The organism is Petrimonas sulfuriphila, assembly GCA_038561985.1.
GTDB lineage: Bacteria > Bacteroidota > Bacteroidia > Bacteroidales > Dysgonomonadaceae > Petrimonas > Petrimonas sulfuriphila.
In genome coordinates this window covers 1,730,144-1,845,486 of the sequence record CP073276.1, presented here as the reverse complement: position 1 = coordinate 1,845,486, position 115,343 = coordinate 1,730,144, and the positions used below count along the sequence as shown (strand labels likewise).

The 115,343-nt window shown below is 46.3% G+C and carries 98 protein-coding genes, 1 tRNA gene and 1 pseudogene (2 of these 100 running past the window's edge); 68 read left to right on the top strand and 32 right to left on the bottom strand.

Annotated features, from left to right (window positions below):
* From KCV26_07660 to KCV26_07630, 7 genes are all read left to right on the top strand, one after another.
* Nucleotides 1–1,922 carry the 3' portion of a DNA translocase FtsK 4TM domain-containing protein gene (locus tag KCV26_07660; GenBank protein WZX38234.1) on the top strand. 589 nt of this gene lie to the left of the window's left edge, so the window shows 1,922 of its 2,511 coding nt (coding positions 590–2,511); its start codon lies off the left edge, out of view; the stop codon is at nucleotides 1,920–1,922.
* 91 nt (nucleotides 1,923–2,013) lie between these two features.
* Nucleotides 2,014–2,658, top strand: coding sequence for an outer-membrane lipoprotein carrier protein LolA (locus KCV26_07655; GenBank protein WZX38233.1), 645 nt, complete (start codon nucleotides 2,014–2,016; stop codon nucleotides 2,656–2,658).
* 123 nt (nucleotides 2,659–2,781) lie between these two features.
* Nucleotides 2,782–3,723: a thioredoxin-disulfide reductase gene (trxB, locus tag KCV26_07650; protein ID WZX38232.1), complete on the top strand. Its 942-nt coding sequence runs from the start codon at nucleotides 2,782–2,784 to the stop codon at nucleotides 3,721–3,723.
* A gap of 293 nt (nucleotides 3,724–4,016) precedes the next feature.
* Nucleotides 4,017–7,154 carry a SusC/RagA family TonB-linked outer membrane protein gene (locus KCV26_07645; protein ID WZX38231.1) on the top strand — a complete coding sequence of 1,046 codons (3,138 nt, stop codon included), beginning with the start codon at nucleotides 4,017–4,019 and terminating at the stop codon, nucleotides 7,152–7,154.
* Nucleotides 7,155–7,174: 20 nt separating this feature from the next.
* Nucleotides 7,175–9,091, top strand: a complete 1,917-nt coding sequence (locus KCV26_07640) for a SusD/RagB family nutrient-binding outer membrane lipoprotein (protein ID WZX38230.1) — start codon at nucleotides 7,175–7,177, stop codon at nucleotides 9,089–9,091.
* On the top strand, nucleotides 9,076–9,249 hold the full coding sequence (locus KCV26_07635) for a hypothetical protein (GenBank protein WZX38229.1): 174 nt from the start codon (nucleotides 9,076–9,078) through the stop codon (nucleotides 9,247–9,249). The genes KCV26_07640 and KCV26_07635 overlap by 16 nt, the downstream gene beginning before the upstream one ends.
* 130 nt (nucleotides 9,250–9,379) lie before the next feature.
* Nucleotides 9,380–10,378 (top strand): malate dehydrogenase, encoded by a 999-nt coding sequence (locus KCV26_07630; protein ID WZX38228.1) that lies wholly within the window; start codon nucleotides 9,380–9,382, stop codon nucleotides 10,376–10,378.
* A gap of 77 nt (nucleotides 10,379–10,455) precedes the next feature.
* Here KCV26_07630 and KCV26_07625 read toward each other — a convergent pair whose 3' ends face one another.
* Nucleotides 10,456–12,660 carry a sodium-translocating pyrophosphatase gene (locus KCV26_07625; GenBank protein WZX38227.1) on the bottom strand — a complete coding sequence of 735 codons (2,205 nt, stop codon included), beginning with the start codon at nucleotides 12,658–12,660 and terminating at the stop codon, nucleotides 10,456–10,458.
* A gap of 278 nt (nucleotides 12,661–12,938) precedes the next feature.
* Here KCV26_07625 and KCV26_07620 point away from each other — a divergent pair, with 278 nt between their 5' ends.
* Both KCV26_07620 and KCV26_07615 read left to right on the top strand, forming a co-directional pair.
* Nucleotides 12,939–14,144 carry an ROK family transcriptional regulator gene (locus KCV26_07620; protein ID WZX38226.1) on the top strand — a complete coding sequence of 402 codons (1,206 nt, stop codon included), beginning with the start codon at nucleotides 12,939–12,941 and terminating at the stop codon, nucleotides 14,142–14,144.
* A gap of 205 nt (nucleotides 14,145–14,349) precedes the next feature.
* On the top strand, nucleotides 14,350–15,648 hold the full coding sequence (locus KCV26_07615) for an O-acetylhomoserine aminocarboxypropyltransferase/cysteine synthase (GenBank protein WZX38225.1): 1,299 nt from the start codon (nucleotides 14,350–14,352) through the stop codon (nucleotides 15,646–15,648).
* A 76-nt stretch (nucleotides 15,649–15,724) separates the two neighbouring features.
* On the opposite strand, the gene KCV26_07610 is transcribed toward KCV26_07615, so the two are convergent.
* Together KCV26_07610 and KCV26_07605 are read right to left on the bottom strand one after the other, a co-directional pair.
* Complete coding sequence (locus tag KCV26_07610; GenBank protein ID WZX38224.1) at nucleotides 15,725–16,270, bottom strand: DUF4488 domain-containing protein; 546 nt, start codon at nucleotides 16,268–16,270, stop codon at nucleotides 15,725–15,727.
* Nucleotides 16,271–16,384: 114 nt separating this feature from the next.
* Complete coding sequence (locus KCV26_07605) at nucleotides 16,385–18,556, bottom strand: S46 family peptidase (GenBank protein WZX38223.1); 2,172 nt, start codon at nucleotides 18,554–18,556, stop codon at nucleotides 16,385–16,387.
* A gap of 191 nt (nucleotides 18,557–18,747) precedes the next feature.
* Between KCV26_07605 and KCV26_07600 the strand changes: the two genes are divergently transcribed.
* Nucleotides 18,748–20,943 carry a glutamine synthetase III gene (locus tag KCV26_07600; GenBank protein WZX38222.1) on the top strand — a complete coding sequence of 732 codons (2,196 nt, stop codon included), beginning with the start codon at nucleotides 18,748–18,750 and terminating at the stop codon, nucleotides 20,941–20,943.
* A gap of 2 nt (nucleotides 20,944–20,945) precedes the next feature.
* On the opposite strand, the gene KCV26_07595 is transcribed toward KCV26_07600, so the two are convergent.
* A complete protein-coding gene (locus KCV26_07595; GenBank protein ID WZX38348.1) occupies nucleotides 20,946–21,998 on the bottom strand; it encodes a mannose-1-phosphate guanylyltransferase in 1,053 nt (350 codons plus the stop codon).
* A 237-nt stretch (nucleotides 21,999–22,235) separates the two neighbouring features.
* Between KCV26_07595 and KCV26_07590 the strand changes: the two genes are divergently transcribed.
* Nucleotides 22,236–22,322, top strand: a tRNA-Leu gene (locus KCV26_07590).
* A 154-nt stretch (nucleotides 22,323–22,476) separates the two neighbouring features.
* On the opposite strand, the pseudogene KCV26_07585 reads toward KCV26_07590, so the two are convergent.
* Both KCV26_07585 and KCV26_07580 read right to left on the bottom strand, forming a co-directional pair.
* A pseudogene (locus tag KCV26_07585) lies at nucleotides 22,477–23,275 on the bottom strand (nucleotidyl transferase AbiEii/AbiGii toxin family protein).
* 14 nt (nucleotides 23,276–23,289) lie between these two features.
* Nucleotides 23,290–23,913 carry a hypothetical protein gene (locus KCV26_07580; protein ID WZX38221.1) on the bottom strand — a complete coding sequence of 208 codons (624 nt, stop codon included), beginning with the start codon at nucleotides 23,911–23,913 and terminating at the stop codon, nucleotides 23,290–23,292.
* Nucleotides 23,914–24,465: 552 nt separating this feature from the next.
* Here KCV26_07580 and KCV26_07575 point away from each other — a divergent pair.
* Nucleotides 24,466–25,239: a class I SAM-dependent methyltransferase gene (locus tag KCV26_07575; GenBank protein ID WZX38220.1), complete on the top strand. Its 774-nt coding sequence runs from the start codon at nucleotides 24,466–24,468 to the stop codon at nucleotides 25,237–25,239.
* Nucleotides 25,240–25,285: 46 nt separating this feature from the next.
* Nucleotides 25,286–25,714: a DUF3788 family protein gene (locus KCV26_07570; protein ID WZX38219.1), complete on the top strand. Its 429-nt coding sequence runs from the start codon at nucleotides 25,286–25,288 to the stop codon at nucleotides 25,712–25,714.
* A 6-nt stretch (nucleotides 25,715–25,720) separates the two neighbouring features.
* Here the strand turns inward: KCV26_07570 and KCV26_07565 are convergent, their stop codons facing one another.
* Nucleotides 25,721–25,906 carry a hypothetical protein gene (locus KCV26_07565; protein ID WZX38218.1) on the bottom strand — a complete coding sequence of 62 codons (186 nt, stop codon included), beginning with the start codon at nucleotides 25,904–25,906 and terminating at the stop codon, nucleotides 25,721–25,723.
* A 96-nt stretch (nucleotides 25,907–26,002) separates the two neighbouring features.
* On the opposite strand from KCV26_07565, the gene KCV26_07560 reads away from it, so the two are divergent.
* Nucleotides 26,003–26,620 carry a phosphoglycerate mutase family protein gene (locus tag KCV26_07560; GenBank protein WZX38217.1) on the top strand — a complete coding sequence of 206 codons (618 nt, stop codon included), beginning with the start codon at nucleotides 26,003–26,005 and terminating at the stop codon, nucleotides 26,618–26,620.
* Here KCV26_07560 and KCV26_07555 read toward each other — a convergent pair.
* Together KCV26_07555 and KCV26_07550 are read right to left on the bottom strand one after the other, a co-directional pair.
* On the bottom strand, nucleotides 26,593–28,683 hold the full coding sequence (locus KCV26_07555) for a M56 family metallopeptidase (GenBank protein WZX38216.1): 2,091 nt from the start codon (nucleotides 28,681–28,683) through the stop codon (nucleotides 26,593–26,595). The two genes, KCV26_07560 and KCV26_07555, sit on opposite strands and share 28 nt — an antisense overlap.
* 11 nt (nucleotides 28,684–28,694) lie before the next feature.
* Nucleotides 28,695–29,057: a BlaI/MecI/CopY family transcriptional regulator gene (locus KCV26_07550; protein ID WZX38215.1), complete on the bottom strand. Its 363-nt coding sequence runs from the start codon at nucleotides 29,055–29,057 to the stop codon at nucleotides 28,695–28,697.
* A 295-nt stretch (nucleotides 29,058–29,352) separates the two neighbouring features.
* Between KCV26_07550 and typA the strand changes: the two genes are divergently transcribed.
* Complete coding sequence (typA, locus tag KCV26_07545) at nucleotides 29,353–31,155, top strand: translational GTPase TypA (GenBank protein ID WZX38214.1); 1,803 nt, start codon at nucleotides 29,353–29,355, stop codon at nucleotides 31,153–31,155.
* A gap of 12 nt (nucleotides 31,156–31,167) precedes the next feature.
* On the opposite strand, the gene folE is transcribed toward typA, so the two are convergent.
* The 7 genes from folE to ndk form a co-directional block, all read right to left on the bottom strand.
* Nucleotides 31,168–31,740, bottom strand: a complete 573-nt coding sequence (folE, locus tag KCV26_07540) for a GTP cyclohydrolase I FolE (GenBank protein ID WZX38213.1) — start codon at nucleotides 31,738–31,740, stop codon at nucleotides 31,168–31,170.
* A gap of 8 nt (nucleotides 31,741–31,748) precedes the next feature.
* Nucleotides 31,749–32,267 (bottom strand): SPOR domain-containing protein, encoded by a 519-nt coding sequence (locus tag KCV26_07535; protein ID WZX38212.1) that lies wholly within the window; start codon nucleotides 32,265–32,267, stop codon nucleotides 31,749–31,751.
* 75 nt (nucleotides 32,268–32,342) lie between these two features.
* Entirely contained in the window at nucleotides 32,343–33,098 is a 756-nt protein-coding gene (locus KCV26_07530; GenBank protein ID WZX38211.1) for a triose-phosphate isomerase, read from the bottom strand.
* A gap of 131 nt (nucleotides 33,099–33,229) precedes the next feature.
* Nucleotides 33,230–34,546 carry a DoxX family protein gene (locus KCV26_07525; protein WZX38210.1) on the bottom strand — a complete coding sequence of 439 codons (1,317 nt, stop codon included), beginning with the start codon at nucleotides 34,544–34,546 and terminating at the stop codon, nucleotides 33,230–33,232.
* Nucleotides 34,547–34,585: 39 nt separating this feature from the next.
* Nucleotides 34,586–35,131, bottom strand: a complete 546-nt coding sequence (locus tag KCV26_07520; GenBank protein WZX38209.1) for a DUF1599 domain-containing protein — start codon at nucleotides 35,129–35,131, stop codon at nucleotides 34,586–34,588.
* 110 nt (nucleotides 35,132–35,241) lie between these two features.
* A complete protein-coding gene (locus tag KCV26_07515; protein WZX38208.1) occupies nucleotides 35,242–36,255 on the bottom strand; it encodes a peptidoglycan DD-metalloendopeptidase family protein in 1,014 nt (337 codons plus the stop codon).
* A gap of 54 nt (nucleotides 36,256–36,309) precedes the next feature.
* Nucleotides 36,310–36,771: a nucleoside-diphosphate kinase gene (gene ndk / locus KCV26_07510; GenBank protein ID WZX38207.1), complete on the bottom strand. Its 462-nt coding sequence runs from the start codon at nucleotides 36,769–36,771 to the stop codon at nucleotides 36,310–36,312.
* 425 nt (nucleotides 36,772–37,196) lie between these two features.
* Between ndk and KCV26_07505 the strand changes: the two genes are divergently transcribed.
* Genes KCV26_07505 through KCV26_07490 form a run of 4 tightly spaced genes read left to right on the top strand, consistent with a single transcriptional unit; the run spans nucleotide 37,197 to nucleotide 43,460 of the window.
* On the top strand, nucleotides 37,197–40,655 hold the full coding sequence (locus KCV26_07505; protein WZX38206.1) for a DUF2723 domain-containing protein: 3,459 nt from the start codon (nucleotides 37,197–37,199) through the stop codon (nucleotides 40,653–40,655).
* A 22-nt stretch (nucleotides 40,656–40,677) separates the two neighbouring features.
* The gene (locus tag KCV26_07500; protein WZX38205.1) at nucleotides 40,678–41,298 is read left to right on the top strand and encodes a polysaccharide deacetylase family protein; all 621 of its coding nucleotides are present in this window, start codon (nucleotides 40,678–40,680) and stop codon (nucleotides 41,296–41,298) included.
* Between the two features lie 54 nt (nucleotides 41,299–41,352).
* Nucleotides 41,353–42,660, top strand: a complete 1,308-nt coding sequence (locus KCV26_07495; GenBank protein WZX38204.1) for a Gfo/Idh/MocA family oxidoreductase — start codon at nucleotides 41,353–41,355, stop codon at nucleotides 42,658–42,660.
* Nucleotides 42,661–42,704: 44 nt separating this feature from the next.
* Nucleotides 42,705–43,460, top strand: a complete 756-nt coding sequence (locus tag KCV26_07490; protein WZX38203.1) for a DUF1080 domain-containing protein — start codon at nucleotides 42,705–42,707, stop codon at nucleotides 43,458–43,460.
* Here the strand turns inward: KCV26_07490 and KCV26_07485 are convergent.
* A complete protein-coding gene (locus KCV26_07485) occupies nucleotides 43,447–43,650 on the bottom strand; it encodes a hypothetical protein (protein ID WZX38202.1) in 204 nt (67 codons plus the stop codon). The genes KCV26_07490 and KCV26_07485 overlap by 14 nt on opposite strands.
* Before the next feature lie 6 nt (nucleotides 43,651–43,656).
* Complete coding sequence (locus tag KCV26_07480) at nucleotides 43,657–45,807, bottom strand: alpha-L-rhamnosidase N-terminal domain-containing protein (protein WZX38201.1); 2,151 nt, start codon at nucleotides 45,805–45,807, stop codon at nucleotides 43,657–43,659.
* A 409-nt stretch (nucleotides 45,808–46,216) separates the two neighbouring features.
* On the opposite strand from KCV26_07480, the gene KCV26_07475 reads away from it, so the two are divergent.
* The 6 genes from KCV26_07475 to nqrF all read left to right on the top strand — a co-directional run bounded on the left by KCV26_07475 (nucleotide 46,217) and on the right by nqrF (nucleotide 52,264).
* A complete protein-coding gene (locus KCV26_07475) occupies nucleotides 46,217–47,563 on the top strand; it encodes a Na(+)-translocating NADH-quinone reductase subunit A (GenBank protein ID WZX38200.1) in 1,347 nt (448 codons plus the stop codon).
* A gap of 68 nt (nucleotides 47,564–47,631) precedes the next feature.
* On the top strand, nucleotides 47,632–48,837 hold the full coding sequence (locus tag KCV26_07470; protein ID WZX38199.1) for an NADH:ubiquinone reductase (Na(+)-transporting) subunit B: 1,206 nt from the start codon (nucleotides 47,632–47,634) through the stop codon (nucleotides 48,835–48,837).
* A gap of 40 nt (nucleotides 48,838–48,877) precedes the next feature.
* Complete coding sequence (gene nqrC / locus KCV26_07465) at nucleotides 48,878–49,573, top strand: NADH:ubiquinone reductase (Na(+)-transporting) subunit C (protein ID WZX38198.1); 696 nt, start codon at nucleotides 48,878–48,880, stop codon at nucleotides 49,571–49,573.
* 29 nt (nucleotides 49,574–49,602) lie between these two features.
* Nucleotides 49,603–50,235, top strand: coding sequence for an NADH:ubiquinone reductase (Na(+)-transporting) subunit D (locus KCV26_07460; protein ID WZX38197.1), 633 nt, complete (start codon nucleotides 49,603–49,605; stop codon nucleotides 50,233–50,235).
* A gap of 77 nt (nucleotides 50,236–50,312) precedes the next feature.
* On the top strand, nucleotides 50,313–50,927 hold the full coding sequence (nqrE, locus tag KCV26_07455) for an NADH:ubiquinone reductase (Na(+)-transporting) subunit E (GenBank protein ID WZX38196.1): 615 nt from the start codon (nucleotides 50,313–50,315) through the stop codon (nucleotides 50,925–50,927).
* Between the two features lie 62 nt (nucleotides 50,928–50,989).
* The gene (gene nqrF / locus KCV26_07450) at nucleotides 50,990–52,264 is read left to right on the top strand and encodes an NADH:ubiquinone reductase (Na(+)-transporting) subunit F (protein WZX38195.1); all 1,275 of its coding nucleotides are present in this window, start codon (nucleotides 50,990–50,992) and stop codon (nucleotides 52,262–52,264) included.
* A gap of 2 nt (nucleotides 52,265–52,266) precedes the next feature.
* Here nqrF and KCV26_07445 read toward each other — a convergent pair whose 3' ends face one another.
* The 4 genes from KCV26_07445 to KCV26_07430 all read right to left on the bottom strand — a co-directional run bounded on the left by KCV26_07445 (nucleotide 52,267) and on the right by KCV26_07430 (nucleotide 56,061).
* The gene (locus KCV26_07445; protein WZX38194.1) at nucleotides 52,267–53,523 is read right to left on the bottom strand and encodes an outer membrane beta-barrel protein; all 1,257 of its coding nucleotides are present in this window, start codon (nucleotides 53,521–53,523) and stop codon (nucleotides 52,267–52,269) included.
* Entirely contained in the window at nucleotides 53,520–54,089 is a 570-nt protein-coding gene (locus KCV26_07440; GenBank protein WZX38193.1) for an RNA polymerase sigma factor, read from the bottom strand. The genes KCV26_07445 and KCV26_07440 overlap by 4 nt, the downstream gene beginning before the upstream one ends.
* Before the next feature lie 149 nt (nucleotides 54,090–54,238).
* A complete protein-coding gene (locus tag KCV26_07435) occupies nucleotides 54,239–54,982 on the bottom strand; it encodes a NigD-like N-terminal domain-containing protein (protein ID WZX38192.1) in 744 nt (247 codons plus the stop codon).
* Nucleotides 54,983–55,167: 185 nt separating this feature from the next.
* Entirely contained in the window at nucleotides 55,168–56,061 is an 894-nt protein-coding gene (locus KCV26_07430; protein ID WZX38191.1) for a DMT family transporter, read from the bottom strand.
* A 445-nt stretch (nucleotides 56,062–56,506) separates the two neighbouring features.
* Between KCV26_07430 and KCV26_07425 the strand changes: the two genes are divergently transcribed.
* The 11 genes from KCV26_07425 to KCV26_07375 all read left to right on the top strand — a co-directional run bounded on the left by KCV26_07425 (nucleotide 56,507) and on the right by KCV26_07375 (nucleotide 70,047).
* Nucleotides 56,507–57,997: a 2-isopropylmalate synthase gene (locus tag KCV26_07425; protein ID WZX38347.1), complete on the top strand. Its 1,491-nt coding sequence runs from the start codon at nucleotides 56,507–56,509 to the stop codon at nucleotides 57,995–57,997.
* A 37-nt stretch (nucleotides 57,998–58,034) separates the two neighbouring features.
* Nucleotides 58,035–59,420: a 3-isopropylmalate dehydratase large subunit gene (gene leuC / locus KCV26_07420; protein WZX38190.1), complete on the top strand. Its 1,386-nt coding sequence runs from the start codon at nucleotides 58,035–58,037 to the stop codon at nucleotides 59,418–59,420.
* Nucleotides 59,421–59,457: 37 nt separating this feature from the next.
* Complete coding sequence (gene leuD / locus KCV26_07415) at nucleotides 59,458–60,054, top strand: 3-isopropylmalate dehydratase small subunit (protein WZX38189.1); 597 nt, start codon at nucleotides 59,458–59,460, stop codon at nucleotides 60,052–60,054.
* A gap of 53 nt (nucleotides 60,055–60,107) precedes the next feature.
* Nucleotides 60,108–61,640 carry a 2-isopropylmalate synthase gene (locus KCV26_07410; GenBank protein ID WZX38188.1) on the top strand — a complete coding sequence of 511 codons (1,533 nt, stop codon included), beginning with the start codon at nucleotides 60,108–60,110 and terminating at the stop codon, nucleotides 61,638–61,640.
* A 22-nt stretch (nucleotides 61,641–61,662) separates the two neighbouring features.
* Nucleotides 61,663–62,748 (top strand): 3-isopropylmalate dehydrogenase, encoded by a 1,086-nt coding sequence (gene leuB / locus KCV26_07405; GenBank protein WZX38187.1) that lies wholly within the window; start codon nucleotides 61,663–61,665, stop codon nucleotides 62,746–62,748.
* Between the two features lie 175 nt (nucleotides 62,749–62,923).
* The gene (gene ilvD, locus KCV26_07400; GenBank protein ID WZX38186.1) at nucleotides 62,924–64,762 is read left to right on the top strand and encodes a dihydroxy-acid dehydratase; all 1,839 of its coding nucleotides are present in this window, start codon (nucleotides 62,924–62,926) and stop codon (nucleotides 64,760–64,762) included.
* Between the two features lie 20 nt (nucleotides 64,763–64,782).
* Nucleotides 64,783–66,540 (top strand): biosynthetic-type acetolactate synthase large subunit, encoded by a 1,758-nt coding sequence (ilvB, locus tag KCV26_07395; protein WZX38185.1) that lies wholly within the window; start codon nucleotides 64,783–64,785, stop codon nucleotides 66,538–66,540.
* 12 nt (nucleotides 66,541–66,552) lie between these two features.
* Nucleotides 66,553–67,116, top strand: coding sequence for an acetolactate synthase small subunit (gene ilvN / locus KCV26_07390; GenBank protein WZX38184.1), 564 nt, complete (start codon nucleotides 66,553–66,555; stop codon nucleotides 67,114–67,116).
* A gap of 263 nt (nucleotides 67,117–67,379) precedes the next feature.
* Complete coding sequence (ilvC, locus tag KCV26_07385) at nucleotides 67,380–68,426, top strand: ketol-acid reductoisomerase (protein ID WZX38183.1); 1,047 nt, start codon at nucleotides 67,380–67,382, stop codon at nucleotides 68,424–68,426.
* A gap of 346 nt (nucleotides 68,427–68,772) precedes the next feature.
* Nucleotides 68,773–69,135: a helix-turn-helix transcriptional regulator gene (locus KCV26_07380; protein ID WZX38182.1), complete on the top strand. Its 363-nt coding sequence runs from the start codon at nucleotides 68,773–68,775 to the stop codon at nucleotides 69,133–69,135.
* Nucleotides 69,136–69,144: 9 nt separating this feature from the next.
* The gene (locus KCV26_07375; protein ID WZX38181.1) at nucleotides 69,145–70,047 is read left to right on the top strand and encodes a type II toxin-antitoxin system HipA family toxin; all 903 of its coding nucleotides are present in this window, start codon (nucleotides 69,145–69,147) and stop codon (nucleotides 70,045–70,047) included.
* A gap of 16 nt (nucleotides 70,048–70,063) precedes the next feature.
* Here KCV26_07375 and KCV26_07370 read toward each other — a convergent pair whose 3' ends face one another.
* Together KCV26_07370 and KCV26_07365 are read right to left on the bottom strand one after the other, a co-directional pair.
* On the bottom strand, nucleotides 70,064–70,666 hold the full coding sequence (locus KCV26_07370; protein WZX38180.1) for an aminotransferase class IV: 603 nt from the start codon (nucleotides 70,664–70,666) through the stop codon (nucleotides 70,064–70,066).
* Nucleotides 70,667–70,672: 6 nt separating this feature from the next.
* Nucleotides 70,673–71,431: an aminodeoxychorismate synthase component I gene (locus tag KCV26_07365; protein ID WZX38179.1), complete on the bottom strand. Its 759-nt coding sequence runs from the start codon at nucleotides 71,429–71,431 to the stop codon at nucleotides 70,673–70,675.
* Between KCV26_07365 and fmt the strand changes: the two genes are divergently transcribed.
* Complete coding sequence (gene fmt / locus KCV26_07360) at nucleotides 71,409–72,356, top strand: methionyl-tRNA formyltransferase (GenBank protein WZX38178.1); 948 nt, start codon at nucleotides 71,409–71,411, stop codon at nucleotides 72,354–72,356. The genes KCV26_07365 and fmt overlap by 23 nt on opposite strands.
* Nucleotides 72,357–72,369: 13 nt before the next feature.
* Here the strand turns inward: fmt and KCV26_07355 are convergent, their stop codons facing one another.
* Nucleotides 72,370–73,857, bottom strand: a complete 1,488-nt coding sequence (locus tag KCV26_07355) for a DUF3078 domain-containing protein (protein ID WZX38177.1) — start codon at nucleotides 73,855–73,857, stop codon at nucleotides 72,370–72,372.
* A 271-nt stretch (nucleotides 73,858–74,128) separates the two neighbouring features.
* Here KCV26_07355 and rfbA point away from each other — a divergent pair, with 271 nt between their 5' ends.
* From rfbA to KCV26_07220, 27 genes are all read left to right on the top strand, one after another.
* The gene (gene rfbA / locus KCV26_07350) at nucleotides 74,129–75,007 is read left to right on the top strand and encodes a glucose-1-phosphate thymidylyltransferase RfbA (protein WZX38176.1); all 879 of its coding nucleotides are present in this window, start codon (nucleotides 74,129–74,131) and stop codon (nucleotides 75,005–75,007) included.
* Nucleotides 75,008–75,015: 8 nt separating this feature from the next.
* A complete protein-coding gene (gene rfbC / locus KCV26_07345) occupies nucleotides 75,016–75,561 on the top strand; it encodes a dTDP-4-dehydrorhamnose 3,5-epimerase (protein WZX38175.1) in 546 nt (181 codons plus the stop codon).
* Complete coding sequence (gene rfbB, locus KCV26_07340; protein WZX38174.1) at nucleotides 75,561–76,625, top strand: dTDP-glucose 4,6-dehydratase; 1,065 nt, start codon at nucleotides 75,561–75,563, stop codon at nucleotides 76,623–76,625. The genes rfbC and rfbB overlap by 1 nt, the downstream gene beginning before the upstream one ends.
* A 13-nt stretch (nucleotides 76,626–76,638) precedes the next feature.
* Complete coding sequence (locus KCV26_07335) at nucleotides 76,639–77,139, top strand: UpxY family transcription antiterminator (GenBank protein ID WZX38173.1); 501 nt, start codon at nucleotides 76,639–76,641, stop codon at nucleotides 77,137–77,139.
* A gap of 165 nt (nucleotides 77,140–77,304) precedes the next feature.
* A complete protein-coding gene (locus KCV26_07330; GenBank protein WZX38172.1) occupies nucleotides 77,305–79,722 on the top strand; it encodes an SLBB domain-containing protein in 2,418 nt (805 codons plus the stop codon).
* A 13-nt stretch (nucleotides 79,723–79,735) separates the two neighbouring features.
* Nucleotides 79,736–80,860: a lipopolysaccharide biosynthesis protein gene (locus KCV26_07325; protein WZX38171.1), complete on the top strand. Its 1,125-nt coding sequence runs from the start codon at nucleotides 79,736–79,738 to the stop codon at nucleotides 80,858–80,860.
* 22 nt (nucleotides 80,861–80,882) lie between these two features.
* Nucleotides 80,883–81,854 (top strand): SDR family oxidoreductase, encoded by a 972-nt coding sequence (locus KCV26_07320; GenBank protein WZX38170.1) that lies wholly within the window; start codon nucleotides 80,883–80,885, stop codon nucleotides 81,852–81,854.
* Nucleotides 81,855–81,871: 17 nt separating this feature from the next.
* The gene (locus KCV26_07315; protein ID WZX38169.1) at nucleotides 81,872–83,140 is read left to right on the top strand and encodes a nucleotide sugar dehydrogenase; all 1,269 of its coding nucleotides are present in this window, start codon (nucleotides 81,872–81,874) and stop codon (nucleotides 83,138–83,140) included.
* Nucleotides 83,141–84,403 carry a flippase gene (locus KCV26_07310; GenBank protein ID WZX38168.1) on the top strand — a complete coding sequence of 421 codons (1,263 nt, stop codon included), beginning with the start codon at nucleotides 83,141–83,143 and terminating at the stop codon, nucleotides 84,401–84,403.
* Nucleotides 84,404–84,445: 42 nt separating this feature from the next.
* Nucleotides 84,446–85,183 carry a CapA family protein gene (locus KCV26_07305; GenBank protein ID WZX38346.1) on the top strand — a complete coding sequence of 246 codons (738 nt, stop codon included), beginning with the start codon at nucleotides 84,446–84,448 and terminating at the stop codon, nucleotides 85,181–85,183.
* Nucleotides 85,180–86,274 carry an NAD/NADP octopine/nopaline dehydrogenase family protein gene (locus KCV26_07300; protein WZX38167.1) on the top strand — a complete coding sequence of 365 codons (1,095 nt, stop codon included), beginning with the start codon at nucleotides 85,180–85,182 and terminating at the stop codon, nucleotides 86,272–86,274. Before KCV26_07305 ends, KCV26_07300 begins: the two co-directional genes overlap by 4 nt.
* A gap of 9 nt (nucleotides 86,275–86,283) precedes the next feature.
* Nucleotides 86,284–87,432, top strand: a complete 1,149-nt coding sequence (locus tag KCV26_07295; protein WZX38166.1) for a hypothetical protein — start codon at nucleotides 86,284–86,286, stop codon at nucleotides 87,430–87,432.
* A gap of 160 nt (nucleotides 87,433–87,592) precedes the next feature.
* The gene (locus tag KCV26_07290; GenBank protein ID WZX38165.1) at nucleotides 87,593–87,892 is read left to right on the top strand and encodes a transposase; all 300 of its coding nucleotides are present in this window, start codon (nucleotides 87,593–87,595) and stop codon (nucleotides 87,890–87,892) included.
* The gene (locus KCV26_07285) at nucleotides 87,889–88,782 is read left to right on the top strand and encodes an IS3 family transposase (GenBank protein ID WZX38164.1); all 894 of its coding nucleotides are present in this window, start codon (nucleotides 87,889–87,891) and stop codon (nucleotides 88,780–88,782) included. The genes KCV26_07290 and KCV26_07285 overlap by 4 nt, the downstream gene beginning before the upstream one ends.
* A 103-nt stretch (nucleotides 88,783–88,885) precedes the next feature.
* Nucleotides 88,886–89,869 carry a Stealth CR1 domain-containing protein gene (locus KCV26_07280; protein ID WZX38345.1) on the top strand — a complete coding sequence of 328 codons (984 nt, stop codon included), beginning with the start codon at nucleotides 88,886–88,888 and terminating at the stop codon, nucleotides 89,867–89,869.
* A 127-nt stretch (nucleotides 89,870–89,996) separates the two neighbouring features.
* Nucleotides 89,997–91,436, top strand: a complete 1,440-nt coding sequence (locus KCV26_07275; protein WZX38163.1) for a calcineurin-like phosphoesterase C-terminal domain-containing protein — start codon at nucleotides 89,997–89,999, stop codon at nucleotides 91,434–91,436.
* Nucleotides 91,437–92,062: 626 nt separating this feature from the next.
* The gene (locus KCV26_07270; GenBank protein ID WZX38162.1) at nucleotides 92,063–93,403 is read left to right on the top strand and encodes an oligosaccharide repeat unit polymerase; all 1,341 of its coding nucleotides are present in this window, start codon (nucleotides 92,063–92,065) and stop codon (nucleotides 93,401–93,403) included.
* 223 nt (nucleotides 93,404–93,626) lie between these two features.
* On the top strand, nucleotides 93,627–93,842 hold the full coding sequence (locus KCV26_07265) for a hypothetical protein (protein ID WZX38161.1): 216 nt from the start codon (nucleotides 93,627–93,629) through the stop codon (nucleotides 93,840–93,842).
* A 42-nt stretch (nucleotides 93,843–93,884) separates the two neighbouring features.
* On the top strand, nucleotides 93,885–94,196 hold the full coding sequence (locus KCV26_07260; GenBank protein ID WZX38344.1) for a transposase: 312 nt from the start codon (nucleotides 93,885–93,887) through the stop codon (nucleotides 94,194–94,196).
* Nucleotides 94,197–94,224: 28 nt separating this feature from the next.
* Nucleotides 94,225–95,376, top strand: coding sequence for a glycosyltransferase family 4 protein (locus tag KCV26_07255; GenBank protein WZX38160.1), 1,152 nt, complete (start codon nucleotides 94,225–94,227; stop codon nucleotides 95,374–95,376).
* Complete coding sequence (locus tag KCV26_07250; GenBank protein WZX38159.1) at nucleotides 95,360–96,376, top strand: polysaccharide biosynthesis protein; 1,017 nt, start codon at nucleotides 95,360–95,362, stop codon at nucleotides 96,374–96,376. Before KCV26_07255 ends, KCV26_07250 begins: the two co-directional genes overlap by 17 nt.
* Nucleotides 96,370–97,497, top strand: a complete 1,128-nt coding sequence (gene wecB, locus KCV26_07245) for a UDP-N-acetylglucosamine 2-epimerase (non-hydrolyzing) (GenBank protein WZX38158.1) — start codon at nucleotides 96,370–96,372, stop codon at nucleotides 97,495–97,497. Before KCV26_07250 ends, wecB begins: the two co-directional genes overlap by 7 nt.
* Before the next feature lie 4 nt (nucleotides 97,498–97,501).
* Complete coding sequence (locus tag KCV26_07240) at nucleotides 97,502–98,362, top strand: SDR family oxidoreductase (GenBank protein ID WZX38157.1); 861 nt, start codon at nucleotides 97,502–97,504, stop codon at nucleotides 98,360–98,362.
* A gap of 4 nt (nucleotides 98,363–98,366) precedes the next feature.
* Entirely contained in the window at nucleotides 98,367–99,572 is a 1,206-nt protein-coding gene (locus KCV26_07235) for a glycosyltransferase family 4 protein (protein WZX38156.1), read from the top strand.
* Nucleotides 99,573–99,578: 6 nt separating this feature from the next.
* Nucleotides 99,579–100,475 (top strand): NAD-dependent epimerase/dehydratase family protein, encoded by an 897-nt coding sequence (locus KCV26_07230; protein WZX38155.1) that lies wholly within the window; start codon nucleotides 99,579–99,581, stop codon nucleotides 100,473–100,475.
* A gap of 27 nt (nucleotides 100,476–100,502) precedes the next feature.
* Entirely contained in the window at nucleotides 100,503–101,468 is a 966-nt protein-coding gene (locus KCV26_07225; protein ID WZX38154.1) for a glycosyltransferase family 4 protein, read from the top strand.
* Between the two features lie 3 nt (nucleotides 101,469–101,471).
* Nucleotides 101,472–101,867 (top strand): WbuC family cupin fold metalloprotein, encoded by a 396-nt coding sequence (locus KCV26_07220; GenBank protein ID WZX38153.1) that lies wholly within the window; start codon nucleotides 101,472–101,474, stop codon nucleotides 101,865–101,867.
* 15 nt (nucleotides 101,868–101,882) lie between these two features.
* Here KCV26_07220 and KCV26_07215 read toward each other — a convergent pair whose 3' ends face one another.
* Nucleotides 101,883–102,581 carry a nucleotidyl transferase AbiEii/AbiGii toxin family protein gene (locus KCV26_07215; protein WZX38152.1) on the bottom strand — a complete coding sequence of 233 codons (699 nt, stop codon included), beginning with the start codon at nucleotides 102,579–102,581 and terminating at the stop codon, nucleotides 101,883–101,885.
* Complete coding sequence (locus KCV26_07210; protein ID WZX38151.1) at nucleotides 102,574–103,152, bottom strand: type IV toxin-antitoxin system AbiEi family antitoxin domain-containing protein; 579 nt, start codon at nucleotides 103,150–103,152, stop codon at nucleotides 102,574–102,576. The genes KCV26_07215 and KCV26_07210 overlap by 8 nt, the downstream gene beginning before the upstream one ends.
* A 116-nt stretch (nucleotides 103,153–103,268) precedes the next feature.
* On the opposite strand from KCV26_07210, the gene KCV26_07205 reads away from it, so the two are divergent.
* Nucleotides 103,269–104,636 (top strand): plasmid pRiA4b ORF-3 family protein, encoded by a 1,368-nt coding sequence (locus tag KCV26_07205; GenBank protein WZX38150.1) that lies wholly within the window; start codon nucleotides 103,269–103,271, stop codon nucleotides 104,634–104,636.
* A gap of 17 nt (nucleotides 104,637–104,653) precedes the next feature.
* Here KCV26_07205 and KCV26_07200 read toward each other — a convergent pair whose 3' ends face one another.
* The 5 genes from KCV26_07200 to KCV26_07180 all read right to left on the bottom strand — a co-directional run bounded on the left by KCV26_07200 (nucleotide 104,654) and on the right by KCV26_07180 (nucleotide 112,812).
* A complete protein-coding gene (locus tag KCV26_07200; protein ID WZX38149.1) occupies nucleotides 104,654–104,977 on the bottom strand; it encodes an AAA family ATPase in 324 nt (107 codons plus the stop codon).
* A gap of 109 nt (nucleotides 104,978–105,086) precedes the next feature.
* On the bottom strand, nucleotides 105,087–106,112 hold the full coding sequence (locus KCV26_07195) for a DUF4973 domain-containing protein (GenBank protein WZX38148.1): 1,026 nt from the start codon (nucleotides 106,110–106,112) through the stop codon (nucleotides 105,087–105,089).
* A gap of 24 nt (nucleotides 106,113–106,136) precedes the next feature.
* Nucleotides 106,137–108,161: a RagB/SusD family nutrient uptake outer membrane protein gene (locus KCV26_07190; GenBank protein WZX38147.1), complete on the bottom strand. Its 2,025-nt coding sequence runs from the start codon at nucleotides 108,159–108,161 to the stop codon at nucleotides 106,137–106,139.
* Nucleotides 108,162–108,173: 12 nt separating this feature from the next.
* Nucleotides 108,174–111,290 carry a TonB-dependent receptor gene (locus KCV26_07185; protein ID WZX38146.1) on the bottom strand — a complete coding sequence of 1,039 codons (3,117 nt, stop codon included), beginning with the start codon at nucleotides 111,288–111,290 and terminating at the stop codon, nucleotides 108,174–108,176.
* A 25-nt stretch (nucleotides 111,291–111,315) separates the two neighbouring features.
* The gene (locus tag KCV26_07180) at nucleotides 111,316–112,812 is read right to left on the bottom strand and encodes an IPT/TIG domain-containing protein (protein WZX38343.1); all 1,497 of its coding nucleotides are present in this window, start codon (nucleotides 112,810–112,812) and stop codon (nucleotides 111,316–111,318) included.
* 552 nt (nucleotides 112,813–113,364) lie between these two features.
* Here KCV26_07180 and KCV26_07175 point away from each other — a divergent pair.
* The 3 genes from KCV26_07175 to KCV26_07165 form a co-directional block, all read left to right on the top strand.
* Nucleotides 113,365–113,712 (top strand): helix-turn-helix domain-containing protein, encoded by a 348-nt coding sequence (locus KCV26_07175; protein WZX38145.1) that lies wholly within the window; start codon nucleotides 113,365–113,367, stop codon nucleotides 113,710–113,712.
* A 686-nt stretch (nucleotides 113,713–114,398) separates the two neighbouring features.
* Nucleotides 114,399–114,731, top strand: a complete 333-nt coding sequence (locus KCV26_07170) for a hypothetical protein (GenBank protein WZX38144.1) — start codon at nucleotides 114,399–114,401, stop codon at nucleotides 114,729–114,731.
* Nucleotides 114,715–115,343 carry the 5' portion of a HigA family addiction module antidote protein gene (locus KCV26_07165; GenBank protein WZX38143.1) on the top strand. The gene runs 469 nt beyond the window's last position, so 629 of the gene's 1,098 nt are visible here — the first part of the coding sequence; the start codon lies at nucleotides 114,715–114,717; its stop codon lies off the right edge, out of view. Before KCV26_07170 ends, KCV26_07165 begins: the two co-directional genes overlap by 17 nt.

Here is a 115,343-nt window from a genome sequence, read left to right as displayed (position 1 = left end):
TCCGACAAAGCTCAATGCACAAGATCCAGGAGACACTCATCAATAGCAAACCCACCTTTAACGGAAATAAAGAGAGCCAACCCCCCATTGAACTCGAGTTTGACGAAAAAGAAGAACCGGAGGAGAAAAAAAAACCGGGCATCTGGAGAAAACTGTTCTCTTTCAAAAAGACGGACAAGCCGGAAACAGAGACCGAACCGGAAGTTTTGCTGCAAAACAGGGAACAAACACCTCTTCCCGTTACGCAGAACACAGTCCCGCCCATCCGAAAAAAAGAGCCGGCGAACAACGTTTTCGAGGTTTTTGTTCCGAAAGACGAAATACAGGTTGCCGAAAACAAACCCGAAGAGAAGGCTTCACCGCTGGCTGAGTCGGATACAAACGAGGAAACGGATCCGGATGTGGAAATTCTGGAAGACTACGACCCTAAAAAGGACTTGTCCTCATTTGCATTCCCTACCATGGACCTGCTCAAGGTATACAATACCGGCAACAGACAGGTGGACATGCAGGAGCAAAACGAGAATAAAGACAAAATTATCCGCACCCTCCGTAACTACGGGATAGAGATCACCTCCATAAAAGCGACTGTCGGTCCAACGATCACACTCTACGAAATTGTGCCGCAGGCAGGAGTCCGGATCTCACGAATTCGAAACCTGGAAGACGATATTGCCTTGAGCCTTTCGGCGCTGGGTATTCGTATTATCGCCCCAATGCCCGGTAAAGGGACAATCGGTATAGAAGTACCCAACAAAGAGCCACAGATTGTATCCATGCAATCGGTTATCGCTTCCGTCAAATTTCAGGAATGCACATATGATTTGCCGGTAGCGCTGGGAAAAACCATCACCAACGAGGTGTTTATTTTTGACCTGGCCAAAATGCCGCACCTGCTGGTCGCCGGAGCAACCGGACAGGGAAAGTCGGTAGGCTTGAATGCGATCATCACATCGCTGCTGTACAAAAAGCATCCGTCGGAAATGAAGATGGTGCTTATCGACCCAAAAATGGTGGAATTCAACATCTACTCCACCATTGAAAAACATTACCTGGCAAAGCTTCCCGATGAGGAGAAAGCCATCATTACCGATGTAACCAAGGTAACCCAAACACTCAACTCGCTCACCAAAGAGATGGACGACCGGTACGAACTGCTGATGCGCGCCCACGTCCGTGCCATTAAGGAATACAACGAGAAGTTCATCAAACGGAAGCTCAATCCCAAAAACGGACACAGGTACCTGCCGTATATCGTGGTGGTGATCGATGAGTTTGGCGACCTGATCATGACTGCCGGAAAAGAAATCGAGATGCCCATCGCACGTATCGCACAAAAGGCACGCGCTGTGGGTATGCACATGGTGATCGCCACACAACGCCCCACAACCAACATCATTACCGGAACCATCAAGGCCAACTTCCCCGCCCGGATGGCTTTTCGTGTAACCTCACAGATCGACTCAAGAACCATTCTCGATGCTACCGGTGCCAACCAGTTGATTGGGCGGGGTGACATGCTTTTCTCGCAGGGGAGCAACCTGATTCGTATCCAGTGCGCCTTTGTAGATACGCCCGAGATAGAGGATATTTCCCAATACATAGGTAAACAACGGGGTTATGAATCCGCATTTGCCTTGCCCGAAGTGGTATCGGCGGATAGCGAGGATAAACCCGGCGCAGTAGACCTGAACGAGCGGGATACACTCTTCGATGAAGCCGCCCGGCTTATTGTAATTCACCAGCAAGGCTCCACGTCACTGATCCAACGGAAATTTTCCATCGGGTACAACCGGGCAGGTAGGCTTATGGACCAACTGGAAACCGCCGGAATCGTAGGCCCTGCACAAGGAAGCAAGCCTCGCGATGTATATATTTCGGATGAATATTCGCTGGAAAAATTACTGGATTCCTTGAGGTAAAATCCGGAAACCGGAAACCCGGATCGCAAAATAAACCAAACACCCTCTTTTTAGTCCAACCCATCAGAAAACCCGTTAAAAGGAGAACAATATGAAAAAATATATACTCGCCATTGCCGCATTATTAACCGTATCTACTGGATTCGCACAACCTGCCGCAAACGCCCGGAATATCTTAGATAAAGCATACAGCACCTATGAAAATTCCAACGGCATCAAAATGACGTTTAACATTACCACCACCGACGAAAACGGAACGGCATACCAACCCCAGAAGGGGACGGCACGGGTAAAAGGCAATAAGTTTAAAATCGAAATGCCAACCATCGATACCTGGTTCGATGGAAAAACCCAATGGGTTTTGATGAAAGACCTCAACGAAGTAAATATCAGCCATCCATCAAACGAAGAGATTGCCTCCATCAGCCCACTGGCGTTGCTGAGCATGTACAAAACCGGGTTCACGCTAGACACCCCTGCATCGGGAATCATCAATGGGAAGAATGCATTCGTTATAAACATGTCTCCAACGGGAAGCAAAAGTGATTTCAAAAAAATATCCGTGGGTATTGATAAAAAAACCAACTCCGTTTTACAAGTGGATATCACCCTGAAAAACGGGATGAGAAACAAAATTGATATCAACGATTACAACACCAATTATAATTTCACCGATACTGAATTTATCTTCAACAAAGACCAACACAAAGGAGTTGAAGTTGTGGATTTGAGATAAATGGACGATAGAAATTTATTATATCCATTTCACGTATAGAAGAATAATTGTACCTTTGAGCCAATTATTAACAGTACTGCCTTCTCTCAAACAAAGGGAAGGTTTTTTAAACATATTACGACTATGAGGAATAAAGTAAGATGCCTGATCATCGGGTCGGGACCCGCGGGATACACAGCAGCTATCTATGCTTCGCGTGCCAACCTGGAACCTGTCTTATTTGAAGGACTACAGCCCGGTGGGCAGCTGACAACCACAACCGAAGTGGAAAATTTCCCAGGCTATCCCGAAGGGATCACCGGGCCAGAACTGATGGAAGACCTGAAAAAGCAAGCTCTGCGATACGGAACCGAGATTTTTCCGGGAAGGGCCACCTCCGTGGATTTTTCGGTACGCCCGTTTAAGGTAACGATCGACAACGAGCACATGATTGAAGCCGACACCGTAATTATTTCTACCGGTGCAACCGCCAAGTACCTGGGTCTGCCCGATGAAACCAAATACGCCGGACAAGGTGTTTCGGCCTGCGCTACCTGCGACGGTTTTTTCTACCGCAAAAAAAAGGTGGCCGTGGTAGGAGGCGGAGATACCGCCTGTGAAGAAGCTACCTATTTGTCGGGACTGGCAGACAAGGTCTACCTGGTTGTGCGTAAGCCTTACCTGCGCGCATCCCAGATCATGCAGGAGAGGGTAATGAACAATCCAAAAATCGAAATTCTTTTCGAACACAATGCCGTAGGGCTGTACGGAGAAAAAGGCGTGGAAGGAGTACATCTGGTAAAACGTATGGGCGAACCCGATGAAGAGAAAATTGATCTCGCCATCGACGGATTTTTCCTAGCTATCGGACACACACCCAATACCGACATCTTTAAAAACTTTTTGGAACTCGACGAGGTGGGATACATCAAGATAGACAATCCAACATCAAAAACCAACATCGAAGGTGTTTTTGCCGCAGGTGACGTAGCCGACCCGAATTACCGCCAGGCCATTACGGCTGCCGGAATGGGATGCCGCGCCGCCATGGATGCCGAGAGGTACCTGTCGGAAAAAGGATTATGATTCTCTTCAGCAGTTAAAGCGGCCTTTCTAATTAATTATTTTTAAGAACAAAGGCTCGATAGTGAATAGTTGTTTAATTTTAAACAACTATTTTTTTGTTAAAATATTTCTGCAATAAAACAAACCAACCTATCTTTGCGAGCATTTTGAAATATTTTAGCTTCTTTTTGTCAATTATAACAAGAAACCGTCCTATCAAACAAAAGCCACAACAACAAAAAGACAAAAAAATATTTTAAAACGCACGCTAAAAATCTGGATAACTTATTAAATCAATTTAAAAACTAGAGGGAATGAAAAGTAAAAATCTTTTTCCGACAAAAGGCTTTTTTACACTCCTGTTGAGTGTATTTGCCTTTTCTATTTCTGCTCAAAACGTAACCGTAAGTGGTACTGTAACGGACGACACGGGGCTTGAAGTCATCGGCGCAACAGTAATTGTCGCTGGCGATGCAAGTCGTGGAACCGTAACGGATTTCGACGGCAAGTATACATTAAACAATGTGCCATCCAACGGTTCGTTGCAGATCAGCTATGTGGGAATGGTCACTCAAACCATTCCGGTTAATGGGCGTACAACCATTGACGTAGTACTCACATCCGACAGTGAATTACTGGACGAAGTAGTCGTGACGGCGTTGGGGATCAAAAGAGATAAAAAAGCTCTCGGCTACGCTATTCAAGAGGTAAAAGGGGATGACATTATCGCTGCTCGTGAAGTAAACGTAGCAAACGCATTATCCGGAAAAGTATCCGGGTTGCAGGTAATACGCTCCGGTAACGGACCCGGCGGTTCTTCTAAAATTGTAATTCGAGGTAATAATTCCGTTACTAATCTCAATCAACCGTTAATTGTAGTTGACGGCGTTCCCATGGATAACTTCACAGGAGCAAAGAATAACGACTATTGGAATCCAAGCGCAGATATGGGTAACGGTTTATCGGATATTAACCCCGAGGATATAGAAAGCATGTCTGTACTGAAAGGCGCATCCGCTGCTGCCTTATATGGTTCAAGAGCCGGAAACGGAGTCATCTTGATTACCACAAAAACCGGACGTAAAAACGACGGATTGGGAATTACCGTTTCATCTTCGGTCTCTGCGGAAACCATTTTTATGAATCCCAAACTGCAAAGCACATACGGACAAGGCTCTGATGGAGCTTACGATGCGTTGTCTTCTAGCAGCTGGGGACCGGAGATTACCGGACAGGAATACACAAAATGGAACGGGGAGAAAGCCAGAATGACGGTTTACGACAACTTAAACGCTTACTTCAACAAACCGGGGATTAACCTTACAGACAACATTGCCTTTTCACAGCAGTACAATAATGTCTCTGTTTACACTTCGTTAGGCAGGACCGATGATTGGAGCAAGATACCTGGGGCTGATCTAAGCAGGACCAATATGACCGCTCGCGCAACAACAAAATTCGGAGCGAACGACAGGTGGAGTACCGATACTAAGGTTCAGTATGTCAAAACGAATGCTCAGAACCGCCCGGTCGGAGGAAGAAATGCATCGAATCCGTTCTTTACCATGTACGCTTTCCCTCGTTCATTGGATATCCTAGACTTCAGTAATCCCGTAGATGATGCCGGAAAAATGGTTTGGTACCAAAAAACCAGTCCGCAGATAAATCCCTACTGGTTGAGTAAATACAGGCTCAGCAACGATGTCAGGGAGCGTTTTCTAATGTCGGGGACGCTTAAGTATCAGTTTACAGAATGGCTGACCGGAGAGATCAGAGGGGGTACAGATATGTATTTCACCCAATACGATAACAAAACATACGGAGGAAGCCCTCTAACCGATACCGGACGATACAGTTTCGGACAGGATAAATTCTTCGAGAACAACTATACGGCATTATTCACGGCTCAAAAAGACAATGTATTCGGCAATTGGGGATTAGGCGGTTCTTTGGGGGGCAACCTCATGCATAGGAAAAAAACCGGCATCAGCGGTGGTCCCGATGAACTGCTCGTTCGAGATCTTTTCACGTTTGGAAATGCAAAAAACAACGTCAATGCCGAAAGGGAATACAATGAAAAGAAAATCAACTCCGTTTTCGGAACGGCACAGTTGAATTACGGCGGCTATTTCTTCCTGGACGGTACATTCCGCAACGACTGGTCTTCAACCTTACACCCTGATAATAGATCATTTTTTTACCCATCGATCAGTACATCACTCGTAATCAGCGACATGATCAATACTCAAGGAAAAGGAATGCCGTCTTGGTTTACGTACGCAAAAGTACGAGCTTCGTTTGCTCAGGTTGGTAACGATCTTGATCCTTATCAACTTTATAATACCTACTGGATTGGTAAAGACCCTGAAAATAATGCAACGGCGGGTACCAATAACACATTATTTGACCCGGGCGTTCGTAGTGAGCTTATCTCTTCATGGGAAGCAGGTACAGAACTACGTTTTTTCAATAACCGCCTGGGATTTGATTTTGCCTGGTACAAATCAAATGCTCGTCGTCAATTGCTGAATTTACCCATGGACCCGTTAAGTGGATACGGTTCAAGGAAAATCAATGCAGGAAACATTCAGAACCAAGGTATCGAGTTGATGATCAATGCTCGTCCCGTTGAAACAAAAGATTTCGCATGGAACATGCAAGCCAACATTTCAACCAACAGAAATACCATCGTAGAACTAACCGATGATGTTAAACTTTATTCTTTAGGCGGATATGACAACTTGCAGGTCTATGCAACCGCAGGAGGCAATTACGGCGAAATCTACGGTTCAAAATTCAAACGGGTAACCGATAAAAACAGTCCGCATTATGGTAAACTCATCGTTGATGCTAACGGACTCCCGAATGGAACCCCTGAAAAAGAAAAAGTTGGGGATCAACAAGCCGACATGTTAATTGGTGTCACAAACTCATTCCAATACAAAGGGCTCTCCTTCAGCTTCTTGATTGACTCCCGCATTGGAGGTGAAATGTTTTCAGGAACAAATTTCTATTTACAAGGTGCTGGAACTGCTGCCATAACAGCTCCAGGAGGAAAACGCGATGAATTTATCGTGGACGGTGTTTATCTTGATGCCAACAATCAATATCAGGTAAATACGACCAAAGTGACCCAACAGGAATACTGGAACAGGGTTACGGGCGATACCGGAAACCTGGGTATTTCAGAAGCTAATATTTACAACGCTACCAACATTCGCGTACGCAACGTGCAGCTGAATTATGATTTTAACCGTACCCTGTTAAAGAATACTCCTTTTACTCGTTTAAGAATGGGAGTTTCTGTAAACAATGCCTTAATGATTAAAAGCTATTTAAACGGTGTAGATCCCGAATCGGTATTTGCTATTGGAACAAATGCCGTAGGATTTGAGAATACGGCTCCGCCTACTTCGCGTACCTATTTGTTTAATGTAACTTTTGGTTTCTAATAATTTAACAAAACAAGAAAATGAAAAAGAAAAATATATTATTGGCTTTTTTGGCAGCGATCATGTTTTTAGGAGCCTGTTCCGACTTCGAAGACATTAATAAAGATCCAAATGCTGCAAATGAAGACGACATCAAGGTTCAATACATAATCAATAAAGCCATAACCGATGCGCAACAAGACCCGCACATTGCTGAACGTGCTTTTGTTTTGTATTGGAGACGTGCCGGTAGACAAGACCGTTCGGGCGGCATAAACCTTGGCACTTATAATAATGACTGGAGTTCCGATTATTACAACTATGTATCGGGTTGGATGAAATCAGCAACGCAAGCAGTAGACTTGGCTGAAAAACAAATTCAAAAAGATGAGTTCGCAGTAGAGTACGACCGCCAAATGACGAAAAACCTCAAAGAAGTAGCTAGAATCTGGCGAGCATACCTAATGAGTGAGTTCGCCGATAATTTTGGTCCTCTTCCCCTTGAAGCATTTAAAGGAACAAACCCTGAATTCTCCAGTGTTAAAGACGTATATTATTTTATGATCGATGAATTGAAAGATGCAGCACAGAAAATTGATGTCAATGTAAAAGCTCAAGACATTGATAAGAAATTTGACCGTGCTTATCAGTTCGATTTTGAAAAGTGGATAAAATACGCCAACTCAATGCGTATGCGTCTGGCTATGCGTTTATCGGAAGCAGATGCAGCAAAAGCAAAATCTGAATTTGAAGATGCAGTGAAAGGGTCAATTATTTTAACGGCAGACGAAATGTTTGCAGTTAAAGAACGTGACGGTTGGGATCCGTTGGCAGGAGTGATGTCAAGACCCTGGAATGCGTTATTAATGAGTAATACGCTAAACAATCTCATGATTAATCTAGGCAGTGTTAAATCGGCAGACATGCTGGACGCTTCATACGCTTCTTACATCAAACCGAAGGGATATATGGGAAAAAGGTTCCAAAATCAATTTTCAACGTATACAAACGATCCTTCAATCGGGTTCTTCTTCGACGGACTTCACAACACCATTGACCCAAGAGCTTACAAACTCTACGCCATACCCGGTGATTTCACCAGCCCCGATGCACAATTTACATCGGAAGATGATTTAGGCCCTTTGGAAAGATCTGTGTTTGCAGATAAAGACCAAAATAATGAAATCGCCACTGTTAATTTAGCGTTTACGTGGAACACTATGCCAGGTGGAAGCTGGGGAGACATGTCTGCCATGAACCAGATTATAGGATCTTTATACAACCCTATACTCGTAAAAAAATACAGGAATCATTCGCAAAAACGCGTATTCTTTGCTTCTTGGGAAACCTATTTCCTACTGGCTGAAGCAGCTCTAAGAGGCTGGACAACGCCCACGTCTGCAAAAGAAGCTTACGAAAAAGGAATTAAAGCCAGCCTGGACTATCATGGCGTTAGCAGTTTTTACGACACGTATATTGCTTCAACAGATTACAACCGTGTTGGAACATCCGTAAAATGGGATCATACAGCAGAGCCTCCTGCAACCGTTGAAGTAGACATTATTGATGGTTATACTAACCAAGCGGCGAAGTTTGCGTATAAATTTCCGGTAGCAAGCCAGACTTCTTATAAGAAAGCATTGAACGACCAGATGACGAAAGTCATCACCCAAAAATTCATCGCTCAAAATCCGTGGTTACCACTCGAAACCTGGAACGATTACCGTCGTCTTGGACTCCCATTCTTCGAAAACATGGTTGTGGAAAACCCGTTAACAAATCTTCCGGCTATAACGAAAGATAATGTAAAAACCACCCAACAACCCGATTTCTTCCCTCAACGATTAAAATATCCTGCATCACTTGAAAACAGTAACCCTGAAGGATATAAACAAGCCGTTGAATTACTCGGAGGAACCGACGCAGTGTTAACTCCGCTTTGGTGGGCAAGACACTAGCCGGCTCAACACTTCCAATGAAAGAGAGGCTGCCCCCAAAAAGGCAGCCTCTGTTCAATGCCCAGATGGAAGAAGTTACCGAACCCGGGGAATTTACAATCATGATCGGAGCGGCTTCCAGCGATATCCGGTTAAGAGGAAGTTTTCTCTGCCCGTGACGATCCCGGTTGTTGTAAGGTTAAGCCGGGCAGGGTTTTAACGTTTATTTAATTCTTTTTTTCTTTAATGTCGGGATAATATCGTAAATTTGGCCTCCGAAAAAACATTCAACATTTAATAATTTCAATTATGAGCTTTTTAACAAACGAAAAATTAACCATCGTTGGCGCTGCCGGAATGATTGGTTCAAACATGGCGCAAACTGCGGCAATGATGCGTTTAACCCCGAACATCTGCTTATACGACCCCTTTGCTCTGGGCCTGGAGGGTGTTTACGAAGAAATGCGCCATTGTGGATTTGAAGGAGTGGATTTTACGTTCACCACCGATATCCGGGAAGCGTTCACCGGCACAAAATACATGATTTCTTCGGGCGGTGCTCCGCGAAAAGACGGCATGACCCGCGAAGATTTGTTGAAAGGCAATGCGGAGATTGCAGCTCAACTGGGTAAAGACATCAAGGCTTACTGCCCCGATCTGAAACACCTTACCGTTATTTTTAATCCTGCCGACATTACCGGCCTGGTGGCCCTTATTCACTCGGGCCTGAAACCGGGCTGCGTTACCACACTGGCCGGACTGGACAGTACCCGTTTACAAAGCGAACTGGCAAAACATTTCGGTGTAAAACAGAGCCAGGTTACCAATACCCGCACCTATGGCGGACACGGCGAGCAAATGGCTGTTTTTGCCTCTACGGCAAAAGTTGACGGAAAACCGTTAACCGACCTCATCGGCACACCCGAGCTCACAAACGAAGACTGGGATGCCCTTAAACTAAGAGTAACCAAAGGGGGCGCAAACATCATTAAACTGCGTGGACGCTCATCGTTCCAAAGCCCGTCGTACGTATCGGTAGAAATGATCCGCGCAGCCATGGGCGGAGAGAAATTCGGTTGGCCTTCGGGTTGTTACGTAAATACCGTCGATTTCCCGAACATCATGATGGCAATGGAAACCAACATCACCAAAGACGGTGTGGTCATAAACGAGACCAAAGGAACCGACAGCGAAATGACGGCCTTGAAAGAAAGCTACCAACACCTGGCAAAGCTGCGTGATGAAGTCATCGCTATGGGAATCATCCCCGCAACTGATCAATGGAAATCGGTAAATCCGAACTTATAAATTTATAAAAAAAACTCCAGGATTGATATGAACCCCGAAAGTTAGACAAAAAACTTTCGGGGTTTTTTTGACTACCGTCACAGAAGGCTCCAGGCAACCGTCAGCCCCGCCATCACGATAGAAATCATACTCATCAGCTTGATCAAAATGTTGAGCGAAGGCCCGGATGTATCCTTGAACGGATCACCAACAGTATCCCCCACCACGGTGGCTTTGTGCACGTCACTGCCTTTTCCGCCCAGGTTACCTTCTTCCACGTATTTTTTGGCATTGTCCCACGCACCGCCGGAGTTTGCCATAAAAACAGCCAACACAAATCCAGAACCCAATCCCCCGGCCAATAGTCCCATGACACCGGGCACTCCGAGAATAACCCCCGTTACAATGGGAATGGCAATGGCCAGAAGTGACGGCAACAACATCTCCCGTTGCGCACCCTTCGTGGATATCTCAACACACTTCGCATAGTCGGGAGTACCCGTACCTTCTAATATGCCTGCGATTTCACGGAACTGGCGACGTACCTCTTCCACCATTTTCTGAGCAGCTCTTCCCACAGCATTCATGGTAAGCCCACAGAAAAGAAATGCCATCATCGAACCGATAAAAATGCCGACAAGCACCTTGGGATTCATCAGGGTAACCTGATAATAGTTCATGAAATCGGCAAAACCGGCTTTAGCAATTTCCACAGCATCACTGCCATCGGCAAACTCAAGTACAGTTTGTCCAAGCCGCAACATACCTATTTTAATCTCTTCGATATAGGAGGCCAACAAAGCAAGTGCCGTCAATGCAGCGGAACCGATCGCAAATCCTTTTCCCGTGGCAGCAGTAGTGTTTCCAAGAGCATCCAGGGCATCCGTACGTTTGCGGACCTCTTTTCCCAATCCGCACATCTCAGCGTTTCCGCCGGCATTATCCGCAATTGGCCCGTAAGCATCTGTAGCCAATGTTATCCCGAGAGTCGAAAGCATCCCCACAGCGGCTATTCCAATGCCATACAATCCCATACTCAGGTTCTCTCCCGACATCATGTTCTGCACATCAAACCCAGTGGCACAAAGGTAAGAAAACAGAATAGCCAACGCTATGGTTATCACGGGAATAAATGTAGATATCATTCCGGCACCCATACCCGAGATAATAACGGTAGCCGGCCCGGTTTTGCCACTTTCTGCAATTTGTTGCGTTGGACGGAAAGAATGAGATGTAAAATATTCCGTACCTTGTCCGATAACAATTCCAGCCAGCAATCCGGAAATTACTGAGAAAGATAACCCTAACCAGTTTTCGAAACCCAGAAGGTACAAAATAACAAAAGTGAACAGGGCAATCAATACCGCACTTACGTTAACTCCGCGATTCAATGCGGCCATCAGTTTTTTCATATCGGCATTTTCACCTGTATGCACCAGAAAGATACCCAGTATGGAAAGAAAAACACCGATAGCCGCAATAATCATGGGCGCAAAAACCGCTTTGGCCTGCATAGCAGGGTTCAGCACGAAAGCCGAAGCACCCAGTGCAGCCGTAGCCAGGATAGAACCGCAGTAAGACTCATAAAGGTCGGCTCCCATCCCCGCCACATCTCCTACGTTATCACCCACGTTATCCGCAATGGTAGCAGGATTTCGCGGATCATCTTCGGGAATACCGGCTTCCACTTTTCCGACCAGGTCAGCTCCCACATCGGCCGCCTTGGTGTAAATTCCTCCCCCCACACGTGCGAACAGCGCCTGTGTGGAAGCACCCATACCGAAGGTAAGCATCGTAGTGGTAATCATGATAAGCTTGTGTCCGGGCTCCGCACTGTCAATGAAATGATCCAGGACAAGATACCACGCAGAAATATCAAGTAAGGCTAACCCCACAACCACCAGGCCCATAACGGCGCCTGAGCGGAAGGCTACCTGTAATCCCTTGTTGAGTGAATTTTTAGCAGCATTCGCTGTACGTGCCGATGCATAAGTGGCGGTTTTCATACCAAAAAAACCCGCTAACGCAGAAAAAAAACCTCCGGTTAAAAATGCAAAGGGAACCCAGTTGTTCTGCAACCCAAAATAAGCCATAACGGCAAAAACCGAGGCTAAAATAACAAAGACGATAGCAACAACTTTATATTGTTGCTTCAAATAAGACATGGCACCTTCGCGGACATATTTCGCGATGGTCTTCATTTGTTCTGTACCTTCGCTTTCTCTCATCATCTTCTTGAAGAAATAGAAAGCAAAACTTAGAGCGAACAACGATGCAATGGGAACAAGATAAAAGTAATTCATTGATAATTAAAAGTTAATTTGTATTTTAGGTTTACGATTTTAAGAAATTCCGATAAAGTTATAAAATATGATCGAATTATCGCCGATAAAGTTAAATTATTGTTATTTTTTTATTATTCCTGTTTTTTTGTGCAAGAACCGGCACTTAAATTTTACATTTTTATTATCTTTGCCCTAATTTATTATATGGTTTAAAAATTCAGACAATTTATAAATATTGCCTTTAACTAACCTTTAAAATCAGGATACAACATATTTTCTATAAAATAAAGAGTGAGATGGAAAAGAGTTTCTTCTTAAGCACCGACAAAAGCCCCAAAAACATCCAGATAAAAAAAGAGATAATCAACCATTTCGTTAACAACGGAAATGACACGATAGCCGAACTTTCAAAAGGGCTCGACCTGAGTGTTCCTACTGTAACAAAATTGATCGGGGAGCTGAGCGATAAAGGATTGGTTGCCGATTTCGGAAAAATACAAACCGCAGGCGGAAGGTACCCAAATGTTTACGGCTTGAATCCGTCATCTGTCTATTTCATCGGGGTAGACATGACAAGACACCATTTAAACATTGCGTTGATGGATTTTAAAGGCGATATTGTGAAGTACGAAATGGGAATTTCGTATATGTATGAAAACACCACAGACTCGTTCGATGTCCTTTGTGAGCACATACAAAAATTCATCCGTGAAACGGGTGAACTAAAGCAAAAAATATACAACATCTGCCTGAATATCTCGGGCCGCGTAAACCCCGAATCCGGATACAGCTACAGCAGCTTCTATTTTAGTGAAGAGCCGATCAGCAATATCTTATCAAACCGATTGAACTATAAAGTAACTGTGGACAATGACACGCGCTCCATGGCTTACGGTGAATTTATGAAGGGAGCGGTACAGAGTGAAAGTAACGTGATTTTTGTAAATGTAAGCTGGGGCCTCGGCATTGGAATCATTATCGATAAGAAGCTATACTACGGGAAATCGGGATTTTCAGGAGAATTTGGCCATTTCCCCATTTTCGATAACGAAATCATTTGCCATTGCGGCAAAAAGGGATGCCTCGAAACAGAAGCCTCCGGGCTGGCTATACACCGGATGGTACTTGAGCGGATCAACAAGGGAGAAAGTTCCATTCTCACCCAACAGGTAAAAGACTTAAATAAACTTACCCTTACAGACATCGTAAAAGCCACCAACATGGAAGACCCGCTTTGCATTGAGATAATGGAAGAGGTAGGGTTCAAACTGGGTAAATACGTCGCCGGACTGATTAATATTTTCAATCCGGAACTGGTGGTTATAGGCGGTCAGGTAGCAGAAACAGAAGGATTTATTATGCTTCCGATAAGAAGTGCCGTCAGAAAACATTCGTTGGGCCTGGTTAATAAAGATACGCAGATTATCCCTTCGAAATTAAAAAACAAAGCCGGAGTCGTTGGCGCATGCATGATTGCCCGAAGCCGGTTATTTGACAACTAACATAACTTTTCTCCTGCGAAACATCCTGTAATCAGCCATAAATTGCACATTTAACACTTATTTGTGCCAAGATCCCGTATTTTCTTTTACTTTTGCACTATAGCATTTTGTCACACAAAACGGATTGTTGATTTTAAATAGTCGTCAAACGAACAATTTTGCTGCATTTAGGTTATTTTAAAAACTTCAATAACAATTAAAGAAAATGAGAAACTTACATTTCGAAACCCTGCAGATTCACGCAGGACAACAGCCAGATCAGATTGAAGGCTCAAGAGTCGCACCCATTCATCAGACAACAGCTTTCGTTTTTAAGAATGCGGAGCACGGAGCCGACCTATTCGGCTTAAGGGAGTTTGGGAATATTTATACCCGGCTGCAAAACCCTACGACAGATGTTTTCGAAAAACGGATGGCCGCCCTGGAAAAAGGGACAGCAGCTGTAGCCACAGCCTCAGGACAGTCTGCAGAGTTTATCACCATCAACAGCCTGGCCAGTGCCGGCGACAACATAGTCAGCACATCATTCTTATACGGTGGCACATACAATCTTTTTAAGGTTTCTTTTGCCCGGTTGGGAGTTGAGTTCCGTTTCGCCAAAGGGGACGATGTAGACAGCATAGAAAGCCTGATCGACGAAAAGACAAAAGCCATCTACCTCGAAATGATTGGAAACCCGGAGTACAACATCCCCGATGTAGAAAAAATTGTTGATCTGGCACGCAAAAAAGACCTGCCGGTGATAATGGATAATACGTTTGCGCAAGGTGGATACTTGTTCAATCCCATCGACTGGGGAGTAAACATTGTGCTTCATTCCGCCACAAAGTGGATTGGAGGACACGGTACATCCATGGGTGGAATCATTATCGACGGAGGAAATTTCAACTGGAACAACGGGAAATACCCCACTCTCAGTGAGCCTTCTGAAGGATATCACGGATTAAATTTCTGGGAGGTTTTCGGTGATCAATCTCCTTTCGGGAACATCGCTTTCGCCATACGCTGCCGCGTGGAGGGGCTGCGCGACTTTGGGCCTGCCATTAGCCCATTCAACTCCTTTATGATGCTTCAGGGCCTGGAAACACTTTCACTTCGTGCAGAACGAATAAATGCAAGTACATTGGAGATTGCCCGTTGGCTCGAAAAACATCCGAAAGTAGAAAAAGTCAATTATCCGGGACTGGAAAGCAGCAAATACAACGCCTTAGCCAAGAAATATTTAAAAAACAACGGTTTTGGCGGAGTTTTGTCCTTTTTTATCAAAGGCAATGAAAAACAGGCCGCCACGGTCATAGACAACCTGTCCCTGATCAGCCACGTAGCTAATGTGGGGGATACAAGGACACTGATCATTCATCCGGCAACTACCACACACGAACAGCTTTCGAAAGAAGCTCAGCTTGCGTCTGGGGTTTATCCGAATATGTTGCGGTTGTCACTTGGGCTGGAGCATATCGATGATATCAAATATGAGCTGGACGAAGCGTTGTCGAAGTTATAAAAATTAAGGTATACACAGTAAAAGAGCGTGCGGTCAGGATATCACACGCTCTTTTCAATTCGTTCCGCAAGAGAGGTTAATCCATAACTTTCTTTATCACCTCAGGATCTTTCACCAACGCCCGGAGTTCCTGCTCCAAATCGATACGGCTCACTTCCATATCTTCAAGCTCTACCCGTTGCCAGATTTCCTCAATCCATTGATTCTGGTTCTCACCAAACTCATCCACTGCCTGAAACCACCTCAGGTACATAAACTTAGGCCCGGAAAGTTTCAAATTCAAGGGATTGTCTTTCCCAACCTGTGTTCTGTTGAAAGAATGATTAATCTCTTCGATGTAAAGGGAATCTCCAACCAACCTGTACGTTCCGTCAACGGTGATCATAGCGCCACCTGCGGTTGTCATGAAGTTAACAAACCTGCCGTCATCGATAATCATCTTAAACATCCCGTGAGGCATTTTTTTGTAACCTCCCTCATTGCTGTTGTGAATGGCTTTCACCTCCCACAATCCAAACAAGCGCTTAGCTGTTTCGCTTTTCAATCCTTTTTGCGCTGTCCCACATCCGGCCAGTAATGCAATCACGCAAACAAATACAGAGTAAAATAATTTCGTTTTCATGATTACTTGTATTTAATAGAATTTACCCCATACAAATATATGATCTTTTTAGGTATTAATATTATTTTTTGCAGCTTTTTTTCTTAAAAAAACAAGGCTGCTGCAACCTCTTTTTTACTGGATATCCATCTCCTCAATCAAGTGTGTAGCACCAGCAAATTTATCGATAATGAATAACACATAACGGATATCCACTATAATGCTTCGCTGATAATCCGGAAGGTACTGAATATCTCCGCCAACTCCCTCCCAGTTACGGTCAAAGTTTATACCAATCAATTCTCCCCCGGCGTTCATAACCGGGCTTCCCGAGTTTCCTCCGGTAGTGTGCGTTGAGGCCATAAATGCCACCGGCATTTTACCGCCGGGTAAAGCATAACGTCCGTAGTCACCTTTGTTATAGAGCTCTTTCAGCTTTTCAGGCACAACGAACTCCCAATTCCCGGGATCTTCTTTTTCCATAATTCCCTCCACCGTTGTTTGGGGTTCATAGTAAACAGCATCACGGGGTGCATAACCTTTCAACTGTCCGTATGCAAGCCTGAGCGTAAGATTGGCATCGGGAGCATATGCCGTTGCTCCGTCCATCTCCAGCACTCCGTCCAGGTATGAACGGCGGGCGATCAAATAGGCGCGGGTAAAAGCATCTTGCTGATCTTTTAACATTGCTTCTTCTTTCTTTACCGACCGGGCAAAGCTAAACATCGGATCATGGACAAGTGTTTCGGGAGTAAGATGAGAAAGGAATTTTTCCAGGTTAGCTTCACTCCCGAAAACAGAATTTTCAAAAATATTATCTACGTATTTGTTTATGTCTCCCTCAAACTCAGTGTGTAAAACGGTAAAAACATCAGGATGCTTATCTTTGGGAACCAACCGTATGTATTCAGCAATCATGGCTTTGGCTACTTTTTTATCCACTTCTACGCTGTAGTTCTTGTTGGCAAAATTCCGGTAATCATTAAGAAGCAGTAACGTGAAATTCTCGATCTTCTTTTCGTCCTTGTTCCGAAGTGCCCGGATCAATGAGTCAGCATTCCGGACCGGCACATTAGCAAACTCAATCCCTCTGACAATCCCTTCGTTCAGCATCCGGTCCCTGAAACGGAGGTCACTGCGTTGCTCAACAATATGTTGTATGGTATCAAGAGCGGCCAGGAACTGCGTTTTGTTCTTTTTCTTTGCCCAACCGATAAGTCTTTCCTGTTGTCGTTTTTTTGCCATTACAAAATTACGCTTGTCAATGGCCCAATTCGAGCCGATAGCGCTCTTGTAGGCGTTCGTAGAGCCTGTGTATTTCGAAGCATACTGTATATTTACCTGCGGATCGGCAAGCATTTCATTCAACAGGGCTTCCTGGCGGACCCTGCGCATGTTGATACGCACTCTATTATCGATATCGCGCCGCTCGGCAACTTCCCACGAGGTATAAAACTTATAGGTTGTACCGGGAAACCCCAGGATCATAACAAAATCATTTTCATTTGCGCCCTGGGTAGAAACGGTAAGCCAGCGCTTGGGTTTCAGTGGAACATTATCGGGAGAATAAGGAGCGGGGTTTCCGTTTTTATCAGCATAAATGCGGAAAAGGGAAAAGTCGCCTGTGTGACGTGGCCACATCCAGTTATCGGTATCGGCACCAAACTTTCCGATCGAACTGGGCGGCGCCCCCACCAGACGAATATCGGAGTATATCTTTTTGATGAACATAAAATATTGGTTTCCGTCGAAGAATGGCTTAATCTCAACATCGGCACCAGCGTTATTTTCCAGAAACTCTTTCCCCACCCTCTCTTTGGCAATGCTTTTCAAATAGGCGGGAGAAAGGAACAGGATACCGTCTTTGTCCAGCGCCTTATCCCGTTCAAGACAATTCTTCACGTAATCGGTTACCTCCTCCACCTTATCTATAAAAGTAACCGTCAGTCCGGGATTGGGAAGTTCTTCAGTCTTCGTCATGGCCCAGAATCCGTTTTCCAGGTAATTATGTTCCAGCGTACTGTGGTTCTGTATCTGTCCGTAGCCGCAATGATGATTGGTCAACACCAGTCCCTGGGAAGAAATCACCTCACCGGTGCATCCGCCACCAAACTGAACAACCGCGTCTTTTATCGATGTGCCATTCGGATTGTAAATATCATAATCTCTCAATTTCAATCCCAGTTTTTTCATTTCGGGATATTTTTGTTGCTTCAACAGGTGCAACATCCACATTCCTTCATCAGCAGAAAGTGAGAAAATAGTCAGGGTAAAAATCAGGATCAGGGACAGAAATGATTTTTTCATCTTCAGTTTTTTGTTTGATAGGGTAAATTATTTCAAGTTCAGCAAATAATTCATCACTTATTTCCGTGTGGCGAAGATAATGATTTCTCTTTTATCGGTCAATTAAAAGAGATAAATGATTAATTTTGCACCGTGTTTCTAATCAAACGACAAGGTTATCGGAATACGTACACTAAAAAAACATCAATTTTATGTCAACACTCAGGTTCAAAGCGGTAGAGGAAGCGTCAAAAAGAGTTCCCGTTGAAATTTCAGTTCCCGATCAGCTCCCGTCGGAATATTTCGGCAAATACGTGTTCAACCGGACACAAATGTCGAAATACCTTTCCAAAGAAACAATGAACACCGTTCTCGACGCCATAGACCAGGGGATAACACTGCAGCGGGAAATTGCCGACCACGTAGCAGCAGGCATGAAGATGTGGGCTATAGAGATGGGGGCCACTCACTACACACACTGGTTCCAGCCGCTCACGGAAGGAACTGCGGAAAAACACGACTCTTTTGTCGATTACGTGAACGGTCCCGGAGGAAACATCATCGAAAGATTCTCCGGCAAGCTCCTTGCACAACAAGAACCGGATGCATCCAGTTTTCCCAGCGGCGGTATCCGGAATACGTTCGAAGCCCGGGGTTATACCGCGTGGGACCCGTCGTCACCGGCATTCATTATCGAAGACACACTCTGTATCCCCACCGTCTTTATCTCATACACAGGTGAAGCGCTTGATTATAAAACGCCTTTATTAAAATCGCTTTCGGCTATAGACAAGGCTGCTGTAGAGGTTTGTAAGCTCTTCGATCCGAATGTAAAAAAAGTGTATTCCTATTTGGGCTGGGAACAGGAATACTTTCTGGTAGACCAGGCATTGTATGTTGCCCGCCCCGACTTGAACCTGACCGAAAGAACGCTCATGGGGCATGAAAGCGCTAAAAACCAGCAGCTGGAAGACCACTATTTCGGCGCGGTTCCGCCGCGCGTGGTGGCGTTCATGCGTGAAGTGGAATACGAAGCATACAAATACGGCATTCCGCTGAAAACCCGTCACAACGAAGTAGCACCCAATCAATTTGAGCTGGCGCCCATTTACGGTGAGACAAACCTGGCCGTTGACCAGAACCTGTTAATCATGTCGCTGATGCACAAGATCGCCACCAAACACAACTTCAAGTTGTTGTTGCACGAAAAGCCGTTCGCCGGCGTAAACGGATCGGGCAAACACAACAACTGGTCGCTGGGGACCGATACCGGTGTGGGACTTTTCACTCCTGGCAAAACAGCGAATGAAAACCTCCGGTTTGTGACGTTTCTCATCAACACGCTCATGGCGGTATACAAACACAACAGCTTGCTCAAGGCATCCATCATGTCGGCACAGAATGCGCATCGTCTGGGAGCCAATGAAGCTCCCCCGGCCATAATTTCGGTATTCCTCGGTTCGCAGCTCTCATCCGTGCTCGACAAAATCGAAGAAAGCTCCGACGATAATGACATCACGATGGACGAACTCCGCAAGATGAAACTGGGTATTTCCCATATTCCAGAAGTGTTGATTGACAATACCGACCGGAACCGCACCTCACCCTTTGCATTCACCGGAAACCGGTTTGAATTCCGTGCCGTAGGATCGTCGGCCAACTGCTCATCGGCCATGAGTGTCCTCAATGCTGTTGTGGCCAGCCAGTTGATCGAATTCAAAAAGGAGATCGACAAGAAAATGAAAGACGGCATGAAGAAAGAGCAAGCCATTTTCGATACTATCCGCCTTTACATCAAAGCATGCAAGCCTATCCGGTTCGACGGAAACGGATACAGCGAAGAGTGGAAGGAAGAAGCCCGGAAACGCGGACTCGATTGCGAAACGAGCGTGCCGTTAATTTTTGACGCATATCTTTCTGAACGGAGTGTAAAAATGTACGAAAGCATCGGCGTGCTGAACGAACGCGAACTTCACGCCCGAAACGAAGTGAAGTGGGAAACGTATACTAAAAAAATTCAGATAGAAGCCCGGGTACTGGGCGACCTAAGCATGAACCACATCATCCCCGTGGCAACGCAGTACCAGTCGATGTTGCTGGATAACCTGTACAAGATGCGTGTGGTTTTCGATGAAGAGAAGGCAACCCGGCTCTCCAGGGAGGATGCGGCGTTGATCGAGGAGATCGCGACACATATCTCCGCCATAAAGACCAACGTAGACGACATGGTAGAGGCCCGCAAATCGGCCAATAAGCTCGAAGACGCACGCGAGAAGGCCATTGCTTACCACGATACGGTGGAACCGTTCCTTTCCGTTATTCGTTACCACATCGACAAACTGGAACTGATGGTCGACAACCAGATGTGGCCCCTGCCCAAATACCGGGAATTGCTGTTTATTAGCTGATCCTATATATATTCATCCCCGTAACGGAACTTCACATCGGTTACAAAGTGCTTGATGCGTTGCTCTTCTTCCTTTTTGCAGATCAGCAACGCTTTATCCGATTCGGCAACAATATATCCGTCAAGCCCCTGTATCACTACAAGCTTGTCATCGCTCATGGTTACCACGTTATCGTTACTTTCAATGTACAACGTTTTGCAATGCAGGCTGGCATTGTTGTTCTCGTCTTTCGGGGTTATTTCATGCAACGAACCCCAGGTACCCAAATCGGACCACCCGAAGTCGGAGCCAATAACGTACACGTTGTCCGCCTTTTCCATTATCCCATAATCGATGGAGATGTTGGAGCAAAACGGAAATGCCTGGTCGATGAACTCTTTCTCCCGGGGAGTGTTAAAAAACTCCCTCCCCTCGTTGAACTTATTCACGATATCGGGTAAATACATCCTGAACGACTCTAAAATAGTCTTCACGTTCCAAATGAAGATACCCGAATTCCAAACGAACTCACCGCTTTCGCAGAACATCTTAGCCAGTTCTAAATTGGGTTTTTCCGTGAAAGTCTTCACTTTTCGAATACCGTCGACCCCCTCGTGACTCTCCTGAATATACCCGTAACCTGTCTCAGGGCGGCTGGGCTTAATACCCAGCGTCAGCAGGAACGGGTTCTTTTCCACAAATTGCAATCCACGTTCAATCTCTGACAGAAAAACATCTTCTTTCAAGATAAGATGATCGGAAGGAGCGACTACGATATTGGCATCCGGATTGATTGCCTGAATATGAAACAGGGAATAGGCAATCGCGGGTGCGGTATTTCTTCTCAGCGGCTCAAGAAGCACCTGTTTTTTTGATAATTCAGGCAGTTGCTTAAGCGTCAGCTCAGCATATGCGTCGTTGGTCACTACGAAAATATTTTCGATGGGAATGATTTTTTTAAACCGGTCAAACGTGCTCTGCAAGAGCGAACGGCCCGTACCAAAAAAATCGAGGAACTGCTTGGGTCTGTCTTCTTTACTAAAAGGCCAGAACCGGCTGCCGATCCCGCCTCCCATAATAACACAAAAATTGTTGTTCTTCATAACATAATCTTACACTCTGGGTGATGGATACACTTTTTCGATTGTATTATCTTCTTTCCCGGTATAACGCTTTCCGTCGGGTGATTGTTTTAACAATTCCTCAATTAATTTCATACCGCATCTCTTTTGGAATAATTTAAAATAAAAAGAGGCTAACCGTTTTTATTTTTGAAATTTTTGTGTACTTTTGCAATCGCTTTTCTACAAGATGCCCAGATGGCGGAATTGGTAGACGCGCTGGTCTCAAACACCAGTGGATTCACTTCCATGCCGGTTCGATCCCGGCTCTGGGTACCATAAAGGCAAAGCCCTGATTGACAATCAGTCAATCAGGGCTTTTTAATTACGGATTTTCCCATTATGCATCTTTCCATTTATATGCTTGCTTCTTTTCCTCATATACCCCATTGTTTAAAAAAGAAAGCTGCCCTTGGCTAAAAATAAATACGTTTCACTCAAATTTCACCATATCTGCTAACTGCAAAAAGTAGTCATTTGACCAGATTTCCAATTCGTCCGGATTTTTAATAAATGGCAATACGTCACGCTTGACCATTTGAATATCGGTATTTGCAAGTCCTTCTTTCAATTCGTTTATGAATTTTTCTTTGCTCATTTCAACGCCATCAAACTGTTTAATTCGCTCTTGTAAATGATTGAAGTTTAGTCTCACTCCATTTCTAACGTACCATTCAAAATCGTACCAATCGCGCCCTTTTACTCGCTGTTTCCATTTTCGGGACATCATAGCGTGCATTTTTCCGGCATACAAATCCGATAAAACAAAACAACGCGTCATAAATGAGTAAGGGAGCAACAATAGTTTTTGTTCTGTGTCAAATTTCATCGGGGGATCAATATCCACTTCTATTTTGATTTTGATGGATTTTACGGTTTGAAATTTTAAATCGTAAACCGCTGTATTGTCTTTTAAAAAAGCGGATTCAACCCGTCCGAATGTTCTTTTTTCTTTCTTTGAAATAACAACCTCCTTTCCCACGGCATTAAATTCATTGATTATTGATGGGAAATATTCCTCAAGTTGAAAATCAGCATCGGAAGCAACAAGAGAAAAAACCATATCTTCCGAAAAACGTTTCATCCCGTGAAAAAATACGCAAACAAGTACCACCGTAAAATGCTGCTTTATTGAAAAATTCACCCCGATAAAGCCCTGCAAGAATAATTTCCTGCATCACTTCATAGGTTGCATTTTTATTTCCATCCTCTTCACTATAACGTGCTAACATTTGATCAAACACACTCATTTTCTCAATAACTTTATGATATTAGTAATCTCCGTTTTTTTCTTGCTCACTTTTGCACACTTTTCAAATACAGATATGTCCATTTTAAAAAACGCATCCATATCAAACCGGATATCCTCTTCTAAATAAGTTTGAAGCAATTTTATGGAACGAAGTTGCAGTTTTGGGGTATAAGCAATTTGGTCGCATAACGCCTTTTCGGGCGAGGCAATCAGAAAAGCGTAATCCTCTTGAACAACTGGCGAAATTCCAATAGAGTAATAATTCGCAGGACATGATATGTAACTAAACAGACCGAACTGGTTCTTAAAACTCCGACTTCTCTTTAAGGTCATTGAGACCGTATTAAATACTCTTTCGGGTATTAATCCATAAAACCGTAACGCACTTTCCATAGATACGTACGAAGGTCCATATAGATGGTTGGCAATCAACTCTGTAGATATGTGTTTTTTTGAAACTTGAGGAGAAACAACATACATTCCTCTCTTAAGTCGAATAATAGTACCCTGTTTTTCTAAATCGGAAATTTTATCGTTTAATGATTTATGAGCAGGATAAATACTTCGTAATGAGGTGTAATCTATCGGAATAATACCAAAATCGAGTAGCGAATTCATAGAGTAATTATATTTTACTTCGCAAACATAGCTATTATCTGCATAGTTAATCGACTTTTTCTCGATTTTCTATGTAAAAAGTTACATTTACTATTAATCAAGGTATTCAACTTTCGCAAGCATCAGTTATCAGGCCTTGTGCACCAACAACGAGATATTTAGCTGTTTTGCGGGGACACATCCCGCGCTATAATTACCCCTGAATCTTAGACAACAAGTATCGTTAAAAAATAATATTAATTTTGTTGTCATGAAGAAAAGGAAAACTTACCGTGCTGGCTTTAAAACAGAAGTTGTTCCCATTTTTTGAATACCACAGCGTGCATTTTACAGGTATTGCGTCCTACTCAAAAAAACGATTCACTTGATTATTTTTGATAAAAAACCTGTTATCTTTGTCACTGCTAACAAGTTTGCATGTTTAAGAACAGTACGGATCGGGTGAAGTAAATAACCTTTGCGCAAGCAGCCAAAGGTTATCCATCAGTTTTTCCTCAGGCAGATTCCTGCCGGAGTAGTATTTGTTATATCACCACATTATTCAAAAACATCATGAGCAACGAAAACATTTCCATACACGACTTCGACTTCAACCTGATCTGTGAATATTTCACCAACCTTGAACGACAGGGACCGGGAAGTCCCGAAGTAACGCTGAAGGCACTCAGCTTCATCGAACCCCTCACCGATACTGCCCGCATCGCCGACATCGGCTGCGGCACCGGGGGGCAGACCATGACGCTGGCACAACACTGCCCGGGGCAGATTACCGGCATCGACCTCTTCCCCCTCTTTATCGATCTCTTTAACCGGAATGCGGCCAAACACAACCTGCAAGACCGGGTGAAAGGGATTACTGGAGATATGGCTTCACTTCCATTCAAGGAGGAGGAGCTGGACTTGATCTGGTCGGAAGGGTCGATTTACAATATTGGTTTTGAAAAAGGATTGAACGAATGGCGAAAACTGCTGAAGAGAGGCGGGTATATTGCCATATCGGAAGCCTCCTGGTTCACGGTGGAACGTCCTGCCGAGATCCACGATTTCTGGATGGATGCCTATCCGGAGATCGACACCGTCTCCCACAAGGTGGCACAGATGGAGAAAGCAGGCTATGTTCCCGTAGCTACCTTTATCCTGCCGGAAAACTGCTGGACCGACCATTTCTATGCTCCGCAGGTTGCTGTGCAGGAGATGTTCCTGCAGCAGCATGCGGGCAACCCCACGGCCGAGATGCTCGTCCGGGAGCAACGTCGCGAGAAATCGCTGTATGACAAATACAAGGAGTACTACGGATATGTCTTCTATATCGGGAAGAAGATCTGAGATTATTTGACAAATTTTAACCGGCAACGGCTTATGGACTTTGGCTATGGAACCAAAAATGCAACTGAGAGACCCGGAAATAATTCCCACAGAAAGGGTACTGAATGACGTATTGGGCAATTCAGTCTACAGCGTCCTGGCATCGTTCCTCGGAAGGATTACAAGCCCGGAGTATGGGCTGAACATCGAGTGGAGGTATTACAACGACGGGAAAGCATGGCTCGGGAAAATAACACAAAAGAAAAAAACCATTCTCTGGCTTTCCATCTGGGAAGGATTCTTCAAGACGAGTTTCTATTTCACCGAAAAGCATCTCAAATCCTTTGCCGAACTGGATATTTCGAAAACCAAAAAAGAGGAGTTCGCCGCGATGAAACCGATAGGGAAGTTATTCCCCCTGACAATTGATATCAGCTGCAAGGAGCAACTTACCGACCTCCTTACCGTTATCGGCTTCAAGAAAAGCCTTCAATAAGTATCATTAAGTATAAAACTTCTCCACCCGCTCCACTTCCGGCTGAAAAAGAGAGAGGGCCTTTTTGGGCATCTCCAGCGCCTGAGCCTGCATCGCACCCATCCAGGCTACCACCTCCCGGGGCTCCGTCAGAGCATGCATAGCGAGCAACTGGTTGTAAAGGCGGATATGGAGCAGTTCGGAAGGTGTCATACGTTTTTGGTTTAAAAGACCAAATGTACAATTTTTTTCAACAAACCCGGTTGACAAAAAGCATATGCGTATCTTTGTCCCGATAAAATCAACTGTATGGATATACTTACACTTGCCGCAGAGAATCAACAAACGGCCTGGCAAATACTGAAAGAGACAGGGATTGTTCAAACCTGGGAAAAGGCAGGAGCGACCGTGAACCTGGTAGGCTCACTCAAGTCGGGCCTGTTGATGAAAAACAGGGATATTGATATGCACATCTACACGGACAAACTCAGTATATCCGAAAGCTTCTCCGTTATCCAGGAATTGGCAGAAAGGTTATCTTTGAAGGAAATTCATTATAAAAACCTGATTGACACCGAAGAGGAATGTATCGAGTGGCACGTTTTATATGAACACAACAACCGGGACACCTGGAAATTTGACATGATTCATATCCGAAAGGGATCAAGATATGACGGTACGGTAGAGAGAGTTACAGATGCCATCACCGAACGCCTGACACCAGAAATCCGCAAGACAATCCTTCAACTGAAACAGGAGATTCCGGAGGGTATCGTGATTCCCGGAATAGAAATTTATCACGCTGTTTTTGAGGGGGATGTAAGCAGTTATGAAGAACTTGAACAGTGGAGGAAGAACCATCCGTTGATAAACAGCCTGGACTGGCTTCCACAGGATCTTCAAAATCCCGTTCCAAGGACAAAGTAGGTTTTTTTAGCGGCCTGCTTATCCTCTTTGCTCAACATCTTTTGAATACCGGTCACATCCGATTGGTCCATTTTTTCATCAACGATGACCAGACCATTTTCTACAATAAACATCATCTCTTCCGTATCGTGCTTCCTCGTGGTGGTACGCACCTGAAACCTGGCCCCTTTTTCGCTTACCCGGTCGTTTCCGACTTTTGCCGGGGCAGCAAAAACCCGCGGTACGGCATAAAAAAGCAACAACGGTTTGCTCTCCCTGAGCTCGTCGAAAGAAACACCTTTTCGGGCAGAGACTTCCTTCAACGCTTCTTCGTAAGCCTGGGGCAAAACCTCTTGAATAAATTTGATGATAAAATCGGTTGAAGAGGCCTTATCATGCTGCAGCGAGATATAAAAAGGGTTGTCGCTGTTTTTTTCCATCGTCTCCACAATCATCTTCTTCAACACCCCGACCGACGTAGCGCTCATCCCCTCCTCTTGGGTTTGGAACCACTCGGAACCGCCGTAATTTGTATACATTACCGCATTGACCGAATTAATTAAAACAAGGATCAGGTTTCGATTGTCAGCCGCCCTGAAATCAATATCTTTCGGTTCAATACCTTTCTCTTTACAGTACTTCCACACCTGCTCCCAATAAAAATAGGGATTAGACTGCACCTGTTGCACAATTCCTTCAGGATCATTCGCCTGAAGAGAAGTAAAAGTAATCGACAAGGGAAACTTTTCCGCTACTTCTTTCGGAGAAGCATTCTTTTCCTTCGAAACAGCTCCGCACGATCTGCCGTACACCTCACGCACAGCCTCTTTCACCAGTGAAACACTCCGCATAGGGGTATCATTTTCGGCTCCCAGAATAAAATCGACAGGTGCCGGGGTGTTTTCATTAAGCTTCTCGGTGATTAGCCGGCTGAAAGCTTCTACTAAATCCATCCTTTCGTTCACATCAGCTACTTGTATCAAAGCAGTATCCGCATTTTCACTCATCAGGAACAACTGCCCCTTTGCATCCAGATACAGGTAAGCCAGGTAATTTTCTTTCTGCACCCTTCTCACCGAAAGAAAATAATCCACGGCCGCTTTTCGTTCCAGATAACTTACAAACTGATCTTTCACACTTTCAGGCTGTGAAAACGCCAATAAAGCAACGACAACCAACGGCACGGCAACCAACACTTTGAGCCGCGCCCATCTCGATGATTCTGTTTTTAACATCATAGCAATCCTGTTTTTAATTTTTGATTGATTAAACCCGTTGACTACAGAAGTGAAGCGCCTTTCGCCAACGGCTTTTTTTACAAGTAACAATTGATACTTTTGAGCTTCAATGCCGGCTTCAATCACCGCATTATCGGCTTCGTATTCATGGATCTCGCGTAAATCGCGGCACAACAGCCAGACCATTGGATTAAACCAGTGGACAGCAAGAAAAAGTTCCGAAAAAAAGACATCGATATTGTGTTTCTGGTGGATATGCATTTTTTCGTGCAGGATAATTTCGTCGGGATTCTCCAGATAATCTTTCTCGGATAATACGATATAACGGAAAAAACTAAACGGAACGATACTCCCGGAACTGACAATCAATTTATAGCCTTCTTTCTCGATCCTTCTGCTCTTTCCAAGCAGACGATACAAACTGATAAAAGAGGCTCCCAAGCGCAACAGCATTATTCCTACACCCAGCCAATAAATCACAGTCAATGCCGTAACCGGGGAGACCGGCCTTCCAATGCTTACACCGGTCGTGTGCTGCGAAACAGCCGCTTCAGGGTTGGCACGCTCAACCCGCTCATCTTCCGGCAATACGTATCGAGCCTCAGGGCCTTTAAGTTTTTCCGGTAACAGCAACTCTTCAAACTGAAAAACAGTTTGCTGAAGAGCATGCGACTGACTCAGTTTCAGTTTTACAAAAGGTAAGATTGTGCAGACGATTAATCCTGAAATCAACGTGAAACGCGTAAAACGAAAGAAAGTCTCTCTCATCAACAACAACCGGAAGAATACGGAGAAAGCAATCAGGCAAATGGTTGCCTTGGCCAGGTATACCATAAGGTTTTCCATCTTCGGAAGAATTATTTTTTACCTCTTTCAATTTTCCTTATCAGGTCTTTCAATTCACTGATCGACAACCGCTCCTCTTCGATCAATGTAGAGACCACATGGGTATAAGAGTCATCAAAGTATTGGGAAATCACTTTCTTCAGTGCCCTGCCTTTATACTCATCCTGCGACACAACGGGAAAATACTGATACGTATTTCCATACGCTTTATGGCTTACAAAATTCTTTTCTTCAAGCACCCGGATAACGGTAGAAACGGTATTGTAATGAGGTTTAGGTTCCGGATAAACCTCAAGGATTTCGCGGACAAACAAAGGTCCTTTATCCCATAAAATTTGCATCACCTCTTCTTCTTTTTCGGTTAATCTCATCATAAGGCTTTGTTTTATACGATTCTCACACAAATGTAAACATACTTCCTAAAAAAACAACTATAAAAATTAATAATATAACTATATATAACAGTTTTATATACTGTTTTAATAGTTGTAAACGGTTAAAGAAAAATTAGATGTCATTTACGCCCTTGAATATGCTCAATAACCGGAACTGTTTTCTGAGCATCCATAACTTTTGCGGATCAACCAAAAAATTTAAAACAGTTTTTCAATAACTTACGAATTTTTCAATGAAAAAACGTACCTTTGCATCCCAGAAAAAGATTGTTTTATGCAAAAAATACGCAATATAGCCATTATCGCCCACGTTGATCATGGTAAAACTACCCTGGTGGACAAAATGCTCCTGGCCGGAAACCTGTTCAGGGAAAATCAGCACACCGAAGATTTAATACTTGATAGCAACGACCTGGAACGTGAGCGGGGCATCACCATTTTATCCAAAAATGTTTCCATTCAATACAAAGACGTAAAAATAAACATTATCGATACACCCGGACACGCCGATTTTGGCGGTGAAGTGGAAAGGGTGCTGAACATGGCCGACGGCTGCCTGCTGGTAGTAGATGCTTTTGAAGGCCCCATGCCCCAAACCCGTTTTGTTTTGCAAAAAGCGTTAGAGATAGGATTAAAACCGATCCTGGTTATCAACAAGATCGACAAGCCTAACTGTCGCCCCGAAGAGGTACAGGAAAACGTTTTCGACCTGATGTTCAGCCTTGATGCTACCGAAGACCAGCTCGACTTCCCTACTGTTTACGGCTCGGCCAAACAGGGATGGATGTCCGACGATTGGAAAAAACCGTCAACCAACATTATTCCCCTGCTCGACGCCATCGTCAAATATATCCCCGCTCCCAAATCGCGGGAAGGGACTCCGCAAATGCTCATCACCTCACTCGATTATTCCAATTACGTGGGCCGGATCGCAGTGGGCCGGGTACACCGGGGCACTCTTGAACCCAACAAGGATTATGCGCTTTGTAAACGCGATGGCAGTATCAACAAGATCCGGATAAAGGAAGTAGATGTGTTCGAGGGATTGGGAAGGGTCAAAACCGATGCTGTTTTGTCGGGTGATATTTGCGCGTTGATCGGTATCGATGGGTTTGATATCGGCGATACGATCACCAACCTGGAGAAACCGGAACCGCTCGATCCGATTGCTATCGACGAGCCCACCATGTCGATGCTCTTTACCATCAACAATTCTCCTTTTTTCGGACAGGACGGCAAGTACGTGACGTCACGCCACATTTACGAAAGACTGATGCGTGAGTTGGATAAAAACTTAGCGTTGCGTGTGGAAGAAACCGGCAGCTCCGATTCATGGACGGTGTTCGGACGGGGTGTCCTCCATCTGTCTGTACTGATCGAGACCATGCGGCGTGAAGGCTATGAACTACAGGTGGGGCAGCCCCAGGTGATCATCAAAGAGATCGCCGGGGAAAAATACGAACCGGTAGAACAACTCACTGTAAACCTTCCCGAAGAATCGGCAAGCAAAATCATCGATATTATCTCCCGGCGGAAAGGCGAAATGAAAAGCATGGAAAGCAAGAACGACCGCATGCACATTGAGTTTACCATCCCCTCGCGCGGCATTATCGGATTAAACAATATCGTTCTCACGCTCTCTGCCGGGGAAGCCATCATGGCACACCGGTTTCTGGAATTCCAACCCTGGAAAGGCAACATAGAAAAGCGCCAGAACGGATCCATTATTGCCGGAGAATCGGGCAATGCCTTTGCCTATGCACTGGACAAGCTCCAGGACCGGGGACATTTCTTCATCGAACCCCAGACCGATGTGTACGAAGGACAGGTGGTCGGCGAGCACAGCAAAGAAGGCGATTTAGTGGTAAACGTCACCAAATCGAAAAAACTGACGAACGTACGCGCATCGGGAACCGATGACAAAGCCCAACTGGCTCCGCCGATAATTTTCAGCCTCGAGGAAGCACTGGAATACATCAAGGAAGATGAGTACGTGGAAGTTACGCCCAAAGCCATCCGGATACGAAAGATCCTTTTGGACGAAAACGACCGGAAAAGGGTGGCAAAGAAAGTCTAGAAGCGTCTCCGCTTATTTGATCAGGGCAATAAACTCTTCCCGGGTTTTTTGCTCTTTAAAAACTCCGGTAAAATCCGAAGTAGTGGTGATGGAATTTTGTTTTTCAACACCACGCATCTGCATACACATATGTTGGGCTTCAATCACCACCATCACGCCCATCGGGTTAAGTGTTTTCTGAATACACTCCTTGATCTGGGTGGTCAGCCGTTCCTGAACCTGCAAACGCCGGGCAAACACATCCACCACCCGGGCAATTTTACTTAATCCTGTAATGTATCCGTCAGGGATATATGCCACATGGGCTTTCCCGAAAAACGGCAACAGGTGATGTTCACATAACGAGAACAGGTCGATATCCTTTACGATAACCATCTGCCGGTAATTCTCCCGGAACAGTGCCGAACGCAATATCTCTTCGGGGTCCTGGTAATACCCCCTTGTCAGGTGTTGCATCGCTTTGGCTACCCGGTCGGGCGTCTTGATCAGCCCATCACGGGCTACGTCTTCACCCAGCAGGGTGATCACCTCTTTCATGTGATCCGCTATGATTGACTTTCTGTCCTCTGTTTCTTCCGGCGACATGGGCTAAATTATTCTTGAAGTTGATCGACAGGTATTTTCACCTCATCTATGACAATGTACATCTCCTTGCCGAAAGCAGGAAAAGTCTTCCGCATATCGTTCAAAACCGCGGTAGCGTCTTTGCGGGTTTTAAAGTTTCCAACTCGCAGCCGCCAGAAAGGAGAATCAAAAGTAACAACGGTCTCCTGTCCGGGAAAGGACGTATTTATGAGCCCCTGTTTATAATATGCCTCATTTTTTGAAGTCCGCTGGTTGTTTCCGGAGAATGCCTGAATCTTAAATCCCCGCATTTTCACATACTGAACCGATCCGTCACCGGTAGCGTAAACCGTTCTCGCCGGTGCCATACTCCGTCCCAACACCTCCGCAATGGCTTTATCCTCAAAAACCATCACCCGGCCCTGACCGGGTTTTACGGCATTCAGGTCGGCTATGATCTCTTTGTGTTGTTTTTGCGATTGTGCTGTTGCGTTAAGACAAAATACCAGCAACAACGGCAAAAGCAATAGGTTGTATGAAAACTTCATAGTGAAAAAATTTCTGCAAAGATAGAGAAATACCACAGACCTGAGTTCAAATCTGTGGTAAAATTCTTTAATGCATTAAAAAGCCTCTATAATGGGCATGAACTTATCAACCCCCAAGGATGCTCCACCAATTAACCCGCCGTCAACATCGGGATTGGAAAATAATTCTTTCGCATTTGACGCGTTACAGCTTCCTCCGTAAAGGATGGACGTATTTTCAGCCACCTCTTCCCCATACTTTTCGGCCAGAGTTTTGCGGATAAACGCATGCATTTCCTGTGCCTGGGCAGCCGTTGCTGTCTTTCCGGTACCGATGGCCCAAACAGGTTCATAAGCCAGTACGATCTTGGAGAAATCCTCTTTCGACAAGTCGAACAACGACGATGTAATCTGCGATTTAACCACATCGAAATGACGGTTGGCTTCACGTTCTTCCAACACTTCTCCGATACAGAAAATGGGGGTAAGGTTGTTTTCCAGCGCTAACAATACTTTCTCTTTCAGTATACCTACTGTCTCGTGGTAATATGCCCGGCGTTCGCTGTGCCCTAAAATCACGTATTTCGCTCCCGTGCTGGCCACCATCTCAGCCGAAACCTCACCGGTGTATGCTCCCGATGCCTTGTCGGCACAGTTTTGCGCTGCCACGCCAATTTTTTCCGTATCAATGGCATTAGCCACGCTTGCCAGATGAATAAACGGAGTTCCGATAACCACCTCGCAATTCACCTGTTTCCCTTTTAAGGCCGCATCCAGCTCTTGTGCCAATGTCAACCCTTCCTGCAGGTTCTTGTTCATTTTCCAGTTGCCTGCTACAATCTTTTTTCTCATAATTGTTGTTTTTATAATATATAAATGTGCGTATTGTTTATTTAATTTCCAAATCATCGCATTGGGAGCTAAACCCTCGACTGACATGCCTCATTTTTAGCTGAATAAATTAGCTACGAATATATATGAAACTATATTTTTTTAGTATAGCCCTTTTTTATAGCCGGGAGCCCCGACCGCTTTCCCTTAAATTCTTCCAGTTTTACCAGTAAAAGCGGAACAATAAATATCAGGAGTATAACCATCAGTTTACCCCAAAAGTTCATTTTCCATCCCTTGGCTTTCAGCAACTCTTCTCCCCGCTCCGATTCGAAATCGGGAACTTCACTGTCGTCCCACTTATTGATGACGTTGCCGCCCGACAGTAACAACAATCCCGGGTTGGAACGGATCATCGTTTTCAGCACTCTTTCGTCTGCATGAGCAAAGCGGAAACCGGCGGGGTGCCGTGCACTCCACGCCTCGATAGAATCGACCGGCGACGAAGTAAGGCAATAAAAACCGTAACCCTTTTTTTGCGCGAACCCGGCTGCTTTCCTGAAATCGTCCAGATGTCTTTTGTTCATCTCCTCCAACGAATGCGAAACCATCAGAAACTGATAGCCCGTGTCCGACAAGAGTTGCTGTGTAATATCGTCTCCGGCAACAAAACCCTGCAACAGACTGTCGTAAGCCAATGCCGAGACCTGAAAATCCTCTATCCTGGGTTTCTCACCCTCTTGAATCAGCTTGGTCTTCATCTCCACAAACGTCCAAGTAGAGTCGTTCCACGGATAGTCCTCCTCTGTAAATTCCTGTTCAACCCCACCCTTGCTGTAAATAAAAATATTTTCCACAACATCGGCCTTTGCAGGATCGATATACATGTTTTCCGGAATATTGGCCCCGATATGATACGGACGAAAATCGAAAACAGGCAGTTTAACCACGTTGTAAACGGAAAAGGCAAACCCAAAAACAACCGTATAGGCACCTGCCTTCCAGGCGGATCCGACAGAAAACAACGGCATGATTCTCGGGTAATAGCGTAGCAAAACGACCGCACAAACTCCTAAAACGATATTTTTATAAAACGTCTCCCAATTACTGATGATTAGCGCATCGCCAAAACAACCGCAATCCTTGACCGGATTTTTCAACGCAATCCAGAGCGTGAGCGGAAGGAAGATAGCCATAAAAACAGCCGCGAGCCGGACAGTGGGCTTGCGATAGATCCCCAGCAGCAAAAAAACACCCAGCGAAAACTCAAGGACAACCAAGGTAATGGCTGCCGGCAGCGCCAGGGGAAACAGGCCCGGGAGGTCAAAAGAAACAAGATAATCCTGAATCTTATAGGTGAAACCCAACGGGTCAACGGCTTTCACAAATCCCGAAAAAGCAAAGGTAATCCCAAGAATAATCCGGGACAATTCCGTCAGAAATTTCACAAGCTTTTCACGGGAATTCATCGTTGAGCCTCTGTACTGATTAATGATAATTATAAAAAACTATTCTTCCCCGAAATGGAGTTTTATCAATCCAAACAAGGCATAGTTAACGATATCCGTATAGTTAGCATCAATACCTTCAGACACAATGGTTTTCCCTTGCTTGTTCTCCATCTCTTTGATCCGGAACAGTTTCGCCAGTATCAAGTCGGTGTATGAGCTGACACGCATACTGCGCCAAGCTTCATCGTAATCGTAGTTCTTGGCGTACATCAACTCCTTAGCTGCGGTGATGTATTTATCGAAAAGCTGCAGTGCTGTTTCGTTGGTAATGTCCACACTGTCGGCATACCCCAGCTCGAGCTGTATCAACCCCATAATGCCGTAATTGACTATTCCGATGAATTCCGGAAAGATACCCTCGCCCACCTTGCTTTCCTTCTTGATCTCCAGTGAACGAATCCGGTTGGCTTTAATCAACAACTGATCCGTTACCGATTCAGGACGTAAAATCCGCCATGTAGGCCCGTAATCACTCGACTTCTTCTCAAACATGTTTCTGCAAATGGCGATCACCTCATCGAATTGCCGGTTTGTTTCACTCATAGGAATAGCACTGTTTTTTTATCTTTAATGAAGCCACAAAGTTAAACAAAAAAAGAAAAAGGTACAAGCTCAACCTCCTGCACCTTTCCCTCTTAATTAGAAATTCTACTTTATGAAACTCTTAACGATTTCCCTATCCGCAGCGTGGTCTTCGGGGTAATGTTGTTCATGCTGCACAACCTCGATACGGATAAGCCGTGTCTTCTGGCGATAGCTCCCAGCGTATCTCCGCTTTTAATCCGGTGATATTTCACTGTTCCCGAAACATATTTGTTGTTGGCGGTAGAGGTGGGTTCTTTATAATTGCTGGCATTGGTAAGCACCCTGCTGCTTTGAGATGTTTTTCTGTAGCTCGAATTGGTAACCAGGTACTCGTCGCGATGGCACACCTTGTTGTTGAAGTCGATCAGGTAATTCGGATTGATGGGTTTTCCCAGGAACCGGGTCTCGAAGTGCAGGTGCGGACCGGTAGACCTTCCGGTGTTCCCGCCCAAAGCGATGGGTTGCCCCGACTTGACAAAGTCGTTTTCCTTCACCAAAAACTTCGATAAATGTCCGTAAACCGTTTCCAATCCGTTTACGTGACGTATTACCGCATAATATCCATACCCTCTCCGTTCATATTGCTGCACCCTGACCTTTCCGTCGAAAGCAGCGTAGATGGTGTCGCCCACCTGCAATTTCAAATCGATACCGTAATGGTAGCGGCGGCTCCCCCTTCTTCCGAAGTTTGAAGTCATTCTTCCCACGTGAGGCATGGAAAAGTTAGTCAGGTTGACGATAAAAGAATCGGGAGCATTTTTTAAAGCACCGTAAATATCCACATGGGCATTTTTCCACACTCCCCCGTAAATATCGTCACACGGAATTTCGTTTACATCGAATGCTTCACGAGCCGCTTCGGCTTCCTCAAGGACAGACAAGTCCATTTTGAGCTTTATACCGTCGGCAAATAATCCTTCCTGATTTCCTAAACTTGCACTGTGTAATTGTTTGTAATTAACTTCCGGTCTGGATTGTGCGGATAACTCCACTTTTGATTGAGCGAACGCGCTCAACGTAAAAAATACCAAAGAGGCGGAAAACAATACTTTTACCTTAGATAAATTCTTATCTCTCTCCATAATAAGATATAGCTGAGAATGGCCTTTAGTTACAACTTAATTAATTTACTGATGTCAGACTTCATCGTTAGCATAAAGATTAACGAAAGCCGGTGATGGATAGTTAAAAATCTCGTTTTCCAAAAAAAAGCGTTTCAATTCTGCCTCTGCCGTCTCCGGAGAATCAGATGCATGAATAATATTCTCCTGCACACTGACGCTGTAGTCTCCCCGAATGGTTCCTGGCTGAGCTTTTCTTCCGTTTGTCGGCCCTGCCATCATCCTCACCACTTCAACCGCTTCTAAACCTTCCAACGCCATAACAATGACCGGACTTACCTGCATTGAATCTTTGATGCGTTTGAAGAATGGCTTTTCCTTTAAGTGAGAATAATGTTCTTCCAATATTGAGTCAGACAAAGACACCATCTTCATTCCCACAATTTGAAGCCCTTTTTTTTCAAACCGCGAAACAACTTCACCTACAATGCTCCGTTGTACCGCCGAAGGCTTAAGAATTACTAATGTTTTCTCCATTAAATCTGACAATAAAAAAAGAAAATGACCTTTGAATAACGATTTTTTTCCTTAATCCTTACCAAAGTAAATTGTTTCCTTTTTTTTGACCAAATTATCTTTCAATAAATTTTGGCACTCAAACCCTAACAAAGTTAAATTTTTGTTAACAAAATGAGGCAAATACCTCATTAGCTGTTATTTAAAATGAAACATGTTTTAAAACATAAATCACCGCTTTTAACTTTTGCATAGTTCAGTTAACATTCGTTTGAGTGCAATTGATTATTTACGACAAGGATAACTTTTCGCCCACCCTCCACTGTTTTTTGGTAAGCAACTCATTGACACTGCATCGCTTTTTTTCTTTTTTTAATAAGATCTGCTAATTGTTTTTCTTACCTTTGTCCAAATTTTCGGTTGAGTATCATTTTTATCACGAAATAATGAAAAAATACAAACTTATCAATACAATTTCAGGTTGGGTTGTTTTTGTAATTGCCGCTGTTGTTTATCTGATGACCATTGAACCAACGGCCAGTTTCTGGGACTGCGGCGAATTTATCTCATCGGCCTACAAACTGGAGGTAGGGCATCCTCCCGGCGCACCCATTTTTATGCTTCTCGGGAACTTGTTCACTCAATTCACCAACGATCCCGGACAGGTGGCAAAAATGGTTAACAGCATGTCGGCCCTTCTGAGCGCTTTCACCATCCTTTTCCTGTTTTGGACCATCACACACCTGACCCGCAAACTGGTGATGGGGGAGAAAAACGATGCGTTCAGCCTTGGGCAAACTATCGCCGTGATCGGCAGCGGCCTGGTAGGTGCGCTGGTCTACACATTTTCCGACACGTTCTGGTTCTCAGCTGTAGAGGGTGAGGTATATGCCTTTTCATCGATGCTCACCGCACTGGTTTTCTGGCTGATACTGAAATGGGAAGAAAATGCGGAAAAACCCGATTCCGACAAATGGATCGTACTGATTGCCTACATCATGGGACTCTCTATAGGCGTTCACCTGCTTAACTTGTTGTGTATCCCCGCTATTGTGATGGTTTACTACTACAAAAAGACCGAAAACCCCACCTGGAAAGGCGGATTATTTTCGTTGTTCCTTTCTTTCGGGTTGATCCTTATTTTGATGTACGGAATTATTCCGGGATTTACCAAAGTGGGTGGATGGTTCGAACTTTTCTTTGTGAACACACTGGGCATGTCCTACAACACGGGCGTTGCCGTTTACCTGATCCTGCTGGTGGCAAGTATCGTCTGGGCCCTGTTCGAGAGCATCTCCGACAGGGGCGATATAAAAAGGGCTAGAATTGCCTTTTTGTTGAGCATCGGCCTTTCCGGTATTTTATTTATTGGAGGCAGTATCTGGTTGTGGCTCGTTCTTATTGCCACAGCCATCTATTTCGTTTTCTCCAAAAACAAGCTAAACATCAAGTTTCTGAACCTCTCCATGTCGAGCCTACTGGTTATCCTTATCGGATTTTCAGCATATGCCATCATTCCGATCCGGTCATCGGCCAACACCCCGCTCGACCTGAACTCACCGGAGGATGTGTTCTCCCTCGGCAGTTACCTCAACCGAGAACAGTACGGACAAACGCCCATCATTTACGGGACTACCTACGCTTCGCAAATTGTCAGGGACAATCAGGGGCGCGCTGAAATTTCAAAAGAGAAAAAATCGTACAGCAGGGTATTGCAAACGGCCGAAAACCAGAAAGACCGGTACGTAGAATCCAAGATACCCACATACAAGTACACCAACACCATGCTCTTTCCGCGCATGCATACCCACCCGTCGGAACCGGGATACGGCAACCACATTCAAGGGTATGAGATTTGGGGCGGCATTACCGACAGAAGTAAAAAACCCACGCTGTTCGACAACCTGAAATTCCTGTTTAACTACCAGATTAATTTTATGTACTGGCGTTATTTCATGTGGAATTTCTCCGGCAGGCAAAACGATATCCAGGGAGATGGCGGAATTACCAAAGGGAACTGGATCACCGGAATCAAATTTATAGACGGGCCTATCCTTGGCCTGGGGCCGCAGGACAACATTGCACCCGAGGTCGCCGACAGCAAAGGGCACAATAAATACTACCTGTTGCCTTTCCTGTTGGGGGTTATCGGCATAATTTACCAGCTGAACCTGAAACGGAAAGGGAAGCAAAGTTTCTCCATCGTCTTTCTGTTGTTCTTTATGACAGGATTAGCCATCGTGCTGTACCTCAACCAAACGCCTTACGAACCCCGCGAACGGGATTACGCTTATGCCGGATCATTCTATGCCTACGCCATCTGGGTGGGTATAGGCGTTGCCGGAATCAGTCGATATCTCCGCAACTACATCAAGAATACCACGCTGTCAGCTACGCTGGTCAGCGCGGCCTGCCTGCTCGTCCCCCTTCAAATGGCGGGACAGAACTGGGACGACCACGACCGTTCCGGGCGAACCCTGGCCCGCGATACCGGCATGAACTACCTCAGCAGCGTAGAACCGGATGCCATTCTCTTTACCAATGGCGACAACGACACCTACCCGCTTTGGTACGCTCAGGAGACAGAAGGCTTCCGCACCGATGTCCGCGTCACCAACTTAAGCTTCCTGCAAACCGAATGGTACGTGGATCAAATGCTCCGTCAAGCATACGAATCCGCACCGCTACCCATCAAATGGGACAGGGAGAAATACTGGGGCGATGCGGCAAGTGCAGCTTTCGTAGTTACGAAAAACGAAATCCAGAACGTACTTAAACAGAACAACATACCCAGCATTTCCTACGGACAGTATTACGACGTAAACGCCTACCGGGACAGCATTCCCCTCAAGGAAATAATGGAAAACCTGCGTACGGGCCAATACAAACCGGCAAATCCGTTCAGCACGGGAGATACTCAGATTATCCCTTCCAACAGGCTCTACTTAAACGTTGATTCGGCAACAACGGATTGGAAGGCATTCAACTCAAGGCCGGCAGACAAAATGTTCCTCAACCTGGGTGAGAAATCGGCTCTTTACCGACAGGAAATGATGATTATGGAAATGCTGACCAATATCAATGACGATAATTGGAAACGCCCGATCTACTATGCCACCACGGTCGACCGGAACCTGTATATGAACCTGCAAAACAGCAATTTCTCCCTGACGGGATTAGCCTATCAGATTGTTCCGGGAATCCCGCAAAGCGGTGGCGTGAACACTGAAAAGGCTTACGACAACCTGATGAACAAATTCCGCTGGGGCGGACTGGAAGAAAATCCGGACATCTACCTCGACGAAACCGGCCGACGAATGATTTCCACTTTCAGGCTCTACTTCAATCAACTGATCGAAGCCCTGACCGAAGAAGGCAAAAACGACAAAGCCATTGCCGCGCTGGATAAAGTAACAACGGTCATGCCGGGAAAAGCGGTAGCCTATGGCAACGACGGCATTATGTTCGCCCGGGCTTATTACCGGTTAGGCGAAACGGAAAAAGCGCAGCGGCTGATGGACGAAATCGAGGAAAGGCTACAGAAGAACCTGAGTTGGTATGACCGGCTGACCCCAAGACAAATAAGCAATACGATGGTTGATATCTACTACAACGTCAACTCGCTGCTGCTGATAGCATCGGTTTACCAGGAGTTCGACAAGCAGAAGTACAAAACCTATACGGACGATTTACTGCAACGGGCCCAGACGTATTACATGCAAGGGGCGGGATATGTAGGCGATGTGATTTTAAAAGACATAACAGACAGTTCCATTCGCGGATATTACCGTTCGGAAAACGATACTGCTCAACGGGCTTCGGAAGAGGCAACCATGCAACAGGCTTTAAAGCTGATGCAGCAGTTCAGCCCCCGGCTACTGGAGCAATACAATAAACAACAGTAAACAGTTATCCGAAGCATCTTCTATGTTGATTGAGCAACCTCCCCATTTATACAGGACGCTGTTTCCGAATGCAGTCTGGAGAATTGAAAACCCTGTACGGAAAACAGTTTATCTCACGTTCGACGACGGGCCTATTCCCGAAGTGACGCCCTGGGTACTCGACTTGTTGGACAGATATAGCGTTCAGGCCACTTTTTTCTGCGTGGGAGACAATGTACGCAAACACCCCGAGGTATACCGGCAAGTAATTGAAAAAGGACATCGTACGGGAAATCACACCTTCCACCATTTGCAAGGGTGGAAGCACAGCTTAGGAAAATTCCTTGACAACGCCGGTCAGGCAAGAGAACTGATCGACTCATCGCTGTTTCGTCCTCCGCACGGCCACCTCGGGATGAATCAGTGCCGGAAACTGCAGGACGCGGGCTACCGGATCATTATGTGGGACGTTGTTACACGTGATTACAGCAGGTTCATGTCGCCCGGACAGGTTTTGCAAAACGTAAAGCGTTATACCCGGAACGGATCGATCCTTGTTTTTCACGACTCGCTAAAAGCTGAAAAAAACCTGCGATACGCGCTACCCAAGGCTATTGAGTGGCTGTTGAAGGAGGACTATACATTTGAATTGGTCCCTCTGTAGAAAGGCAAAAATTTACTGAAAACATACCTGAAACCTGCTTAATCTTTTATCAAAATGGAAAGAAGAAAATTTATACGTAATTCTGCCTCGTCAGTCCTGGCCGGGCTGCTTGCCCCGTCGTTTTTGCAAAGCAGCAGCTTGTTTGCTAACCGTACAGGGGCAAACGACAAGATCAATGTCGGACTGATCGGATGCCGCAGCATGGGATGGGCCAACCTGTCCGACTTCCTGATCCATCCCGAAATAGATTGCATCGCCCTGTGTGACGTCGATCAGCATGTACTCAGCGGAAGGGCTGCAGATCTCGTTAAGCTCAGGAACAAAAAGCCTGAATTGTATGGCGATTACCGGAAAATGCTGGAGAGAAAAGAGATCGATGTGATCATCATTGGAACGCCCGACCACTGGCACTGCCTGCAGATGACCGACGCCTGCGCAGCCGGGAAAGACGTTTATGTGGAAAAGCCCATAGCCAATTCCATTGCCGAGTGCGATGCAATGGTTGCCGCGGCAAAGAGACACAACCGGGTAGTACAAGTGGGACAGCAACAACGAAGCGGCAATCACTGGCATGAAATGAAACGCTATATCGACAGCGGCAAGCTGGGCAAGATCGCCCAGGTAAATGTATGGGCTAACTTCAATTACGCCGCCATCCTCAACCCAGTCCCCGACAGCCCTGTCCCTGCGGGCGTCGATTTTAATTTCTGGTTGGGCCCGGCACCCGTGAGGACATTCAATGAGAAACGTTTTCACGGCTCGTGGCGCATGTTCTGGGATTACGGCGGAGGGCTGATGACCGACTGGGGAGTACACCTGCTCGACATGGCTCTTTGGGGGATGAACGTAACGGAGATGCCCAACCGGGTCATAGGCTCGGGAGGAAATTTCGCTTATCCCGGGAACTACGCTGAAACGTTCGATACCCTTTCCGTAATATACGACTTCAATGACTTCACCATCCAGTGGAACAACATTGCAGGCACGGAGACCGGGCCTTACGGGAGAAACTACGGCCTTGCCTTTAAAGGCACAAACGGAACATTGGTCATCAACCGCGAAGGATGGGAAGTTATTCCGGAGAAGAACAAAGCTGAACCGGTAAAAGGCGAACCCGATTATCAGGACCACAAAAAGCACGTGGCAAGGTTTATCGAATGTGTGAAAAAACGCGATTTTCAGACAGCCTGTACCATCGAAAACGGTAGCTTGTGTGCTAAATATGCTCATCTGGGCAATATTTCGGCACGTACAGGAGCGACGCTTATGTATGATGACAATAAAAAATCATTCAACAACGATAAGGCCGACAGGTTAATCAAACCCGATTACCGCGAGCCCTGGAAATTTCCAAAAGCATAACGCATAAACAAAAGGTCAACTCACAACAGTAAAGAAAAGACAACATGAAACGGCAAAATCTGATCATTTTGACAGGATTAATCGTCCTGCTTCCGCTAAACGCACAGGAAAAAAAATATCCCGAACGCGCACCCATGACACCGGCCATGACCGAATACTGGCAACCCCAACCTCCGGTGGTTACCCCCGATCCCGTCCCATCCGATGCCATTGTCCTGTTCGACGGCAAAAATCTTTCCCAATGGGAGAATTCAAAAGGTGCCCCGGCGGAATGGACGGTACACAACGGCGTTTTCACCGTAAAAAAAGGTACCGGGGATATTCAGACGAAACAGAAATTCAGCGACTTTCAACTGCACCTGGAGTGGCGCATACCCGAAGGCATTAAAGGGGAAAGCCAGGCACGGGGCAACAGCGGTCTTTTTCTGCAAGGTATCTACGAGATTCAGATCCTCGACAACTACCGGAATGAAACGTACGTGAACGGTCAGACCGGAAGTATTTATAAACAAACACCGCCCTTGGTAAACGCGATGCGAAAACCCGGCGAGTGGAATACCTACGACATCATTTACACCGCACCCACATTCAAAAAAGACGGGACTTACCGGACCCCTCCTACCGTAACCCTTTTACAAAACGGTATCCTGCTGCAAAACAATACGATCATCCGGGGTACCACCCCTTATGTAGGATTTCCGGAAGTGAAAGAACACGGTCCCGGGCCCATCAAGCTGCAGGATCACGGCGACCCCAGCCAGCCCATTAGTTTCCGGAATATCTGGATCAGGGAGCTGTAGAGATATCCAGCTTGTTGGATCCTCCCTTCAACGCGTAGCTCTTCCCTTTCCAGACAAAAGATCCGTTTACGTCCCCAGGCAAATTGATTTCAGCCTGTAATCCTTTTCGTGTTTGCCGGTAATTCACTACAACCTTACCGGATGGGTGTGGTATTTCTCCGCCTATCTTTTCAATATCTCCCAGATGCATGTTATCTTAACTTTCTTGAAATAAGGATCGTGCTCTCTCCCCCAGGACAATGCGGAAAAACTCAACATTGGGACTGGAACCCCAGGCATGACAGTCGGACCGGGTCGTTTCCACTTCCGAGGTCTCACCCCAGGTAGTCAGCCCCAAATCGATGTTCTTGCGCCAAATGTCCAACCAGTTAAGGTAATTATCCCCAAGGCCGGCCTTTGCCAACGCCAGGTGCAGGTAATATTTAAAGTATATGGATGCCGGAGCCAATGTTGTATCGGACAACATCAGCTTACCCATTTCAAACGCGGTTGACTCAGTGGCCAAACCGGCAAGAATAGCCAGGGAGTTGGCGTGTTGTGAGAACTTATCCTTGAGGTGTGTATCCGCAAACAATTTTCTGGATTCATCCCAGTACTTATCCCGGATGGTCTGCTCCAGGCTTCGGGCGATCTTTTCATAAAGCACGGCAAACTCTTCAGATCCTTCACTCCTTTCCAGGATTACTGCAGACTGAAGAGCCAACAGGAGTTGTAGATCCATTAACGCAGAACTTCCGTCTTCAGCCATCGGGGCAACTCCCATTCGCCAGTCGGGAACCCAGTCCGTAAAATTCCAGCCGGGAACATTTTTTAAAGAGCCGTCTTCTGCGATATAACTGATAAAATAATTCAAGATTTGTCTTGAACCCAGCAGTTTTGTCTTCAGAAACGTATTGTCCTTGCCGTGCATCAAATAATCATACAATGTGCTTACATGCCAGAGAGAATAGGTGGGTATTACCTGGTTTTGGGTATCGGGATAACGGCTCAGTGTATACCCGTCTTTCTGTCGGGAATTATCGAAGAGATTAATGGCATTCTTAGGAAGGCGGTCGTCTCCGCTGTTGTAATAAGTGATCATTATCTGGATCCTCGTATCGCCGATATACTGCAGGCGCTCGTAATAAGGACAATCCATATAGGTGTCCACGGCGCACAACCGGGCTGTACGCCAGCCTATCTCCATGATGGTATTCAGCTCGTCGATATCCGATACTAGCTTCGCATTCATTTCCAACGGGTAACCGGTAAATGTGCCGTAAAAATCTTCAATCACCAAAGGCAGGTCGTCAGTCTCGGCCTTCAACTCCACATATCGGTATGTTCTCCAGTTAAGCGAAGTGAACTCCTGATTTTGTGACCCGTCGGAGATGACGGTATCCTGTCGGCCGGAAATGGTTTTCCCTTCAATCTCGTTCCGGTTGTCTTTTGCCCCCGCTTCATTGTACAATCCTTCAGCATAGGTGATGACGAGCGTACTGTTCTTTCCACCACTGAAAATCAACGTAGGATAAGCATTCGTAAGGTATGCCTGATCGAGAAGGATGGTCGCCGTAGTGTTTGCCGGAACCGTTATTTTTGTTTTCTTCGCTGGAAACGAAGAGGGAACAGAAACATTTTCAGTCTTTCTTGTAGAAGCGAGCCGCTGGTAGGTCAACTCCATGGGAGGGAGTATCGAAGGCGTTAAGGACCAGCCGCCCCGGGCCATGAACCCCATACCTCTTACCTGACGTTCGAAAACAGGTTTGGCTTTTTCCCAGCCGCTGTCATCGAAATCAACGGAGTTCCAGCCTTTCACCGCAAGATTCATATCAACCTTATCCCCCGCACCTGCCGCATAATAACCGCGAACACTCTGCCTGAGGGGAGTATAGCTTTTATCCTCCAGGCATTTCCATGTCTCATTCGTGTTGAGTTGTTTCGTCTCATCGTTCGTGCCCTGCAATAAAAAGCCGGTACGGAAAGAAAACTGGGAAACAGGCCTCAGGTTGCCTTCATTCCAGACTTTTGCGGAAACAATGTTTTCCCCGGTTTTCAGAAAAGGGGCAATATCAAGCGCCTCATAATTCCAGTGCCCTAAATCCCCCTGAGCAGATCCTATGGATACCAGAACCTCGTTAACATACAACTTATAGCGGTTATCGGCCGACACGTAAATCTCGAATTGTCCGGGAACCGACTTTATATCTATTGTTTTCCTGAATAAATAAAGCCCGGGGGCATTCTCTCCTGCATCGGGAACACATATCCAGCTGGCATCCCAAGGACTGTTCCGGTTAAAATTTCCAAACTGGGCTGCAACCGATAATGACGCAAATAAGGAGCATATTATCAACAGATTTTTCATGACTTTGTATTTTATAAATTAGTAATGGGCTTTCGCATGCTTTTCGTTAACAGCTGAATCTTGCGACCAACAATTTTTCTCACAGTTTCATAAAACCAATACCCGAAAGAATGACGGCTGCAAAGATAACGATCTTGTTGAAAACAGGAAATATTCTCCAACTTTTATTCCTCGATCATCTTATCCCCACAAATAGATAGCGGACAAGCTCCCGTTCAGGGAAACCGGGGATTAACTTATTTTCAGAATAAAGATTTTTTTCACTATTCTTCCTTTTTTGAATATAAAACAGTTATCTTTGCACCTTAAACGGAAAATAGCTATCCCTCCTCACAGCTTATTTTAAATAGAACTCTGATTGATAGTTGTTTATCCTGAGAAAACCAACAGTTATTTTTATCAATTACATATGGCTAATCGAATTAAAATCAAGAAAGGCTTGCAGATTCCTTTGTTAGGGAAACCCGAAGAAACACTTCTCGGCAGTATAACAAGTGAATATGTACAGGTGTGCCCGGAAGATTTTCAGGGAATCACGCCCAAACTCAAAGTTAAGGTGGGTGATACCGTGAAAGCCGGACAAGCGTTATTTTTCTCTAAAATGCACCCGGACATGATGGTTGCATCTCCCGTCAGCGGAACAGTCACAGCCATCAACCGCGGAGAAAAAAGACGTATACTGAACGTTACTGTCAAAGCCGACAAAGAAAACACTTACGTAGAGTACGGCAAAAGTGAGATCGGTACGTTGCCTCCCGAAGAAATCAAAAAGAGACTGCTCGACGCCGGCATCTGGTTTGTCATCAAACAACGCCCTTACGACGTCGTTGCCGATCCCGGAAAAGAACCGCGCGACATTTTCGTTACCGGATTCGACACGGCTCCGCTGGCCCCCTCATACGATTTCATCCTGAAAGGCCAGGAGGCCGACCTGCAAACCGGGTTGAACGCATTAGCCAGGCTCACCAAAGGAAAGGTGTTCCTCTCCATCAGCCCCGCTACGAAAAACGAAGGGCTGAGGAAAGCCGCAAACGTAACGATAACTGAGTTTGAAGGGCCACACCCCGCCGGAAACACCGGCACACACATCAACTACCTGGCACCCGTGAACAGGGGCGAAGTAGTCTGGACATTAAATGCCCTGGATGTGTTGTTCATCGGAAGGCTTTTCAACAAAGGCGTGGTAGACCTTACCCGCACCGTAGCACTTACCGGATCGGAAGTCAAACAAACCGGCTATTACAACATGCTTGTCGGCACGGAGCTGGGCAAGCTCTTTGCTGACAATGTCAACGGAAAAGGCAACCTGAGGTACATCAGCGGGAACGTGCTTACCGGAACCCGGATAGAGGCAGAAGGCGCGCTCCGCGCCACCCATTCGCAACTGACCGTAATACCGGAAGGTGACGATGTTCACGAAGCTTTCGGATGGGCATCCCTGTCGCCCAAACGCTACAGCGCCGGCGCCACCTACCTGAAACTGAAAAAGGCCTATCGCCTGGATGCACGCCTGCTGGGCGGCCCCAGAGCCATCATCGTCTCCAACGAATACGACAAGGTATTCCCCCTGGATATTTTCCCCGAACAGCTGATAAAATCCACCCTGGCATTCAACATCGATAAGATGGAACAGCTCGGGATCTACGAAGTGGCGCCCGAGGATTTTGCACTTTGCGAGTTTGTGGACACCTCCAAGCTGGAGTTGCAGCGTATTGTACGCACAGGATTGGATATGCTGAGAAAAGAGATGGAGTAACCGGTACGGCCCTCCGCTCTACGCATTGACAAATATAGAATAACAATAAATTAAAACAGATAAAATAAATGTCGTTAAGAAAATTTCTCGATAAAATAAAACCGAATTTCGAAGAAGGAGGTAAATTTCATTGGTTGAATTCTACATACGATGCCTTTGAAACCTTCCTGTACGTACCCAACAAGACGTCGAAATCGGGAGTACATATCCACGATGCCAGAGACTCAAAACGTACGATGGTTATCGTGATACTCGCACTTATTCCGGCATTGCTCATGGGGATGTATAATGTAGGTTACCAGCATTATCTGGCCATAAACGTTCAGGCAGGCTTTGTGGGAACTTTCCTCTACGGACTTTTAGCCATGCTTCCACAGATCGTTGTTTCCTACGTGGTGGGCCTGGGCATCGAATTTGCCATGGCTCAGATGAAGAAGGAAGAAGTGGCCGAAGGTTTTTTGGTCTCGGGATTGCTTATCCCGATGATTTTACCCGTGGACACCCCGCTCTGGATGATTGCCGTAGCCACTGCGTTCTCCGTCATTTTTGCGAAGGAAGTTTTTGGCGGAACCGGATACAATATTTTTAACGTGGCGTTGATCGCCCGCGCATTCTTGTTCTTTGCCTATCCCTCTAAAATGTCGGGCGATCAGGTATGGGTACGCACTGCCGACACGTTCGGCCTGGGTGGAGGAAATGTTGTAGACGGCTTTTCCGGCGCAACACCGCTCGGACAACTTGCCGTATCGGACGCTTCACGTTTCGGAGACTTCTCTTTCCTGGGAATCACAGGTAATCCTTTGTCGTTGTGGGATATGTTTATCGGATTAATTCCCGGGTCGGTCGGTGAGGTATCCACCCTGGCCATCCTGCTGGGAGCCATCCTGCTGATCATAACGGGCGTAGGAAGCTGGAAAACGATGACTTCCGTCTTCCTGGGAGGGCTGTTCACCGTTGCCCTGCTTAATTTGCTCGCACAAAATGCCGCTATGGAAATGCCGCCGGTGTATCACTTCCTGCTTGGCGGTTTCGCTTTCGGGGCTGTATTCATGGCAACCGATCCGGTGACATCGGCACGTACGGAAAAGGGGAAATGGATATATGGTTTTCTGATTGGTGTGGTGGCCATCCTGATCCGTATCTTCAACCCGGGGTATCCCGAAGGCATGATGCTTGCCATCCTGTTTATGAACGCTTTCGCTCCGCTGATCGATTTCTATGTGGTGGATGCCAACATCAAACGCCGCTTAAAACGAGCTGCCGTGAAAAAATAGGGATTCGCGTTTCTGAATAACTACTGAATACAATTGAACTATGAACAGAGAAAATAGCACATATACAATAATATACGCATCGGTAATGGTGATTATCGTTGCCATAGGTCTGGCCTTCACCCACCAGGTGTTGAGCGACAGACAAACTGCAAACGTGAATACCGACAAGATGCAGCAGATCCTCCGGTCGCTACGCGTTGATGCCTCCCCGGCCGAAGCCGACGGTATCTACAGAACCCTGGTTAAATCGGCCTACCTCATTACTCCCGAAGGAGTAAAGATCGACGGCACGGAGGGAATTGAGCCCACCGATCCCGCTTTTTCGGGCGAAGGGGAAGGGCTTGCTGTCTATGAAGCGGAAGTGGAAGGTTCCAAAAAATACATTATCCCCATGAACGGCACCGGCCTGTGGGGGCCTATCTGGGGATACCTCTCCGTAGAGGGCAACGGCAGCACCGTTTACGGTTCCGAATTCGGACACGCGGGTGAAACTCCGGGGCTGGGCGCGGAAATAGTTTACCCACATTTCCGGAATCAATTCAACGGGAAAGAGCTGATAAAAAACGGCGAATTTAAATCCATAGCCGTGGTTAAACCCGGACAAACCAACTCCGAAAGGGACTATGTCGACGGAATATCGGGTGGCACCATCACCAGTAAAGGAGTTGACGCGATGTTGCTGGAAAGCGTGGGAGAATACAAGAATTTTTTACTGCAATTAAATGACGGAAAATAGATCCGCATTCACTATAAAACGATAAGAATATGGCATTATCAGCAAAAGCAAAACAGGCTCTGTTAGGGCCTCTCAATAAAAATAACCCTATCCTGGTACAGGTGCTCGGCATCTGTTCGGCACTGGCTGTAACGTCCAAGCTGGAACCGTCATTGGTAATGGCCATCGCCGTAACCATTGTCACCGCTTTCGGAAACGTTATTATCTCGCTGTTGAGAAAAACTATCCCCAACCGTATCCGTATCATCGTCCAACTGGTGGTGGTGGCCGCATTGGTGACCATCGTGAGCGAAGTACTCAAAGCATTTGCTTACGACGTGAACAAGCAGCTGTCGGTTTTTGTGGGACTGATCGTTACGAACTGTATACTGATGGGGCGCCTGGAAGCGTTTGCCCTGGGTAACGGGCCGTGGCCTTCCTTCCTCGACGGGATCGGTAACGGACTGGGATACGGATGGATACTGGTAACGGTGGGCTTCTTCCGCGAACTGCTGGGATCCGGCACGCTACTCGGATACAAAGTCATCCCGCAGGCAGCATACAGTGCCGGTTACGAAAACAACGGCCTTATGATGCTGGCCCCCATGGCGTTGATCCTTGTCGCGGTAATCATCTGGGTACACCGGTCGAAAAACAAGGATTTACAGGAAGGGACCAATTAGTGCGCTACGCGTGTTAACCGGATAACTATCGAGTATTTATCGAAAAATTATCGTAAAACAAAAATAAAAAAATAAATATGGATGCTATTAGTCTAATTGTAAGATCGATATTTGTAGACAATATGATATTCGCATACTTTCTGGGTATGTGCTCCTATCTTGCTGTATCAAAAAACGTTAAGACGGCTTTCGGGCTGGGCATTGCGGTCACTTTCGTGCTCGTGCTCACCCTGCCCATCAATTATATGCTCGAAAACTACGTACTTAAGGCAGGCGCTTTAGCGTGGTTGGGCCCGCAATTTGCAACGATCGACCTGAGTGTGTTCAGCCTGCTCATTTTTATCGCCGTTATTGCATCTTTCGTTCAGTTGGTTGAAATGGTAGTGGAGAAATTCAGCCCGTCGCTTTACGCCTCGTTGGGTATCTTTCTGCCATTGATTGCCGTAAACTGTGCCATCCTCGGAGGTTCATTGTTCATGCAGCAACGCGAATTTGCCAATGTGGGCATGGCCACCGCCTACGGGTTCGGCTCCGGTATCGGTTGGCTGCTGGCCATTCTTGGAATGGCCGCCATCCGGGAGAAACTGGAATATTCCCACGTTCCCAAACCGCTGAAAGGGTTGGGCATAACATTTATCATCACGGCCTTGATGGCCATTGGATTCATGAGTTTCTCGGGAATCAATATTTAAACAGTAAGCTCAACGCCAATTAAAATAAACAAAGTTTTCAAAATAAAAAAACAGGATATACAATGAATGTGTTGTTAATGAGTTCAGGCGGAATAACCATCTTAACCAGTGTAGTGGTTTTCTTGTTGATAATTCTGATCTTGGTAATTGTCATTCTGGTGGCCAAAGCAAAGCTGATGCCTTCCGGAAATGTGAAGATTACCGTCAATAAAGAGAAAAATCTAGAAGTTCCCATGGGGTCAACCCTGCTTAATACGCTGCAATCACAGAACATATTCCTCTCGTCCGCGTGTGGTGGAGGAGGAACATGCGGACAATGCCGCTGCCAGGTGCTGGACGGAGGCGGAGAAATCCTCCCGACCGAAACCGGACACTTCAGCCGCAAGGAGCAGATGGCCAATTGGCGCCTCAGTTGCCAGGTAAAGGTGAAAGAAGACATGAATATCGTCGTGCCGGAAGAGGTATTTGGCGTTAAGGAATGGGAATGCGAGGTCGTTTCCAACAACAACGTGGCTACCTTCATCAAGGAATTTGTGGTGCGGCTGCCCGACGGCGAGCATTTGGATTTTATCCCCGGCTCCTACAGCCAGATAAAAGTGCCCAAATACGAGTTGAAATATACCGATTTCGCGATCGATGAACAATATAAACCCGAGTGGGACAAGTTTAAGATGTGGGACCTGACCGTCAAGAACGAAGAAGAAACCATTCGTGCTTACTCCATGGCAAACTATCCTGCCGAAGGCGATATTATCAAGCTGAACGTGCGCGTGGCAACCCCGCCGTTCGACCGGGCAAAAAATACATGGATGAACGTGAACCCGGGTATCGTATCGTCCTATATATTCAACCTGAAGCCGGGCGATAAAGTAACCATGTCCGGCCCCTACGGCGATTTCCACCCCATCTACAACAGCAAGCGCGAAATGCTTTGGGTGGGCGGTGGCGCCGGGATGGCCCCCTTACGCGCGCAAATCATGCACATGATGAAGACGCTGAAGACTACCGACCGAAAAATGTCCTATTTCTACGGTGCACGTGCATTGATGGAGGCTTTTTACCTGGAAGATTTTTACGAGTTGGAACGCGAGTTTCCCAACTTCTCGTTCCACCTGGCGCTGGACCGTCCCGATCCGGCAGCCGATGCGGCAGGTGTAAAGTACACCGCCGGGTTCGTGCATCAGGTGATTCACGACACGTACTTGAAGGATCACGATGCACCCGAAGATATCGAATACTACATGTGTGGCCCCGGGCCAATGGCGGCAGCCGTACAGCGGATGCTCGACAGCCTCGGCGTCCCGCCGGAAATGATCATGTTCGACGATTTCGGATAAACCTAAAAAAAGGAGAAGCGCAGTCCCAGCCTGATGTTGAAGTTCAACGGCTTTTCCCGATAAATCGTTTCCACTCCGCTACTGTTCCTGAAATGGTAGGTCACTCCCGGTTCGGCATACAATCCGATGCCTTTCCACAACCGGTACTCCATGCCGGCGGCAGAACTTACAGACCATTGCAACGGTTTTACGGACAACCCTTCCTGGCTACGCTCCTCAATTTTATTGTCCACAATATAATCGGTGGACAGTGCGCCCGCGACGTTCTTCTCCACCATCCCACCGCCGGAGATATACGTTGATAATTGGCCGGAGCGCCAGACGGTGTAGTTGACAGTTACCGGAAGGCCCAGGTAGTGCAGCGTCTGCCGGCTGTTGTAGTAATGATTGTAGCTTCCCGTGCTTAGCTGCGAGGAGAGAACGGTATAGTTGAGGCCGCTCGTGATGCTCCAGCTGTCGCTGAGGTTGTACTTCAGCGAAACACCCAGCGTGACCGGCTGAAAATGCTTGACGTCGGTATAGACGTGCCGGTACTCCTTCCCCACAATAAAATCGCCGGGCAAACCCGAACCTGCGGCCAGCACATGCTCCTCTTCCTCCGATTTTAACCCAAAAGGGGTAAAGCTGCGGTATCCGTCGTAATGTTTGGAGGAACCCGACGGGATGTTCGACGCATAAAGGTCCGTCTGCCATTTTGCGGGCCTGCCGTTACGCCGCCGTGCCGGCAAGCGAAACGCCTGCCCGTCGTTAGTTTCCGGACTGTATTTCCGGTCAACACGGGGAGAAGGAGAATTTTCGGGCTCTCCCTGACGCGGGATTTCTTCGCTTTGCCGTTCAGCCGCTTCAACAACATCCGCTGTCCTCACCGTTTCCGCTGTTTTAGCTGTTTCCTCTCCTTTAGCTCCACGCAACTTTTTTTCCGTTTCCGGTTTTTCATTTTCAGTACGGTGCGCCAAGAGCGGTTCTTTGTCGGGATGCGCAACGGGAGCAGGCAGTTCTGGCTGTCTCTGTTCTACGAGCTGTATGTTTTTTTGATTTTCCTTCAACGTGTACAACCCGATAAAAAACAAAACAATCCCCACTGCTGCTACTGCCCCGATACGCTTGTCCCACAACCGGATCCGTTGTCCCGCCGGCTTTGTCCCTACGGAGCTCCCGGCGCTAATCACCTGCTCGACGCTCTCCCACAAACCTTCGGGAACAGGCTCTTCGTGATGCTCCATCCGATTGCGCAGGTTATCCTGCCATTGATTATTCATAGTGCCATTTTTTTAAACCGATACAAATCTATCTCTTGCATCAACAAGCCTTTGGCTCTGTGTAACTGCGAGGCAGAAGTACTTTCAGAAATGCTCAGTATCGAAGCAATTTCCTTGTGACTTTTTTCCTCAAAAACATACAGGTTAAATACGGTCCGGTAGCCCACAGGTAACTTCCGGATCATTTCCAGGATAACCTGCGTGGGTATCTCATTGAAATCAGGCTCACGGTCATCGGCCATGTCGGGCAGCTCCTCACCGGGCAGGTTTATAACCTTCAGCTTATTGCTTTCCCGGATATGTCTCAACGCTTCATTGACTACAATGCGGGCCGACCACGCTTTTAACGATCCCGCCCCTTTATATTCGAACTTATCTACTGCTTTGAAAATTTTGATGAAGCTTTCTTGTAAGATATCTTTTACATCCTCTTTGTCAGCGATGTAACGAGAGCATACCGCGGTAAGATACCCCGAATAGGTGTCGTAAAACTTCTTCATGGCCATCGTATTACCGCGTACAATCTGCTGAAGAAGGGCCTGCTCTTTGTTTTCGTCTCTGATCATTAACGGATTTTGTTCGAACCAACACTAAAATACACGCTCTCCCTTTACGAAAAAGGTGTACCTTTATCATGCAAAGGTACAGCCTTTTGTCGATTTTTGAAACAACCCTTTGTGGCACGGTTGCCGAAGCGGATGCTCCCGGCAAGCGGTTATTGCAATGGGATCACGCTGCGCTCAGCAGCGATGGCAGAGCTGGCGGGCGTCGCGGCACGCGTTTTATAGTCGAACTCAACCGATTTCTCGCCGCTAAACGATTTCCATTTCAACTTCAGCTTTACCGTATTCCCTTCCGTGTCGGGCAGGCTGTTGAGCCGGAAAGCCACGAGGCCGTCGCCAAACCGTTCTCCTATATCTCCGTTGGAGTTGTGACGGAATTCCACCTCATACGGGTTTTCGGGATTGTTGGCCGGGATAAGGTTCACGGAGTGGACAACCCGCGGATAGCCCCACTGCGTCCTGAATCGCAGCGTGAGATAGCCGTCTTCGGCAACGGTCACCCAGTCGCCCACAATCTCAACGGGGTCGATACCGTACTTCGTATCGTTTTCAGTCCCCAGATTAGGCGCCATCGGTTTCGTACGGATACTGTCTATCCAGTTCACGTGTACCGCCTGGTCGTATCCGCTGCCTGGCTTGTCCACTTCTTCGTAGTTTACCAGCGCCCGCACTTCTTTTTCCCCAAAGGGTGAGGTTGTCAGGTTCACGGGAAGCAGTGTCGTCTTGTCGTCCAACTGCAGAAAAACAGTTTTATCCCCCGCATGCTTAACGGTCACCAACGCATTCGGATATAAGCGGTTCACATCATTGTCGTCGTCCAGGCAGGACGGTAAAAGCAGAAAGCCCAACAGCATTCCCGCTGTTAAAAGAAAAGGAGTAATCTTCATAGTTTTCATTGTTTTTAATTTTTGCATTCGTGTTTGTACAGTTACCCTATAAATCCGGCAAAAGCCGAAACCTTGCACGAGAAAATGTTATTTTTTCTTAAACCTAATAGCCTTAAAGAATTCGCCTCGCAGATTTCGCCACCGTCCAGCATGGATCCAAGCGAGCTTGCCTCACAACGGTTGATATTTTCAGCTTAAACGGCAACCCTGCGCTTGTTTAAATATTCGTTTAGCAGAATGCCGAAAACGATCAGGAACAAGCCCATGTAGGTGGTAAAATAGATGGTTTCACCCAAAACCGCATGGATAAGAAAAAGGGAAATGAAGGGAGAAAGGTAACACAACTGATTGGTAAGTGCGGGATTGGTGGTCTTCTGTAACGCCAGCCCGAAAAAGATAAACGGCACCGCCATTTCAAACAACCCCACGTAAACGGCCGACAAAAACCCCTGCAGGGAACCCAGGCTGACCGGGACAAAGAGTGTGGCCAGCGACAGATAGACGGAACCGAACATAAAACTCAGGAACAAACCCAGGATACCGTCCACGTTTTTGTTCCGTCGGTTCACTATCCAGAAGGAAGCCCACAGGAACGCACTGAAGAAAGCCAGTAAGACTCCCGGTTTTGAGAGCTCCACTCCGGCGATCCCTTCGGTTCCCACCGAGATCAGCACCACGCCGCCAAACGAGATTGTCATCCCGATAAACTTGAACAAGGGAACAGGCTTTTTCTCGATCACCGCTAACAACAGGGTCAACAGGATGGGCCAGAAATAATTGATGGGCTGCGCAATCTGCGCCGGCAACAAATCGTACGACTTGAAAAGGATCAGGTAATAAATGGCAGGATTCAACAAGCCGGTAAAAGCATAGCTCCCCGTCTCCTTAAGGGTCAGCCTCCGCAACAGAGGCCATTTTTTCTGGACCGTGATAACCCCCGCAAAGATCAGCATCGCCGTGACGGCCGAAACCAGGATCAGCTCAAAGTAGCCGTAGTGACGCAGCCCGATCTTGAAAGCAGAAGCAACTGTCGACCAGCTGGCAACAGCAATAACAGTAAACAAAAGTGCTTTATTGTTTTCTTTCATTCGAAGCAACCCGAATAATCCGGCACGCAAAAATAGTGATAATTTCTTTCCGTTCCGACACTTTTTATCCGGTGAAAACCAGCGAGTGAATCAAAAACACTAATCAACTGAAACACAGTTTATTTCATTTTACAGGGAATATATTTTGTAATCGATAACTCTCTTTTTATTTCAATTTGTAATTTTTTTTGAATAAAAACTGGAAAATATTTTGTTATTCCGTTTTTTTGCTTTTTCTTTGCAGACAATTAACGAACAAGTTTTTTCATTTTATCAATGAACACTCATTCTATCGCTATTCTAGTCATTTCTATTCTACTTCTGGAGGACTTCAGAGGGTGAGACCGGTATATCGATATTGAAATAAAGAACAATAAAATAAAGAAAACCTTTCTCACCGTGTGGGAAAGGTTTTTTTCTTGTAAAAAAACGAATAATACAGGTTATAATGGAAAGAATTTATGTTTTTGACACGACGTTGCGCGACGGGGAACAGGTTCCCGGGTGTCAGTTAAACACCATCGAAAAAATCCAGGTGGCCAAAGCCCTGGAATTGCTGGGGGTAGATGTTATCGAAGCCGGATTTCCAGTATCCAGCCCCGGCGACTTCAACTCTGTGGTTGAGATCTCCAAAGCCGTCACCTGGCCCGTTATATGTGCGCTCACACGCGCGGTGGAAAAAGACATCGAAGTGGCTGCCGAATCGCTGAAATACGCCAAACGCAAACGGATCCATACAGGTATCGGCACATCGGATATGCACATCAAACACAAGTTCAACTCCAACCGCGAAGAGATCATCGAGCGTGCCGTAAAAGCCGTGAAGTATGCCCGCCGGTTTGTGGATGATGTGGAGTTCTACGCCGAAGATGCAGGCCGCACCGACAACGAATACCTCGCACGTGTGGTGCAGGCAGTCGTAAACGCCGGAGCCACCGTGGTCAATATCCCCGACACCACCGGTTACTGTTTTCCAAACGCTTACGGTGCAAAAATAAAATACCTGGTGGATCATGTAGATCTGAAAAATGCGATCCTCTCGACGCATTGCCACCAGGATTTGGGGATGGCTACAGCCAACACCCTCTCGGGAGTCCTCAACGGCGCCCGCCAGGTTGAAGTAACCGTCAACGGTATTGGGGAACGCGCGGGGAACACTTCGCTCGAGGAAGTGGTGATGGCGCTGAAGAGCCACAAGGACCTCGGGTTCGACACCAACATCAACACCACCAAGATATATTCCACCAGCCGGTTGGTTTCCACATTGATGAACATGCCCGTCCAGCCCAACAAGGCCATCGTCGGCCGAAACGCCTTTGCACACTCCTCGGGCATTCACCAGGACGGCGTGCTGAAGAACGTGGAAACGTACGAGATCATCGACCCGAAAGACGTGGGGATCGACGAGAACTCCATCGTGCTGACAGCACGGAGCGGCCGCGCCGCACTGAAAAACCGGTTGACCCTGCTGGGAGTGGATCTCGACAACGGCGAGCTGGATGACGTTTACCAGAAATTCCTTTCTCTCGCCGACAGGAAAAAAGACATCAAGGACGACGATATACTCGCCCTGGTCGGGAAAGAGTCTCGCATGAACCGCATCCAGATCGATTACCTGCAGGTTACCTGCGGCGTGGGGCTGCGCAACGTGGCCAGCATCGGCCTGAACATAGCCGGGGAGCATTTTGAGGCATCAGCAACCGGAAACGGTCCGGTGGACGCGGCGATAAAAGCAGTAAAGAAAATCATCAGCCGCGAAACGGTCATTCAGGAGTTCCTGATCCAGGCCATCAACCGCGGAAGCGACGACGTGGGCAAGGTCCACATGCAGGTGGAACACAACGGGATGCTCTACTACGGCTTCTCGGCAAACACCGATATCGTTTCGGCATCCGTGGAAGCATTTATAGATGCGGTGAATAAATTTGTAGAATGAACAAAGCTAACAGATAACATACAACAGACAAAATTATATGAATAAGACGCTTTTTGATAAGATATGGGACGCGCACGTGGTTACCACAGTGAAAGACGGCCCTTCGCAACTGTACATCGACAGGCATTTGTGCCACGAGGTAACCAGCCCGCAAGCTTTCTCGGGGCTGCGGGAACGGGGGCTGAAGGTCTTTCGTCCCGGACAGACCCTGCTTACGGCCGACCACAACATCCCTACCGTGGAACAAGACAAGCCCATCCGCGATGAGGTTTCCCGGTACCAGGTGGACACCCTGGCCAAAAATGCCCGGGAGTTCGGACTCACCTACTACGGCCTTCGCCATTCCAAAAACGGGATCGTTCACGTGATCGGCCCGGAGAACGGCTTCACTCAGCCGGGAATGACCATCGTCTGCGGCGACAGCCATACCTCCACCCACGGAGCGTTCGGCGCAATCGCTTTCGGCATAGGGACCAGCGAGGTGGAGATGGTGTTATCGTCGCAATGTATCCTGCAAACACGCCCGAAAACCATGCGCGTGAACTTCGAAGGGAAGCTCAACGACGGCGTAAGTGCAAAGGACATGGCGTTGTACATGATCTGGCAACTCACCACAGGCGGTGCCACGGGCTACTTCGTGGAGTATGCGGGGGAAGCGGTCCGCAACCTGACCATGGAACAGCGGATGACGCTTTGCAACCTGAGCATCGAGATGGGTGCCCGCGGAGGATTGATCGCCCCCGACGAAACAACCTACAACTACATCCAGGGGCGCGAGTTTGCTCCCAAGGGGGAAAGGTGGGACGAAGCGATGGCCTACTGGAAAACGTTGAAGTCCGACGAAGGCGCTGCCTTCGATAAAGAGGTCACGTTCGATGCTTCCCAAATAAAACCGATGATAACCTACGGAACCAATCCCGGAATGGGCATGCCCATCGACGGAGCCATTCCCGAACTTTCGGCCATCGACGAAGCCGGAAAGATCTCGTTTGAGAAATCGTTGAAATACATGGGTTTCGAACCCGGACAAAAACTGGAAGGGAAACCGATCGACTACGTCTTCCTGGGCAGTTGTACCAACGGGCGCATCGAAGACTTCCGCGTGTTCACCCACTACGTGAAAGGGAAAAAGAAAGCCGGCAACGTGACAGCATGGCTGGTACCCGGAAGTTGGCAGGTCCGCCAGCAGATTGAAGCTGAAGGGCTGGACAAGATCCTGGAAGAAGCTGGCTTTGAGCTCCGTCAGCCGGGATGCTCCGCCTGCCTGGCCATGAACGACGATAAAGTACCGGCCGGAAAATATGCCGTCTCCACATCCAACCGTAACTTCGAGGGGAGACAAGGGCCCGGCGCACGCACCATCCTGGCAAGCCCGCTGGTAGCCGCCGCTGCTGCCGTAACGGGAAAGATAACGGCACCGTAACCACTATTCGATCAGCACATCAGTACATCAAACAAATATGGAAAAATTCAAAACAATCACATCCACATACGTCCCCCTTCCGATAGAGAACGTGGACACCGACCAGATCATTCCCGCCCGCTTCCTGAAAGCCACTACCCGCGAAGGGTTCGGAGACAACTTGTTTGCCGACTGGCGGTACGAAAAATCGGGCGAGCCGAAAGCCGATTTCGTCCTCAACAACCCCGCCTACAGCGGCGAAGTCCTGGTGGCAGGGAAAAACTTCGGCAGCGGGTCAAGCCGCGAGCATGCCGCCTGGGCAATTGCCGGATACGGCTTCAAGGTGGTGGTATCGAGCTTCTTTGCCGATATCTTCCGCAACAATGCGCTTAACAACGGCATCCTGCCCGTGGTGGTCAGCGAGAAGTTCCTCGGAGAACTGTTCACATCGGTCGGCCAGGACCCGCAGGCAACGGTTACGGTGAACCTCGAGGAGCAGTTCATCAGGAACAACCAGACCGGAAACAGGGAGCCGTTCGACATCAATCCCTATAAAAAAGAATGCCTCCTGAAAGGGCTCGACGACATCGACTTCCTCCTGTCGAACAAAGAGAAGATCGAAGCGTACGAGAAGAATCGCCCTTACGTCTATTGAATGTATCACACGTTTCAGTTCATCAACACATGGTAAAGCGGAAAATAGAAATAATGGACACCACGTTGCGCGACGGGGAACAGACCTCGGGCGTTTCATTCGCAACGGAAGAAAAAGTAAGCATTGTCCGCTTGCTCATTGAAGAGTTAAATGTCGACCGGGTAGAGATCGCGTCCGCGCGGGTATCGGAAGGAGAATTTAAGTCGGTGCAGAAGATTGCACAATGGGCAAACAGTCACGGGCATATCAACAAGATAGAGATCCTGGGATTTGTGGATGGAAACGCATCGCTCGACTGGATCACCGCCGCGGGATGCCGGGTGGTCAACCTCCTTTGCAAAGGTTCGGAGAAACATTGCACCCATCAACTCAGAAAAACGGCCCGGGAGCACCTCGCCGACATAAAGTCGGTCATCGCCGAAGCCAAAAAGCGGGGAATGGACGTGAACGTCTACCTCGAAGACTGGTCCAACGGGATGCGCGATTCAGAGGCGTACGTGTTCGAGATGATGGATGAGCTGCAACACCAGCCCATCACCCGCTACATGCTGCCCGACACCTTGGGCATACTGAACCCCTCCGAGACCCGGATGTTCTGTGAGAAGATGATCGGCAGGTACCCCGGCCTGCACTTCGACTTCCACGCGCACAACGATTACGACCTGGCGGTAGCCAACGTTTTCGAAGCGGTGAAAGCGGGAGTAAAAGGCGTCCACGTCACCGTGAACGGCCTGGGGGAACGAGCCGGTAACGCGCCCGTCACCAGCATCGTCGCCCTGATCCACGACCAGCTGAAGCTCAGCACCAACGTTGCCGAGGACAAGCTCTACAGCGTCAGCAAGATCGTGGAAAGTTACTCCGGCGTACGTATCCCCAACAACAAACCCGTTATCGGTGACAACGTGTTCACACAGGTGGCCGGAGTCCATGCCGATGGCGACAAGAAGAAGAACCTTTACCACAACGACCTCGTGCCCGAGCGGTTCGGACGTTCACGGGAATACGCCCTGGGGAAGAACTCCGGCAAGGCCAACATCCTGAAGAACCTGGAGGCGCTGGGAATCGAAGTAGACGATGAAGCCGCCAAAAAAGTGACGGCCCGCATCATCGAGCTGGGCGACAAGAAAGAGCTGGTCAGCCCCGATGAGCTGCCCTACATCGTTTCCGACATCCTGAAGAACGGAATCGACAACCAGGAGATACAGATACTGAACTACTCGCTGAACCTCACCGACGGCATGCGCCCGACAGCCACCGTAAAGATATCCATCCGGGGGGAGGTGTATCAGCAGTCAGCCGCGGGAGACGGGCAGTACCACGCCTTCTCGAAGGCCATGTACAAGATTTACAAGAGCCTCAACAAACCCACGCCCGATTTGCTCGACTACGTGGTGGTCATTCCCCCCGGCGGAAAAACCAACGCCTACGTACAGACCATCATCACGTGGAGGTTCGACGGGAAGGTCTTCAAAACCCGGGGACTGGATGTCGACCAGACGGCTGCCGCCATCAAGGCCACGATAAAAATGCTGAACATGATAGAAAAAGGAAACATACCGGTGATCCGCCACATGGAGCTACCGTAAAAATAAAAAGAAAAGAAAACCTATGAAATTGAAGATAGCAGTATTGCCCGGCGACGGCATCGGTCCCGAGATCATGGACCAGGCGTTGAAAGTGACGCGTGCCGTATGCGAGAAATTTAACCACGAGGTAACGTTCACGGAAGCCATTGTCGGCGCTTGCGCCATCGATGCCGTCGGCGACCCCTATCCGCCGGAGACGCACGAAGTGTGCATGCAGGCAGACGCGGTGTTGTTCGGCGCCATCGGACACCCCAAGTTCGACAACGACCCTAACGCCAGGGTACGCCCCGAGCAGGGGCTGCTCCGGATGCGCAAGCAACTGGGACTGTACGGAAACATCCGTCCCGTAATGACGTTCCCCTCGCTGATCCACAAATCACCCCTTCGCGCCGACCTGGTGGAAGGAGCCGACTTCGTCTGCATCCGCGAACTGACGGGAGGCATGTACTTCGGACGGCCGCAAGGACGGAGCGAAGACGGAGACACGGCTTACGACACCTGTGTCTACACGCGCGAAGAGATCGAACGGATCCTGCACCTGGCCTACAAGTTTGCCGGGCAACGCCGCAAGAAGCTTACCGTGGTGGACAAGGCAAACGTGATTGCCACCTCCCGCCTGTGGCGCCAGATCGCGCAGGAGATCGCCCCGCAATACCCCGACATCGAGACCGATTACCTGTTCGTGGACAACGCAGCCATGCGCATCATCCAGTGGCCCAAGAGCTTCGATGTGCTGGTAACCGAAAACCTCTTCGGCGACATCCTCACCGACGAAGCATCGGTCATCACCGGATCACTGGGGATGCTCCCCTCCGCTTCGATAGGCATACACACCTCCCTGTTCGAACCGATCCACGGCTCCTACCCGCAGGCAACCGGAAAAAACATTGCCAATCCCGCCGCCATGATCCTCTCCGCCGCACTGATGTTTGAATACGCTTTCAACCTGCAGGAAGAAGGAGCAGCCATCCGCCGGGCCGTCAACGCAAGCCTCGAAGCGGGCGTCGTCACCGAAGATATTGCCGAAGGGGGAAAAGCCTACGGGACAAGTGAGGTGGGGGACTGGATTGCGGAGTATATTAAAAGCTCCATTTTAGTTACTTTATAAGAAATAGAGATAGAGATAGAGAATAAGATTGAATTTGAGATTGAATTTGAGATTGAATTTGAGATTGAATTTGAGATTGAAATAGGGATTGAAATAGAGATTGAAATAGAGATTGAAATAGAGATAGGGATTAAGATTGAAATAAAAGAAAACAATAAAATAGGAACATACAGGAATGAACCGTAAAGACAATAAACACCTCCGGAGCTACACCTCCACTCAGGGCCGCCTGATGGCCGGCGCACGCGCGCTGTGGAGGGCTAACGGAATGAAAGACGAGCAGATGGGAAAACCCATCATCGCCGTGGTGAATTCATTCACCCAGTTTGTGCCCGGGCACGCACACCTGCACGATATCGGGCAGATGGTGAAAGCCGAAATCGAAAAGTTGGGGTGCTTTGCCGCCGAATTCAACACCATCGCCGTGGACGACGGCATCGCCATGGGCCACGACGGGATGCTCTACTCGTTACCGTCGCGCGACCTGATTGCCGACTCCATAGAATATATGATTAACGCTCACAAGGTGGATGCGATGGTGTGCATCAGCAACTGCGACAAGATAACGCCGGGCATGCTCATGGCAGCCATGCGGCTGAACATCCCCGCCATCTTTGTTTCGGGCGGGCCCATGGAGGCGGGAAAAATTGGCGACGAATCCATCGACCTGATCGATGCGATGATCGAATCGGCCGACGATGCCGTGTCGGACGACCGCATCTCGCAGCTCGAGAAGCTGGCTTGCCCCACCTGCGGCTCGTGCTCGGGAATGTTTACCGCCAACTCCATGAACTGCCTCAACGAAGCCATCGGCCTGGCACTGCCCGGCAACGGGACGATCGTGGCCACACACGCCAACCGGATCGGACTCTTCCGCAAAGCAGCAGGGCAGATCGTGGAAAACGCCTACCGCTACTATTTCGACGGCGACGAAAGCGTGCTGCCGAGAAACATCGCCACACGCGCGGCGTTCCTCAACGCCATGTCGCTCGACATTGCCATGGGCGGCTCCACCAACACCATCCTTCACCTGCTGGCCATTGCCCGTGAGGCGGAAGTGGATTTCACGATGGACGATATCGACGCCCTCTCGCGTAAGGTGCCTTGCGTATGCAAAGTAGCGCCCAACACCAAGAAGTACCACGTCCAGGATGTGAACCGCGCCGGAGGCATTCTGGGTATCGTGGGCGAACTGGCAAAAGGCGGGCTGATCGACACATCGGTCCACCGTGCCGACGGACTGACGCTGAAACAGGCGATAGAAAAGTACGACATCACAACAGAAAATATCCATCCCGAGGCGCAAGCGATCTACAGCTCGGCACCGGGAAACAGGTTTAACCTGGTCATGGGCTCGCAAAACGCCGTTTACAAAACCCTCGATGCCGACCGGGAAGACGGTTGTATCCGGAACATCGCAAATGCCTATACCCTCGACGGCGGACTCGCCGTCCTGAAAGGTAACATCGCACAGAACGGCTGCGTGGTGAAAACGGCAGGGGTAGATGAGAATATCTGGAAATTCTCGGGAAAAGCCAAGGTGTACCATTCCCAGGACGAAGCGTGCACCGGGATCCTGAACGGAGAGATTGAAGCCGGCGACGTGGTCGTCATCGTGTACGAAGGGCCTAAGGGAGGGCCGGGGATGCAGGAGATGCTCTACCCCACTTCCTACATCAAAGCAAAACATTTGGGAAAAGCCTGCGCCCTGATTACCGACGGACGGTTCTCGGGAGGCACCTCGGGCCTGTCCATCGGGCATATATCTCCTGAAGCGGCTGCCGGGGGCAACATCGGGCTTGTGAAAGACGGTGATGTTATCGAAATCGATATTCCCAACCGGATCATCCGGGTCCAACTCTCCGACGCCGAGCTGGCGGAACGGAGAAAACAGGAGGAGGCGAAAGGGAAAGCCGCCTTTAAGCCGGTCAGGGACCGGAAAGTATCCAACGCACTGAAGCTCTACGCCCATTTCGTCAGTTCAGCCGATTTAGGCGGTGTGAGAATACTATAACAGTCTATAAATCTACAAATATGAACAGGAGTAATCATTCACAATCCACCCAACCCTCCACAGAGGAGGCCAAGGTAAACATTTCGGGAAGTGAGGCCCTTATCCGCTCGTTACTGGCCGAAGGCGTAGATACCATGTTCGGCTATCCCGGCGGCGCCATCATGCCCGTTTTCGACGCGCTGTACGATCATAAGAACGACATAAAACATATCCTGGTCCGTCACGAACAAGGGGCCGTCCACGCAGCACAAGGCTACGCACGCGTATCCAGGAAAACCGGTGTTGCCCTGGTCACCTCCGGCCCCGGAGCCACCAACGCCGTAACCGGAATCACCGACGCCATGATGGACAGCACCCCACTGGTGGTGATCTCGGGACAGGTTATATCGGGCTTGCTGGGCTCCGATGCCTTTCAGGAAGCCGATGTGATCGGTATCACCCAACCCATCACCAAGTGGGCCTATCAGGTAAGGCGGGCGGAAGAGATTCCCTGGGCCGTTTCCCGTGCCTTTTACATTGCCAAAAGCGGCCGCCCCGGACCGGTGGTCCTCGACATAACGAAGGATGCGCAGATCAACAAACTCGACTATACCTACAGCAGGACATCGTTCCTGAGGAGCTACATCCCTTTTCCTGAGTCGGAAATGGAGAATATCAAGGCGGCGGCGGAGCTGATCAACCGGGCGCAAAAGCCCCTGGCGCTGGTGGGACAGGGCGTGATCCTCGGAAACGCGGAGCAGGAGCTGATGACATTCCTGGAGAAAGGCAACATCCCGTTCGGATCGACCATCCTCGGGCTCTCCGCCATCCCCTCCGACCACCCGCTCAACGCCGGGATGCTGGGCATGCACGGCAACATCGCTCCCAACATGAACACCAACGAGTGCGACGTGCTGATCGCCATCGGCATGCGCTTCGACGACCGCGTCACCGGCAACCTCAACACCTACGCCCGGCAGGCAAAAATCATCCACTTCGATATCGACCTGGCGGAGATGGACAAGAACGTGAAAACCACCGTAAAGGTGCTGGGTAATGCCAAAGACACACTGCCGCTCGTCACGGCTCTGATCGAGGAACGTAAACATTCGGAGTGGATGGAGAAATTCGGACAGTACAAAAAGACGGAGTTCGATTGCGTCATCAAGGCCGAACTGTATCCCGAAAACGGAGGAGAGCTGAAGATGGGTGAAGTGGTGAACAAGGTATCGGAAGCTACGGGACATAAGGCAGTATGCGTGACCGACGTGGGGCAACACCAGATGATGGCCACCCGCTATTTCAAATCCACGCTGACACGCAGCATGGTCACTTCGGGCGGACTGGGCACCATGGGGTTCGGGCTTCCCGCCGGGATCGGGGCGAAATACGGGGCTCCCGACCGTACTGTCTGCATCTTCGTCGGAGACGGTGGCCTGCAGATGTCCATCCAGGAGCTCGGAACCATCCTGGAGTACAACATCGACGTCAAGATTATCCTGCTGAACAACAACTACCTGGGCATGGTCCGACAGTGGCAGGAGCTCTTCTTCGATGAACGATACTCCGAGACACACCTCAAGAATCCCGACTTCGTAAAGATTGCCGAAGCCTACGGCATCCGGGGAAGGAAAGTGACCGACCGGAAAGAGCTGGACAGCGCCATCGAGGAGATGCTGTCCCACGAGGGTGCCTACCTGCTCGAAGCAGTGGTGGAAACCAAAGGAATGGTTTATCCCATGGTACCTGCCGGCGGAAGCGTTACCGACATACTGATTGGAAACGGACACAAACTCTAAACTCAACAAGCTATGGAAGGAAAAACATTATATACCGTCACCATTTTCTCAGAAAATACGGTAGGGGTGCTCAACCAGATCACCACCATCTTCACGCGCCGGCAACTGAACATCGAGACCCTCTCGGTCTCGCCCTCGGCCCTGGCAGGCATCCATAAGTTCACCATCACCGTTTTTGCGGAATCCGACGAAGCGATGAAGAAGCTGGTGCGCCAGATCGACAAACGTATCGATGTGCTCAAAGCCTACTTCAATGTGGACAACGAGCTGATCCACCAGGAGCTGGCCCTGTACAAACTGGCTACCGATAAGATTATGGAACACGGGTCCATCGAATACCTCATCCGGAAATACAACATCCGGGTGCTCGAGGTCAACAACGACTGCGTGGTGTTCCTCAAGGCCGGCCACTACGCCGAGACGCAGGGCCTCTTCGACGAGCTGGCCGAGAAGATCGGCGTGCTCCAGTTCATCCGCTCCGGCAGAATCGCCATCACCAAGTCGAAGGTGGAACGCCTGAGCGACATGCTCGCGCAGCGGGAAGAGATGAAGCAGGAACAACTATCACATCTATAAATAATATAAAAATATGAATACAACTAATTACTCAATTGACAATGTTTTGTGACCCGTTACCGATTCACAGGCTATCTGATAAATAACTCGCTTCGCTCAAACAACATATCAGATTACGCCTGCTTTATCGACGGGTACCCCATAAAACATCTAAACATTTCGTAATCAATTGTATTCGAAAACAATAAAAATGTAAATAATCAGACCGGGGAAGCAAGGGCCGGATGTGTCTTTGTTCCCGGTTTTTAAAATCAATAAAAAATATGGCAAAAATGAATTTTGGCGGGGTAGAAGAAAATGTAGTTACCCGCGACGAGTTTCCGTTGAGCAAAGCACAGGAAACATTGAAAAACGAAACCATCGCAGTGATCGGCTACGGTGTTCAAGGTCCGGGACAATCGCTAAACCTGCGTGACAATGGTTTCAACGTAATCGTCGGACAACGCAAAGGAGGAAAAACCTGGGACAAAGCTGTTGCTGATGGCTGGGTTCCGGGTGAAACGCTTTTCGAAATTGAAGAGGCGTGTGAGAAAGCAACCATTATTCAATATTTGCTTTCAGATGCAGCACAAATTGAAGTTTGGCCAACGGTGAAAAAGCATCTTACTCCCGGTAAAGCATTGTACTTCTCCCACGGCTTCGGCATCACCTACAAGGAACGCACGGGAATTATTCCGCCCGCCGATGTGGATGTGATCCTTGTAGCACCAAAAGGATCGGGAACTTCGTTGAGAACAATGTTCCTCGAAGGACGCGGTTTGAACTCTTCTTACGCCATTTTCCAGGACGCTACCGGACGCGCTTTCGACCGTGTTGTAGCATTGGGAATTGGTGTTGGATCGGGTTATCTGTTCGAAACAACATTTAAACGCGAAGTCTATTCCGACCTCACCGGTGAACGCGGAACATTAATGGGTGCCATCCAGGGACTCTTACTGGCTCAGTACGAAGTACTCCGCGAAAACGGACATACCCCGTCGGAAGCGTTCAACGAAACGGTAGAAGAGCTCACACAGTCGTTGATGCCGCTTTTTGCCGCAAAAGGGATGGACTGGATGTATGCCAACTGCTCCACAACTGCCCAGCGCGGTGCGTTGGACTGGATGACACCGTTCCACGATGCCACCAAGCCCGTCTTCGAAAAACTTTACAAAGAAGTGGCCAGTGGGAATGAAGCGCAACGCTCCATCGACAGCAATTCGCAGGCCGACTACCGCGAGAAACTGGAAGCAGAGCTAAAAGCCCTCCGCGAAAGCGAGATGTGGCAGACCGGAGCCGTAGTAAGGAAATTACGTCCGGAGAACAACTGAGGGTTCTATTATTTTTATAAAGAAGGTTGTCTCAAAATAAAAAATTACCTTTTGAGAAATGAATATTTGAATCTGTTCTCAGATCAAATCAGATAAGTAATAAGTATCCGAATAAAAAGAGGGTGAAATCACATCTGTGATACACCCCTTTTTTTATTATACATAATCACTAGTGTCCTATAAAAACTTTAAGATGCCTAAGTATCAGCTTGATAATAAATGTACTGCCTAAAAAAGAAACTGGGCATCCCTGTCTGAATTTTATTTCATTCAAAAATAAATTTATTGATTAAAAAACGATATCTTTGTGTAGTTTTTCATTCACTATACATAAAAAACTTCTGTTATGAATGATATATCACGCAACGATTGGAATGCAATGAGTGATGATCACATTCTCAGTCAAATCGGAGAATTTGTAAAACATCACCGTATGGAGCAAAATAAAACCCAGGCGATGCTTGCTGAAGATGCAGGAATAAGCCGCTCCACACTCAGTTTGCTGGAAAGAGGTGACACAGTAACGGTCGCAACACTCATTCGGGTATTGCGGGTATTGGATCAATTACATATCATGGATGTTTTTGTGGTTGTCCGCCGGCAAAGTCCGTTAGCCCTGGCCCAAGCCGAGAGAAAAAAAAAACAGCGGGTTTCTTTTCCTAAAAGGAGGAAAACAGATAAATCAGATAATGAGAATATTGATTGGTAAAATTGGTAAATGATGAATACCGCCATCGTGAATATATGGGGCAAAATGGTAGGAGCCGTTGCCTGGGATGAAAAATCCGGATGGGCTTCTTTTGAATACGATCCTGCTTTTAAAAGACTTGGATGGGAACTATCTCCCTTAAAGATGCCGTTGTCCCCGGAACAACGAATTTACTCCTTCCCTGAATTACGCAAAGAAACCGGTTCTTCTTTCGATACTTTTAAAGGGTTGCCCGGATTGCTTGCGGACATGCTGCCCGACCGTTACGGGAATGAATTGATCAATTTGTGGCTGGCGCAGCAAGGACGGCCGGAAAACAGTATGAATCCCATAGAAATGCTTTGTTTTATAGGTAAACGGGGAATGGGAGCATTGGAGATTGAGCCGGCCATTTTAAAACAAAATGTAAATACCTTTTCGGTGGAAATAGATAGCCTGGTGGAAATTGCGAGCAAGATGCTTTCGAAGAAAGAGGCTTTTGTAGCCAATTTAAAATCCGAGGAAGAAAAGGCCATGCGGGAGCTGAAGCTGACTTATGCCGAAGCCGAACAGATGTTCCGCCGTATGGTGTTTAATGTGATAGCCCGCAACTGTGATGACCATAGCAAGAACTTCTCTTTTATTCTTAAACAGGGAGACCGGTGGAGATTGGCCCCGGCATACGACCTCTGTCATGCTTATCGTCCCGGAAGCGAATGGGTAAGCCGTCACGCGTTGAGTGTTAACGGGAAGCGGGAAAATATTACACGGGAAGATCTGATCGTGATAGGACGTTCCATCCGCAATAAAAAGGCGGAGGAAATTATTGATCAGGTTAACGATACGGTACACAACTGGAATTATTATGCAGACAAGGCAGGTGTGGATAAAGACAAAAAAGAGTCAATTGATAAGACACTTTTCTCCTTATAAGTTTTTGTCGGAAAGACTAAATAATTATAGAATTTAGAATACTCTTCATCGGACAGCCTACCCCGTCCTCTATATCGAGCATGGAGTTGATGAGGTAAACGTGCTCGTACTCGTGCAGGTTGTCAACAGTGATGTCCGCTTCTTTGATGATGGATTCCCGCAATAACCTCTGCCGTTTTGTCCCGTTTAACAGATAAGTATGGGGCGTGAAGAACTCCCCGTTCTTCCGGAAAACCACGTTGCTGTAGGTAGTATCGGTGATGCAGCCGTTTTGCACGATCAGCACTTCATCCCTCTCCCCTCTCTGTTTATTCAGCACCTCCAGCTGCACCCTGTCAGAATACTTGAACGAGTAGTCCAGCTCCTCCGCCTCCACCAGCACCAGCGAACGGATCCGTTTCGGGGCGTATGCCACAAACCGGACCGTACGGATCGTCTCCCTGTACCCGATGCTGCATTTCACTTTCTTGTCGCGGAGCGACCCGGGGAGCAACGATTCGATGCAAGGCAGTCCGGGAGCGGTAAAGCCGAAACGGTCTGCCGTCTGCCGCATCCGCTCCGCGTGGGCCTCCAGGCTCACTGCGACGCCGTTCTTTATGCAAATGGTTTCGAGAAACATCTTGATTCAGGTAAAGGGCAAATAAATTTTCCGGACAGCTTCCGCATACTCTTTCTCACATGCGCTGTTGACCGTGATGCCGCCTCCGCTCCGGAAGTACAAGCCGTCTTCCGCCTGCTCGACATACCGGATCAGCACGCAGGAGTCGAGGGCCGTACCGTCGAAATACCCGGCCACCCCGGTGTAGAAGCCGCGCGGTTCCTGTTCCGCCTCGCGGATAAGGGCCAACGTGGCCTCCTTGGGCGCCCCCGAGACCGACCCGGCAGGCAGCAGTTCAAAGAAAAGCGTCCCGAGGTTTTCGGGGTAGTCGTCCGGCAGCGTCCCCTCAATCTCGGAGCTGACCTGCAAGATGGTCCCCCCGTTCGTCTCCACCCGATCGATGTAGCGAAAACGGTTCACCCTCACCCCGCTGGCTATCCGGCTTAGGTCGTTTCGGATCAGATCGACAATCGTGCTGTGTTCGGCTTTCTCCTTGTAATCGTTCAGGATCGTCTCTTCCGCATTTTCCACCGAAGCATCGATCGTCCCTTTCATGGGATGGGAGAACACCTTTCCCTTGTCGATCCGCACGAACCGTTCGGGGGAGAAGCAGACAAACCGGCCGGGGACATAGAGCCGGTACTTCGCCCGGCTGCGTCCATGCTTCGCTTTACGTCGTTGCAGGAGGTAAACATGCTGCAAAATTAACCGAATTCGATCTTTTTCCGCTATTTTTGTGTAAAAATTAGAAAATTGTACCGAAATGGATAAAAAAGAGTTACGCATCGTTTTTATGGGGACGCCCGACTTCGCCGTGGAGTCGCTGCGCGCACTGGTCGGGAACGGCTACAACGTGGTGGGCGTCATCACCGCGCCCGACAAGCCCGCCGGGAGAGGATACAAGCTGCAGCCGCCGGCTGTGAAAGAGTATGCCCTGTCGGCAGGATTAACCGTTCTGCAACCCGAAAACCTGAAGAACGAGGTGTTCCTGGACGAGTTGAGGCGACTGAAAGCCGACATCCAGGTGGTTGTGGCATTCCGTATGCTGCCCGAGGTGGTCTGGAGCATGCCTCCCCGGGGGACGTTCAACCTGCACGCCTCGCTGCTGCCCCAGTACCGGGGTGCGGCGCCCATCAACTGGGCGATAATCAACGGAGAAAAGGAGACGGGGGTCACCACGTTCTTCCTCAAGCACGAGATCGATACCGGAGAAATTATTTTTCAGGAGAAGGTGGCCATCGGGGAGAACGACGATGCGGGCACCCTGCACGACAGCCTGATGACCCTGGGGGCACGGCTGGTGGTAAGGACCATCGACGCCGTGATTAGCGGAACGGTCCGGTCGCTGCCGCAAAGTGAGTTGACGGAGGGGAACAAGGAATTGAAGCCGGCGCCCAAGATCCACAAGGAGACCTGCCGGATCAACTGGGACCGCCCCGTGGAGGAGATCCGCAACTTCGTCCGCGGGCTGTCTCCCTACCCGGCCGCGTGGACCGAGCTCGATGTCAACGGCGAGAAGATGAACTTCCGGATCTTCGCGGCCAGAACCCTCCCGGAGGCGCACCGGCTGCGGCCAGGAGAAGTCGTCACCGACAACAAAGTCACCCTGCGGGTTGCCGCACAGGATGGCTTTATCGAGGTGCTGGAGATCCAGCTGTCGGGGAAAAAACGGATGAAGACCGGCGACTTCCTCAACGGGTTCTCTTTCTGAACCCGCAACACGCCTACCACTTGTAGTTCAGCCCGAAGCTGAGCAGCTGCGTGATCTGCAGGTACTTGAACTTCGGATCGGGCGGGACGCTGTCGTCGAACCGCAGGTTCAGGAAGAACCGGGTGGAGAAAGCATTGGTCAGCGCCATGTTCAACGTATTCTCGAACTCCGCCTCCACCTTCTCGTAGCTGGTGAAGTACTTCAGCCGCGAGTTCCAGGTGATGTACCGGTTGAAGTCGTAAATCAGGTTGGCCGTAACCGTGGACCCCAGGTCCATGGTGTGTTTCTTTCCCTCCTCGATCCCGTAACGGGTCACGCTCACCTTATCATTGCCGATGTACCTGAAGTTAAAGCTTAAGGGCGCCAGGTGCAGGTCCAGCCGCACCCTGCGGTGCCTCACCTTTTCGAACCGCTTGTCGAGGTTGTACTTCAACCCGACACCGCCGTTCACGTATAACGGGGCGAGGAATGCCGACCGGATGGTGTTGGAGTTGGTCGGGAAGTTGTTGAAGAGCTGCGACCTCACGTCGAGGTTGGTCGAGTAAGACCACTTCTTCGCAAAGGCGTCGAGCCCGAAGTCCCCGTAGTAGCGCAACAGGTCGTCCCCGATCCTGTATTTCCGGAGGGTATCGTCGGGGGCGGTAAAGACGGAGAGCCTCCACTCGAAAGTGTTGTTGAAGCGCACCTTCTCTTTCCGGTAGTTCATCCTCAGGATGTGGTTGTTCACGAACGTGAAGTTGCTCGTCCCCCCCTTGTGCCAGTTCGGCGAGAAGTAGCTCTGGGAGAGCTGGAACGAGTGGTCGCCGTTGTAGACCCAGTACCTTCGCCTGATCTCCGTCTTCTCCACCTGCGGAGCGTTCAGCGAATAGCTTGTCTCCGTGGAGATCAGCTCCTTGAACGGGTTGAACGTCTCCAGCACCTCGGTGTCCTTGCTGGACGACGGAAGCGAGTCGAGGTGGAACACCGAACGGTTCACCCGGTCGGGGTACCTCCTGTAGAAATCGCGGCGCGTCTCATCCACAAACGCGGCATGCACCAGGCCGGGTGCAAAGGTTTTCTCCCGGGGGATCAGCAACCCCTTGTAGATGCTTTCCTCCTTGGGCGGATAAAACGAGAGGTCCGTCGGCAGTATCTTCCCCGTGAAGATCATCGGGAGGAACAGCGGGTTGTAGAAGATGGTGTCCCTGAACGTCAGTCCGTGGAGCGAGGTGGAGCCGAACAGGTTGTCGGGCAGCTGGAGCGTTCCGTTCTCTTTTCTGTGGTAGAGGGAGTCCAGCAGCACGGTAGCGGTTTCCAGTATCGCGGACTTGGAGGTATCCCGTTGTTGCGTGAGGTCGGGCACAACCGGTGGGGCCGTGTCCTGAACCTGCCTCTGCTGGATCAACTTCTCTATGTCCGTGATGCTTTCGAAAAGCTTCAGGCTATCGGTCTCCTGGGCAACGGTCTCCGGCAAGATAAACGGTGCGATCAAAAAAATGATAAACAAACCAATCTGTTTCATAATTGTATTATTCGACATTCTTTTCTGTTTTAGGAGCAAAGATAAAAATAATTGTTGAATAACTGCCAACGAGTGAAAAATGCAACCGGGAGAATTTGAAAAAATTACAACATTTGTCGTTTAATTTTGTTATTTTTGTAATTGTTATGTTCATTAATAATTTGCATGTGCTTTAATTGCAACTAAATCTTCGACTGACAATGTTTCAAATTTAGCTGCTTGGTTAAAAATACAACAATTGTTGTAATAAAAGAGAATAAAAATACTATATATGAAAGGAATCGTTCTTGCCGGAGGGTCCGGTACCCGGCTTTATCCGATCACCAAAGGGATCTCCAAGCAACTTATCCCGGTCTACGACAAGCCGATGGTCTACTACCCCATTTCGGCCCTGATGCTTGCCGGGATCAAGGAGATCCTCATCATCTCCACCCCGCACGACCTGCCCGGGTTTCAGCGGTTGCTGGGCGACGGGTCGGATTACGGCGTCTCTTTCTCCTATGCGGAACAACCCAGTCCCGACGGGCTGGCCCAGGCATTCATCATCGGCGAGGAGTTCATCGGCAACGATTGTGCCTGTCTGGTGCTGGGCGACAACATCTTCTACGGCCAGGGGTTTCCCAACCTGCTGAGGCAAGCCGTCAGGGACGCGGAGTCGGACAACAACGCCACCGTCTTCGGATACTGGGTGAACGACCCCGAGCGGTACGGGGTGGCGGAGTTCGACCGGGAGGGCAATGTGCTGGGTATCGAAGAGAAGCCCCAACAGCCCAAATCGAACTACGCGATCGTGGGCCTCTACTTCTACCCCAACAAGGTGGTGGAGGTGGCGAAGAGCATCCGTCCTTCCGCCCGGGGGGAGCTGGAGATCACCGCGGTGAACCAGCACTTCCTCAACGAGCGGCAGCTCAAGGTCCAACTCTTCGGACGCGGCTTCGCCTGGCTCGACACCGGCACCTTCGGCTCGTTGTCGGAAGCCTCCACCTTTATCGAGGTACTGGAGAAGCGGCAGGGGCTGAAGATCTCCTGCCTCGAGGAGATCGCCTGGCGCAACGGCTGGATCGACGACGAGAGGCTGCGAAGCCTGGCGGAGCCGATGAAAAAGAACGAGTACGGCAAGTATTTGCTGAGATTAATTGACAATGAATAGGTAGCCCCATGAACATTACAACAACAGAGATAGAGGGTCTTGTTATCCTCGAACCCAAGGTGTTCGCCGACGGGCGGGGCTACTTCTTCGAATCATTCTCTCAGCGGGAGTTTGAAGAGCAAGTATGTCGGACCGCCTTTGTGCAGGACAACGAATCCTGCTCCCGCTACGGCGTCCTGAGGGGGCTTCACTTCCAGAGACCGCCCCACGCCCAGGCAAAGCTGGTCCGCGTGGTCAAGGGGACGGTGCTCGACATCGCCCTGGATATCCGGAAAGGGTCGTCCACGTTCGGCCAGCATGTCGCCACGGAGCTGTCGGGAGAGAACAAGCGCCAGCTCTTTATCCCCCGGGGGTTCGCCCACGGTTTCGCGGCACTGAGCGACGAGGTCATACTCCAGTACAAGTGCGACAACTACTTCGCTCCGGGCTCCGAGGGAGGCATCCTCTGGAACGATCCTGCTTTGGGGATCGATTGGAAGTTACCGGCAGAAGCGATAATCTTGTCGGAGAAAGACAAGAAAAACAAATTACTTAACGAGTTAAAACTATACTGATGGAGAGTCAATTCAAGAAAAATATCCTGATCACCGGTGGAGCCGGATTTATCGGGTCACACGTGGTGAGGCTGATGGTGACCCGCTATCCCCACTACCGCATCGTGAACCTCGACAAGCTTACCTACGCCGGCAACCTGGCCAACCTGCACGATGTTCAGGAGAAGCCCAACTACCGGTTCGTCAAAGCCGATATCTGCGACCCCGACGAGGTGCGGCGCGTGTTTGAAGAGTACCGGATCGACAGCGTCATTCACCTGGCGGCCGAAAGCCACGTGGACCGTTCCATCACCGATCCCCTTTCCTTCGCCCGGACCAACGTCATGGGCACCCTCAACCTGCTGGAGGCAGCCCGCCGGACGTGGCAGCCCGCCACCCCGCACCTCTTCTACCACGTTTCCACCGATGAAGTGTACGGCGCACTGCCTTTCGGCGATGCCCTCTTTACCGAGGAGACACGCTACGACCCGCATTCGCCCTACTCCGCCTCCAAGGCGGCTTCCGACCACTTTGTCCGGGCCTATCACGACACCTACGGGTTGCCCGTAGTACTGTCCAACTGCTCCAACAACTACGGGCCCTATCAGTTCCCCGAGAAGCTGATTCCGCTGTTCATCAACAACATCCGCCACAACAAGCCGCTTCCGGTTTACGGGAAGGGGGAGAACGTGCGCGACTGGCTCTATGTGGAAGACCACGCCCGGGCCATCGACCTGATCTTCCACCGGGGAAGAACGGGCGAGACCTACAACATCGGCGGGTTCAACGAGTGGAAGAACATCGACCTGATCCGGGTGATGATCAAGACGGTCGACCGGTTACTGGGGCGCAAAGAGGGCGAGTCGGAAAAGCTGATCACGTTTGTTACCGACCGGGCCGGGCACGACCTGCGCTACGCCATCGACTCCACCAAGCTGAAGAACGAGCTCGGCTGGGAGCCGTCGCTACAGTTCGAGGAAAGGATCGAAAAGACCGTGCGCTGGTACCTCGACCACCAGGAGTGGCTCGACAACGTCACCAGCGGTGATTACCAGCGCTATTACCAAAAAATGTACGGCAACTGAGTAACGGGTAACGATGACTGAGAAAAGATGGCTGGCAGCCTATGTGAAGATGCACCACGAGAAGCGGGTGCGTGACCGGTTGACGGAGCTGGGGATCGAGAACTTCCTCCCGGTACAGAACGAGGTTCGTCAGTGGAGCGACCGCAAGAAGCGGGTGGAGCGGGTACTGATTCCCATGATGATCTTCGTGCACGTGGACAGCACGGAGCAGCGCGCCGTCCTCACCCACCCCTCCGTGCTCCGCTACCTCGTGTTGCGGGGCGAACATGCCCCCACCGAGATCCCCGAAGAGCAGATGAACCGGTTCCGGTTCATGCTCGATTTCTCCGACCAACCTGTATCGTTCAACACCACCGGGCTCCAGCCCGGCGAGAAAGTGCGTGTCATCAAGGGCCCCCTGTCCGGGCTTGAGGGTGAGCTGGTTACCGTCGATGGCAAGTCCACCGTTGTTGTCCGCATCAACCAGCTGGGTTGCGCCACCGTGGAGATATGCACCTCCATGGTGGGGAATTAGTCCCATTTTCCGCCATTTTCCAGGACAAAAAATGGAAAGTGCGGGTTTTTATTGTAATTTTGTACACTGAAAATTGATGGGCCGCCCTCCCGGGAATGGGACAGCCAGTCACGAAGTGTGCCCGTACGTCTCTTTTCAACATCTATTCAAACAGAACATTTCAACATGAAACCATTCATTTCCATGCATGTAAACCCCAGTCGATTTCTTACCGTTTTGCTGCTGTTCCTGCTGACCGCAGGCAGCCTTTTTGCCCAGATCAGCGACAGCCAGGTGATTGAGGAACTCAAGCGATACCGCGATGCCGGCATGTCGCAGGAGCAGATTATCAGAGAGATGACGAAGAAAGGAGTCACCCCAGCACAGGTACAGCGCCTGCGCGACCAGTACCTCAACCAGGAGGGCGAGGCCGCTGCCGCTGCTCCTTCTGGGAAAAGCCTCCAGGACGATGTGCTCCGCGGGGAGGCCGGCTTCACGGAGAACCCCGTTGCCACCGAAGATAAAGGCTCCCCTACGGAAAGCGTTTACGGGCAATCCCTCTTTTCCAGTCAGAACCTCACGTTCGCCCCCAATATGAACATGCCTACCCCGGCCAATTACGTACTGGGGCCGGGTGACGAGGTCATTATCGACGTGTGGGGCGACTCGGAACTGAACGTCCGGTATACCGTTGCCCCCGACGGGCACATTACGGTACCCGGGCTGGGACGCATCCAACTGAGCGGATTAAGCGTAAAACAGGCAGAACTGAAAATCAAGAATGAATTTTCCACCATCTATTCCGACCTCGGCTCCGGCGAGCCCCACACTTTCCTCGCCATCTCCGTCGGCAACGTGCGGAGCATCAAGGTCAACGTGATGGGTGAGGTGAAGCGGCCCGGCACCTATACCCTCAGCTCCTTCTCCTCCGCTTTCCATGCCCTCTACGCCGCCGGTGGCACCAGCCGCATCGGGAGCATCCGCAACATACGGCTCTTCCGTTCGGGCAAGGCCGTCGCTACGGTCGACCTCTACGAGTACCTGATGAAAGGGAACAACATGGCCGACATCACCCTGCAGGAAGGCGACATCGTGATGGTGGAGCCCTACGGCATCCTGGCACAGGCTATTGGCGAAGTGAAGCGCCCCATGTGGTACGAACTGAAAGAGGGCGAAACGCTGGAAGACCTCATCCGCTATGCGGGCGGCTACAGCGGAAACGCCTACCGCGGCAACGTCTCCGTGCTTCGTAAGGGGAGTGAAGAGATGGAAGCCCACACCCTCGGTGAGGCGCAGTACGGTACTTTCCGGCTCAAGGATGGCGACCGTGCCGAGGTGAGCACTATCCTCGACAAATACGCCAACATGGTGGAGGTAACCGGATCGGTCTATCGCCCCGGAAAGTACGCCATCGGTGAGCAGATCCGCACCGTGGGCGACCTGATCAAGGTGGCCCAGGGCACCACCGGCGACGCTTACCTGCAGCGGGCACTGCTCTACCGCGAGAACGAAGACCTCACCCGCTCTATGCAGTCGTTCAGTCTGGACGCGCTGCTCAGTGGGCAGATCGCCGATATCGAACTGCGGAAGAACGACCTGCTGCACATCCCCTCGGTGCTCTCGCTCGAGAGCGACTTCACCGTCTATATCGGAGGAGAAGTACGCCATCCCGACAGCTATCCCTATGCCGAGAACATGACGATCGAAGACATTATCCTGCGTGCCGGCGGACTGACGGAAGCCGCCTCCACCGCCCGCGTCGATGTCTACCGCCGCCTCAGGGACCCCTCCGGCACCGCCGTGCCGAAAGAGTCGGGCGAACGGTTCACTTTCACCCTGGCCGACGGGGAGATCGTGTCGAGCGATCCCGGCTTCACGCTGCAACCCTACGACCAGGTGGTGGTGCGCCGCTCCCCGGGTTACGAGGTACAACAGAACGTGACCGTCAGCGGCGAGGTGCTGTTTGGCGGGCAATACGCCAAGGTAAGTAAGGACGAACGGCTCTCCTCGCTGGTGGAACGGGCGGGCGGCCTCACCCCCCACGCCTACGTGAAAGGCGCACGCCTCACGCGACGGCTGACCGCCGCAGAATTGAAGCAGGCGCAGGAGGCGCTGAAGCTAAAAGCGGAAGCCGATGTTACCAAAAAAGAGGACAGTGTCAATTACGAGGAGCAGCTGGCACAGGTGGACCTGAGCAACCGCCCCGTGGGCATCGACCTGGAGAAAGCGCTGAAGCATCCCGGCGGACCGGAAGACATTATCCTGCGCGACGGCGATGTGCTGAACATACCGCAGTTCGAAGCTACGGTACGGATATCGGGGGGGGTGTTGTATCCCAATACCGTTACCTACAAGAAGAACAAGAAGCTGGGTTACTACATCAACCAGGCCGGCGGTTATTCCCGCCTGGCGCAGAAGCGCAATCCCTACGTGGTCTATATGAACGGCCAGGTGGCCTCCGGCTACTGGGCGCGGATCGAACCCGGCTGCGAGATCATCGTGCCGGAACGCCCCGAACGGGAACCGATGTCGCTCCAGGGCATTATGGGCATGACCACCTCACTCGCTACAATCGCATTGTTAATTTCCAACCTGATCAAATAATATGACCGAACCGATGGAACAACAAAACCTCTCCCAACTTGCTCAGAATAGCGATGAAATCGATCTGGTAGACTTACTGCGAAAACTGTGGATAAAGCGAAAATTTATCCTAACAGCTACAGGTATATTCCTGCTGATCGGTCTCTTTGTAGCCCTCTTCTCTCCGGTGAGTTATACCGCCAGCTGCACGGTAGTGCCCCAGAGCGGGGAAAACAAAACCGGAGGACTGAGTGGCGTCGCCGCGATGATGGGAGTCAACCTGGGAACCGCCATGATGTCCGAAGGCACCTTGTCACCCCACATTTATCCCGAAATCGTGAAAAGTGTGCCTTTCACCCGGGAAATCATGCAGACACCCATTGTAACCAAGCGATCGAACGGAAAAGCAATAACTCTGTATGAGTATTACGCCAACAGACAGTACCAGGATAGAAATGTGCTGGGTAGCATCAAAAAGTATACCCTTGGCCTGCCCGGCGTGCTACTCGCCAGCCTCAGGAAAAAGAATCCGGTTGAAGAAACAGCATTTTTCACAGATTCTGTAACTGTTTATTCACTGAACGAAGAAGAAAAAAAAGTATACGAGGCGATTCAAGGAGCCTTACAAGTTTCCGTTAATCCCAAGGAAGGATATGTGTCGTTAAGCTACAGTTTCCCCGAAGCTCAACCGGCCGCTGAGGTAACGGACAATCTTTATCGGACCCTGGAAAAGTATGTGGCAACCTTTAAATCAGAGAAACTGGAGGATAACCTGCAGTTTGTGGAGGAGAGTTATGAGACTGCCCGCAAGGATTTCCTACAGGCCCAGTCGCACCTAACTGCTTTTCAGGATGCCAACCGCGGGCTGGCCACTGCCACCGCCCGTTCTACAGAAATGCGGCTGCAGAGCGAGTTCAATATCGCTTTTTCCGTGTACAGCGAGCTGGCCAAACAGCGGGAACAGGCCCGGATTGCGGTAAAGGAGAACCAGACTATCCTTACGTTGGTCAACCCTGCTGTTGTACCCCACGAGAAGAGCGCCCCCCGTAGGAGCATTATTCTGATCGGCTTCTTTTTTTTAGGTATAGCTACTGCCTTTGGATGGGTACAAGGAAAACCATATGTGCAAAAAATTTTTAAGGAGATTGAACAAAACTAATTTTTCTTAAGCGATTATATAAATGAATAATATCTTGGTAACCGGTGGAGCCGGTTTTATCGGCTCCAACCTCACGGAAGCACTGTTGGACAGCGGACATTCAGTAAGAGTACTTGATAACTTTGCAACCGGCAAGATTGAAAATCTGCTTCCTCTATTGGAAAAATACCCTGACTCGCTCACACTTCAGGTGGGCGATATCCGCAATATGGAAGATTGCCGGAAAGCCACCGAGAAGATTGACTATGTATTTCACGAGGCAGCACTCGGATCAGTACCCCGTTCAATTAAAGATCCGATCACATCAAACGAAGTCAATGTGTCTGGTTTTCTCAATATGCTTATCGCCAGTCGTGATGCCGGCGTAAAACGTTTTATTTATGCAGCAAGCTCTTCAACATATGGAGATAGCAAATCGCTCCCAAAGGTTGAGGATGTAATAGGCAAACCTTTGTCACCTTACGCAATTACTAAATATGTGAATGAGCTGTATGCCGATGTTTTCTCCAGAACCTACGGTATTGAGACCATCGGGTTGCGCTATTTCAACGTCTTCGGCAGGAAGCAGGACCCCAACGGAGCCTATGCAGCGGTGATACCGTTGTTCGTGAAGAAGTTGATGAACCATGAGTCGCCTTTGATCAATGGGGACGGAGAATACAGTCGCGACTTCACCTATATCGACAATGTGATCCAGATGAACATCCGGGCAATGGAAACCACCAATCCCGAGGCGATTAATACGGTTTATAATACGGCATATGGTGAACGTACCACACTAAATCAATTGGTAGGATATCTGAAAGAATACCTTTCGGAGCTTGATCCGGCAATTGGCCAGGTAGAAATTCTGCATGGCCCCAACCGTGCGGGGGATATACCTCACTCACTGGCCAATATCGACAAGGCCCGTAATCTGCTAGGATATAATCCCCAATTCTCCATGAAACAGGGATTGAAAGAGGCGGTGAAGTGGTATTGGAATAACTTGTAATTAATCAACAAAATAATATGCACAAAGAAATCAAGGTGGCCGTGATCGGTTTGGGATATGTGGGCCTGCCGCTGGCAAGACTTTTCAGCACAAAGTATAAGACCGTGGGGTTCGAATTGAGCCAGTCGCGTGTGGATGAACTGATGAGCGGACACGACAGCACCCTCGAGGTAGAAGATGAATTGTTGCAGTCTGCTTTGGCAAACGGATTCAGCTGCACCACCGATATCGAAGCGATCCGTGATTGCAACTTCTACGTAGTAGCCGTACCCACCCCGGTGGACAGGAACAACAACCCCGACTTGCGCCCCCTTTGGGGAGCCAGTGAAACCGTGGGCAAGGTAATCGACAGGGGCGATATCGTTGTCTATGAGTCCACCGTCTATCCCGGTGTAACCGAAGATGAGTGCATTCCCGTGGTGGAAAGAGTGAGCGGACTGAAATACAACGAAGAGTTCTTTGCCGGATACAGTCCCGAGCGGATCAATCCCGGTGACAAGGAACACACCGTGGAGAAGATATTGAAAGTCACCTCCGGCAGCACCCCTGAAATTGGTAAGATTGTGGATGAGGTATATGCTTCAGTCATCACCGCCGGCACCCACCTGGCCCCCACCATCAAGGTAGCTGAAGCCGCCAAGGTGATCGAGAACTCGCAGAGGGACATCAACATTGCCTTTGTGAACGAGCTGGCCAAGATATTCAACAAGATGGGCATCGATACACAGGATGTGCTGGAAGCAGCCGGCACCAAGTGGAACTTTCTCCCCTTTAAACCGGGGTTGGTAGGCGGTCACTGTATTGGTGTGGATCCCTACTACCTGGCACAGGCAGCACAGCGATTGGGTTACAATCCGGAGATCATTCTATCCGGACGTCGCATCAATGATGGCATGGGCGAGTATGTGGCCGATCAGGTGGTGAAGCTGATGCTCAAGAAAGGGATTCAGGTACTTGGCTCAAATGTGCTGGTTTTAGGCTTTACCTTCAAGGAAAACTGTCCCGACGTGCGCAATACCAAGGTGATCGACATCATCAAGACGCTGGAAGAGTACAATGCCAATGTAATCGTTTACGATCCCTGGGCTAATCCAGCCATTGCAAAGCATGAGTATGGGGTTGAATTGCACAATGAGCTTCCTGAACAACATTATGATGCGGTTATTCTTGCAGTGGCACACAATGAATTCAAGAAGCTTGATATCGCCCACATTTCCAACGGGAACAGCGTGGTGTATGATGTGAAGGGTATTTTGGGTAAAGAGGTTATTGATGGGAAGTTGTAGATGTTTAATATAAAGAAATACTTCAATCGAATTAAAAAGAGTAAGGACGGCCGAACATTAGCTGCCAACTTTGGTTATCTTTCTCTACTTCAAATTGCAGGTTACATATTCCCTTTAATTACAATGCCATACCTGGCAAGGGTAATTGGTGTTGAAGGGTTTGGAAAAATTGCATTTGCATCAGCTGTTGTAGTATGGTTCCAAACTGTAGCCGATTGGGGATTTAATTACACAGCAACCCGAGATGTAGCCAAGAATAGAGATGATAAAGAAAAAGTATCTGAAATATTCAGCAATGTTTTATGGGCACGATGCCTTTTAATGATTTTATCATTCTTGCTATTGGTGCTAGTCATTTCCATAGTGTCAACTTTTAGAGAAAACTATGCAGTAATATTAGTGACATTTCTTCTTGTTCCCGGACATATAATGTTTCCAGACTGGTTCTTCCAGGCAATGGAAAGAATGAAATATATCACAATACTAAACCTCTTATCTAAATTATTTTTCACAATTTTAGTCTTTGTTTTTATTAAAGAGAAAAATGACTTTATATTGCAGCCTCTATTTACATCTTTGGGATTCTTGCTGTCTGGGATGATTGCAATGTACATTATATTATCTAAATGGAAAGTAATGCTAAAGCGGCCTTCTTCAAAAAAAATATTTAAAACGATTAAAGAGAGTACGGATGTTTTTATAAATAATATAATGCCAAATCTTTACAATAGCTTTTCTGTTATGTTATTGGGGTTTTACGGAGGTCCAGTATCTAATGGGTTATTAGATGCAGGGAGTAAATTTGTAAATATATCTCAACAATTTATGACAGTGATCTCGAGAACATTTTTTCCATTTTTATCAAGGAGAATAGACAAACATAATTCATTTGCAATTCTTAATATACTAATTGCAGTTATCTTTTCATGCTTTCTCTTTATTTTTGCCCCCATTGTTATTAAACTTTTTTTTTCGGAAGATTTTATATCAGCTATTACTGTATTAAGGATTATGTCAATCTCTGTTTTATTTTTATCTCTTAGTAGTGTTTATGGAACTAATTATATGATTATTCAGGGATTTGAAAAACAACTTAGAAATATCACCTTTTTTAGCTCATTAATTGGTTTTATAATTTCATTTCCATTAATATATTTCTTCGATTATATTGGTGCTGCCATTACAATTGTGGTAACAAGAGGAATTCTTGGTTTATCAATAACTTACAAAGCAAAGAGAATCAATAGTTCAAATCAATTATAAGATTAAAAAAAAGTCCATAATCTTAATAAAGATGGAACGAAAATCGCCATCCTCAACTTTTGCGAAAATGAGTGGTCTATTGCAGAAGATGATTCACCCGGTGCCAATCCGATGGATATCATCGATAACACGAATCAGATAAAAGAAGCTAAAGCATCTCACGATAAAGTGATTGTGATAGTCCACGGTGGTCATGAATATTATAATCTACCCAGCCCTCGTATGCAAAAGCAGTATCGATTCTATGCAGATCAAGGTGCTGATATTGTAGTTGGACATCACACGCATTGCATTAGTGGTAATGAAATTCATAATGGAGTGCCTATATATTATAGTTTGGGTAATTTTCTTTTTACAAGTAAAAGTACTATAGAAGATTGGTACACAGGTTTGGTATTAGAGGTTAATATAGAGAAAGGAAATTTGACATCGAAACTTCATCCTGTAGAGCAACAAAAAGAAACGTTTGAGCTAAGCTTACTAATTGGAAAAAAGAGAGAAGATATATTAAAGCGAATTTCAAAGTATAACGCTATCATTGAAGATGAAGAGAAGTTGAAAAATGAATGGGATAATTACGTAGATACCAAATATGATGTGTATCTTAACTATTGGTCTCCATTTTCATTTATTTCCAATCGCTATGTGAGAGGAGTATTGAATAGGTTAGGCATAAAAGGATTAAATAAAAAAGGAATTGCGCTTGCACTTAATTTAATGAGGTGTGAGGCGCATGTGGATATGTCGAAGGAAGTAAATAAAAAATATTTAAAGGGATGAAAATAGCAATTGTTGGATCAGGAAATGCTGGTTGTGCACATGCATTTAAATTAGCAGAAAGAGGACACCTAGTAAATCTTATAAAAACATCGCATACTTTGCATGAAAGTAATTTTGATAAGATTGTTGAGCATAAAGGTATATACGGTATAGACAATACTGAAAGTGGAAAGAAGTCATTTCAGAAATTAAATTTAATTACAAGAGATATCAAGGAAGGATTGAGAAGTGTTGAGCTTATTCTTGTTTTAATACAAAGCCTTCATCATGAGAAGGCAGCAAAACTAATTGCACCTTATATTGATAAAGAGACTACAAAAATCATACTTTGTGTTCCAGGCAACCTTGGTTCTTTGTTTTTCAGAAAAGAACTAGATGGTGTAGATATTATTTTAGCTGAAGGTGAATCAACTCCTTTTGATGCTCGTATTATAGAGCCAGGTGTAGTTAATATTTTATTTAAAAATGCTAGAAATGCAGTTGCTTTTTTACCTAATTCTAGAAAAGAAGAAGGTATGAAGTATGTCTCAAAGCTTGTAGATACTTATGGAGATTATAGAACAAATATAATTGAGTCAGCATTGCATAATCCAAATTTAATTGTGCATACAGTGGGAGTCATAATGTCTGCAAATCGCATAGAGAGAATGAAAGGAGAGTTTTGGATGTACAGAGAAGCTTTCACTCCATCTATATGGAATCTAATACGCCAACTAGATAAAGAAAAAAATAATGTGATTCTAAAGTTTGGAGGCAAAGCAATTTCTTATCTAGACGCTTGTAAATATAGAAATGAAAAAGACTTAAATCAGGACTCTTTAAAAGTATTTAAATCTTATGCTGAAAATGGAGGTCCTAAAGGTCCAGATAATTTAGAAACTCGTTTTCTACATGAAGATGTTGTTGTTGGTTTGGGTTTGTTGTCAATGTTAGGCACAGAAGCTAATATTTCAACTCCTGTTACAGACTCATTAATTACTATAGCTTCTTATCTTGTGAATAAGGATTTTCATAGTTTAAAAAGAACAAAAGAGGATTTTGGTTTGATAAATCATAACTTTCAAGATATATATAATTTAATAAATAATTAAAAATAGACTATGAATTCGAAATATCAATTCATTCCAGAATCAGTAAAAAGATTACTACGTAAAACAGGTTTTTATGAAAAACGATCATTAAGAAACAGAACCGCAGTCAAATATTATGAAGTTGATAGTTTTTTAAATGAAGCACCTGTTTTAAATTTAGGTCTTGAGCTAAAAGAAAAACCTAATGTAGGAATTATAAAAACGCAGGAATCTGTACTTGGGAAAGATTATGTAAACCCTAAAGCTTCATGGCTGCGTTATGAACGTTTTTGTAATAACAATGATATTCCCTATGGATTTTTTGATATTACAAGAAGTAATTGGATGACTGAAGCTGAAAAATATGATATTATTATCTGCCATACTGAATCTAATCCGGCTTATCAGGAAATGATAGAATCGAAAATTTATATTTTGGAGAATCTAATGGGCAAGTTTTGTTTCCCATCATATCATGAAGTTTGGCAATATGAAAATAAGAATAGAGCTAATTATTTATATAAACATTATGATTTACCTACTATTCCTACTTATGTGACTCAAAACAAAGAAGAAGCATTTGATCTTATTGATAAGGTAGGTTATCCATATATCACCAAAACAACAATAGGGGCTGGCTCTACTGGAGTGAGAAAAATAAAGACTAGAAGCGAAGCAGTTAAAATGATTAACTCAATATTTTGTCACAACGGCTTGAAAACACAATATCCATATCAACGGCAAAAAGATTATTTATATGTTCAAAAGTTTATCGATGATGCAACTTTTGATTTAAGAATAATGTTAGTTGGAAATATGGCATTTGGATATTATAGATATCCCAATAAGGGGGATTTTAGAGCGTCGGGTGCTGGTAATACAGAAAAAAAAGCTATACCTGAAGATGCATTAAGATTGGCTGTTGAGGTGAGAAATAAACTCAATAGTAGACAGATGGGTGTTGATCTTCTATATTCAGGAAAAAATAAAAAGTATTATATTATTGAAACATCATTATTCAATCAGATTGATACACCGGAACAATTAGTAATTGATGGCGTGCCAGGATACTATGATCTATCGGATATCGACAATATCAGGTTCAAAGAAGGAAAATTCTGGGTGCAAGAACTTGTTATAAGAAATGTCATAACTGAATGGTATGAAAAGAATCGATAATGCACCTGGATATTGGGACTCTACACTCTATTGGCACGAAGGCGAATTTAAACCTCAGGAGTGGATGGTAGAAAATTTAATAAATCATTAAAAGATGACTTTGGAATTACTAACTTAGCCGGGACACAGAGTTAAGCATAAACGCTTATTTTTGTGTAATATGAGAAAACAAAGAACACATTTTGACAAGGCATTCAAAGAGAATGCGGTCAAACTCAGTTTAGAACGCAAGAATGTTTCCGAGCTTGCACAGGAATTGGGTATTGCCCCCTTTCTTCTATATCGTTGGCGGAAAGAGTTCCAGCAGAAAGGGGATGCCAGTTTTCCCGGACACGGAGTCCAGTCATTAAGTGAGGACACCAAAAGGATTGCTGAACTGGAAAAACGTCTGGGTGAAGCTGAAACGGAGCGGGACATATTAAAAAAAGCTTTGAGCATCATCTCCAAGAGAGATCGTTGATCTATCTCTTTATAAAGGAATATAACTCGAAACAATGGACGGTCGAGGTGATGTGTAAAGTACTGAAAGTCCCCAGGAGCAGTTATTACCGCTGGCTTAAAGATCCGGAGGGCCAACGCAGGCGCAAATATATGGAGCTGGATGAAAAGATCAGAGATGCCTATTTTGCTGCCAAAGGACGCAATGGAAGCCCCAGGCTGGCGAAGGATTTGCAGGTATCCGGAACTCCCGTCTCGAGAACCACCGTAGCATGCCATATGAGGGAAATGGGCTTGCGCAGCAAACTCTCGAGACGATTCAAAGTGACGACGGATGCCTCTCACAACTATAAGGTAGCTCCAAATCTGCTGAATCGCAGGTTTAATCAGAATGAGCCTGTGAAAGCATGTGTCTCTGACCTGACCTATATTCCGTGTAAGGATGGGTTTCTTTATCTGACCTGTGTGCTGGATCTTTTTGATCGCAAACTGATCGGGTGGTCCATAAGCGATCATATGAATGCCTCCCATACCGTAGTCCCGGCCATAAGGATGGCCAATAGGAACAGACCTTTTGCAGAAGGAATGATATTCCATTCTGACCGGGGTATCCAGTATGCCTGCAAACAGACTGTCAACCTTTTGAAATCCTTGAAGCTGGAACAAAGTATGAGTGGAAAGGGAAATTGTTGGGATAATGCTGTGGCTGAAAGCTTTTTCAAAACTTTCAAATCTGAATTGGTCTATGGTACCAAACTCAAAACAAGAGAGCAAATGCACTTGCAGGTATTTGAATATATTGAATCCTGGTATAATCATAAAAGGAGATTCTCAGCATTGGGTAACTTAACCATTTATGAATTCTGGAATCAGTATAATCTTAAAAAAGAATCAATTAAAAGTGTCGCTTAACTTTTTGTCTCAATTAAGTTTTGCAAGTCCAAGAACTAATTTCTAAACAATCAGAAATTAAATGGAATTAAGCGTACAGTTATGAAAATTTAAATAAAAAAATATGGATTTTGTAATAACATGGGTAGATGATAGTGACCCAGAATGGAAAGCACAATTTAATAATTATAGAAAGCAAACTATAAATGACAATCGAGATGTACGTTTTCGTAGTTGGGACAATTTTCATTTTTGGTTTAGAGGTGTTGAGAAATTTGCTCCATGGGTAGATAAAGTTCACTTTGTAACCTGGGGACATATTCCCCAATGGTTGAATATAAATCACCCTAAGCTGAATATAGTTAAGCATACTGACTTTATTCCCAAAGAGTATTTACCAACTTTTAATACCCGAACAATTGAATTAAATTTGCATAGAATTGAGGGGCTTTGTGATGAATATGTACTCTTTAATGATGATGTTTTTTTAATTGACAAAGTTGATGAAAGCACTTTTTTTGTAAAAGGCAAACCTTGTGATATGCCAATTCTTAAGCCATTTGATATATCAGTATATTCAAAAACAATTCTTAATGACTTAATTGTGATAAATAAGCATTTCGATAAAAGAATGGCTTTTAAAAAACAACCTTGTAATTGGATTAATCTCAGTTATGGAAAGTTTATCATTTCTAATTTATTTTTCAATTTTTTTTTTAGATCACATCATTTATCATTCAAAAATTTTCATTTAGCATTACCTTCAAAAAAAGAAACACTTATGATCCTTTGGGAGTTAGAGTTCGAAGTGATGCATAATAGCTCCAAAAAAAAATTTAGGGATTACGATACTGTCAATAACTATGTACAACGCTACTGGGATCTTGCATCAAACAACTTTCACCCCACAAATATCACAAAGATTGGCAGTCATTTTGATTTAGATGATGATAATGTAAAAGATGTGGCAAAATTCATTAAAAGTCAAAAGAAGCCTATTGTTTGTGTTAATGATGGTGACAATTTAGAAAAATTTGAGGTCACTAAGAATGAAATTATTAATGCTTTTGGAAAACTTTTTTCAGAAAAATCTAATTTCGAATTATGAATAATGAGAGGTTCAGCTTTTCCTCATTTTAAGTGTCTCAATTAAGTTGCACAGTTATTACAGACTAATACAATAAATTCAATCACAACTATCAACCTAATTTTTAAATTTTGATTTTATAATTAAAATGCGTAAATTTACATACTTATATTTACATATATTATTGGTTGTCATAATATTTAACGGATGCCTTCAGGATATTCCTAGCACACACCCTGATGGGCCTACTCACTTCATTTATGGTAAAGTTATTAATACAGATACAGGAACACCAATACCAGATGCAGTTATAAGTGATGGTTTCACGACTGTTTCAACCGATACAAAAGGTGAATATCGTTTTATTTCTCACTCGGGGGTTACGCACGTTTTCATTTCTGTACCTGCAGAATATGAGATACCAATGGTGGACGGAATGCCTCAATTATTTGAAACAATTGACTCATTTAAAGATTCTGTTCAGGTTAATTTTAGTCTTAAGCCATTAATAAATGACGATGAAAAAGAATTTACTCTTATCGCTGTTGCTGATCCTCAGGTACGAACTGCAAATCATTTAGTTAGATTAAATGACGAAACAATTCCTGACATTAAAAATACACTAGAAAATCATAATAACGTATACGGTCTTACATTGGGAGATGTTGCCTTCGATTATCTAAGCATGTTTAGTGATATTAAACAATCTTTCATATCTACTAATATCCCATTTTTTCATACAATAGGTAATCACGACTTTTCTGCTATTGTATATGAGCCTGCAGAGGCTTCACAAGACTTTGTATCTCATTTTGGCCCTTTAAATTATTCTTTCAATAGGGGAGAAGCCCACATCGTTGTAATGAATAACGTTTTTAACTATGGGGTTACTTCTTATAATTGGGGTTTTTCGGAAGAACAAATAAACTGGTTAAAATCAGACTTAAATCATGTATCTAAAGAGAAAATGGTGATTGTATGTGTCCATATCCCGGTATTACCCACCACGAAAATGGAACGAAAATCTCAATTTTTGGCGGCACTCAATTCTTTTAACGAAGTGCATATTCTCTCCGGACATTGGCATTCCAATGAAAATATTATTCATTCTGATATGAATCTTTATGAACATATAACCGGTGCTGCAAGTGGTAATGTGTGGAATAGTACAGTGAATAAATGCGGTGCCCCAAACGGATATGCTGTTTATGAAATCAGTGGGAACCAAATGAAAAACTGGTATTATAAATCTGTTAACTATGATAAAGAGCATCAGATTAGATTGATAGAGCCATATTCTTTTGGTGATACAGAAGGTTACGTTATAGCCAATGTTTGGAATGCGGATGATAACTGGAAAGTGGAACTTTTTGAAGATGGCATCAATACTGGACAAATGGAGCAGTTCAGAGCAGTCGCACCGGAAGTGTATGCTCTGGATAAATCAAGTATGAAGACGGACCATCTTTTTCGATTAAAACCCACAAATAAAGATGCGGTTTTCTCAATCAAAGCTACTGATCCATTTGGAAATATTTATCAACAAACTATATCTTTTAAAAGTCTCAACGAATTAAAAAAATACTGATATTAAGGCTTTAATAAGGATAAAACACAGTGTAAACTTTCAAGATAAATATTTTCAGAATTTTTTACTTGATTTTTTATTACCATCGCTTTAACTTTAATATATTCAATAGCTATTTGATTTATTTGAAGTTTGTTTTGTTAAAGGCGATTATTATTAAAACGGATTAGATTTTTCATATTTATAATCCTAATCAGTAGTGAAAATACATAACGGAAAATTCATATTCTCAAAGATTGACAATCCCCGGAAAATAATTTGTCTGTGAATGATATATGTATAGGTAAGGTGAGAAGTTTATACTTCGTTATTCATATAAAGAATAATCAGATGTACAAGATAATCAAATGGATGCTAAGGTTGTCATAGAGCGTGCTTCCGGATTTAACAATTGAATTAGCGGGTTATTATCCAATTCAATACTTCCCTGAGCCTCTTCGCTTGGAAAGATATAGGAATGAATAATAGAAATGTGAATTTGTATTCTTGGCATATACAACGCACATCTCTTCTTTTACTGAAATAAATTTCAAATTGACAAAGAACAATCTAGACCTAAAGAATCAGGTTTGTTCGTTTATTAATAACGTACCAGCTTTAATTGGACAATTTTAAAACAGAGACAAATGAACAGGATATATATATTGTTATTTTCTCTTTTACTGCCAATATTGATGTATACGATTCCGGATAAGGGAAACGATCCTACTTTAAGGGTGTTCGTTTCAAGCCTGGCCATCCAGATCATCTGTATCATATTTATATTTAAAGAGAAATACATACCTTATTCATTAAACAAAACCTTATATCTTTTCATTTTTTTCTTTTTCGGGATTGCTCCTTACCTTCAGTTTCAATCAGGAGCCACCTTTTTTGGAGCCAGAGCGATAAAGGAGAACGAGTACTTTTTGATGAATGTACTTATTCTTTTCATTATCTTTATCTATCAAGGGTGCTATTGGATGTTTTCCAAAAAGAAAAAAAGCGCATTAAAGATCAGGTTCATCAAAAGATTTGAGATTCCCGACAAGTTAAATAAAATACGGGTGTTTTTGCTACTCGCCCTTGCTTTACTCTCTTTTTTTATGATATTTCAGGCAAACAATTTCAGCTTGCTGAGTATGTTATTCAGGGGAGGAGAATTTAAAGAATCTACCGTTGGGAGTAAAACGAGTGCTTTAATTATTTTCCGTGTATTCCAACCTCTCTCCATGATGAGTCTGTTGTTTTATATCCTTACAAAATCAAAGAATATCTTCGTACTGTCAATCATGTTCCTGTTGACATTGATTACCTGCTTCCCACTCGGTATGGCTCGATTTTCGGCTGCAGCACTCTATTTGCCCCTCTTGTTAATTGTTGTACCGTGGTTCAAAAAAAGCAACTTTTTCTCAATCACATTTATCATGGGCTTATTGATTGTTTTCCCTTTTCTGAATAATTTCAGGCATTTTTCAAAAGACCAGCAGATCCATTTCGGATTCGATTTCGAAATGTTTAACGAGGGACACTTCGATTGTTACCAGAACTTCACACTAGTGACCATGGAGAATATTGTAACTTATGGAAGACAATTTGTGGGAGTTTTGTTGTTTTGGGTTCCGCGAAGCGTCTGGCCTAATAAACCAATAGGTTCGGGAGCGTTTTTGGCTGATGAAATGGGATTCTATTTTTCAAATGTCTCATGCAGTTATTTTGCAGAAGGGTATATCAATTTCGGATTTTTTGGAATTATTCTGTTTACCGTTTTTATGTCATATATTACAGCCCGTTTTGACAAATATTATTGGGAAATTGTCTTACATCAAAATAACAATTATTTTAAGGTTATTTACTTCCTGTTGATTGGGATATTGTTCTTTATATTAAGGGGAGATTTGATGAGTTCATTTGCTTTTACAGTAGGTTTTCTGATCTCGATTCTTTTAGTACATATGACCGCTAGAACAAAAATAAAGATTCGATAAAAAAGGATTTAATTTATAATATTACAGCATTAATGCCCCATTAAAACTGGGAAGATTTTAATAAATAGGGTCTGCTGAATAATAGATATATATGCTGAAAATCAGCAAATTAAGCGATATAAAATTTGCATAACTGCAAGAAATTGAGTATTTTTACTTCATAAACCTTGCATTTTATGAAAGATACAAGAGCTCCAGGCAGCTTTCAATTTCCGAGTTCACTATGCCCTTTGAGGCAAAACTGGATGAGAATAACCGGTGGGTTGTTCTTTCCAAAATAGTACCCTGGGAAGAGTTCGCCCAGCTTTTCTACAAGAACTTCAAGAGCAAGCGTGGTGCCCCCACCAAGGATGCCAGGCTTGTGACGGGAGTGATCATCATCAAACACATCATGAAGACGGACGATCGCGGAGTGATAGAGATTATACAGGAGTATTAGCAGTTTTTGAAAGAGAAATGAGTCCGTTTCACCGGGGAGCCACTGGGACGAAAACCGGCAAAAGAGATCAAGAGCAGATACCAAAAACGTAAAGAGCGACGAGAGGCGGCGGAACGCAATCAGGTTGAAGGAAAGTTTGGTCAGGGGAAACGTGGATATGGTTTAAATGATATCCGCGCCAGATTGGCCACGACATCAAACAGTTGGATAGGGGCTATCATTTTTGTGATGAACCTGATCAGGTACATGAGGGATATTCCCTTGTCTTATTTTGTCTCGTTACTATTGAAACTGATGAAAGTGAGAAATATAAACATTTATCCACTCAGGCCACAAATGAAATTGTGTGCCTGATTGGGATTTAATAAATAGACCCTAAATAATGAGAATAGGTATTGATGCATCAAATATTGGTGGAGGCGGTGGAGTAACCCATTTAAAGGAAATATTGGCTAATTTACCAGAACTGAAAGAAATTGAAAAGGTTACTGTTTTTGCCTCTCAGAAAGTATTAAAACAGTTATCAGAGGTTGATCACATTAAGAAAATTACTTTTCCTGCATTGAACAAGGGGCTACTTAATCGAGTGGTATTTCAGCTTTGGGATTACGACAAACATTTAAAGCAACACTGTGACATTTTATTTTCAGTTACAGGCGATTATTTGGGCAGGTTTAAGCCTGTGGTGGGCATGTCTCAAAATATGCTTTTATATGAACGCAATATTTGGAAAGAAATAAAACAGCCCAAAGAAATAATGCGTTTCTGGCTCAATTTTTTAAAACAAAGGCGCTGTTTTAGCAATGCTTCTGGTATAATTTTTATATCACAATATGCCAAGAAATATGTTTCAAACAAACTGAATCTTAAAAATAAAGAGATTTCGATTATTCATCATGGTATTTCACCCAGGTTTCAAGGGAAAGTCAGAAAACAGTTTTCTATTGATAATTATTCTGAAAAAAATCCATTTAAATTGCTTTATGTTTCTACAGTGCATGTATATAAACATCAGTGGAATTTGGTCGAAGCAGTTGACCTGTTAAGGAAAAAGGGCTACCCCATTGTACTGGATTTGGTTGGAGGCGTTATTTTTAAACCAGCCGGTAAAAAACTGGAAAAAGTAATACAGGAAATCGACCCGCATCATAAATTCATTCATTATCATGGCCATGTTCCATACGACAAAATAGATGAATTTTATAAAAAAGCCGATGGTATCGTTTATGCCTCCACTTGCGAAAACATGCCCAATATTTTAATTGAAAGTATGGCTTCCGGTTTACCCATTGTTTGTAGCAATAAACAGCCCATGCCGGAGTTTTTGAAGGAAAATGGGTTTTATTTTGATGCAAAAAACGTGGACTCTATCTCAAATGCTATTGAAGAAATGTTTTTAAATCCGGAGAAAAGAGAGTCAATGGCAAAAAGAAATTTTGAAGAGGTGAAAAAATACTCATGGGAAATTACGGCTAATGAAACGTTTAGTTTTTTAGAAGAAATTTACACTAGTTATTATGGAAATAGACAATAAAATATTACTTATTACCGGAGGTACAGGTTCATTCGGTAATGCAGTGCTGAATCGGTTTTTAAATACAGATCATTTTAAGGAAATCCGTATTTTTAGTAGGGATGAAAAGAAGCAAGACGACATGCGTCATCGTTTACAGAATCCAAAAGTGAAGTTCTATATAGGTGATGTACGTGACAAGCGTTCTGTGGATACTGCTATGCGTGGAGTAGATTATGTTTTTCACGCTGCTGCATTGAAACAGGTCCCTTCGTGTGAGTTTTTTCCGATGCAGGCTGTTCGTACAAACGTGATTGGTACGGAGAATGTGTTGGATTCAGCTGTGGAGCATGGTGTGAAAAATGTGGTTGTACTTAGTACTGATAAGGCGGCGTATCCAATCAATGCGATGGGTATCAGTAAAGCGATGATGGAAAAAGTTGCAATCGCCAAAGCCCGTTCATTAGGGGATGATGCTGCCACAACAATCTGTTGTACACGTTATGGAAATGTAATGGCAAGTCGAGGGTCTGTAATTCCGCTCTGGGTTGATCAGATTAAATCAGGTGAACCAATCACAATTACTGATCCAAACATGACCCGTTACATGATGACACTGGATGATGCGGTGGATTTGGTGCTGTATGCTTTTGAGCATGGTAACAATGGTGATTTGTTTGTTCAGAAAGCTCCTGCAGTTACTTTAGATATTCTGGCTGAAGCATTGAAGGATTTGTACAAAGCGAAGACTGAAGTAAGAGTTATAGGTACCCGTCATGGAGAAAAACTATACGAAACGCTGGTTACACGTGAAGAGATGGCTAAATCGGAAGATATGGGTAATTATTTCCGAATTCCTTGTGATGCTCGTGATTTGAATTACGATAAGTATTTTGTTGAAGGTGAAGAAAAGGTATCGAAATTTGAAGATTACAATTCGCACAATACACGGAGGCTGGATATCGAAGGGATGAAAGAATTACTGTTAAGATTGAACGAAATAAAGGAGGATATATGCTAAAAGTGATGACAATAATTGGAACTCGGCCTGAAATTATCAAATTGAGTTGCGTGATCAATGAATTGGATAAATATACGAAACAGGTAATCGTTCATACCGGTCAAAATTTCGATTATGAATTAAACGAGATATTTTTCAATCAATTGCAGATTCGTAAACCGGATTATTTTCTTGATGCTGCCGGAACAAATGCATCTGAAACGATCGCCAATGTGATTACGAAATCGGATGCAGTGATGGAGAAAGAGAATCCGGATGCTGTATTGCTTTATGGTGATACAAACAGCTGCCTCTCTGTGATATCAGCTAAGAAACTGAAGATTCCTATCTTTCATATGGAAGCAGGGAATAGATGTTTTGATCAGCGAGTGCCTGAAGAAATAAATCGCAAGATCGTGGATCATTTAAGCGATATAAATATGCCTCTTTCTGAACATGCTCGTCGGTATTTGCTTGATGAGGGACTAAGACCTGAAACGGTCATTAAAACAGGTTCACCGATGAGAGAGGTACTTGAGTATCACAAAACGGCTATTGATCATTGTGATATCCTGGAGAAAGAGAATCTTGGTAAAGGTGATTATTTCATCGTGAGCACTCATCGGGAGGAGAATGTAGACTCGGAAAAGAACTTCGCGGATCTTTTGGATTCATTGAATGCAATAGTTGATAAGTTCCACAAGAAAGTTATTGTTTCAACTCATCCCAGAACACGGAAGAAATTAGAAACGATTAGATTTATCAATAACAATTCAATGATTGAATTCATGAAACCTTTTGGTTTCCTGGAGTACATAAAATTGCAGATGAATGCTTTTTGTGTTATTTCAGATAGTGGCACAATCACAGAGGAATCGTCTATTTTAAAATTCCCCGCAATCACCGTCCGTCAGGCTCATGAACGTCCTGAAGGGATGGATGAAGCAAGTGTTATTATGACGGGATTAAAAAAAGAGACGATACTAAATGCGATTGATGTAGTCACATCGCATCATAAGGAAGGAGAGGATACCATTCATTCCATAGGTGATTATTCATCCGATAATGTTTCTAAGAAAGTTGTTCGAATTATTTTATCATATACGGATTATATAAACAGAACCGTGTGGCATAAAGAATAGTGTAATGACAAAGAAAAAGATATTATTACTTGGTGCCACGGGGATGGCGGGTCACGTAGCCTATCATTATTTGAAGGAAACAGACAAATATGAGATTGTAGATGTTGTCTTCCGTAATAAATTAACTGCTGATAGTATTGTATTGGATGTTACTGACAAACAGGCTACAGAAGAATTGATTAAAACAGTCAAACCCGATATAATTGTGAATTGTATCGGGATTTTAATTAAGGGTTCGAGACAGCATCCGGATAATGCGATTTATATTAATGCATATTTCCCTCATTTACTGGAGAGGCTTTCTTGTGAAATTGATGCTAAGCTTATTCATATCAGCACCGATTGTGTTTTTTCAGGAAAGAAGGGGAATTACACCGAGTACGATTTCAAAGATGCAGATGATGTTTATGGACGAAGTAAGGCATTGGGTGAAGTTGACAATGACAGAGATTTGACCATTCGTACTTCGATCATTGGACCTGAACTGAAACAAAATGGTGAGGGACTTTTTCACTGGTTAATGCACCAAGAGGGAATAGTAAACGGTTTCACAGATGCTATATGGGGTGGTGTTACTACCTTGGAACTTGCTAAAGCCATAGATAAAGCAATCGACAATAACTTGACAGGTTTAGTACATTTAAGCAATGGAAAAGGTATTAACAAATATGATTTGCTGACTTTGTTTAAAAGTATTTGGAATAGAAATAATATCGATATCAATCCTTTTGAAGGGCATGCTGTAGATAAATCTCTCCAATCATCTACAAAGTTTAATATGAATGTACCTTCGTACAGTGCAATGTTAGATGAATTGAAAAATTGGATGGACAATCATAAATCCATTTATAACCAATATTGCTAATTGAATGAGTGGAAAAATTTGGATAATTTCAGAATTCTATTATCCCATTGTTACATCTACTGGATATTATATTACTGAAATTGCAGAATATCTCTCCTTAAAAGGAATGGACGTTCATGTGATAAGTACAGAAGCAAAATACAATGAAGAATCTGTTTACAAATTTAAAAAAAAAGAAATCCATAATGGAGTCAATATCATTCGAGTTAAAGTAGGGAATATTGATAAAAATAATTTTTTAAAGAGAACTTTTCGTCTTTTAAAGACTAGTATCTCACTTTTTATTAAAGCAATGCAAAATGTTAAAAGAGGAGACACCATCATGGTAGTAACAAATCCTGCTTTCATTATTTTGTTAATGCCTATAATGAAACTATTGAAGGGAATAAGTTATTCACTTTTGGTTCATGATATATTTCCCGAAAATCTAGCTGCTATTGGAGGGGTTAAATCTACCTCTTGGACATTTAAAATCTTAAATAGTATATTTAATAGGGCTTATAAAGCACCAGAAACTTGTATTTCCATTGGGAGAGACATGAGTGAAGTACTTGCCAAAAAAATTGGTAATAGTGGTATATTAGAATATATACCTAATTGGTCTGATATTGACGATGTGTATCCACTTAAAAAAGAAGATACGAAATTATATAACCAATTGTATAAACAAAAAGAATTTGTTTTTCAGTTTGCTGGTAATTTAGGGCATGCTCAAGGTTTAGATAATATTTTGAGTGCAATTAAATTGATCAAGAACCCAGCTATTAATTTTTTATTTGTTGGTGGAGGTGCAAAATATGAAACAATTAGTGAATTTAGCAAAAACAGTGGTAATGTTCAATTAATTGGTTTTCAAGATCGAATTACTCAGAACGACTTCCTAAACGCATGTGATATTTCTATAGTTACGCTAAATAATGGAATGTATGGATTGGGTGTGCCATCAAAATCCTATAATATAATGGCAGCAGGTAAGCCAATATTAATGATTGGAGATGAACGATCTGAAATAGCATTATGCATAAAAGAGTATAATTTAGGTTGGATAGTGAAACCAAATGATCCAGAATCATTATGCTCAAAAATTAATGAAATATATAATGATCAAAACACATTGGATGATATCTCCAAAAATGCAAGAAAAGCAGCAGAAGAAGTTTTTTCTAAAAATAAAATTTTAGAAAAATACTACAATTTATTTAACAGTTAAATTAGGATGAAATTACTATTTACCGGCGCATCGGGATTCCTTGGTGCTCATTTGAAACCTTTACTTCAAATAGTTTCTCAAGTGAAGACGATGGGATTAATGGATGAAGATGACTACAAAGTTAATTTAGCCACTACCATCCCAGACATACAAGATGAATTTGACGTTGTATTGCACGCTGCCGGTAAGGCACACATGGTTCCCAAGACCGAGAGTGAGAAGAAAGCTTTTTTTGATATCAACTTTCAAGGTACAGTGAATTTATGCAAGGCTTTAGGGAACTCAGGTGTTCCTAAGGCTTTTATTTTTGTCAGTACAGTAGCCGTGTATGGATTGGAATTTGGTGAAAACATCACTGAGGAGCATCCATTAAATGGGGATACACCATATGCTTTGAGTAAGATTCAAGCGGAAGAATATCTTACTGATTGGTGTGCTCGGAACAATGTGACATTGGGAATTATACGCCCTTCACTGATTGCGGGTCCAAATCCTCCGGGAAACCTGGGTGATATGATTCGTGGCATCAAGACGGGTAAGTATCTTTCCATTGCAGGTGGAAAGGCACGTAAGAGTGTGCTGATGGTCGAGGATATAGATCGAATGATATTACCTTTAATTGAAAAAGGTGGCATATACAATGTGTGTGACGATTCTCAGCCTACTTTTAGAGAGCTTGAAAATCTTATTTCGAAACAGCTTGGGTTAAAAACTCCTTTATCAATTCCCTTTTGGCTGGCAAAATCGATGGCTTTGGTTGGTGATCTATTGGGTAAGAAGGCTCCCATCAACTCACTTAAACTGAAGAAAATTACGGAATCTCTTACTTTCTCTAATGAGAAAGCCAAGCGGGAATTGAATTGGCAACCTTTGAATGTGTTGGATAATTTCAAAATACAATAACAAAGATTTCAACGCTTGAAATGTAATATGGCTACATTGTTATCATATGGTTTAGTTCTGGTTTTGCTGCTTGCGGCAGAACTTTTTTATTTCCGGATTGCGGATTGGTTTAACATCATCGACAAACCGAACGAGCGGAGCTCGCACAACTACATCACCATTAGGGGTGGGGGGATCATCTGGTGGGTGGCGGCGCTGCTGTTCCTGCTGTTTCATTTCTCTCCCCTGGGGATGTGGTTCTTCGCGGGCATCACGCTGATCGCGGGGGTGAGCTTTGTGGATGACATCGTGACCCTGGGTCAGCGGGTGCGGTTGCTGTTTCACCTGCTGGCAATGAGCTGCGCTTTTTACCTGGCGGGGGTGTTCGGGATCTATCCCTGGTGGGCCATCGTGATTGGTTACATCGTCTTCATCGGCATCGTGAATGCCTATAACTTCATGGATGGCATCAACGGGATCACGGGCCTCTACAGCATCGCGGTGCTGGCATCGCTGCAATACGTGAATATGACCTGCGGCAGCTTCGTGCATCCGGACCTTATATGGTTCCCAATGCTGGCGTCAGTGGTGTTCCTCTTTTTCAATTTCCGGAAGAGGGCGAGGTGCTTCGCGGGCGACGTGGGGAGCGTGGCCATCGCCTTCTGGATCGTGACCTTGTTGCTGTTGCTGATCGTGAAGACGGAGAACCTGATATGGCTGGGCTTCCTGATGGTGTATGGCGTGGATGCAGTGATGACCATCGTGCATCGTATCTATTTGAAGCAGAACATCATGGAGGCGCATCGGCTTCATTTTTACCAGATATTGGCGAACGAGAAAAAGATGCCGCACCGGGTGGTGTCGGTGATCTACTTCATCGTTCAGCTGCTCTGCTCGGCACTGATCGTGATGCTTTATCCTTCGATGGGGTGGGGCATCTTCGTGATCCTGCTGCTGTTGTTGATGGGTGTCTACATGATAAAGTTCAGAATGATGAAAACAAATAACGTTTGACGGATGTTGATTGATGATCATTTACTGGATGAGGTGACGGAGCGGGCCAAGGGGAGTGAGCGGTTGCGCATGAATTTCAACCTGCACGACAGCCTTGAGGCGAAGGCGCAGCGGTTGCTGAACGCGCTGGAGCCGGGTACGTTGCTGCCGGTACACCGACACCGCCATACGGCGGAGACTTACATCGTGCTGCGGGGGTCCATCAGGGTGTTGTTTTATGATGACGACAGGACACTCACCGATGCGTTTACAGTTCATCCGGAAGAGAAGGTGTACGGGGTGCATATCCCGGCGGGACAGTGGCACACGCTGGAGGTGCTGGAGAGCGGCACCGTGATCTTCGAGGTGAAGGACGGGCCTTATATGCCGCTAGGGCCGGAAGATATCATCCTGTTATAGGAATGTTCATTCACACTATGCGAGAATCGGAAATTCTTTATAGAATCGAAGCAGGGATATAGTTTCAGTCCGTAGTTTGGAACGAACGAATTTCTTTATATCCTCATCCATTAATTCCCCTAAGCCATTCAACATACCCCGGTCACTCATGCTTTCGAGATGCCCGATACATTTCTGTATATAATCGGCTAGTGGCATTGCCATACGTGTCTCAACAATATCTTTGTTTATCGGTGTTTGTTTCTGCATGAAAAACCAACTGTCGAAGATATCGCGATTCGTCACTTCTCCACGGTCAAGCATGGCGCAGAGTTTATGGGCAAACATGTCTGAAGCGACCATTACCTGCATGTTGATACCCAGCAAGTTCTTTATTTCGTACCGGTTGTCCCACTGTCGGTTGGATATTTCCACTTTCAATTTCCGTTCGCCGATGCCATAATCCAATACGATAATCGGACCGTAGAACTTCATTGCCTCGTCGAATATCTTACCCTGTTTCGACAGAATTTTTCGCACCTTTTCGTACACCGTTTTTTCTTTGGCAGGGTTGAGCAGGTTGAAATCCAAATCGACCGAAAAACGGGGCAGATCGTAAAAGAACATCAACGCCGTTCCGCCTTTAAAGCCAAGACAGTTTGCCAACTCAATATCGGAATAGATATCTTTGAGTATCTGCATCAGAAAAAATTTGTGTTTGTTGATACTAACCATTTGCAAACAGTTTTTTTACTTTTGCCGTAAGAGTGTTGGAATTATATTCCGGCAAAAGTTTGGTTATTAAATTTTTGTCCAGGGGAGTCAGGTTGTCGAAATAGTATTCCTTATTCAAATACAAAATGTCCAGAAAGGCACGTTCAGGTATGGCAATGTTTACATTACCGGTTTGGATGATACCCTGCGTGACAATCAGGATCTCTCCCTTGATTTTTCGATAGGCATAAATGCGGCCTTCGATATCTACACTGCGGCTCAAATAGCTGACCACGGTTATCCGTTCATCATATTGAAAGACAATGCCGGCCTTTTGCAGTACATATTCAAGCGAGATGTAAGATGGAGTGTAAAGCGTACAGGCCAACTCTTCGGGTTTATATCCGGGTTTGGCGTAAATGCCCTTTCGCGGACGAAGCAGCTTCCCTTTGCGGACATAATAATTCAATCGCTCATTCAGCTTCTTAAATTCGCTCTCTCCGATGAGCATGGCAACATCGTTCAGCGAGAACACAGTTCGTGTATCGCTGAAAACAGACAAAATTAAGTCCTTATTTCGAGAACTATTCATTGGATTAATTTCAATGTTCAGTTCACAAAATTATGAAATAACGCTGATTTGTCCAAATAATATGCGGAATAGATTTCCTATCTTTGTAATTATTCACCGATTAGAGACTTACCACGATGATCTTACCACACATTATTGAACGGATCATGGTTACCGCCTTTTATCCGAAAGGGGTGATCGGGTTAAACAGGCTGGATGAGGATGACCTCGAACAGATCCCCATCCTCAGGCAGGTTGTCTGCCTGTGCCAATTTATCAGGGAGGAGAACGGTACCTTGCAGCTGACCAACACGGGTAACCTGCCGCTGAAAGTGGTCAGGGAGATGTACCTGACGGGTGTCCGCGACTGGTACTACACGAAGTATCCCGATAAGAGAATCAAGGAGACCGACGCGCAGTTCGTGATGATTGCACGCGACCTGGTAACGGTGTCGGGGATCATCCGCAAACGGAATAATGCTCTTTTGATGACCAAGAAGGGGGAGAAGCTGCTCGCAGACCGGCAGTTGCTGCTGGAGACGCTTATCCGTGATTTCGTACACCTGTTCGACCTCGGCCGATATGATGGCTATGAGTCTGCCCCAGGATTGGGCTTTCGGGATGCCGGACTTTCACTCCTGGTGTTCGACAGGGTGCGCAGACAGATGCCGGGGGAATCGCCCTCGGACATGGATTACGCGAAGGGGTATTTCGATATCCGCCCCGATGTCTATGAGGGCATGAGGAGCATCGACTGTTACCTGTTCAGGACGTACCAGAACTTCATGGAGCTGTTTGGACTTGTAACCACCGACCAGAAATGGAACAGGGAGGAGAATCGGATGATCATGACAATCCAACCGACTCCGCTCTTCGACAGGATGATTTCCATCAGGGACGACTATGACCGGATTGGTGTGAGGATGAGCCCCGAGCTGAAGATCTACACGCTGAAGATCACCTTGAGAGGTACCAATCCCCCGGTGTGGAGACGCATACAGGTGCCTTCATCCATGCTGCTGAGCGATCTGCATTACCTGATCCAGTACACCATGGGATGGGAGGACGCGCACCTGCATGAGTTTGAAAAAGAAGAGGTTTGCTACACCAATGTGGTGGATGAGGAGCTGCCGTCGGTCCAATATGGTGGTATGATGATTGCAGACCTGCTCAAAGAGAGTGGCGACAGGATGATCTACCGGTACGACTTCGGTGATAACTGGCAGCATGACATCGAACTGGAAGAAATGACGATCCCGCAGGAGGGGCGTGAATATAGGGTCTGCACGGAGGGAGCGCGAAGATGTCCCCCGGAGGATTGTGGCGGTGTACACGGATATCAGCAGATGCTGCAGATACTGAACGACCCGGATGATCCGGAACGGGAGGAATATCTTTATTGGCTGGGTGGTACTTATGACCCGGATGAATGGAAATCTTCCTTGTTAAACCTCAGCTTGCATGTTTCTGCCGACGACAAGGAGACCGACCCTCGGTTTGCATGAGATTGGCACATCAGCACCTACATCAAAGGGATATGATTCCTTTGATGGTGTCTTCTGGCAGTACCTCTCTCATCCGATATTACCTGAAGATAGCTGAACAACTCGGGTACTTGCCGTGCTTCGTCGAATATGACTCGCTCACCCTGATTTTGGAAAAATCCTACCGGATAGGTCAACATCAACTGGCGATAGTCTGCCCTCTCCAGATTATAGTACTGGTATTCAGGAAAACAGTTTTTCAACAGGGCACTTTTACCTGATTGTCGTGGCCCGGTTAAAGAAAGAATCGGAAATTTCTCCAACCGTTTTTGTAATATGGGAGCAATTTGCCTTGCAATCATTTTATACATATTTGCAGAATACAATATCCTGGTATTTGAGTTCATCGAAACATGGAACAAGAAAAGAGAAGAACATGGCGCTTGCTGAACAGGAACACCGGAGAGGTACTTACCAAAATATTGCCTGGTCTTCGTCCGGAACCAGTGTGCTCACGTTGCGCTGCATCAGCATGGTGCCTTTACATCTGTAGGGGAAGACCATGTTTTCACTGGAAACGGGATCTTTGTAGCGGTACTCCATCGTTAACGTAAAGAAACGCTTGATGATGTGCGGACGGTCGATATCCAGCTCTTCCTTTATTTCATACGTCGGCTCGCCAATCACTTCAAATTCCAGCGCGGGATTCTCGGCTGTCAATACCAACCTCCCTTTCTTCAGATAGAGGCCCGTGGCTTCAACTTCCGTCACCTCATCCGGTTCCAGAAATTCGCACTTCACCTTAAAATCGCCCCTGTTCTCTGCCAGCTCCTCCGTGATGCCGGCATAAAAAAATACGGTGTTTTCATCCACAACCCGGGCTTCCCGGGTGCTGGCGGTCATGTACTTGGTGGTGTTGTCCCCAAAGTAAACATACATGCTGGCGGCATTGTAGATTCCCGAGTAATCGTTAAAAGGCATGATCCAGAGCAACGCTTTCTGCCGGCCTTTATAGGTGTTCAGCGTATAGGACGGATCGGGCAGGATGGTCAGGGGCAAGACCCATTTCTCCACCAGGTCCAACCCCGAAAAGTTGAAGTGTATGGGAAAGAACGCCACATCGGCACCGGAGGGAATCCGGCAGGTCTTCGAAGGCAATTCAAAAAACTCTTCCGGCAGCTGTTTGTAATACAGATCGCTCCGGGCAGCATATCTACCGAAGTTCAACTGGTTCAACGTATCGTTATCCACGTCGATGCGGACGGAATAATCGCGGTCGTTGGTTTTTGAGCCGCTCACGATCACCGGCAACTTGTAGGTGACCTGCAGGCTATCGGGCTGATACCTTAAATAAATTACCGATACGTCATCCCTGTTGATCGGGGCTTTCAGGGATATCATCCGGGTGTACAACTCTTCTTCCCACTCATTGTTGCAACCGGTCACCACAAAGAGACCACCCAGCAACAGGATCGTAAAAATAGATATGTGTCTCATTATTTATTTGCTGTTTATGTTGAATTAATCAAAAGATGGCCATCCCGGAGCCTGTGTAAGGCGGGCATTGCGTTTCAGTTCATCGTAAGAAACGGGCCAGAAATATTTTTTTGTGGACCATGAGGTCTGTACACTGGGTACGACAACCTGTTCATGGAAGAAGTCTCGGTATTCTCTCGGAACGGTGGTGTTGCAACCGTAAATCATCTGACTCTCTTCCTCGGGCGCGTCTTTCCAGCGACGAAGGTCGTAATAGCGCTGGTTTTCTCCCAGAAACTCGACCTGCCGTTCACGTTTGAGGAGCTCTCTCAATTCATCGGGATTAACAAAGGGATCACCCATGCCGATCTCATCGTAGTTGGGTAGACCAGCCCGTAGTCGTACAGGGAGAACAACCGCTTTCATGGCTGCAATATCGCGGGACACGGTATATGTCTCGCTACCGTCCCAGGATTTTATCTGATAGACAGACGTTAATTCATTGAGTGCCTCGGCATACATGAGCAGGATATCGGCATAACGGATGGCCGGATCCACTTTCGGATATACCGTTCCGTCCTTGTAGCTTTCCTTGGGGTTTACATACTTCATCATGCCTATGCCGGTGGGTATCCACCGGTCGTCTGTACTCACGATCTTACGGCCGTCGTCTTCCCCGTAATAGTAAAACGTCTGAAAGTCCCGGTTATTGGCATCCTTGGCGCTGGTGCAGGCCCAGTGCGCACCGTTGAAGGCTACCGAAGCGTAAAACCGCGGTTCCCGGTTGGCATATTCGAGCCAGACATCTTTCCTCAAGTAGGGGTATTCGCCGTCGGCCTGCGTAAAGCCTTTCAAGCTGGTAGCACGGTCGAACGGCTTCCCATCGTTCATCGCATAGGCATCGCACTGTTTACCCGTGATGCCGTGGCAGTTCCAACCGCCTGCCTTGCTGACAGGCATCTGGTGGCGAGACATGGACTGAATGCCATATTCGTCGTGCAGCTGATTATCTCCGCGCGAGAAGATAAGCTCGGGGTTTTCCGATACGTAGAGGTCGCCGTTGAACAGGGCACGGTAAGAATCGAGCGGATCGATATCCTTCCATCCCCTATCCTTCCATCCGCGCTCCGAATATACCGGATGGTAAGGCGGTTCAATTGTTTTGGGATAGGCTCCCCAAAGTCCTCCGCTGCTTCGTTTGGGTGCCACATAAATTTCATATTTGTTCAGTCTGATCACGTCGAGGGCTGCTGCAGCGGCTTTTGCCCATTTCTCCTCGTCGTAGTCTCCGGAGATGAGTTGTTTTCCCGTATCATCGGTAAAACCGGACATATCGGGATTACCATTCATCAGCGGACTGGCAGCGTAGAGATAGGCCTTGGCACGGACGGCCAGTGCGGCTCCTTTGGTGGGACGCGATGCATTGCGTGAGCTGCGGTCACTTTCCAGAAGTTGTGCTGCCATTAACATCTGTTCAGCAATATACTCGGCGCATTCATCATACGTACTTCTCGGATAGGCCAGCTCGCCGTAGGAAGCTTCATAGTCGAGTCCCTCGTCGGGTAGAATGGGCACCGGCCCGTATTTCCTCAACAACAGCCAGTAGAGGTAGCCGCGGATAAAGTAAGCCTGCCCCTTCAGATCCTCGCACATCTCTGCGCTGATCTCTGCACCCGGGTGGACATGCTGCAGGAAGATGGAGGCCTGGCGGATACCTTCGTACGACTGATCCCAGGGACGGGCAATCAGGGCATTGACATTTCCTCCGTACTGGGGGCCGTACTGCCCGAATTTATAGTTGGAGTATGAGATGCCGGCACCGCCTTCCGTGAAGATCATATCATCGGAGTAATTGGTGAGGGTAAAGCGTACGTGTCCGATCTCCAGGTTATAGGAAAGAAGCTGGTAGTAAGCGTTGGCCAGCCATTGCTCGGTATAGTCCCTGCTGTTGAAGATGCGTTCCAGGTCCTGCCGGTCGTTAAAATAACGCTCCACATCGAGGTAATCGGAGCAGGACAATACAAAGGCTCCGATGTAGATTATTACGCTGAATAGTATATTTTTTCTCATCTTTTTTTCTATTTAAATATTGACTGTTAACCCGAATGTAATTGTTTTCCCCAACGGATACTTCATGCCGTTGGAACTTCCCATCTCCGGATCCCATAATTTGAATTTCGAAAATGTCAATAGGTTCTGCCCGATAATATGTATCCGCACCTTGTCCATATACATCCGGGTAGTCAATACCTTGGGCAGGGTGTATCCCATCTCCAGCGTCTTCAGCCGAACGTAGGAGCCGTCGCGCAACCAGTAGGTAGAGGCACGGTAGTTGTTGGCGTTGCCGCCATAGCTCAACCGGGGATACTCGGCATCGGGGTCTTCGTTGACACCCAGTATCCAGCGGTTGGAGTTGGCCATCTCTTCGAGGATGTTGCCCCACTCTCCGTTGACAAAAGGATAAACGGTAAACCCGTTGATGAAGAAGTGGGATTTGCCCGCCCCCTGGAAATGGAGGTTAAAGTCAAAACCCCTCCATGTGGCAGAAAGGCCGAGGCCGTAAATAAGGTTGGGCCGTGTGGTAGAGCCAATAGGTACAATATCATCGTTGTTGATGATGCCGTCTCCATTGATATCCTTATACTTGATGTCGCCGGGCATGACGTCCCTGGGATCACTGAAGTCCTGGCGGGGGCTGTTGCGGATATCTTCATAATCCTTGAACAGGCCCAGGGCGATCAAACCCTTTGCCTGATCCACACGATAGCCGGTGCGACGGAGGTAGGGATAACGGTTCACCATCTCATCGGCTTCGGTGATCTCGTTCTTGCTATAGGTGAAGTTGCCGCGGATCTGCAGCGCCACATCAGCCATTTTCTGATCCAGCTTGAAGTTCCCGTCGAACCCGTTGGTTTTCACACTGCCCACGTTGGCGGAGGGGTTTGCACCCTGGATACCCACCATGTCGGGCAGATAGGATCGGACCATATAGATGCCGTCCCGCTTTTCGTCGAAGTAGTCGACTGTCAGTCCAAACTTGTCTCCCCACAAGTAAAGGTCTACTCCCAGGTCGTGTTTTTTGGCAATCTCCCAAGTTACGTTGTTGGAGGATACCCGGGTATAGGTCAATCCCGGATACCCGAAAGCACTGTTCAGGTCGCCCCAGTTGTAATAAACATCCTGATCGCCTGCCGGTGTGTTCCTGCTGTAGTTTCCGAAATCGGCCAGGTAGGGAAAACGGGATGAGGAGTTATCGGTTCCCACTTCACCGTAAGAATACCGGATCTTGAGCATTCCCAGCCAATCGATACGGTCTTTCACAAACTGCTCCTCCGCGATGTTCCACGCGGCAGAATAAGCGGGGAAGAATCCGAACTGATGCCCTTTGGCAAAGTTCTCCGAACCGTTATACCCAAAATTGAAATTGAAGAGATAACGGTTTTTATACCCGTAAGAGAGATTCCCTGCCAATCCTTGATGACGGCGTGCGATGCCCTCCATGATATTACCTCCTATGCCGGAAGTATTCACGTAGTTATCGTGCGTGTACTTAAGCACACCGCCCACGTTGTGGTCATTGAAGTTTCTCCCGTAAGACATCTCTGCCTCAATGAACTCCTTCCTGTCGCCCGATGCAGAAGATCCCTGAGACATCAGCCGTTCCGGAACCAACCGGTTAAAGACAATTTCTCCGTCAGAGTCCCGTTGCCGTTCGGCTCTCCACATCTCCGGATTTTTTCTACGCTGAATGTAGTTGTAATTATAGGTATCATACCCGAATCGGCCTGAAAATTTCAACCCTTCGGTAATAAAATCCAGTTTCTGTTCTAACGTCACATTGGAATTGATGGTATTTTGCCATATCTCCGAGTATCCTGTCTGGGTAGCGGCAACCCACGGGTTGTATTTCCTCTCCCACGACTCAGCATCTTCGCCCTGCATGATCGGCACATATCCGTTGGAATACATCACCGGCATGGTAATGGGGTTATAGCCAAACACTGAATACCAGATGTCGTCAGTACTGATTGCCCCGGAACGATTCGATTTTTCCAGGGCCCCTCCGATACCTACCTGAATAAGGGTGGAGGTAGTCAGGTTCATATCCATGTTCAAACGATAGTTATAACGCTGATAATTGGCATTGGTATCGTATTCCTTCATCGTCCTATCCACATGGTACATGCCTCCCTCGTCGAGAAAGCTGCCGGAGAGATAATACCTTGCCTTGGCTCCCCCACCTTTCACACTGACTGAGGAACGATACATCGGAGCACCGTCTTTCAACAAAAGGTCCATCCAGTCCACATTGGGATAGATGTCCGGATCGAGCTGTTCACCGATCATCATCAACTCCTGATCGGTATAAACCGCTTTCTGATTACGAGTGGTACGGGCTTCGTTAGCCATGGAAGCATAGGTGAGCCCATCCACGAATTTGGGCGTACGGGTACGGGTAGTCCAAGTATATTCCGATTTGGCGTTCACCTCTACTTTTCCCTCCCCTCCTCTTTTTGTATTGATAAGAATAACCCCGTTAGCGCCGCGTGACCCGTAAATAGCGGTGGCGGAGGCATCCTTCAGCACCGAGAACGACTCTATATCCTCGATGTTGAGTTCATCCATGCTACGCTCAAACCCATCGACCAGGATAAGGGCACTGGAACTGCCCCCGAAGGTTGAAATACCGCGGATCCAGAATTCGGATGTGTTGGATCCCGGCTGGCCCGAACGTTGCATGGCCATCACTCCCGCCACGTTCCCGGCAAGAGCGTTAGTGAGGCTCGACACGGGTGTCCTCAGGGTTCCCACTTCTACGGTAGTGATAGCGCCTGTGACGGTCACTTTCTTCTGCGGGCCCATTCCGGTGATGGTCACTTCATCGAGGGCGGTCGCTTTTGATTCCTGCATCGTGATATCAAGTATCGTATCTTTATCCTTTACCAGGTGCTCCTGCGTTTCGTAACCGATGTATGAGAAAACAAGATATTGAAAAGGTTCAATCTTTATCTTGTAATTCCCGTCAATGTCGGAAGCTACTCCCAGTCCCGGTTTTTCTTTTACGATAACAGTAGCGCCGATTAACGGGACTCCTTCTGCATCGACAATGGTTCCGGTGACTTCCACACTCTTTCGTTGAGCAAAAATGCTCAATGCACAGATCATGGTACATATAGTGGATAGTATAAATTTCTTCATTTTTTTCATGTTTTATTCCTTTGGTTCATTCTACGGAGATGGTGCGTATCCGTTTGTTTTCGCGGTCGGCCACGTAAAAGATCTCCTCTTCCTCGTCGTAACAGATACCGGTAGGCTCCCGGAAACGAGCTGTCTCACGAGCATCGCCGTCGATCCAACCCCATACTTTCCCGTCAACCCCCACGCTTCCCCGTCCCGCAAACGTACTGACTTCGCCGTCAGGGGTTACTTTCCTGATGGCATTGTTATTATGATCGCACACATAAAAGTCATATACATCCTCCTTACCCTGTGCTTCGTACTCTTTATTCTTCACGAACACTCCCTGTCGCGGGCGACTGAACCGGGCTGAGCTTCCCGGAGCATCGACATACCCCCCTCCGCCGCCGATATCACCTACATGAAGTACGGATGAAACCAGTTCTTTTTTTGTTTTATCGTAAGCACAACGGTAAACACCATTGAATCCGGTCATGTACACATACAGATCATCGGGGTGCCGGAACATGAATACATGATCGCTGGAGTTGGCCCTGACGCTGAACAATGCTTTTCCGTCCCACATCCCGCTACTCTCGTCAAAGACCTGACGGGCTTTGTACACCTCGGACGATTGCCAGGTGTTGTAGAAGATGGATCCGTCGCTCATGGATACGGCTGAATAGGAGCATTGGGCGTACAAATAGGGATACACTTTACGGAATCCCTCGTTACGCAGCGAATAAAACATATTTGGCATCTGATGACGATCATTCCAATTTCCACGGCCGTTGTCATCCACGAAAAAGAGGGTATCTCTCGTCGGTGTGTCGAACAACATCGATTTTACCTGATGCACGCCTGCCTGTCCTTTCATGAAAACGGAAGAGACCTCTTTTGTCGTGAGGTTGATCTTCCGCAGGGCTGCCAGGTTCTCCTCATCGATACAATAGATGATTTTATTGCCCTCATCGTCAATGTCGAATTCAAGCCACCAGGGGTGTTGAAACTCGGCCTCCTCAAACGGTCCGTTGATGATGCTCGACGAGTTGGTTTGAGGGTCTACTTTCCCGGTCAGCGTATTCACCTGCAAGGCAGCTTGAAGTGTAAACAGATCTTCGAAGGTATGTTCCTTGATCATTTTTCCGTCCTGGCCCTTGATCCGGACCACCACATCGCCCCTACCGGACCGACGGGGTACCATCGCACAGATTTTTGTTCCCGATGAACCAATTACGGGGGCTGCTACACCACCAATGAATACTTCAATTTTCGATACATCCGTACCGAAGTTGCTTCCTTCAAAAAAGAGAAGCGTACGTACGGCTCCCTCCTTCGGAGAAAACCCGGAAAAGAGCACCGGCCTGGAAGGATCAGGGGGTGTCACACTTTTGGGCCCTTCGTACCCGCCTTGCTGGCTACATCCCGTAGCAGTAATGGCTACTGTCATGCATATGACTAACAACCATACAAAAAAATTAAATGATTCGGGCAACTCACATGCAGTGATTAACAGGAGTTTTTTAAAAATAATTTTTTTCATGAGTGTCTAATGATTTAATAATGGCCCATCAAATGTTAATTTAGCTGAATGACAACAGGCGAATGGGCTCAACGATGAGACAAGATTTATAAATCAGGGGCAAAATTAAAGGTTAATGATTTCTAAATAAAAGAATTGAAGTTGACATTTACTTTTAACCATTTGATTTTTACTGTCTTTGCAAAAGTGAGCTCTTGTTGATTACCGAAAGAGCGAAAAGCCGCCAGCGGACATAGTAATTTATCGCTCATTCAGCTTCTTAAATTCGTTCTCTCCGATGAGCATGGCAACATCGTTTAATGCAGATTTGTCCAAATAATATGCTGAATTAGCTTTAAATGAGTTTGCAGAATAAACTAGTTAGGCAAACTATCTATTTCGTTTATTTCATATGTTTCGTATATTTCGTTTATATTTGCAGTTACAACATTAAAAACTACAGTTATGGTAACGACAAATGAGATAAGAAGACCTAATAAACGTGATCGAAAATTAGCACAGGAGTCTTACACTTCTCTCATTTCCTCACTTGAACAGTTAAAATCGGACCAGATGGAAATTGAGATTGAAGAGACCGGGGAGAGAATTATTCTTCCTGTTAAAGCATTGAATTTATTAGGTGAAATACTAAAAGCAATGAGTCAGGGTAAGCCTATATCAATAGTACCTCTTGCAACAGAAGTGACAACGCAAAAAGCTGCGGAAATTCTGGGATGTTCAAGACCCTATCTCGTGAAATTACTGGAGGAGGGAAAAATTGAATATACAAAAGTAGGTAAACATCGTCGCATTAAATATGAGGATGTGATTGACTACAAAAAGAAAATGAAAGAAGAGCAAAAGAAACGGCTCATTGAGATGATGCATGTAGACGAAGATCTAGGGCGTTATGATTCATAGCGTTCGATTTACGGCAGTGCTGGATACCATGTGATTTAGGTTTGCCTATTATGATTTGTATACACCAAATGGAGTAATCATATTTTTGATGAATGGAAGGATGTGATGCATAGAAAAGGTGTTTAGCCAGAAGAATCAGAAAAACGAACAAGAAAAGTGACTTATGCTGATTACAATTGGCTACGATCGCATCCAGCGGCATAAGACGTATTATAGAAAGTTATAAAGAGTTCCCCAAAAGCCTTCATAAATCTGAAGAGGCCAAATACGGAACAACGAAATCAACGAGGGATTGTCGCCTGTTCGTTGTAAACAAACAATGTAGTCTATCAGGAAACTGATATAAGTTTTAATTCATTCGTACGCATTCGGTGATGTCCGTATTTGATTCTATGACTTCTTGGTTTATGAAAGTGGACTTTCAAGAACCTCCAAAACATTCGGAGTCGATGTGAAATTTTTAGGAGTTTCTCCTGGAGTGGTTACCAGGATGCAATTCGGCAAGATCCATGGTGTAGTCTACGTCGTAGTCGTTGAAGCATTTTTAGAAAAGGAAGTGGTTTTAAAAAATTGATAGTGAATACTTATTGCAAATTATGTTATATAGCATAAACAATATAAGGCGCCAAAATTACCAATTATTGGTAATTTATTATTACCTTTGCAGCATCAAGATATAGTCGACTATGATAAAAGTTTTTTTTGAAGATTATGATCTGGAAGAGTATGTGCTAGAAGGGAGGTCTAAAATTAAGCCATACAAGAATTACGCTAAAAATAAGAAGTTCACTTCGAGTTTACAAACAGTAATTGAAGTAATAAGATCTGTAAATAATGCATCTGAGCTTCCAAATTTTAGTTTTCTAAAATATGAGAAATTAAAACATGGATTAAGCGGTCTCTCAAGTGTTAGGATAATGAGTAATAGAGTAGAGAGACTTATTTTCAGAGAAACAGAAGAAGGAATAGTAATAACAATTTTAGAAATAGATAATACGCATTATGGAAACAAAAAATGAATTTATCCCGAAAACAGCTATTCTTCCTGGCAGCGTATTAAAGCTAGAGTTAGATGAAAGAGGAATATCGCAAAAGAATTTTGCTAATGAAATAGGAATGAAAACATCAAATCTCAATGAGTATATTCGTGGGAAAAGAAGTTTTACATCTGATTTTTCACTAAAACTTGAAGAAGCTTTGCAAATACCTGCAAATACCTGGATGAATTTGCAACAAAATTATGAACTTGCAATCGCACGTAAACGTAGATTAGATATTGATGAACAGGCTGCTTTGAATGAAATCGAGGAATATGATAAGATAATATCTACCAAGGATCTCCTAAAGAGACTAAACATTACAGCATTTAGTTATAGAAGCAAATTAGACCAATTAACTTCAAAATTAAATTTACCACCTGCAGCTGAATTGCAAGTATGCACTTCCCACTTACGTTGTTTTAAGAAATCAGCCAAATTAAAAACAGACCCAAGAATGGTTTTAAGTTGGACTATTTTAGCAAAGTCTGCTATAAAAGACGTACAAGTGGGCGGAGAGTTCAATATCTCTGATAAAGAATTAATTGTCAGAGAACTTAACTCCGTTCTTCATAAAAATGAAGACACCATTAA

Coding starts and splice junctions, on each gene's coding strand:
- KCV26_07655 (WZX38233.1), top strand. CDS start 2,014: ATGAAAAAATATATACTCGCCATTGCCGCATTATTAACCGTATCTACT.
- trxB (WZX38232.1), top strand. CDS start 2,782: ATGAGGAATAAAGTAAGATGCCTGATCATCGGGTCGGGACCCGCGGGA.
- KCV26_07645 (WZX38231.1), top strand. CDS start 4,017: ATGAAAAGTAAAAATCTTTTTCCGACAAAAGGCTTTTTTACACTCCTG.
- KCV26_07640 (WZX38230.1), top strand. CDS start 7,175: ATGAAAAAGAAAAATATATTATTGGCTTTTTTGGCAGCGATCATGTTT.
- KCV26_07630 (WZX38228.1), top strand. CDS start 9,380: ATGAGCTTTTTAACAAACGAAAAATTAACCATCGTTGGCGCTGCCGGA.
- KCV26_07625 (WZX38227.1), bottom strand. CDS start 12,660: ATGAATTACTTTTATCTTGTTCCCATTGCATCGTTGTTCGCTCTAAGT.
- KCV26_07620 (WZX38226.1), top strand. CDS start 12,939: ATGGAAAAGAGTTTCTTCTTAAGCACCGACAAAAGCCCCAAAAACATC.
- KCV26_07615 (WZX38225.1), top strand. CDS start 14,350: ATGAGAAACTTACATTTCGAAACCCTGCAGATTCACGCAGGACAACAG.
- KCV26_07610 (WZX38224.1), bottom strand. CDS start 16,270: ATGAAAACGAAATTATTTTACTCTGTATTTGTTTGCGTGATTGCATTA.
- KCV26_07605 (WZX38223.1), bottom strand. CDS start 18,556: ATGAAAAAATCATTTCTGTCCCTGATCCTGATTTTTACCCTGACTATT.
- KCV26_07600 (WZX38222.1), top strand. CDS start 18,748: ATGTCAACACTCAGGTTCAAAGCGGTAGAGGAAGCGTCAAAAAGAGTT.
- KCV26_07595 (WZX38348.1), bottom strand. CDS start 21,998: ATGGGAGGCGGGATCGGCAGCCGGTTCTGGCCTTTTAGTAAAGAAGAC.
- KCV26_07580 (WZX38221.1), bottom strand. CDS start 23,913: ATGAATTCGCTACTCGATTTTGGTATTATTCCGATAGATTACACCTCA.
- KCV26_07575 (WZX38220.1), top strand. CDS start 24,466: ATGAGCAACGAAAACATTTCCATACACGACTTCGACTTCAACCTGATC.
- KCV26_07570 (WZX38219.1), top strand. CDS start 25,286: ATGGAACCAAAAATGCAACTGAGAGACCCGGAAATAATTCCCACAGAA.
- KCV26_07565 (WZX38218.1), bottom strand. CDS start 25,906: ATGACACCTTCCGAACTGCTCCATATCCGCCTTTACAACCAGTTGCTC.
- KCV26_07560 (WZX38217.1), top strand. CDS start 26,003: ATGGATATACTTACACTTGCCGCAGAGAATCAACAAACGGCCTGGCAA.
- KCV26_07555 (WZX38216.1), bottom strand. CDS start 28,683: ATGGAAAACCTTATGGTATACCTGGCCAAGGCAACCATTTGCCTGATT.
- KCV26_07550 (WZX38215.1), bottom strand. CDS start 29,057: ATGATGAGATTAACCGAAAAAGAAGAAGAGGTGATGCAAATTTTATGG.
- typA (WZX38214.1), top strand. CDS start 29,353: ATGCAAAAAATACGCAATATAGCCATTATCGCCCACGTTGATCATGGT.
- folE (WZX38213.1), bottom strand. CDS start 31,740: ATGTCGCCGGAAGAAACAGAGGACAGAAAGTCAATCATAGCGGATCAC.
- KCV26_07535 (WZX38212.1), bottom strand. CDS start 32,267: ATGAAGTTTTCATACAACCTATTGCTTTTGCCGTTGTTGCTGGTATTT.
- KCV26_07530 (WZX38211.1), bottom strand. CDS start 33,098: ATGAGAAAAAAGATTGTAGCAGGCAACTGGAAAATGAACAAGAACCTG.
- KCV26_07525 (WZX38210.1), bottom strand. CDS start 34,546: ATGAATTCCCGTGAAAAGCTTGTGAAATTTCTGACGGAATTGTCCCGG.
- KCV26_07520 (WZX38209.1), bottom strand. CDS start 35,131: ATGAGTGAAACAAACCGGCAATTCGATGAGGTGATCGCCATTTGCAGA.
- KCV26_07515 (WZX38208.1), bottom strand. CDS start 36,255: ATGGAGAGAGATAAGAATTTATCTAAGGTAAAAGTATTGTTTTCCGCC.
- ndk (WZX38207.1), bottom strand. CDS start 36,771: ATGGAGAAAACATTAGTAATTCTTAAGCCTTCGGCGGTACAACGGAGC.
- KCV26_07505 (WZX38206.1), top strand. CDS start 37,197: ATGAAAAAATACAAACTTATCAATACAATTTCAGGTTGGGTTGTTTTT.
- KCV26_07500 (WZX38205.1), top strand. CDS start 40,678: ATGTTGATTGAGCAACCTCCCCATTTATACAGGACGCTGTTTCCGAAT.
- KCV26_07495 (WZX38204.1), top strand. CDS start 41,353: ATGGAAAGAAGAAAATTTATACGTAATTCTGCCTCGTCAGTCCTGGCC.
- KCV26_07490 (WZX38203.1), top strand. CDS start 42,705: ATGAAACGGCAAAATCTGATCATTTTGACAGGATTAATCGTCCTGCTT.
- KCV26_07485 (WZX38202.1), bottom strand. CDS start 43,650: ATGCATCTGGGAGATATTGAAAAGATAGGCGGAGAAATACCACACCCA.
- KCV26_07480 (WZX38201.1), bottom strand. CDS start 45,807: ATGAAAAATCTGTTGATAATATGCTCCTTATTTGCGTCATTATCGGTT.
- KCV26_07475 (WZX38200.1), top strand. CDS start 46,217: ATGGCTAATCGAATTAAAATCAAGAAAGGCTTGCAGATTCCTTTGTTA.
- KCV26_07470 (WZX38199.1), top strand. CDS start 47,632: ATGTCGTTAAGAAAATTTCTCGATAAAATAAAACCGAATTTCGAAGAA.
- nqrC (WZX38198.1), top strand. CDS start 48,878: ATGAACAGAGAAAATAGCACATATACAATAATATACGCATCGGTAATG.
- KCV26_07460 (WZX38197.1), top strand. CDS start 49,603: ATGGCATTATCAGCAAAAGCAAAACAGGCTCTGTTAGGGCCTCTCAAT.
- nqrE (WZX38196.1), top strand. CDS start 50,313: ATGGATGCTATTAGTCTAATTGTAAGATCGATATTTGTAGACAATATG.
- nqrF (WZX38195.1), top strand. CDS start 50,990: ATGAATGTGTTGTTAATGAGTTCAGGCGGAATAACCATCTTAACCAGT.
- KCV26_07445 (WZX38194.1), bottom strand. CDS start 53,523: ATGAATAATCAATGGCAGGATAACCTGCGCAATCGGATGGAGCATCAC.
- KCV26_07440 (WZX38193.1), bottom strand. CDS start 54,089: ATGATCAGAGACGAAAACAAAGAGCAGGCCCTTCTTCAGCAGATTGTA.
- KCV26_07435 (WZX38192.1), bottom strand. CDS start 54,982: ATGAAAACTATGAAGATTACTCCTTTTCTTTTAACAGCGGGAATGCTG.
- KCV26_07430 (WZX38191.1), bottom strand. CDS start 56,061: ATGAAAGAAAACAATAAAGCACTTTTGTTTACTGTTATTGCTGTTGCC.
- leuC (WZX38190.1), top strand. CDS start 58,035: ATGAATAAGACGCTTTTTGATAAGATATGGGACGCGCACGTGGTTACC.
- leuD (WZX38189.1), top strand. CDS start 59,458: ATGGAAAAATTCAAAACAATCACATCCACATACGTCCCCCTTCCGATA.
- KCV26_07410 (WZX38188.1), top strand. CDS start 60,108: ATGGACACCACGTTGCGCGACGGGGAACAGACCTCGGGCGTTTCATTC.
- leuB (WZX38187.1), top strand. CDS start 61,663: ATGAAATTGAAGATAGCAGTATTGCCCGGCGACGGCATCGGTCCCGAG.
- ilvD (WZX38186.1), top strand. CDS start 62,924: ATGAACCGTAAAGACAATAAACACCTCCGGAGCTACACCTCCACTCAG.
- ilvB (WZX38185.1), top strand. CDS start 64,783: ATGAACAGGAGTAATCATTCACAATCCACCCAACCCTCCACAGAGGAG.
- ilvN (WZX38184.1), top strand. CDS start 66,553: ATGGAAGGAAAAACATTATATACCGTCACCATTTTCTCAGAAAATACG.
- ilvC (WZX38183.1), top strand. CDS start 67,380: ATGGCAAAAATGAATTTTGGCGGGGTAGAAGAAAATGTAGTTACCCGC.
- KCV26_07380 (WZX38182.1), top strand. CDS start 68,773: ATGAATGATATATCACGCAACGATTGGAATGCAATGAGTGATGATCAC.
- KCV26_07375 (WZX38181.1), top strand. CDS start 69,145: ATGATGAATACCGCCATCGTGAATATATGGGGCAAAATGGTAGGAGCC.
- KCV26_07370 (WZX38180.1), bottom strand. CDS start 70,666: ATGTTTCTCGAAACCATTTGCATAAAGAACGGCGTCGCAGTGAGCCTG.
- fmt (WZX38178.1), top strand. CDS start 71,409: ATGGATAAAAAAGAGTTACGCATCGTTTTTATGGGGACGCCCGACTTC.
- KCV26_07365 (WZX38179.1), bottom strand. CDS start 71,431: ATGCGTAACTCTTTTTTATCCATTTCGGTACAATTTTCTAATTTTTAC.
- KCV26_07355 (WZX38177.1), bottom strand. CDS start 73,857: ATGAAACAGATTGGTTTGTTTATCATTTTTTTGATCGCACCGTTTATC.
- rfbA (WZX38176.1), top strand. CDS start 74,129: ATGAAAGGAATCGTTCTTGCCGGAGGGTCCGGTACCCGGCTTTATCCG.
- rfbC (WZX38175.1), top strand. CDS start 75,016: ATGAACATTACAACAACAGAGATAGAGGGTCTTGTTATCCTCGAACCC.
- rfbB (WZX38174.1), top strand. CDS start 75,561: ATGGAGAGTCAATTCAAGAAAAATATCCTGATCACCGGTGGAGCCGGA.
- KCV26_07335 (WZX38173.1), top strand. CDS start 76,639: ATGACTGAGAAAAGATGGCTGGCAGCCTATGTGAAGATGCACCACGAG.
- KCV26_07330 (WZX38172.1), top strand. CDS start 77,305: ATGAAACCATTCATTTCCATGCATGTAAACCCCAGTCGATTTCTTACC.
- KCV26_07325 (WZX38171.1), top strand. CDS start 79,736: ATGGAACAACAAAACCTCTCCCAACTTGCTCAGAATAGCGATGAAATC.
- KCV26_07320 (WZX38170.1), top strand. CDS start 80,883: ATGAATAATATCTTGGTAACCGGTGGAGCCGGTTTTATCGGCTCCAAC.
- KCV26_07315 (WZX38169.1), top strand. CDS start 81,872: ATGCACAAAGAAATCAAGGTGGCCGTGATCGGTTTGGGATATGTGGGC.
- KCV26_07310 (WZX38168.1), top strand. CDS start 83,141: ATGTTTAATATAAAGAAATACTTCAATCGAATTAAAAAGAGTAAGGAC.
- KCV26_07300 (WZX38167.1), top strand. CDS start 85,180: ATGAAAATAGCAATTGTTGGATCAGGAAATGCTGGTTGTGCACATGCA.
- KCV26_07295 (WZX38166.1), top strand. CDS start 86,284: ATGAATTCGAAATATCAATTCATTCCAGAATCAGTAAAAAGATTACTA.
- KCV26_07290 (WZX38165.1), top strand. CDS start 87,593: ATGAGAAAACAAAGAACACATTTTGACAAGGCATTCAAAGAGAATGCG.
- KCV26_07280 (WZX38345.1), top strand. CDS start 88,886: ATGGATTTTGTAATAACATGGGTAGATGATAGTGACCCAGAATGGAAA.
- KCV26_07275 (WZX38163.1), top strand. CDS start 89,997: ATGCGTAAATTTACATACTTATATTTACATATATTATTGGTTGTCATA.
- KCV26_07270 (WZX38162.1), top strand. CDS start 92,063: ATGAACAGGATATATATATTGTTATTTTCTCTTTTACTGCCAATATTG.
- KCV26_07265 (WZX38161.1), top strand. CDS start 93,627: ATGCCCTTTGAGGCAAAACTGGATGAGAATAACCGGTGGGTTGTTCTT.
- KCV26_07255 (WZX38160.1), top strand. CDS start 94,225: ATGAGAATAGGTATTGATGCATCAAATATTGGTGGAGGCGGTGGAGTA.
- KCV26_07250 (WZX38159.1), top strand. CDS start 95,360: ATGGAAATAGACAATAAAATATTACTTATTACCGGAGGTACAGGTTCA.
- wecB (WZX38158.1), top strand. CDS start 96,370: ATGCTAAAAGTGATGACAATAATTGGAACTCGGCCTGAAATTATCAAA.
- KCV26_07240 (WZX38157.1), top strand. CDS start 97,502: ATGACAAAGAAAAAGATATTATTACTTGGTGCCACGGGGATGGCGGGT.
- KCV26_07235 (WZX38156.1), top strand. CDS start 98,367: ATGAGTGGAAAAATTTGGATAATTTCAGAATTCTATTATCCCATTGTT.
- KCV26_07230 (WZX38155.1), top strand. CDS start 99,579: ATGAAATTACTATTTACCGGCGCATCGGGATTCCTTGGTGCTCATTTG.
- KCV26_07225 (WZX38154.1), top strand. CDS start 100,503: ATGGCTACATTGTTATCATATGGTTTAGTTCTGGTTTTGCTGCTTGCG.
- KCV26_07220 (WZX38153.1), top strand. CDS start 101,472: ATGTTGATTGATGATCATTTACTGGATGAGGTGACGGAGCGGGCCAAG.
- KCV26_07215 (WZX38152.1), bottom strand. CDS start 102,581: ATGGTTAGTATCAACAAACACAAATTTTTTCTGATGCAGATACTCAAA.
- KCV26_07210 (WZX38151.1), bottom strand. CDS start 103,152: ATGAATAGTTCTCGAAATAAGGACTTAATTTTGTCTGTTTTCAGCGAT.
- KCV26_07205 (WZX38150.1), top strand. CDS start 103,269: ATGATCTTACCACACATTATTGAACGGATCATGGTTACCGCCTTTTAT.
- KCV26_07200 (WZX38149.1), bottom strand. CDS start 104,977: ATGATTGCAAGGCAAATTGCTCCCATATTACAAAAACGGTTGGAGAAA.
- KCV26_07195 (WZX38148.1), bottom strand. CDS start 106,112: ATGAGACACATATCTATTTTTACGATCCTGTTGCTGGGTGGTCTCTTT.
- KCV26_07190 (WZX38147.1), bottom strand. CDS start 108,161: ATGAGAAAAAATATACTATTCAGCGTAATAATCTACATCGGAGCCTTT.
- KCV26_07185 (WZX38146.1), bottom strand. CDS start 111,290: ATGAAGAAATTTATACTATCCACTATATGTACCATGATCTGTGCATTG.
- KCV26_07180 (WZX38343.1), bottom strand. CDS start 112,812: ATGAAAAAAATTATTTTTAAAAAACTCCTGTTAATCACTGCATGTGAG.
- KCV26_07175 (WZX38145.1), top strand. CDS start 113,365: ATGGAAATTGAGATTGAAGAGACCGGGGAGAGAATTATTCTTCCTGTT.
- KCV26_07170 (WZX38144.1), top strand. CDS start 114,399: ATGATAAAAGTTTTTTTTGAAGATTATGATCTGGAAGAGTATGTGCTA.